The organism is Streptomyces sp. NPDC054047, from assembly GCF_055585065.1.
Genome location: NZ_JBVJKV010000016.1, coordinates 56,626 through 162,486 on the forward strand (window position 1 = coordinate 56,626; position 105,861 = coordinate 162,486).

Consider the following 105,861-nt stretch of genomic DNA (forward strand, 5'->3'; position numbering starts at 1 on the left):
GGTGCGCTGGCCGTGCGGATGGGGTCCGTTCCAGGGCTTCGGTACGTCGATCTCGTAGAGCACATCGAGGTCCATGGCCTGCTGCCTCCCTCTCGACGGGGCGCGCGATCGGCTCGACCGGAGTGCACGATGGGGCAGATCTGACGAAGTGTCAATGACCTCCCGGGAGCCTCGGCACGCAACGGACGAAACGGACCGCGCAACGAAGACCCGCAGGAAGGGGATGTACGCAACGATCATGCGGGCTTGCGCAAGGTTGCTGCATTACGTACGTGAAGCGCGCCTCATAGAGTCATCCGCTGTACGTGGTGTGGCGGGGACCGCCTGCTCGGCGGTCCCCATCCATGCGTGGGTGCTGCCGCCGGTCCCGCCGCCCTGACCGGCAGCGATGAAGGAGCCACGCGTGCTCGACCAAGGCGCACCCCCGCAGAACCGCCCAAGTCCCCCGGGGGCCATTGGGTTCGGCCGTCGCTTGATGCGGCGCAAGCCCGTGGAACTGCTGGTCGCCGAGGGCGGCCAGGGCGAGGGCGGCTCGCTGCGGCGCTCCCTCGGCATGTGGCAGCTGACCATGATCAGCATCGGCGCCACGCTCGGCACCGGCATCTTCGTCGTCCTCGGCGAGAGCGTGCCCAAGGCCGGGCCCGCCGTGACCCTGTCCTTCGTGCTCGCCGGCCTCACCGCCCTGTTCTCCGCGCTCTCGTACGCCGAGCTGGCGGGCTCCATACCGGTCGCCGGATCCTCGTACTCGTACGCGTACGCAACGATGGGCGAACTCGTCGCCTGGGTCTGCGGCTGGTGCCTGGTCCTGGAGTACGGCGTCTCGGTCGCGGCCGTCGCCGTCGGCTGGGGCGAGTATCTGAACGAGCTGCTCGACGGCACCATCGGCGTCACCATCCCCGACGTGCTCTCCTCGGCACCCGGTGAGGGCGGCATCATCAACCTGCCGGGCCTGCTCGTCGTGCTGCTCGCGATGGTGTTCCTGCTCGGCGGCGCCAAGGAGTCGGCGCGCGCCAACACGATCATGGTCGTCGTGAAGATCGCCGCGCTCGTGCTCTTCTGCACCATCGGCTTCATGGGCTTCAAGTCCGGCAACTACTCCGACTTCATGCCGCTCGGCACCGCCGGCGTCAGCGCCGCCGCGGCGAGCCTCTTCTTCTCGTACATCGGCTTCGATGCCGCCTCCACCGCCGGTGAGGAGGCGAAGAACCCGCAGCGCGACCTGCCCCGCGCGATCATGCTGTCGCTGATCATCGTCACGGCGCTCTACGTCCTGGTCGCGGCCGTCGCCGTCGGCGCCTGGAACTGGAAGGACTTCGAGGGCTCCGAGGCCGCGCTCGCCGCGATCATGAACGACGTCAGCGGCCAGAGCTTCTGGGGCACGCTGCTCGCCGCCGGCGCGGTCATCTCCATCGCGTCCGTCGTCCTGACCGTGCTCTACGGCCAGACCCGCGTCCTGTTCGCCATGTCCCGCGACGGCCTGGTCCCCAAGGTGTTCGGCAAGGTCAGCAAGAAGACGGGCACGCCCCGCGTGAACACCGTCATCGTGTCGCTGTTCTGCGCCGCCCTCGCCTCCGTCATCCCGCTCGGCAAGCTCGTCGACGCCACCAGCATCGGTACGCTCTTCGCCTTCGCCCTGGTCAACGTCGCGGTGATCGTGCTGCGCCGGACCCGCCCGGACATGCCGCGCACCTTCCGGGTGCCGCTCGGCTGGCTCTTCCCGGTGCTCGGCTTCGGCTTCTGCGCGTACAACATGTTCAGCCTCGACTCCGTCACCTGGGTCGTGTTCGGTGTCTGGATGGCCGCAGGCCTCGTGTTCTACTTCCTGTACGGCATGAGCCGCTCCCGATTGGCCTCCGCAGAGAAGTGATCCACCCCCAGTGCGACTGAACGATCTCGACGAACGCATCGTGCACGCCCTCGCCGAGGACGCCCGCCGTTCCTACGCCGACATCGGCCAGCTGGTCGGGCTCTCCGCGCCCGCCGTGAAGCGGCGCGTGGACCGGCTCCGGGAGACCGGGGCGATCACGGGATTCACCGTGCGGGTCGACCCGGCCGCGCTCGGCTGGGAGACCGAGGGGTTCATCGAGATCTACTGTCGCCGCAACACCTCGCCGGAGGCGATCCGGCGAGGTCTTGAGCGGTACCCGGAGATCGCGTCCGCGTCCACCGTCACCGGTGACGCGGACGCGGTCGTCCAGGTCTTCGCCGCCGACATGCGTCATTTCGAGCGCGTGCTCGAACGGATCGCGGGGGAGCACTTCGTGGAGCGGACGAAGTCCGTGCTGGTGCTTTCGCCTCTGATGCGGCGGTTCTCGTCGGGGGCCCCTGCATAGTGCCTCGGGCGCGGGTGCGTCGTGGCTGAGCGCGCAGTTCCCCGCGCCCCTTCGGGGCGCTCGTCCAGCCCCGGCGTGGTCAGTCGGTCGGGTACGTCGGATGCCAGGGCGTGACGTCGAAGTCGCCCGTGCCCTTCCTGACCTTCTCGAAGGGGGCCGAGCTCGTGCACTTGGTCAGCTTCTTGGTCCCGTCGGGGCCGCCCACCGCGGCCCAGCTGTAGCCCACGCGGTCCAGCTTCTCGCCCTGGTCGTGGACGGTGAAGCCCACGCGGCCTCCCTTGATGTCCTTGAGGTTGGTGTCGGTGATGATGCCGGTGGCCGTGGCGACCTTGCCGCCCGTGATCAGGCAGTCGATGCGGCCCTTCGCCCAGCCGCCCTCGCCGCCCGGCCTGTCGAGGTGGACGAAGCGGAAGGTGCCGGTCGCCTTGTCCGGGCGCATGGTGTGGCGCTTCGCCAGATGGGCGTCGAACGTGAACGTCACGTCCTCGGTGGTCTTGCGGTAGAGCTTCGCGCTGCCGGTGAGCGCGGCGGCCTCGCGGGTCTGCGCGTGTGACGTGGCCTTGTCCGGTGTGTGCGGTCCGTCGCCGTCCGACGCGACGGCCGCTCCGGCCGCTCCCGTGGCGATCAGCAGGGCGGTCCCCACGGCGATCACGCGGCGGCGGGTGTCGGTGAACCGGGCGGTGCTGCGGCTGCCGGTGCTTGCGTTGCGGCTCACGAGAAGCCTCCTGATGCGTGCCGTTCACCCGGTCCTTCCGGGCGAGATCACGGTCTCGCGGCAGGGGGTGCCGGCACGTCCGGCCACGGGCGGCAATCCGCCTCCGCCGCGTGGCGGGGAACACCCCCGCGCACCCTGCGCCCGGCGGTGGACACCGCTACGACCCCGGTCCCATGCCGCCGCGCAACGAATCGCCGCCGAAGGCCCCGTACGCGCAACGGATCGAGCGGCGGCCCGCAACGCTCGCGCCTTGTCGCGGCAAGCCCGCCGACCGTACGGTCTAACGGTCCCCACCAGTCCGTCAGTCCCTTCGCATGCCCCGAGGTCACGCCATGCCCCCGCTGCGCACCGCCCTGCTCCAGAGCTCGGGCCGCCCCGGCTCCGTCGCCGCCAATCTGAAGGCGCTCGACGAGGCCGCGGCCCGTGCCGCCGCGGCGGGCGCGGGCCTCCTGGTCGCGCCCGAGATGTACCTCACCGGGTACGCGATCGGCGACGACGTGGCACGCCTGGCCGAGCCCGCCGACGGGGCGTCCGCCACCGCGATCGCCGAGAGCGCCGCACGCCACGGCGTCGCGGTCGCCTACGGCTACCCGGAGCGGGAGGGCGAGCGGGTCTTCAACTCCGTCCAGCTCATCGGCCCCGACGGCGTCAGCCTGGCGAACTACCGCAAGACCCACCTCTTCGGCTGCTTCGAGCGCGACTCCTTCACCCCCGGTGAGCAGTCCGTCGTCCAGGCCGAGCTGGGCGGTCTGCGGATCGGCCTGATGATCTGCTACGACGTGGAGTTCCCGGAGAACGTCCGCGCGCACGCCCTCGCGGGCACCGACCTGCTCCTCGTGCCCACGGCCCAGATGCACCCCTTCCAGTTCGTCGCCGAGTCCGTCGTCCCGGTGCGGGCCTTCGAGAACCAGATGTACGTCGCGTACGTCAACCGGGTCGGCAAGGAAGGGGAGTTCGAGTTCGTCGGGCTCTCCACCCTGGCCGGACCCGACGGAGTCGCGCGCACCCGCGCCGGACGGGACGAGCAGCTGGTCTTCGCCGACGCCGACCCGGCCTTCCTCGCCGCGTCGCGCGAGGCCAACCCCTATCTGCGCGACCGCCGCCCGGGTCTGTACTCGTCCCTGATCTGACCCTCCCGAGTATCCGGTCCTCCCGAGCCCCCTTCTTCTGTTCTGCCGTTCCCGCAAGGAGTCCGTACCCCATGACGTCCACGGTGCCCAACGCCGTCCAGCACACCGACGCGCAGCCGCCGATCACCATGTTCGGTCCGGACTTCCCTTACGCGTACGACGATTTCCTCGCCCACCCGGCGGGCCTGGGCCAGATACCCGCGACCGAGCACGGCACGGAGGTCGCGGTCATCGGCGGTGGCCTCTCCGGCATCGTGGCCGCGTACGAACTGATGAAGATGGGCCTCAAGCCCGTCGTCTACGAGGCCGACCAGATCGGCGGCCGGCTGCGCACCGTCGGCTTCGAGGGCTGCGACGGCGATCTCACCGCCGAGATGGGCGCGATGCGCTTCCCGCCGTCATCGACGGCGCTGCAGCACTACATCGACCTGGTGGGCCTCAAGACCCAGCCCTTCCCCAACCCCCTCGCGGAGTCGACGCCCTCGACGGTCGTCGACCTCAAGGGCGAGTCCCACTACGCGACGTCCGTCGACGACCTGCCGCAGGTCTACCGCGACGTGATGAACGCCTGGAACTCCTGCCTGGAGGAGGGCGCCGACTTCTCCGACATGAACCGCGCCCTGCGCGAGCGCGACGTGCCCAAGATCCGCGAGATCTGGTCCAAGCTCGTCGAGAAGCTCGACAACCAGACCTTCTACGGCTTCCTCTGCGATTCCGAGGCCTTCAAGTCCTTCCGGCACCGCGAGATCTTCGGCCAGGTCGGCTTCGGCACGGGCGGCTGGGACACCGACTTCCCGAACTCCATCCTGGAGATCCTGCGCGTCGTCTACACCGAGGCCGACGACCACCACCGCGGCATCGTCGGCGGCAGCCAGCAGCTGCCGCTGCGGATGTGGGACCGCGAGCCGCAGAAGATCGTGCACTGGGCTCCCGGTACGTCCCTGAGCTCGCTGCACGAGGGCGGCGTGCCGAAGCCGGCCGTGACCCGCCTGGACCGCACCGCGGGCAACCGCGTCACCGTCACCGACTCCTCGGGCGACATCCGCACCTACCAGGCGGCGATCTTCACCGCCCAGTCCTGGCTGCTGCTCTCCAAGATCGCGTGCGACGACACGCTCTTCCCCATCGACCACTGGACGGCGATGGAGCGGACCCACTACATGGAGTCCTCCAAGCTCTTCGTCCCGGTCGACCGGCCGTTCTGGCTGGACAAGGACGAGGAGACCGGTCGGGACGTCATGTCGATGACGCTCACCGACCGCATGACGCGCGGCACTTACCTGCTCGACGACGGCCCGGACAAGCCCGCCGTCATCTGCCTCTCCTACACGTGGTGCGACGACAGCCTGAAGTGGCTGCCGCTGTCGGCGAACGAGCGCATGGAGGTCATGCTCAAGTCGCTCGGCGAGATCTATCCCAAGGTCGACATCCGCAAGCACATCATCGGCAACCCGGTGACGGTGTCGTGGGAGAACGAGCCCTACTTCATGGGCGCCTTCAAGGCGAACCTGCCGGGCCACTACCGCTACCAGCGGCGCCTGTTCACGCACTTCATGCAGGAGAGCCTGCCGGCGGACAAGCGGGGGATCTTCCTCGCCGGTGATGACATCTCCTGGACGGCGGGGTGGGCGGAGGGCGCGGTCACGACCGCCCTGAACGCCGTGTGGGGTGTCATGAACCACCTCGGTGGTTCGACCGACGCGACGAACCCCGGTCCGGGGGACGTGTACGACGAGATCGCTCCCGTCGAGCTGCCTGAGGACTGACAGGCAGCGCCGTTTTGTCTGGGGCGCGTGGGGATCTGCCGGGCCGTCGTGGTCGATCGCGCAGTTCCCCGCGCCCCTTCGGGGCCCTAGACCCCCGCTGCCCTTGCCGCCTCGTACACCTCTGCCGCCACGTCCTTCAGTTCTTCCGCGTCCCGTGCGCCGCCCGCGAGTTCGATGAGGATCTCTTCGACCGCGCCCGTCGAGGCGTGTGCCTCCAGGTCCTCGACGATCTGCTCGACGTTGCCCCGGAAGGGGGCGCGCTTCTCGCCCACGTACGGCTTCGCCGTGTACCGGGCGTTGGCCCGCAGGACGCTCTGGACGGGCTGGGTGCGCCCGCGCTCGGTGGCCAGTTCCTTCAGGGCCTGGGCCTGTTCGGCCAGCTTGTCGGCGCCGGCGCCCACCGGCATCCAGCCGTCGGCGCGGTCGACGAGCCTGCGCAGGGCGCGCGGGCTGTTGGCGGGCAGCAGGATGGGGATGGGGCGCTCGGGCTTGGGGGCGACCACCGAGGGCGCGATCGTCGTCAGCTCCCCTTCGTACGCCACCGGGTCCGGGCCCCACACCGCGTGGCAGACGTCGATCAGCTCGTCCAGGACCTTGCCGCGCCGGTTGAAGGGGGCCACCCCCGCCGCCGCGTACTCGTCGTGCGACCAGCCCGTGCCGAAGCCCGCGACGACACGGCCGCCGCTCGCCGCGTCCAACGTGGCGAGCGAACGCGCCAGTTGGAACGGCACGTGCAGCGGGGCGACCAGGACGCTGGTGCCCAGGCGGGCCCGCTCGGTGGCCGCGGCGGCCAGCGTCAGCGTGATCAGCGGGTCGGCGACCGAGCGGTAGGTGTCGGGCCAGGGCAGGCCCTCGATGCCGTACAGACCCTGGGTCGCGGGCTCGGGGAACAGGATGCGCTCGTAGACCCACAGGCTCTCGTACCCGATCTCCTCGGCCGCGCGGGCCACTGCCGGGACGTCACGCCCGATGCGGTACTGCCGGCCCTGCGGGAGGCCGAGTCCGAGTCGTGTGGCCATGCTGGTGCTCCTTCGCATCCGGGGTCACTGCCTTCAACGTACAGCGATCGTCGGGGAGTTCCTCGGTGGCGGAAGGCAAGCGGCCGGATCAGTCCGGCAGGGGCGTGAGGAGCATCCGGCCCACCAGGCCGACTGCGCCGTCCAGACGGTCCCGGAACTCCTGGGCGACCGGCGGGAGTTCGCGCAGGGCCCGCATCGCCAGGGCCGTCGCCCACGCGCTGTCCCTGGCCCGCTCCAGGCTCCAGGAGCCCAGCAGATGGGTGAGCGGGTCGGCGATCTGGAAGAGGTCGGGCCCCGGCATCAGCTCGTCGCGGATGCGCTCCTCCAGCGAGACGAGGATGTCGCCCACGCGGTCGAACTCGTCCTCCAGGTCCGCCGGTTCGCAGCCGAGCGTACGACAGGCGTCCATGACCGCCAGCGGAAGGTCGTGCCCGATGTGCGCGTTGATGCCCGCGAGCGCGAACTGCAGAGGGCGTACGCCGGGATGGCGGCGGAGCTGGAACAGCGGCCGCCAGCAGGCGGGCGGCCTGCGGTCGGCGGCCACCGCGTCGACCGCCGTCAGATAGCGCTCGGCGAACAGGACGTCCAGGGTGATCGCGGCCCCGGTGTCCGGGAATCGCCCCCTGTCGAGGTGCCGGTCGACCTCTTCGGTGACCGCGAGATAGACCCGGTTGAAGACCCCGACGCCGTCCCCCGGCGGGAAGCCGGTGCCCAGCGCGCGCATCCGCGTCAGCACCCCGTCGACCCCGTGTGCCGAGCCCGTGAACTCCGCGAACCGCTCCAACTGCGCCATGGTGGCAGGGTCCCAGTCCTAGGCTGGCCCGAGTGCCGCCGCACCGGCCGCTTCCCCAGAACGAGGGAACGGCGACCGTGTGTGCCCCTGGGGAGGGGGAGTGGGCGCGCCGTGTCAGGGGGACACGGGGGAGGGGGAGGAGCCGCACTGTGTCAGGCAACCGCGCACGCCATCGCGCCGGACGGCGCGACGGGCGAACGTCCAGGCGAAGAGGCGCCGCTCGTCACGGGGTCATGGTCGTGGCGGCCTCGATCGTGGCCGCCGTCGGCGCCGTGGCCGGAATGGTGTCCGCCCTGGACGAGGGCGGCGGCAAGGACCGGGCGCGCCCGAAGGTGACGAAGTCGCCGACGTTCCAACCGCTGCCCGCGGTGCCGACGCCGTCCGTGTCGCCCTCCTCGGCCACGCCGTCGCCCGTGAGGTCCTCCGCCGCGCCGGTGCCCGAGCCGGAACCGAAGCCCGCGACGCGGCGCCCGAAGAAGCCGAGCACCACGGCCCCGGCGGCGAACTCCCTCTACCGGCACGGCGACTCCCAGGTCCTCGACTGGGTCAGGGCGAACCGGAGCGACCCGCGCCGCCCGCTCATCGAGTCACGGATCGCCGACCGGCCCGCGGCGGTGTGGTTCGCGCAGTACGCGCCCGGGACCATCACCTCGCGGGTGCGGGCGGTGACGTCGGGCACCGGGAGCCGGGTGCCCGTCGTCGTGCCGTACGCGATACCGGACCGCGACTGCGGGGGCGCCTCCCAGGGCGGGGCGCCGGACCTCGCCGCGTACGACGCGTGGATCGGGAAGTTCGCGGCGGGCCTCGGCTCGGGCGAGGTCATCGTCGTCCTGGAACCGGACGCGATCGCGCTCTCCGAGTGCCTCTCGGCGAAGCAGCGCACCGCCCGCTACGCCTCGCTCGCCCGCGCGGGCCGCACCCTCAAGGCCGCCAACCCCAAGGCCCGTGTCTACTACGACGCCGGGCACTCCGGCTGGAACGCGGCGTCCCAGCAGGCCGGGCGGCTGCGCGCGGCGGGCGCCGCGTCCCCCGCGTCGTCCGACGGCATCTTCACGAACGTGTCGAACTTCCACCGCACCGGCGACGAGGCCGCCTACGCCCGCGAGGTCCTGACCGCGCTCGGCGGCCCGGCGAGCCTGGGGGCCGTCATCGACACCAGCCGCAACGGAAACGGCGCCCCGGCCGACGGGGAGTGGTGCGACCCGGCGGGCCGGGGGCTGGGGCCGAACCCGACGCTGCGCACCGGCCAGGCCCGCGTCGACGCCTATCTGTGGATCAAACTGCCGGGCGAGTCCGACGGCTGCAAGGGCGCGCCCGGCACCTTCAACCCCGACTACGCCTACGACTTGGCGCGCGGCTGAGAGCCGTCGGCGCCCTTCTCCGGGGCCTCGTCGCCCGTGTCGCCCGCATCGCCTTCGTCGTACGTGGACGTGCCCGAATCGAGCAGCGGCTCCTGCGACTTGAGGTGCGGCGGGGCGAAGGCACGAAGGACGTGATAGCCGGTGATCACGACGATCGTGCCGAGGGCGATGCCGCTCAGCTCGAAGTTGTCGGTGATCTTCAGTGAGACGCCGCCGACGCCGATGATGATGCCCGCCGCGGCCGGGACGAGGTTCAGCGGATTGCGCAGATCCACGCCCGCGTTGATCCAGATCTGGGCGCCGAGCAGGCCGATCATGCCGTAGAGGATGACGGTGATGCCGCCGAGCACGCCGCCCGGGATGGCCGCCACGACCGCGCCGAACTTGGGGCAGAGGCCGAAGAGCAGGGCGAAGCAGGCGGCGGCCCAGTAGGCGGCCGTGGAGTAGACGCGGGTCGCGGCCATCACGCCGATGTTCTCGGAGTACGTCGTGTTGGGCGGACCGCCGACCGCTGTGGAGAGCATGGACGCGGCGCCGTCGGCGGAGATCGCGGTGCCGAGCTTGTCGTCCAGGGAGTCGCCGGTCATCTCGCCGACCGCCTTGACGTGCCCGGCGTTCTCGGCGACCAGCGCGATGACGACGGGCAGGGCGACGAGGATCGCCGACCACTCGAAGCTCGGAGCGTGGAAGGTCGGCAGGCCGATCCAGTCGGCGTTGCCGACGGCCGAGAGGTCCAGGCGCCAGTGGTCGACGACCTTGCCCGAGCCGTCCGCCGAGTGGATCTTGCCGAAGACCAGGTCGAGGGCCCAGGACAGGGCGTAACCGAAGATCAGGCCCAGGAAGATCGCGACGCGCGACCAGAATCCGCGCAGGCACACCACGGCCAGACCGGTGAACAGCATCACCAGGAGCGCCGTCCACTGGTCCTGCGGCCAGTACGTGGACGCGGTCACCGGCGCCAGGTTGAAGCCGATCAGCATGACGACGGCGCCGGTGACGATCGGCGGCATCGCGGCATGGATGATCCGCGCCCCGAACTTCTGGACGGCCAGGCCCACCAGGAACAGCGCGGCGCCGACCACGAAGACCGCGCCCGTCACGGTCGCGGAGGAGCCGCCCTGCGCGCGGATGACGGCGGCCACGCCCACGAAGGAGAGCGAACAGCCCAGGTAGCTGGGCACCCGGCCGCGCGTGGCGAGCAGGAAGATGACGGTCGCGACACCCGACATCATGATCGCGAGGTTCGGGTCGAGGCCCATCAGGACGGGCGCCACGAAGGAGGCGCCGAACATGGCGACCACGTGCTGGGCGCCGAGCCCGAAGGTCCGGGGCCAGGAGAGCCGCTCGTCGGGTCGGACGACGGCTCCGGGCGCGGGGGTGCGCCCGTCGCCGTGCAGTCTCCAGCGCACGCCGAGATCCATGTTCTGTTCCGCCTTCTGTGCGCCCGACTTTGTCAAGACCTGAATGAGTCAGCGCAATGTTAATCCGGCATAAGTGCCAGGGACTCTCACCGGCCGCTCGCGGGGCGCCCGGCGAGCAACCGATGGAACCGTGGGGTCAGGCCTTCGGGCCGGGTGTCGTCGCCTTCGCGGGCGCGACCGGGGTGGCCTCGCGGCCGTCCGTGCGCAGGACGCCGGCGAACAGCGCGAGCCCGCAGGCGAGGACCGTCACCAGGCCGAAGGAGACCACCAGGCTCGTCGCGTCGGCAAGCGTGCCGATCGCCGACGGGGCGATCAGGCCCGATGTGTACGTGATGGTGGCGACGCCCGCGATGGCCTGGCTGGGGTTGGGGCCGCTGCGCCCGGCCGCGGCGAAGGCGAGGGGCACCACGACCGCGATGCCGAGCCCGAGCAGCGCGAACCCGCCCATGGCGACCGCCGGATGCGGCGCGACGACCACGAGGAGACCGCCGAGCGCCGCCACCACGCCGCCCACGCGCACCGTGCGCACCGCCCCGAAGCGGTCCACCACCGCGTCGCCCGCGAGCCGCGCGATCGCCATGGTGAGCGTGAAGCCGGTGGTGGACGCGGCGGCGACACCGGCCGACGAGTCCAGGACGTCCCGCAGATAGACCGCCGACCAGTCCAGGCTCGCGCCCTCGGCGAAGACCGCGCAGAAGCCGACCGCGCCGATCAGGAGCGCCGACTTGGGCGGCAGCGAGAAGCGCGGCGGCGCCTCGTCCTCGGGCTCCGCCTGGAGGTCGAGCACGCCCTGGCAGGCGACGAGGCCGATCGCGGTGAGCGCCACGGCGGCGAGCGCGTGGTGCAGCCGTGCGTCGGAGCCCAGATGGGCGGCGACCGTGCCGGCCGCGGAGCCGATGAGGGCGCCGACGCTCCACATGCCGTGCAGCCCCGACATGATCGACTTCTTCATGCGGGTCTCGACCTCGACGCCCAGGGCGTTCATCGCCACGTCCGACATGCCCGCCGTCGCGCCGTACACGAACAGGGCCACGCAGAGCGTGAGCAGGTTCGGCGCGAGCGAGGGCAGGATCAGGGCCATCGTCCACAGGGCGAGCAGCCCGCGCAGCGCCGTCCGGGCGCCGAAGCGGTGGCTGACCCAGCCCGCGAGCGGCATCGCCACGGAGGCGCCGATCGCCGGGAAGGCCAGGGCGAGGCCGAGGAGTCCCGCGCTGAGGCCGGCGTGGTCCTGGATCCAGGGCACGCGGGTCGCGAAGGAGCCGGTGACGGCGCCGTGCACGCAGAAGACGGCGGCCACGGCGTACCGCGCCCGCTTCAACTGCCGTACGTCCTGGACCACTTCACTCATCGATGCTCCGCCCCTCCCGAGGTGCCGCCCCGCTACGGCGACGTAAACTATCAGGAACCCTGCCTGATAAATAGCAGCTTTATGGAAGGATCCCCGGCATGCCCGCATCACCGAGCACCGCCCGGGCCATCAACGACCGGCTCGCCCTGGGGCTCCTGCAGCGCGAAGGACCGCTGACGGCCAACCAGTTGAAGCAGCTGACCGGACTCTCCCGGCCCTCGGTCGCCGACCTGGTCGAGCGCCTTCAGGGCTCCGGGCTGATCGCGGTCGTGGGGGAGGCGGGTGCCCAGCGCCGGGGGCCCAATGCCCGGCTGTACGGGATCGTCGCCGACCGGGCGCACCTCGCCGCGCTCGACGTGCGCACCGGCGGCGTCTCCGTGGTCGTCACCGACCTGCTCGGCGCGGTGCTCGCCGAGGCCTCCGCGCCCATCGGCGGCGACACCGGCACCGGAGCCGCGGTCGAGCGGGCCGTGGCCCTCGTGGAGAGCACCGCCGGGGACGGCGGCGTTCAGCGGCTGCACACGGTGGCGATCGGCGCCCCCGGCCTCATCGACCCCGCCACCGGCGAACTGCGCGACACCACCGCGCTCCCGGCCTGGCACCGCCGTCTCGCGGGAGCCCTCCAGGAACGGCTCCCGGCGCACGTGCTCGTGGAGAACGAGACCAACCTCGCGGCCCGCGCCGAACAGCGCGAGGGCGCGGCCCACGACCGCGACACCTTCGTCCTGCTGTGGCTGGGCGAAGGCGTCGGGGCCGCCGTCGTGCTCGACGGCAGCCTGCGCCGCGGGGCCTCCGGCGGCACCGGCGAGATCGGCTTCCTGCCGGTGCCCGGCACGAACGTGCTGCCGTCCGCCACCGGCTGCGACGGCGGCTTCCACTCGCTGGCCTGCGCCGCCGCGCTCCGTGACCTCGGCGCCGAGCACGGCGTCCTGCGGCCCGGCGCGAGCGCCGCCGAGGTGATGCGGCACGCCGCCGAGAGCGGCCACGAGGCCTACCTCGACGCCGCCGCCGACCGGATCGCCGTCGGCGCCGCCGCCATGGCCGCGATCCTCGACCCCGGCTGCGTGGTCCTGGGCGGCGAGGTCGGCCGCGCGGGCGGCGAACCGCTCGCCACCCGCGTGATGCACCGCGTCACCGCGATGTCCCCGCTGCGCACGGAGGTCAGGGCGAGCACCCTCGGCGGTTCCGCCGTGCTGCGCGGCGCGCTGCTCGCCGCGAGGGAAGCGGCGCAGGACGAGCTGTTCGGACCCGCACGCTGAGCCACAGCAGCCAGGACGGGCCGATCACCCCGGCCCCCAGGAGGGCCATCAGCGTCGCGGCGGACCCGGCCGTCATGTGCTCCAGGTGCGCCGAGTGGAACACCAGATGGGGCACGGAGAAGGTCAGGTACGCGGCGAGCCCGACGGAGACGAGCCGCGGCTCCATCGCGCGCACGCCCGCCGCGAGGACCACCGCGATCGCCAGGGAGGACGCCCCCAGATCGCGCATCATGTGCTCGTTGTAGGGCGGCAGGTCCGACACCCACAGGACGCCGTAGAAGGAGCGGGGAGCGAACAACTGCCAGCACCCGACGCAGAGTTGGGTGGCAGTGAGGGCGAGCAGGCCGCCCCACAGCACCTTCGCACCGCGCCCGGCCACTCCCGCGCCGCGCCGGGCTACTCCCGTGCCGCGCCGGGCTACTCCCGTGCCGCGCCGGGCTACTCCCGTGCCGCGCCCGGCCACTGCCGCGCCGCGCCGGGCTACTCCCGTGCCGCGCCCGGCTACTCCCGTGCCGCGCCCGGCTACTCCCGTGCCGCGCCCGGCTACTCCCGTGCCGCGCCCGGCTACTCCCGTGCCGCGCCCGGCCACTGCCGTGCCGCGCCCGGCCACTGCCGTGCCGCGCCCGGCTACTCCCGTGCCGCGCCCGGCTACTCCCGTGCCGCGCCCGGCTACTCCCGTGCCGCGCCCGGTCACCGCCGCCCGCCGAAGCGCCCCGCGAGGAACTCCTCGAACGTGCCCTTGCCCACCGCCCGCTCGGGGGTCAGATGCCCGCCCGCGCGCATGCCGCGGTACGCCTTGCCCGCGAGCCGCACCGGCAGCACGGGTCGGCGCTTCCCGCTCGCCCGCAGATAGGCGCGGCCCAGCTCCTGGAACGTACGGACCTCGGGGCCTCCCATGTCCGCGACCCGCCCGGCGGGCGACGCCACCGCCAACTCCGCGAGCCGGTCCGCCACTTCGCGGACCTCGATCGGCTGGTCGCTGACGCCCGCGGGCAGCGGCATGACCGGCAGCTTCGCCGCGCCCGCCAGGATGCTCAGGACGAGGTCGTGGAACTGCGTCGTGCGCAGCACCGTCCAGCCGAGCCCCGACTCCTCGACCAGCTTCTCGACGGCGAGCTTCGAGCGGTAGTAGCCGAGCGGCACCCGATCCACGCCGACGATCGAGATGTAGACCAGGTGCGGCACCCGGGCGCGCCGTGCGGCCTCGACGAGACGCCTCGCGGCCCGCTCGTCGCCGCCGCGCGGCATGGTCGCGCAGTGCACGATCGCGTCCGCGCCCGCCACGGCCGCGTCAAGACCCGCGCCGCCCTCGCGCAGGTCGACGGCGTACGGCCGGGCGTGGCGGCTCAGGACGCGTACGTCGTGTCCGTCCGCGCGCAGCCGGTCGGCCAGCGGGCGGCCGAGGGTTCCGGTGCCGCCGGTCACCAGGATCGTGGTCATTGCAGGGCTCCTTCGCTGAGCGGTGCGGGACGCCGGGCAGGCGTCCTTCACAGCTGAGACCGGGCAGCCCTCAGGAATGTGACAGCTGCCCCGCCGAGAAGACCAGCTTGTCGGGATTGACCACCACCCACACCTCGCTGACCAGGCCGCCCCGGAACGCGAACGACGCGAGTCCCACGACCGTCCCCGCCGCCCTCGCGACCAGCGCGGGCGCGCCGTTGACCTCGGCGTACGAGAGATCCATGGCGGAGGCGAACTTCCGCATGCCGCCCACCACGAACGGCACCACCTTCGCGCGCCCCAGGATCGGCCTGCGCGCGGCGGTGACCTTGCCGCCGCCGTCGCCCCACCACGTCACGTCCGCCGCGAGCATCGTCTCCAGGCCCGCGAGATCCCCCTCGCGGGCCGCCGCGACGAACGACTCCAGGAACGCGTCCCGCCGCTCCGCCACCGCGTCGAACCGGGTCCGCTCGTCGGCCACCGCCCGCGCCGCCCTGCGGTACAGCTGCCGGCAGTTGGCCTCGCCGATGTCCAGGACACCGGCGATGTCCCGATGGCTGTAGGCGAACGCCTCCCGCAGCACGAACACCGCGCGCTCCACCGGCGTGAGCCGCTCAAGCAGGACCAGCAGCGCCATCGACACCGCGTCCCGCTGCTCCGCCGACTCCAGCGGGCCGAGCGTGCCGCCCGAGGTGACGACCGGCTCCGGGAGCCAGGGCCCCACGTACTCCTCGCGCCGCGCACGCGCCGAAGTCAGCCTGTTCAGACAGAGATTGGTGACGACCTTGGCCAGCCACGCGGCAGGGTGCCCGATGTCCGCGCGGCGCGCGCCGCTCCAGCGCAGATACGCGTCCTGGACGGCGTCCTCCGCCTCCTGGGCGGAGCCGAGCATGCGGTAGGCGAGCGAGAACATACGAGGCCTATGGGACTCGAATTCATCGGCCGGAGCAGCGGTCGTCACGGCACTCAGCGTGCCAGAGGGGTCCGTCACCGCCGGTCAGAGGGCTGTCACAGGCTGCTGTGAGCCAGACCACAGAGGTTCGCTCGTATGGGCGTCGATCAGGCGTGGCACACTGGCCTCGTACCAAAAGCAGCGCACTCCGGGGTCGGTGTAATTCCGAACCGGCGGTTATAGTCCGCGACCCGGCCGCCTCCAGTGGCCGGTTGACCAGGTGAAACTCCTGGACCGACGGTGAAAGTCCGGATGGGAGGCAGTGCGCGGCGGGCGGGCATTCGTGCACGTCGCCGAGTGGCTTGTTTTTGGGATTCCCGGTTTTCCGGGTTCCCCAGGGAGAAGTCTCGTTTCCGGCGACGCTCCCGGTGTCGCAGTCCGTACGTTCTGTCGTCATCGACAGGCCCCGGAGTCCGTGCCCCATGAGGCAGGAGGACCCGGTGGCCACCGCAGTCGCAGCGAACGAGCCCGAGCGCACCGCCATGCGCCGCGCCATCGAGCTCGCCGCCCTCGGGCTCGGCTCCACCAGCCCCAATCCGGTCGTCGGCTGCGTCATCGTCGACGCCTCCGGGCAGCCGGTCGGCGAGGGGTACCACCAGCGCGCCGGCGGCCCGCACGCCGAGGTCCACGCCCTGCGCGCGGCCGGTGAACGAGCCCGTGGCGCCACCGCCCTGGTCACCCTCGAACCCTGCAACCACACCGGACGCACCGGCCCCTGCGCCCAGGCGCTCATCGACGCGGGGATCGCCCGCGTCGTCTACGCGGTCGGCGACCCGAACCCCGCCGCGACCGGCGGCGCGCAGCGGCTGCGTACCGCCGGGGTCGACGTGGAGGCGGGCCTGCTCGAGGGCGAGGCCGCCGCGGGGAACGCCGCCTGGCTGACCTCCGTACGGCTCGGCCGCCCGCACATCACCTGGAAGTACGCCGCGACGCTCGACGGCCGCATCGCCGCCGCCGACGGCAGCAGCCGCTGGATCACCTCCGCCGCGGCCCGCGCCGACGTCCACCGGCTGCGCGCCGAGTGCGACGCGGTCCTCGTCGGCTCCGGCACCCAGCGCGCCGACGACCCGCACCTCGCCGTGCGGGACATCGAAGGCGCCGTCCAGCCCCTGCGCGTCGTCGTCGACACGAACGGCACCGCGGTGGCGCCCGGCGCCCGCGTCCTGGACGACGCGGCGCCCACGCTCGTCGCCGTCGCCGAGAACGTGACCCCCGCGGCCGATGCGCAGACGGTGCGACTTCCGCGCGCGGACGGCGGGTTGGACATCCACGCCCTCCTCGACGAGCTGCACACCCGCGGCGTGCGCTCCGTCCTCCTCGAAGGCGGCCCGACGCTCGCCGGGGCCTTCGTCGCCGCGGGCGCCGTCGACTGCGTCGTCGCCTATCTCGCCCCCGTCCTGCTCGGCGCGGGCCCCGCCGCCCTCACTGGCGGCGGAATCACGACCATCACCGAAGCGTTGCGGCTCGACGTGAGCGAGACCGTCCGCATCGGCCCCGATCTGCGGATCACCGCGACCCTCGTAGCGAAGGAGCACTGAAGTGTTCACCGGAATCGTCGAAGAGCTGGGCGAGATCACCGCCGTCGAGAACCTGGACGACGCGTCCCGCTTCCGCGTCCGCGGCCCCGTCGTCACCGACGGCGCCAAGCACGGCGACTCCATCGCGGTCAACGGCGTCTGTCTGACGGTCGTGGAGCACGAGGGCGACGAGTTCACCGCCGATGTGATGGCCGAGACCCTGAACCGCTCCAGCCTGGGCGCGCTCGCGTCCGGCTCGCGGGTCAACCTGGAGCGGCCCACCGCCGTGGGCGACCGCCTCGGCGGCCACATCGTGCAGGGACACGTGGACGGTACCGGCGAGATCGTCGAGCGCAAGCCCTCCGAGAACTGGGAGATCGTCAAGGTCTCGCTCCCCGCGGACCTCGCTCGCTACGTGGTGGAGAAGGGCTCCATCACCGTCGACGGCGTCAGCCTGACGGTGGTCGACGCCGGGCCCGACTACTTCACCATCAGCCTCATCCCCACCACCCTCGCGCTGACCACGCTCGGCATCAAGCAGCCCGGCGACCCGGTCAATCTCGAAGTGGACATCATCGCGAAGTACGTCGAGCGGATGCTCGGCGACCGCGCCCGTACCGCCGCTCCGGCTCCCGCTCCCGCTCAGGAGGCCACCAAGTGAACTGGCTCAACTCCGAAGCCTTCACGGCCTTCGGGCAGCACGTCATCTGGTCCGACATGGTGGGCAACACCGTCGGCCTGATCGCCCTCGCGCTCGGCTGGCGGCGCTCCATATGGACCTGGCCCGCCCAGTTCCTCTCCGGTGTCATCCTCGTCGGCGCGTACGCCTCCGCCCATCTCTCCGGCGGCGTCGGCAAGCAGCTGCTCGTCATCGGCGTGGCCCTGTGGGGCTGGCGCCTGTGGACCAACGGCAAGCAGCAGGCGCAGGACGGTTCCATCGCCGTCCGGTTCGCCACCTGGAAGGAGCGCGGGGTGCTGCTCGGCGGCACGGCTCTTGGCACCCTCGCGGTCGGCGCCCTGTTCTCCGCCGTGCCCGACCTGTCCTGGAACCCCTGGCCCGACGCCTACATCTTCGTCGGCACGCTCGCCGCGATGGTCGCCCAGGCCCGCGGTCTGGTCGAGTTCTGGTTCGCCTGGCTGCTGGTCGACGTGGTCGGCGTGCCGCTCGCGTTCAGCAGTGGTCTGGCCTTCTCCGGCCTCGTGTACGTCATCTACCTCGCGCTCGTCCTGTGGGGCATGCGCGACTGGTGGCTGCGGTCGCGCTCTGCGTCTTCGCAGGCCTCGCAGCCCGTCATGGAAGGAGCCCCGGCATGACTGCGGCACCTGTTTGGTACAGCACGGGTCACGAAGAGGACGCCTCTGACCTCGCCCTCGACCCCGTCGAGGCGGCCATCCGCGACATCGCCGCCGGGCGGCCCGTCGTGGTCGTCGACGACGAGGACCGGGAGAACGAGGGCGACCTCGTCATCGCCGCCGAGAAGGCGACGCCCGAGATCATCGCGTTCATGATGAGCGAGTGCCGCGGCCTGATCTGCGCGCCGATGGAGGGCGACGAGCTGGACCGCCTCCAGCTCCCGCAGATGGTCGAGAACAACACCGAGTCGATGCGGACGGCCTTCACCGTCTCCGTCGACGCGAGCGGCGCGCACGGCGTCACCACCGGCATCTCGGCCGCCGACCGCGCCACCACGCTCCAGATGCTCGCCGCGGGCACCTTCGAGCCCACCGACTTCGTGCGCCCGGGCCACATCTTCCCGCTGCGCGCCAAGTCCGGCGGCGTCCTGGTCCGCAACGGCCACACCGAGGCCGCGGTCGACCTGGCCCGCCTCGCGGGCCTGCGCCCGGCAGGCGCGATCGTCGAGATCGCCGGCGAGGACGGCACGATGCTCCGCCTCCCGGAACTGATCCCCTTCGCCCGCAAGCACGGCCTGACGATCATCTCCATCGAGGACCTGATCGCGTACCGCTCCAGCTCCGAGCCGAAGGTCCGCCGCGAGGCCGAGGTCCGCCTGCCCACCGCCTTCGGCGACTTCACGGCGTACGGCTACCGCTCCACCGTCGACGGGGTCGAGCACGTCGCCCTCGTGCACGGCGAGATCGCCGAGGGCGACGACGTCCTCGTGCGCATCCACTCCGAGTGCCTGACCGGCGACGTCTTCCACTCCCTGCGCTGCGACTGCGGCCCGCAGCTGGAGGCGTCCATGCGGCGCATCACGGACGAGGGACGCGGCGTCGTGGTCTACCTCCGCGGCCACGAGGGGCGCGGCATCGGTCTGCTGTCCAAGCTGCGCGCCTACGAGCTCCAGGAGCGCGGCAGCGACACCCTGGACGCCAACCTGGAACTCGGCCTGCCCGCCGACGCCCGGGACTACGGCGCGGGCGCGCGCATCCTGGACGACCTCGGCGTCCGCAGCGTGCGCCTGATGACGAACAACCCCGACAAGACCGACGCGGTGATCCGGCACGGCCTGAAGGTCACCGGACGCGAGCCCATGGCGGTCCAGGCGGGCGAGCACAACCTCCGGTACCTGCGCACCAAGCGGGACCGGATGGGGCACGACCTGCCCTGGCTGGACACCCCCGAGGTGTCCGCCTGCGGCAATCAGTAAGCAACGTACAGAGAATTTTCGAGCGACCAGGAGAAGCGCGTGAGCGGCAAGGGTGCACCCGAACTGAGCGTGAAGAACTGCGGAGACCTGAGGGTCGCGGTGATCGCCGCCCAGTGGCACGAGAAGGTCATGGACGGCCTCGTCGACGGCGCGCTGCGCGCCCTGCACGAGCTCGGCATCGACGAGCCGACCGTCCTGCGCGTGCCCGGCAGCTTCGAGCTGCCGGTCGTCGCCAAGGTCCTCGCGGGCCGCGGCTACGACGCGATCGTGGCGCTCGGCGTCGTCATCCGCGGCGGCACCCCGCACTTCGAGTACGTGTGCCAGGGCGTCACCCAGGGCCTGACCCAGGTCACGGTGGACACCGGAGTGCCGATCGGCTTCGGCGTCCTCACCTGCGACACCGAGGAGCAGGCCCTGGACCGGGCGGGCATCGAGGGCTCCCGCGAGGACAAGGGGCACGAAGCGGTCACCGCCGCCGTCGCCACCGCGACCACGCTGCGTACGATCTCCGAACCCTGGCGGTGAGCGGGGTCGACGAGCCGCGTAAAGTAAGCGACATCATGTCCAAGAAGACTTTCGAGGAGCTCTTCACCGAGCTCCAGCACAAGGCCGCCAACGGCGACCCCGCCACGTCGCGCACCGCCGAGCTGGTCGACAAGGGCGTCCATGCCATCGGCAAGAAGGTCGTCGAGGAGGCCGCCGAAGTCTGGATGGCCGCCGAGCACGAGGGCAAGGAAGCCACCGCCGAGGAGATCTCGCAGCTCCTCTACCACGTGCAGGTGATGATGGTCGCCCGCGGCATCTCCCTCGACGACGTGTACGCGCACCTCTGAGCCGTACGCCCCGCTGTCTCCAACTCCCTTCAACGCAAAGGAATCCGACCTCATGCTGCGCATCGCCGTCCCCAACAAGGGTTCACTGTCCGGACCTGCGTCGGCGATGCTCCATGAGGCCGGATACCAGCAGCGCAAGGAGTCCAAGGAGCTCGTCCTGGTCGACCCGGACAACGAGGTCGAGTTCTTCTACCTCCGGCCCAAGGACATCGCGATCTATGTCTCGGCCGGCAAGCTCGACATCGGCATCACCGGCCAGGACCTCCTGATCGACTCCGGCGCGAACGCCGAGACGATCCTGCCGCTCGGCTTCGCCCGCTCCACCTTCCGGTTCGCCGCGAAGCCGGGCACGGCGAGCACCATCGCGGACCTCGCGGGCAAGACCGTCGCGACCTCGTACGAGGGCATCGTCGCCAAGCACCTCGCGGACAGCGGCATCGACGCCTCCGTCGTCCACCTGGACGGCGCCGTCGAGACCGCCATCGAGCTGGGCGTCGCCCAGGTCATCGCGGACGTCGTGGAGACCGGCACCTCGCTGCGCAACGCGGGCCTCGAGGTGTTCGGCGAGCCGATCATGAAGTCCGAGGCGGTCGTCATCCGGCGCACCGGCGCCGGCACCGACGACCCCAAGGTCGAGCAGTTCCTGCGCCGCCTGCAGGGCGTCCTGGTCGCCCGGGCGTACGTGATGATGGACTACGACTGCCGGGCCGAGCACCTGGAGCAGGCCGTCGCCCTCACCCCGGGCCTCGAGTCGCCGACGATCTCGCCGCTGCACAACGAAGGCTGGGTCGCCGTCCGCTCCATGGTCCCGGCCAAGGAGGCCCAGCGGATCATGGACGACCTGTACGCCATCGGAGCGCGGGCCATCCTGACCACGGCCATCCACGCCTGCCGCCTCTGATGACCCGGCAGGAGACCCCGGCGATGACCGACCAGACCGACCTTCCCACGCTGCCCGTCACCTTCCGGCCCAGCCGGACCCGGGCCGTCCTGCTCACCGCGGGCGCCGCGATCTTCGTGGTCCTCACGGTGATCTCCCTGCTCATCCCGGGCCTCAGCCCGGGGGAGCGGACCAGCTTCATCTTCACCGGCGCGTTGCTGTTCGGCGTGCTCATGCTCCTGAGCAGGCCCAAGGTCGTCGCCGACGAGTCCGGCGTGACCGTCGTCAACATCGCCACCAGCAGGCGCCTTGCCTGGGCCGAGATCGTCCAGGTCAACCTGCGGCCCGGCGACCCGTGGGTGTTCCTCAACCTCACCGACGGCACCAGCCTCCCGGCCATGGGCATCCAGCCGGGCATCGCCAAGCAGCGGGCCATCAGCGACGCCCGCGCCCTGCGCGCACTCGCCGACGCCCGCAGCCCGCAGGGCTGACGTTTGTGGCCGGGTCTTGATTAACCTGGTGGCGGGGCACGCATGGTGTGCCGCCCCGCCCCTGTCGGGCCCGCCCGGTCCACAGGGGCTCCTGCTACCCGAGGAGTGACTCCCTCCGGCGATGGACGGTTCGTCCTGTAGTACATGCGCCGCCCCCTCCCGACATACCGGGACTGGACACACCAGGGAGGCGGCGGCATGACGACTTCCCTGCTGCTTCTCGGGGCGGCATTCCTGCTGATCCTGGCCAACGGCTTCTTCGTGGCCGCCGAGTTCGGGCTCGTCACCGTCGAGCGCCCGGACGCCGAGAAGGCCGCCGCCGATGGCGACCGACGGGCCCGCACGGTCGTCGACGCCCTCAAGGAGCTGTCCTTCCAGCTCTCCGGCACCCAGCTCGGCATCACCATCACCTCCCTCGTGGTCGGCATGCTCGCCGAACCGGCCCTCGCGCATCTGCTCGCGGGCCCCTTCACGGCGACCGGCCTTCCAGAAGGCGCCGTACCGGGCGTCTCCGTAGTGGTCGGCATGCTGCTCGCGTCCGCCGTGCAGATGGTGATCGGCGAGCTGGTCCCGAAGAACTGGGCGGTGTCCAAGCCGCTCCAGGTCGCGCGGTTCGTCGCGGGCCCGCAGCACGTCTTCTCGCGCCTCTTCAGGCCCGTGATCTCCCTCCTGAACGCCACGGCCAACCGACTCGTCCGGCTTCTGGGCGTCGAGCCCGCCGAGGAGCTTGCCTCGGCCCGCACCCCCGGCGAACTGGTCTCCCTCGCCCGGCACTCGGCGCAGGCCGGCACCCTCGAACAGGACACCGCGGAGCTGTTCGTCCGCACGCTCTCCCTGGGCGAGCTGACCGCGCAGCACGTCATGACCCCGCGCGTGAAGGTCAGCGCGCTCCAGACGTCCGCCACCGCCGAGGACGTGGTCAACCTGACCCGCGCCACCGGCCTCTCGCGCTTTCCCGTGTACCGCGAGCGCATCGACGAGATCGTCGGCATGGTGCACCTCAAGGACGCCCTCGCGGTCCCGGCCCACGAGCGCCTGAGAACGCCCGTGAGCCGCATCGCGCAGGCGCCGCTCCTGGTCCCCGAGACGCTGCCCGTGCAGCAGCTCCTGGAGCAGCTGCGCAGCGAGCAGCCGATAGCCGTGGTCGTCGACGAGTACGGCGGCACGGCCGGCGTGGTCACCCTGGAGGACATCGTCGAGGAGCTCGTCGGCGAGGTCCGCGACGAGCACGACCTGCTCGACCTGCCCGAGATCGCCGCGGCACCGGCCGAGGACGGCCGCCCCGCGTGGGACGCCGACGGCAGCTGTCGCGTCGACACGCTCCAGCGGATAGGACTCGACGTCCCCGAGGGGCCGTACGAGACCGTGGCCGGACTCGTCGCCGATCTGCTGGGCCGCATCCCCGCCCCCGGCGACCGGGCCGAACTGCCGGGCTGGCGGCTCGCGGTGCGCCAGGTGGACCACTACCGCGCCGAGCGGGTCCGTCTGGTGCGGACCGTGGGGGCCCCTGAGGCCATGAGCGTGGCGGAGGCCGCCCGATGAGCGTGCTGCAACTCCTGTTCGCCCTGCTGCTCGTCCTCGCCAACGGCTTCTTCGTGGGGGCCGAGTTCGCGCTCGTCTCCGTGCGCCGCAGCCAGATCGAACCGCTGGGCACCAAGCGGGCCCGCCAGGTCCTCTACGGCCTGGAGCATCTGCCGCAGATGATGGCGGCCGCCCAGTTCGGCATCACCATGTGCTCGTTGACGCTCGGCGCGGTCGCCGAGCCCACCGTCGCGCATCTCCTGGAGCCCGTCTTCGAGGCGGCGCACATCCCCGAAGGGGCGATCCATCCGCTCGGGTACGCCATCGCGCTCGCCGTGGTCGTGTTCCTGCACCTGGTGGTCGGCGAGATGGTCCCGAAGAACCTCGCGATGGCCGCCCCGGAGAGGACCGCGCTCTGGTTCAGCCCCGGCCTCGTCGCCTTCGCCCGGCTGTGCCGTCCGGTCACGGCGGCTCTCGGGGCGTGTGCGCGGCTGGTCCTGAAGCTCTTCGGGGTCGAGCCCAAGGACGAGGTCGAGGCCGTCTTCACCAGCGAGCAGCTCAACCGGCTCGTCGGCGACTCGGGCCAGGCGGGACTGCTCGAACCCGAGGAGCAGGAGCGCCTGGAGGACGCCCTGGAGCTGGGCTCGCGCCTGGTGACGGACGTCCTGCTCGACCGGGCCGCACTGGTGACCGTGGGCGCCGGGGTCACCCCGTCCCAGGTCATCGAACTCACCGGGCGCACCGGCTACTCCCGCTTCCCGGTCTGCGCGGAGAACGGCGCCTTCATGGGCTACCTGCACGTGAAGGACGTACTCGATCTCACCGAGGGAGCGGAGACGGACCGTGCGGTGCCGCAGCAGGTCTGGCGTCCGATGACGACGCTGCGCGCCGAACTCCCCCTGGACGACGCCCTGACGGTGATGCGCCGCGCCGCGACGCATCTGGCGCAGGTCGCCGACGCGTCGGGCAAGGTGCTCGGCCTGGTCGCCCTGGAGGACGTACTGGAGCTCCTGGTCGGCGAGGTCCGTGACCCGGCGCACCGGGTCTCCGTGCCCCGCAGGCCCCAGGAGTCCAGGGACGGCGCCCTGGTGTGACCGGGCGGGGCGGGGGCCTCATGCCCTCGGCGGGTCCTGCGGCCCCCGCCCCGAGAGCACTTCGCCGTACGCCTGCATGAGGTCCGGGAGCCGCAGGGTCGACAGGTCGTCACGGCTCGGCTCGCCGGGATAGCCGGAGAGCCGCAGGTCGCGGTAGGCACAGCTCTTCTCGTAGAGCGTGCGCAGGAAGCGGCCGTTGCCCAGCTCGTCGATCCACGCCTGGTCGACGACGTGCCCGCTGATGGAGCGCAGCTCGTCCAGGGCCTCCTCGTCCCACACGTCGCCGTTCTCGGCGGCCAGGACCTCGCCGATGGAGGTGAGCTCCAGGGGGCGGTACGAGGGGAAGTCCACGCGGGTCGTGAAACGGGACGAGAGCCCGGGGTTGGCGGCCAGCAGGCGGTCCATGCCCTCGGGGTAGCCCGCGAGGATCACGACCAGGTGGTCGCGGTTGTCCTCGGCGCGCTTGAGCAGGACCTGGAGGGCCTCGTCGCCGTACGCGTCGCCCTTGCCGTAGCCCGAGTTGGAGAGCGAATAGGCCTCGTCCACGAAGAGGACGCCGCCGATCGCCGAGTCGATCAGCTCGTTGGCCTTCACGGCGGTCTGGCCCAGATACTCGCCGACCAGGTCCGCGCGCTGCGCCTCCACCAGGTGGTCGCCGCCGAGCAGGCCGAGGGCGTAGAACGCCCTGCCCAGGATGCGGGCCACCGTGGTCTTGCCGGTGCCCGAGGGGCCGGAGAAGACGAAGTGTCGTTTCGGCGGCTGCACCGGCAGGCCCTGCGCGGCCCGCAGGCGGGCCATGTTCAGCTGCGCCGAGAGCGCCTTGACCTGGCGCTTCACCGGTTCGAGGCCGACCATGCCCTCCAGTTCGGCGAGGGCGGCCTCCAGGAGCGCGGGGTCGGTGGGCCCCGGCGGCAGCTGCGGCTGGACGGGGATCACGGCCTTCTCGCGCACCGCGTCGGCCTCGGACGGGCCGCCGGTGGGCGGCAGTTCGGCCTCGGTGACCTTCAGGTCGCGGCCCTCGGTGCCGAAAAGCGGCTCGATCCCGTCCGGGCCGTCGAGCACGTCCTGCCCGAAGCCGGTCAGGGCGATCGCCGCCAGGTCGGTGACCTCGTCGTACCCGTCGCCCTCGGAGATCGCCGCGAGCCGTGCGGAGGTGTCCATGAAGGAGGGGTCCACCCGGTGCACCGCCCGGTAGAGCGGCAGGGCCGCCGCCGAGCGGCCCGTGCCCTCGTGCGCGCGGGCCAGCCAGTAGCGCAGCTCCTTGCGCTGCGGCTGCTCGCTGCGGCACCGCATCAGGGCGGCGGACAGGAGCGGCTCGGCGTGGCCGAACATCTCCAGGCGTACGCGGGCCATGCCGCCGAAGAGGCCGGCCTCGATGCCCAGCATCGCGTCGTCGATCAGCGAGTCCGTGTGCCGCACCAACTGGTCCCAGTCCTTGACCAGGTAGGACCGGCACGCGTGCAGAAACCGCACCTGCGGGTCCGCGTCCACCGGCGGCAGACCCGCCAACGCCCGGTCGAGCTCCGGGACATGACGCCCGTCGAGCCAGTGCGATGCGTGCGCGAGCAGCAGATCGCGGGTGCTCTCCAGGACCGGCTGCACCCACCAGCCGAGCCAGTACCAGGAGTTGAGCGTGCGCGCGTGCCGGGTGCGCTGCTCCCCGAACCTGTCCCGGTGCTGGAACATCCGAAGGAGTGCCGTCGTCGTGTCGATGCGCAGCGCGTGCAGTCCGAGCCAGCCGTCGGCCATCCCCGGATCGATCCGCACCGCCGCCCGGAACTCCTCTTCCGCCTGCGGATAGGCGCCCATCGTGTAGGCGTCGACGCCCCTCAGCCAGGCGAGGTCGGCCGGGGCGGGTGAGCCCACCGCGTCGAAGTCCATCACGTCCCCCACAAACCGTGCCCCCGTTTGTGTACCGCCGGACCGGTGCCCGTCGGCAACTTCGCTGAACCGCCGTGCTGCGGACGGACGTTGAACCGGTGCGCCGAGCAGCAGCCGTCCGTAAGTCGCACCGAAAGGCATCGTACCTGCGGAGGAGCGCTCGGCCGTAGGGTGCCGCAGTGCGGGATCAGGCAGGTGAGGGGGAACCTCGTCGTCACCGAGGGTGAGCGAAAGGCGGCTCGCAGCGTCCGGAATGCGAGGTCGGAGGGCAGAACGAAGCCCCCGATCACGGGGGAACAACCGGGGGCTTCGCGTCTGCGGGCGACCTCGAAAGGCCGCACATTCAGAACGTAAGTCCTGTAAGGGCCCTCGGTCAAGCCGAGTTGAGGCACTCATGGAAACTCGTGAGAAGTTCCGGAAGGTGCTTTCCGCGGGTTCAGCGCACCGCCTCCGGTCCCTCACCGTGCGTGACGATTTGGCTCGGCGCAGCCGTCTCATTCGGACCCTGCAGCACCTCATATCCCTCGCGCCACTGTCGCACCAAAGACTGAGCGAAGGGGCGTGAGGGGTCATCCGCGAAGTGCCGGCGCTCCGCGGGCTCCCACCCGTCCCAGAACTCGCTCTGGACCGACCCGTCCCGGTGGCGCCCCCGGCCCCAGGCCTCTTCGCGGGGCAACTCCATCCACAGCAGCCACGCCAGGAACGGGCGCAGCGCGCGGCGGCCCGCGCCGACCCCCTCGACGAGGACCACGGGCGTCGGTGGCAGGGCGCGGGTCCCGGGGCCGAACCGGCGCGCGTGCCAGTCGTACGTCTCGTAGTGCGCCGTTTCGCCGCGTGAGAGCGGCAGGACGACCTGCCGCCGCAGCCGCTCCGTCCAGCCGAAGAGCGCCTCGTGGCTCGCGATGTCGTCCAGGTGCAGGACGGGAGCGCCGCCCAGGGCCGCGGCGAGGCGGTCGGCGAAGGTCGACTTGCCGGAGCCCGCGTGCCCGTCGACGGCGACGAGCCGGACGGGCCCGCAGGAGGGCGGCAGCCGGACCAGGGTGCGGGCGAGGCGGGAGAGGGGCGCGGGCGTGGAGTGGGGCTGTGCGGTCATCGCCTACCAGCGTACGGGTGCGGAATGCGCAGTTCCGCGCGCCGTCCCAGCTCACGCCAGTGGTCGAGGCCAATATTGGCGGACGCGGTGGGTGTCGAAGCGCTGGCAGAAGTCGGCGTGGAGCAGCCATAGTTGGCCTACCGCCGTGTATCTGACCTGCCCCTTCCGGATCCGTCCGGAACCCACGTCGACTGGGGGTCCCGCCATGGACCGAGCTGATGACATGTCCCGCAGAACCGTCCTCGCCGCGGCCGCTGCCGTGGCCGCGGTGGCCGCCACCGCGAGCCCCGCGCTCGCGTCGGGCGGCCTGAGCGGCGCCGCGCGCGCGAAGCGGCCGGTGAGCAACCGCTTCTGGACCTCGCACGCGGACTGGAGCGCCGGGAGCGCGAACGGCACCCGTGCGGTCTCCGGCGCCCGCCCCGCCGTGGAGATCGCCACGGCCGCGGGCCGCACCGACTACGCCGATCCGCACACCGGCAAGACCGCCACCTGGGAGTACGCCCAGTGGACCTCGCCCGTGCACCGCCCCACCGTCCCGGCCACGGAGGTGATCGCCTCCTGGAACGCGCGCACCCCCACCGGGACGTGGCTCCAGGTCGAGCTCCAGGGAACGTACTCGGACGAGTCGAAGACTCCTTGGTACGTCCTCGGCCGCTGGACCTCGGGCGACGACAAGGAGAAGGACATCCGTCGTACGTCGGTCGACGACCAGAGCGACGGCAAGTCGAGCATCTGGACCGACACCCTCTCCATCGACGACACCACGACGGGGCTCCGCCTCGTCTCGTACCGCCTGCGGCTGACCCTGTACCGCAAGCCCGGCGCCACGCAGACGCCCACCGTGTGGCGGCTCGGCGCGATGGCGTCCGCCGTGCCCGACCGCTTCACCGTGCCGGCGTCCAAGCCGGGTCTCACCAAGGAGCTGAAGGTCCCGCGCTACTCGCAGGAAACCCACGTCGGCCAGTATCCGGAGTACGACAACGGCGGCGAGGCCTGGTGCAGCCCCACCTCCTCGCAGATGATCATCGAGTTCTGGGGCCGCAAGCCGACCGCCGACGACCTGGCCTGGGTCGACCCGTCCTTCGCCGACCCCCACGTGTGCCACGCGGCCCGCTACACCTTCGACTACCAGTACGCGGGCTGCGGCAACTGGCCCTTCAACGCGGCCTACGCGGCGACGTACAAGGACTTCCAGGGCGTCGTCACCCGCCTCGCCTCGCTCACCGAGCTGGAGTCGCTGATCGCCGCGGGCATCCCGGCCATAACGTCCCAGTCGTTCCTCAAGGAGGAGCTGACGGGTGCCGGTTACGGCACGGCGGGCCACCTGATGACGGTGATCGGCTTCACGCCGAAGGGCGACGTGATCGCCAACGATCCCGCATCGCCCAGCAACGCGGCGGTCCGCCGCGTGTACAAGCGTCGCGAGTGGGAGAACATCTGGCTCCGCACGAAGCGCTACAACTCCACGGGCAAGGTCGTCTCCGGCACGGGAGGCGTCTGCTACCTGTACTTCCCGACCAAGCTCTCCGCCAAGCAGAAGGCGGCGCTGGCCGACGTCGGCATCCGCTGACGCCACCGCTCCCGGCGTCGCCGGTTACTGAGCCGTCCCAGGGAGCCGGAGCGTGCGCGCGAAGGCGTCCAGGGGCTCGATGGCCGCGGCCATCACCTCCGGATCGTCGTGGTGCCCGCGGAGGCAGACGTCGGGGACGCCGGGCGGGGTGTGCCAGTGGTAGGTCACCGAGGTCATCATGATGCTGCTGTCCGCGGGATAGGAGCGGGTGACCCGGACCCCGTCCCCGCCCAGGTGCGGAGAGGGGAAGGGGATGCTGCCGGACCGCTGCTGCCACTCGGGGATCTCCGGGTGCGGCACCGTGAACGCGGCCATGCCCTCGCAGGAGGCCGCGTCAGGGGCGTCGCAGTGGATGCGGGTGGCGTGCATCACCAGCGGCATGTAGGTCAGCGGAACGGGGTGATAGATGAACGCCTCGTCGGCCTGGAGCTTGTCCCGGAGCGTCACCAGCGTCTGCTCGTAGAAGTCCTTGTGGAATCGGCGGAGCTTGCGGGTGAGTTCGATGCCGTGAACGGTGGCCAGACCGGTCAAGTGCAGGTCGATCCATTCCTTGAAGGTCCGCTTGTCGATCTGGAGGTGCAGATAGCCCCAGAGATCTGGGTTGGCATCCGTGTCGATGTGGAGCGGGGCGCCGAGGTCGGTGCTCCACAGGGTGCCTTCGGACATGAGCGGTCTCCTTCGTCGGTGGCGCGGGCAGAGGGAAGCCTTCAGGCATAGCTCCAGCGGAAGGTGTTCATGACGGCGTCGAACAGCTCCACGAGGATGTCGTAGAAGGCGGGATCCGAGCCGGGCGCGATCAGGGCGCTGAAGGAGAAGGTGAGGTATTTGTCGGGCGTGCTGTCCGGGATCGGTACGAAGTATTCGACCTGCCGGTGGGCGACGTCGATGCCCTGGGAGGCGTCGGCGGGGACATCTCGCTCCGAGCGCAGTGCCGCGGTCTCGTCGAGCTCCCGCATCTCGGCTCCGGGGGTCTCGGAGGCGAGGGCGAGCAGGACCGCCTCCGGGCCTCTGTCGGGCCTGACCCGCGGGATCTCGATCGGCTCGGAGGCGACGATCGAGACGGGCAGCGCGACGCCGTGCAGGCGTTCGGTGGGGAGGTAGAGGGTCATCCCGCCCTTGGCGGCGGCCTGGCGGACGACCTTCTTCACCTCCTTGGCGAGCCTCAGCCGGGCCTTCGGGATGTCGTCCTTGGGAAAGCCGACGGGCAGCTGCGCGACGCCCTTGCGGACGATGTGCTCCATCGCTTCCTTGGTGCCCGTGTGCAGCGGAATCACGTCCCAGCCGGGCGGCGGCACCAGGTTGAAGCCGGTCGGGGCCGGGCGGTACTCAGTGGTGGCCACGGTTTTCACGCATTCCTTCCACCGCGTAGGTGACGCCGACGAAGAGCGCCCATGCCGGAGCGGCGATCATGCCCGGCCAGAAACCGAAGAACAGCGAGGGCAGGAAGAAGCCGCCGCCCATGGCGAGATCCCGGGTGAGATAGGGCGGACGGCTCGCGTACCGGGGGTACTTCACGAAGACCCAGACGTAGTGCAGGAGGCAGCCGATGATCACGGCCTCGTAGACGTAGAGGACTTCGTTCATCAGGGACTTCGGCACCAGGATCATCGCCCCCAATACCGGCAGGAACAGCGGCATTCCGATGAGCAGGGTCAGCCGGAGCCGACGGTTGGGGCCGGTGCCGAGGCCGGTGCGGGCGGCTTCGGCCTCGGCTATGCGTCGCGCCGAGTGCAGGTCCATGGTCGATCCTCAGGGGTGAAGTGCGGACGGGGCAGCGGGATGCTCGCTCCAGGAAGCAGCATCGCTACCAGTGGGTGTCGGGGGCGGGCTTGAGCGTGTTGTCCTTCCAGTCCGAGTAACCCGCGTTGTACGGCTTCTCGCCGGTTCCGAACTTCTCGTCGGTCACGCTCGTCAGGTCGCTCTTGCCCAGCGACTTGTCCACGACGTCCATCCCCATGCCGGTCCAGGCGACGCCGAGGCCCACCTGGTAGGTCTTGTACGCCTTGTCCGCGGCGGCCCCCGCGGCCGCCGGGAACGTGGCCTTGTTCGCCTGCAGCATCTTCGCCATGCCGGCCATCTCCTTGTCGCCGAGGTGCGCCAGCGTCGACAGCGGGCTGACCCTCATCGGCGACTTGACGACCAGGCCGACGTTCTGGGAGATGGACTTGCGCATGGCGTTACGGGCCGCGCCGATGGCCTGCCTCCCCTGCCCTTCCGGCAGCTTGGTCATCAACCGCCCCATGTCGTCCATGGTGCCCTTGACGCCGCTGAGCCCTCGGCTCAGGCCCGCGGTCCGGGCGGTCTGAGCTGCCCCCACCGTGGCCTTGGCGCCGCTGGCGAGCTTCGCGGCGGCCCCGAGGCCACCCACCACGAGCAGGCCGCCCACGACGTCGAAGATGACATCCGTCCAGGTGGCGTCGCCGGATGCCACCAGCAGGAGTCTGAGTCCGATGGTGAGCAGCGCGATGCCAAGGACGAGCAGGTTCAGGCCGGGGATGAGCAGCGCCAGGAAGCCTGCCGCCGTCGCGATCCAGCCGAGGACGTCGATGAAGGCCTTGATCAGGTCCGCGTTGTCATGGGCCCAGCCCTTGACGTTGTCCCACCACGAGTCCTCGATGACGTCGTCGATCTCGTCGTTGATCTTGCCGGCGTAGTGGCTCGCGTCGCTGTCGCGGTTCCCGGTGACGGTGTTCAGCCGCGTTCGGTACGTCTTCAGCGGGTCGTCGCTGTCGCCGTCGGACGGCTTCGACTTCTTGTCCCCGTCGCCCTTCTCGGCGTCCTTGGCCTTCTCCCGCTCGGCCTCTTCCTGCTTCTCCTTGGCCTCGCGCAGGATCCGGTCGGCGTCGTCCTGGTGGTCCTCGAGTTTGTTCGCCCACTTGGTGAGGTGCCCGTGGACCCGCTCGTACCGGGAGGCCACCTCCCGCATGTGCTTCTCCAGCGTGCCGGAGTCCTCGCGCAGACGCTTGACGTACTTGCCCTTGAGCTTGTCCTCGTCCGATATGGCCTTGAGGTTTCGCGCCTGCTTGCGCAGCTTCTCGGCGACCGCGACCATGTGCCGGACCTCTGACCGGATCTCCTCCGGGTCGCCGGGAACGGGGTCGTCCTCGCGCAGCGGCTGCCAGTCGACGGGGCGGCGCTTGGATGCCGGGGTGCTCACTGGCCCTTCCCCTTTTCCTTGCCCTTGCCCGCCTTGGCGAGATCCTGGTCCAGTTTCTCGAACGCCTTCTTCGTCTCCGCGACGAGCTTGCCGGTCGATTCCAGGCCTTCGACGAGCTTGGTGCGGTAGTCGTCCCAGTTGTCGACGAAATCGCCCATGGCGTCCGCGATCTTCCCGGAGCCCCAGTGCTTGTCCATGTCGTCACGACGGTTCTCGATGTCCTTGAACGTCGTGTGCAAACTGCTGAGTTGGCTCTCGCAGTTGCTCAAGAACTCATAGTCGACCGTGAGGTCGCTGCTACCGGACACGGCTCTCCCCTCCCGTGGCCTGCCCACTGCTGTGTTCGGCAGGCCGCAGAGCATGTTCAGTTCATGACCTGGATCTTCATGACGGTGGCGTCCAGGGCACTTTCGGGCAATGCGTGCGTCACGCCGTCGCGGGAGGGGAGAAGGCGTGCCACCCGCACCATCCGTCCCAGCCCTCAGCGAGACTCACGGGATCGTAACCGACGTGGCTGATCCGATCATCAGCGATGGCCCCACCCCCGGGACCAGTGCCCGGGCTGTGACAGAACGGCGAAGGCCCCTCCCACGCGCGTGGGAGGGGCCTTCGTCCGGATCGGGCTACTTCACCTCGGGTGTGCCCCGCCGCATCCGGGCCGCCTTCTCGTCCACCTCGGCCTGGGACGTGCCGGCCTTCACGACGATCACCGCCTGCGTGCCGTCCGGCAACGTCGCCTCCCGCATCTCCGTGCCCAGCAACTCGGGTCGCTTCCGCTCCTGCTCGTGGTCCGACATGAGACCTCCCAGCTCGACGGAGGCCCACCGTAACCACGGATCCGCCGTTGATCCTGTCGTACAAGCGCCCGGCGGCGTTCTTCACACGAACGCCGCCGCCAGACGGCTCAGCCCTGGACCGGATTCACCACCCAGTCCGGATGGCCCGGCATCGGCGGTGTCTTCGGGCCGTACAGCCACGGTCGCAGGAAGCCCTCCAGGTCCTCGCCGGCGACCTTCGACGCCAGGTCGATGAACTGCTGGGTGCTCGCCGTCTTCCCGCGGAAGCCGCTCACCCACGCCCGCTCGATCTTCTGGAACGTCGCGTCGCCGACCTGCTCCCGCAGTGCGTACAGGACCAGTGCCGAGCCGTCGTAGCGCATGCGCTTGAAGAGGTTCGGCTCCGTCGGCTCGGCGGGGGCGCCGAAGTCGTGGCGCCACTGGTCGTGCGCCGCGTAGGCCGTCTTCATGGCGGCCTCGAAGCTGTCGCCGCCGTGCTCCTCGGAGTACATCCGCTCGTAGAAGCGGGCGTGCCCCTCGCTCACCCACAGGTCGGACCAGCTCTTGAGGGCGACGCTGTCGCCGAACCACTGGTGCGTCAGCTCGTGCACCATGTTCCGCTCGGCGTCGACCTTCGTGCCCAGGAGGTCGGCCTTCGGGATGAGCGAGAGCGTCTGGGTCTCCAGGGCGACGGCCAGGTCCGTGTCGCCGACCAGCAGGCCGTAGCGGTTGAAGGGGTAGGGGCCGAGCTTCTCCTGGAGCCAGGCGAGGTGGTCGGGAGTGAGCTTGCGGTACTCCGCCGTCGGTTCGACCAGCGCGTCCGGGACGACGTCCCGCAGCGGCAGACCGCCCGGACCCTCGCCGTCGACCAGCTTGAACTTGCCGACCGCCAGCTGCACCAGCTGCGTGGACAGCGGCTGCTCGGAGTCGTACGTCCAGCGCACCCGGTCACCCGGGCGCTCCGCGCGCTCGACCAGCTTGCCGTTCGCGACCGCCGTCAGGTCCTTGGGCGTGGTGATGCGGAAGGTGATCGGCGCCCGCTGGCTGGGGTGGTCGTTGGCCGGGAAGATCAGCCGGGCGCCGTTCGGCTGGGGGTAGACCACCGTGCCGTCGGCGGTGGGAATCCAGCCGTAGTCCTCGATGGCGTCGTCGCGGTGCCGCGTCTGCGTCGGGTCGGCGGTGTACGTGACCTTGGCCGTGAACGTACGGCCCTTGGCGATGGGGGACTTGGGCGTGACCGTCAGCTCGTCCCCGGCGCGGGACGTGCGCGCGGTCGAGCCGTCGACCTTCACGCCGCGCAGGGTGTTGCCCCCGAAGTCCAGGTTGAACCGGGAGAGCGACTGGGTGGCCGTGGCCTTGATCGTCGCCGTCGCCTCGAACGGGGTCCGCGGGGCCTGCCAGTCGAAGTCCAGGGTGTAGCGGTCGACCCGGTACCCGCCGTTCCCGTCCAGTGGGAACATCGGGTCGCCCAGGCCGGGTGCGCCGGGTGAGGGTGCCCCGACTGCGGACGGCGCGGCCTGTGACGCCGTGCCGGTGAGGGCCGCCGTCACGGTGACGGCGGCCGCGAGGGCGAGCCGCGCTCTGCGGCGTGACGTCCGGTACGTGCTCATCGGAAACCTTTCGGTCGGATGGTTGCGCGGACGAGTCGACAGGGGTGCGCCTGGGGGTGTGCCCCGTCGCTGATAGTGAGACGCACGGCACTCGGCCCGAGTTGTGCGGGATACGGCGTTTGAGTGACCAAGCTCTCGCCCGAGAAGGCCGGATCCGATGGCAAGGTGGACGGGTCAGTGGGGGGAGTCCGCTGCCGGACGTCGCGTCGAGAGGCGTGACGCATACGTATCGAGTGATGCCATGACCGCTGCCACCGCCACTGCCACCGCCGCCGCACAGCCCCGAGCCACCACGCGCACCGGCGGCCCCAAGGAAGACGGCCCGAAGGTGCTCGAGCACGTCCTTGGCTGGACGCTCGTCGTCGTCCTCGCGATGCTCGTCACGCAGACCGGTCTGATGTGACCCCGGTCTCCTCGCGGGCGGTGTCCCCGCCGGTGTCGAGGTCCGCGCGCCAGTGCCGGTGCACCACTCCCACCAGGTCGTAGAGCCGGCGCACCGGCGAGCGCCGCGACAGCAGCGTGAGCCCCGCAAGGACCGCGAACAGCGGCAGGCCGATCCAGCCGCCCAGGAGGCGGACGAGGACGCTCGCGACCAGCGCGCCGACGAACGGCAGGCCGTAGACCCCGGCCGCCGCGATGGCGATCGCCAGGAACCGGTGGACCTTGCGGTCCTCGTCCGCGCCGGGCAGCGACCAGCCCTCCATCAGCCAGCCGATCTCCGTCAGGAGCATCGTGCCGATCACGGCCGCGCCGAAGATCAGCAGCGCGAGGAACGTCCCGGACGTCAGGAAGTCCAGTACGTGGTTGACCACGCTGTCCTGCCGCCAGCGGGCGAAGTCCCGTGCGCCGGGGGAGAGGAACCGCTCGTACCCCCTGCCGTCCCAGCCGTGCACCAGCGTCCCGAAGAGCAGGAAGTACCCGCCCACGCACTGGAGATAGGCCCAGTAGCCCGCCCCCACCAGGACGAGCCCCTGTGCCACCAGGAACCCGATGACGGCGGCGACGGGGACCCCGCCCGCGTAGAAGAGCACGAACCCCGCCCACACCCCCTCGTGCCCGTCCGCGACGTGCATCGTCGCCCACGCGGGGTTCTGCCAGAGCAGGAACAGTCCCGTCGGCACCAGCAGGACCGCCGCGAACAGCACCGTGAGCGCCAGATACGGATTGGCGGCGCGGCTGCGCGTGCGCGGTCCCTCGCCCGCGTTGATCCGCTCCCAGACCTGCAGCTGCCGTCCCGCCGAGAGGGCGAACGTCGCGCCGATCGCGTACGCCCAGAAGAGGGCGGCCTGGATCTGGATCATGCCGATGCCTTCAGGGTGAGCCCGCCCGCGACGATCAAGTCCGACGTGACCAGGGCCTGTTCCGCCTCCACGTCGGTCATGAAGACGAACGGCGGCACCACCGGCGGCACCGGCAGCTTGTCCGGCGTGAAGGTCAGACAGAGCAGCCCCTCCAGGCAGCCCTTGAACTTGGTCAGATAGAGCGTGACCGAGCCGCTGAGGTCCAAGGTGTCGGCGCCCAGGGCGAGTTCACGGTCGCCGTCGCGCGTCGTGAGCCGGTAGTCGGTGAGAGAAGCGGCCTTCATCCGCAGCTCCATGACCTTCAACGGCCCGTCGGCCGTGGGGATCTCGCGCACACCGGCCAGGATGAAGCCCTGCGGCGAGAAGAGCGTGGTGGTGACCGTCGGCGGAGTCCGCGCCGCCACGATCGCGTCGCCGCGGGCCGCCCTGATCGCCGCGTCGGGTGCCGCCTTGGCCGGAGTGCCGCCCCACAGCGTCGCCCCGACGACGAGCACCGGAAGCAGCACGCCGAGCGTCCGCGTGCCCTGCCCGTCCCGCACCTTGGGCCGCTCCGCGTCCTCTTCGGCGTCCTCGGGCACCGGCGTCCAGCCGAAGCCCATCGCGCTGCCCACGATGCCAAGCGCCATGCCCACCAGGAACCCGCCGAGATTCGTGGCCGCGAACGAAAGCACCGACAGGATCAGCGCGTTGACGCTCACGTAGTGGTGGGCGTGCGGCAGGAGCCACAGGAAGATCCCGGCGGCGATCAGGGCGAGCCCGATGCCGATCGCGGCGAGCCCGCCCAGTCCCAGGCTGACCAGGACGGTCAGCGGCGACAGCGGCACGAGGAGCAGCTCGGCGCCGCCGATGACCAGGAGCAGCCCGCCCCAGAAGGGCCGGGTGCGCCGCCAGCGGCGCAGTACCCGGCGGGCCTCCGGCAGCGGAAGGCGCTCGTCGAGCCATCCGCCGCCGTCCCTGCCCCACGCTCTGACTCCGGCTCTGCGGCCGCCGGTCAGAAGCACTTCTTGCCGCCGACGCTCACATCGAGCTTCATGCCCTTGAGCCGGAAGTTCCCGCCGGTCGCCGACCAGGCGTGGGACTTCACCCCGGAGACGGTGATGTCCCCGGCCTGCAGTCCGAACTTCCCCTTCTCGCCCTTGATTCCGGACACCTCGTCGAGGGTCGAGGCGTCCCGGCCGATCTCGGCGGTGCCGAAGCGGGCGTCGCCCTCCAGGTCCTCGCCGTCGATGATGAGATTGCTCGCGGTGACCTCGCCCGCCGAGCCGCCCGCGGTCAGCTTGAACACCACGGTGCCCACCGGTGTCTTGACCTCGGCGGCCTGGCAGATGTCGGAGAGGGTCGCGTCACCGATCCCGAGGAGCGCCACCGGGTGCCCCTTGCCGTCGATGTCCCGGTCGGTCTGTACGTAGGAGGACAGGCCCTCGCTGGTGAGCTTGCCGGATGACACCTGGAAGCTGGTGCCCGAGACGGCGAAGGAGGCGGCGAGCGCCCCCTCGGCCATCACGGAGGCCATCGCGCCGACGGCCAGGACGGCCGGCAGGGCCACGACGGCCGTCTTCTTCCAGGAGGTTCTGCCCTCGCGCAAAGGGGTACGCGCTGCGCTCATGAGTCTTCCTCCCGTACGTCGTCCACGTGCGTAGGGGGAGTGCGTGAGAGAGCGCCTTCGGACGCAGAACGGCAGGTGGCGTGCTTCTGCCATACTGCGCATCCCGAGGCAGTTGGAGACTAGGGCCGAAATTGAATAATAGTCAACAGCGCGGCATCGACCGTCCCGTGGACGCTCGCCCGCAGGCGCGCGGCACGGACCGTTCGGTGGCGCGTCGCGCCGAACTCATCACCATCGGGCGGAAGTTGTTCGCCGACACGTCCTACGACGCGCTCTCGATGGACGACATCGCCAAGCAGGCATGCGTCGCCAAGGGGCTGATCTACTACTACTTCAAGTCCAAGCGCGGCTACTACCTCGCGATCATCGAGGACTCGGTCGCGGAACTGGTCGCGCGCGCCGGGCGTCACGACGACCTGCCGCCCGTGGAGCGGGTGCACAGCACCATCGACGGCTATCTGCGCTACGCCGAGCACCACCAGGCGGCGTACCGCACGATCATCAGCGGCGGCGTCGGTTTCGACGCCGAGGTGCACGCCATACGCGACGGCGTGCGCGAGGCCCTGATCGGGGCGATCGCCGACGGGGCGTACGGCCGCCGCGACATCCCGGAGCTGGCGCGCACGGCGCTGCTCGGCTGGCTGTGCAGCGTCGAGGGCGTCACGCTCGACTGGATCGGCCAGCGGGGCCTGGAGCGCGAGACGGTCTGCGACCTGCTCGTGCGGACGCTGGGCGACACCCTGCGCGTCATCGAGGAGTTCGAGCCGTCCTTCCCCGCGCCGCCGCGGCCATGAGGACACGAGGAAGGGGCGGGAGCCGACCGGCTCCCGCCCCCCTTCCGCCGTGCGGCAGATCAGTCGCCCACCTCGGTCAGTTGATGGCCTTGATCAGCTCGCCGTCCGCCGTGTCGCCGCTGAGCTCCCAGAAGAAGGTGCCGCCCAGACCGGCCTGGTTCTTGTAGTCCATCTTCCCCGCGATGGTGGCCGGGGTGTCATAGCTCCACCAGTTGGTCCCGCAGTGCGCGTACGCGGTCCCGCCGACCGTGCCGTTGGCCGGGCACTTGGTCTTCAGTTCCTTGTAGTCGTCGATGCCCGCCTCGTACTTGCCCGCGGCGGCCCCGGTCGCGGTGCCACCGGGCTCCTTCTGCGTGACGCCCGTCCAGCCGCGGCCGTAGAAGCCGATGCCGAGCAGCAGTTTGTCGGAGGGGACGCCCAGACCCTGGAGCTTCTTGATCGTGGCGTCGGTGTTCCAGTTGGCCTTGGGCGCGCCGTCGTACGTCTTGAGCGGCGAGTGCGGGGCGGTCGGGCCCTTCGCCTCCCAGGCGCCGAAGTAGTCGTACGTCATCGGGTTGTACCAGTCGACGTACTGGGCCGCGCCCGCGTAGTCGGCGGCGTCGATCTTGCCGCCCTCCTCGGCGTCGGCGGGGATGGCCGCGGTGACGAGGTTGTCGGAGCCGAACTTCGAACGCACCGCGGACATCAGGTCCTTGTACGCCGCGCGCCCGCTGGTGTCACAGGTCAGCCCGCAGGCGTTGGGGTACTCCCAGTCGATGTCGATGCCGTCGAAGACGTCGGCCCACTTGGAGTTCTCGACCAGGTCGTAGCAGGACTGGGCGAAGGCGGCCGGGTTCTTGGCGGCCTCCGTGAAGCCGCCGGACCAGGTCCAGCCGCCGAAGGACCACAGGACCTTGAGGTCGGGGTGGAGCTTCTTGAGCTTGCGCAGCTGGTTGAAGTTGCCGCGCAGGTCCTGGTCCCAGGTGTCGGCGACGCCGTCGACGGACTGGTCGGCGGTGTAGGCCTTGTCGGTCGCCGCGTAGGCGTCGCCCGTCGTGCACTTGCCGCCCTGGACGTTGCCGAAGGCGTAGTTGATGTGCGTGAGCTTGTCGGCGGAGCCGGACGTCTCGATGTTCTTGACGTGGTAGTTCCGGTCGTAGACACCCCACTCGGTGAAGTATCCGACGACCTTGGAACCGGCCGCGGCCTTGGAGCTCGTGGCCTGCTGCGACCCGGTGTCCGGACCGGCGGCGGCGGTGCCCGCGCCGGCGAGCAGTCCTCCGCCGAGCACGGCACAACACGCGGTGGCGATGAGCGCCCGGAAGGGGGCGCGGGGGAGGTGCGGTCTGAGCATCGTTTCTCCTCGTGGGGGGAGAGGGCGCATGGGGGGACATGGTGCTTTTGACCTGCGAATGCCGAAAGACATCAGTGAAACTTGAATTGGCATGAACGCGGAAAGGCGCTCGGCTGGACTCTAGGAGGACTAGACCAGTGGGGTCAATGGTTCGGACCAATCCCGAGCCCCTCTTGCGGCCGTCGGTTATCTTTTGAGTAAGCGGTCGTTAACTAGTGACTGGCCGCCCTCGATCGGGCATACTCAACGCGCCAGAGCCGCTGGTCACAGCACCTTCCGCGACCCGGAAGGGCACCACCGGCCGGGCCGTGAGACACGGTGGCGCCGCACTACCCCGCGGGCCCGCCGCAGTGCCGAAAGGGAGGATGCGATCGCCATGCCTGAGCAAGCCTTGCAGCAGTCGGTGGACCGTCAGTTGCCCACGGACGAGGCGCGGGATCTGCTCTCGCTCGTCCGGGACATCGTCCAGCGGGAGATAGCTCCCCGCGCGGCCGAGGAGGAGGACGCCGGGCACTTCCCGCGCGAGGTCTTCACCCTCCTCTCCGAGTCGGGGCTGCTCGGCCTTCCGTACGCCTCCGCGTTCGGCGGCGGCGACCAGCCGTACGAGGTCTATCTCCAGGTCCTGGAAGAGCTCGCCGCCGCCCGGCTCACCGTCGGCCTCGGCGTCAGCGTCCACTCCCTGTCCTGCCACGCGCTCGCGGGGTACGGCACCAAGGAACAGCAGGCCGAGCACCTCCCCGCGATGCTCGGCGGCGGACTGCTCGGGGCGTACTGCCTCTCCGAGCCGGCGTCCGGCTCGGACGCCGCGTCCCTGCGGACGAAGGCCGTGCGGGAGGGCGACGAGTGGGTGATCACCGGAACGAAGGCGTGGATCACGCACGGCGGCGTCGCCGACTTCTACACCGTCCTCGCCCGCACCGGCGGCGAAGGCGCCCGCGGCATCTCCGCGTTCCTGGTGCCAGGTGACGCCGAGGGCCTGCACGCGGCGCTGCCCGAGAAGAAGATGGGCATGAAGGGCTCACCCACCGCCCAGATCAACTTCGACGGGGTACGGGTGTCCGACGCCCGCCGCATCGGCGAGGAGGGCCAGGGCTTCGCGATCGCGCTCTCCGCGCTCGACTCGGGGCGGCTCGGCATCGCGGCCTGCGCCATCGGCGTGGCCCAGGCGGCGCTCGACGAGGCGCTTCGATACGCCACCGAGCGGCGCCAGTTCGGCCGGCCGATCGCGGACTTCCAGGGCCTTCGGTTCATGCTCGCGGACATGGCGACGCAGATCGAGGCGGGCCGTGCGCTCTATCTGGCCGCGGCACGGCTGCGCGACGCGGGCAGGCCGTTCTCCAAGCAGGCGGCCATGGCCAAACTGCTGTGCACGGACGCCGCGATGAAGGTCACGACGGACGCCGTGCAGGTGCTCGGCGGCTATGGCTACACCGCGGACTTCCCCGTGGAGCGTTTCATGCGCGAGGCCAAGGTGCTCCAGATCGTCGAGGGCACCAATCAGATCCAGCGGATGGTCATCGCCCGTCACCTCGCGGGTCCCGACTCGCGCTGAACTGCCCGAGCCTGACCGGCGGCGCCGCGAGCCGCACCCACTCCGGGTCGTGGCGCCCCGGCAGGGTCTTGCCCCGCTCGGCCCAGTTCCGGATGAGGGCGCGGTAGATCGGCGGATCCTGCAGGTGCGGCGGCTGGGGCTGCGGAGGCTGCTGGGGCGGCTGGGGGCGCGGCGGCTGCGGACGGGGCGGCTGGGGGCGCGGCGGTTGCGGGCGCGGCGGCTGAGGGTGCGGCGGCTGAGGGTGCGGGGGAACCGATTCTGCGGAGGGCGGGGGAGCCGTCAGGAGGGTGCGCCTGCGGCGGCCGGTCGGCGGGTACGCCATGGGCATCGGCGTGGGGGTGGTCATGCCCGGCCAACGCGCCCCGCCGGGCACAGGTCACCGCCCATCGGATTCGAGTGTCAGTTCACGCCCGGCCCGAGCACCGGTCCGGGACCCGCCGCGTGAGGCCCCGCGGCCGGGTGATCCGTGCGGTTCCGTGCCTCCGCGAACGCGGACTGACACGTGTCTGGCTCCGTCACGTCCTCTGACGTACCGTCAACTCCGCGCCGGGGCACCGGCCCGAGCCCGGCGCCAGCCAACTGCCGTGCGCCCAGGGAGGTTTGACGTGGCAGACGACCGTCCCGTCCCGCTCGACGAGTACCCGATCCATCAGGTGCCGCTGTCCATGAAGCAGGTCGCGACGGGCGACCGCAACGCCTACGACCGCTGTATCTTCCACCTCTTCGACCACGAGGGCCGCGCGCTCCTCATCCTCGGCCTCGGCGTCTACCCGAACGTCGGTGTCATCGACGCCTACGCCACTTTGCGCAGAGGAGATACGCTCCACGCCGTACGCGCTTCGGACGCGCTCGGCGACGACCGGATGGACCTCTCCGTCGGCCCGCTGACCATCACCGTCGAAGAACCGCTGCGGCGGCTGCGCCTGCGGTGCGCCGCCGATCCGGACGACCCCGGATCCCTCTCGTACGACATCACGTGGAGCGCCTCCTTCCCCGCGCTCTGGGAGCCGCACCACATCCAGCGGCGCGGCGACCGGCTCTCCCTCGAAGGGCGCCGCTTCGTCCAGGCGGGCGGCTGTACCGGGATGATCCGCGTCGGCGGCGAGGACATACCGGTGACGGCGGGGGAGTGGACCGCGACCCGTGACCGCAGCTGGGGCGTGCGGCCGATCCCCGGCGAGGAACGCGGGCGCCTGGAGGAGGAGTTCGGCACCGAGGGCTTCCACTGGATCTGGAGCCCGGTGCGCTTCGAGGACCGCTTCTTGATGGTCATCTCCCAGGAGGACGCGGACGGCTACCGCACCCTCAACGAGGCCACGCTCGTACGGCCCGGGATGCGCGACCGCCAACTCGGCTGGCCCCAGGCCGACATCACCTACCGCTCCGGCACCCGCCACCCCGAGCGCGCCGTCGTCCGCCTCACCGACCCCGACGGCCGCAAGCCCCTGGAACTGGGCGTCGAGGTCCTCGCCTCTCTGCCGCTGGCCGTGGGCGCCGGCTACCCGCCCGCGGACGACTGGCAGCACGGCACCTGGCAGGGGCGCGGCTGGACCGACCGCCGCGCCTACGACCTCTCGGACCCGGCGGCGCACCCCCGGGCCGCGTACGGAGTCATCGACCACGCCGCACGCTTCACCCTCGACGGGCGCACGGGGTACGGCATCTTCGAGCACGGCAGCTTCGGCCGCCACGACCCGAGCGGCTTCACCGGCTTCGACTCCGTGGCCCCCTGAGGCCCGCAACCCCTGAGATCCGTGGTTTTTCGAGGCCCGCAGCCCCTTGAGAGGAGCTCAGCGATGGCGACAGCACCACGCCCCCGCACCACCACCCGCGACCCGGAGGAGCTCGCCCGCAGGCTCACGGCCTGGCTGGGCGCGCGCCTGCCCGGCGCCAAGGCCACCGGCGTACGGGTCCCCGAGTCCAACGGCATGTCGAGCGAGACCCTGCTCTTCGACATCGAGCACCCGCAACCACCCCTGAAGGCGTGCGCGTTGCGCGTGGCGGCGGACCCGGCCGCGTACACGATCTTCCCGGTCTACGATCTGCCGCGCCAGCACCGCACCATGCGGCTCGTCGCCGAACACACCGACCTGCCCGTGCCGCGCGTGCTGTGGCTGGAGGAGGACCCGGGGCCGCTCGGCGCGCCCTTCTTCGTCATGGAGCGGGTCGAGGGGCGCGTGCCGCCGGACGTCATGCCCTATACGTACGAGGGGAATTGGCTGCACTCCGCGAGCGACGCCGAGCGCGCACACCTGGAGGAGGCCTCGATCCGTCTGATCGCCCACCTCCACGACCAAGTGCCCGTCGCGGAGGCCGAGTTCCTGGCCCTGCCCGGCGAAGGCAGCCCGCTGCGCCGCCACGTCGAGGCCCAACGCGCCTACTACCACTGGGTGGTCGACGGACTGCCCCGCTCGCCACTCATCGAGAGCGCCTTCGACCGGCTCGAGGAGTGGTGGCCGCACGACGAGGGCGAGACCGTCCTCAACTGGGGCGACGCGCGCATCGGGAACATCATCTACGACGGCTTCGAGCCAGCCGCCGTACTGGACTGGGAGATGGCGGCGCTCGCGCCCCGCGAGGTCGACCTCGGCTGGACGGTCTATCTGCACCGCTTCTTCCAGGACCTGACGGTGAGCTTCGGGCAGGACGGCCTGCCCGGCTTCCTGCGCCGCGAGCGGATCGAGGAGCGCTACGCCCAACTCACCGGCCACACACCGCGGTCCATGGACTTCCACACGCTGTACGCGGCGCTGCGGCACGCCGTCGTCATGCTGCGCGTCGCCTACCGCCAGGTGCACTTCGGCGAGGCCGCGGTCCCCGACGATCCGGACACGCTGATCCTGCACCACGCCAGCCTGGCGGCCATGGTGCAGGACAGCTACTGGTAGGCGTCAGGCCGCGGAGCGCCCGTCCTGCTCCGGGGCGCGGCGCGGGCGCGGTCCCGCGACGTGCGAGAAGGGCTGCGTCCGCCAGTCAAGTCCTTGAGGGAGCGTCAGGAGCAGGGCGGTGTCCTGCTCCTGAGCCTCCATCGTCTCGTCCGCGGGCTCCGCCTCGGCGGCGGAGCGGCCCGTGCCCGGGCACACCGTGAGCCCGAACGGGTTCCACCGGGTGGCGCACAGCGCGTGCTCGGGCAGGACGTCCTCGTCCGCCAGGAGCGCGATCGGCTGCGCGCAGTCGGGGCACGTCACCCGGTACATCTCGAAGGTGTCGTACGCGTCGAACTCCGCGTCGGTCGCGTCCGACGGTTCGACGCCCTCCGATACGGGCGCGGACATGGATTCATCGGAGCGCTGCTGCTTGCTGCGGGCAGGGCGACCGGGGCGCTTCACGTTCTGCATGGGATTCTCCCCCTTGGGTGGGCCGAGAAGGCGCTGCGGCCTCGACCACAGCAAGCACTTCCCGTCCCGTCGTGGAGGTAATCGTGGCATCCCTTTGGACACGGTCACAGGTATGTGGCGTTCGTCACATGCCCGGAGAAGATGCAGCTCCCGTGCCCACAGGTATCCGGAGGGATCAAGAGCCCTGTAGGTTCGGCGCATGGAGGAGCTGGACCGACAGATCGTGCAGCTGCTCGTCAAGGACGGGCGGATGAGCTACACCGACCTGGGCAAGGCCACGGGCCTGTCCACATCGGCCGTGCACCAGCGGGTGCGCCGGCTCGAGCAGCGCGGTGTCATCCGCGGTTACGCCGCGGTCGTGGACCCGGAGGCCGTCGGCCTGCCGCTCACGGCGTTCATCTCGGTGAAGCCGTTCGACCCCAGCGCACCCGACGACATCGCCGAGCGCCTCGCGGGCGTCCCGGAGATCGAGGCGTGCCACAGCGTGGCGGGCGACGAGAACTACATCCTCAAGGTGCGCGTCGCGACCCCCCTGGAACTCGAACACCTGCTCAGCCGCCTGCGCGCGCTCGCCGGTGTCTCCACGCGCACGACGGTCGTGCTCTCCACGCCGTACGAGGCCAGGCCCCCGCAGGTCTGATCCTGCCGCGGGAGACCCCTGCGCGGGGCCCGCACCCCCAGGGGTCAGACTGGTCCCATGAGCGAGAGCACCACCCCCCAGAACGGCCCTGAAGGCCACCGCACCGTGCTGCTGCGCGGCGGAGACGTCCACAGCCCCGCCGATCCGTTCGCCACCGCCATGGTCGTCGAACGCGGGCACGTCGCCTGGGTGGGATCCGAGGGCGCGGCCGACGCGTTCGCCGACGGCGTGGACGAGGTCGTCGACCTCGAAGGGGCGCTCGTGACCCCGGCGTTCACCGATGCGCATGTGCACACCACGGCGACCGGCCTCGCCCTGACGGGCCTCGACCTGACGGGCGCCCGCTCGCTGGGCGACGCGCTGGCTCTCGTCCGCGAGCACGCCGCCGCCAGGCCGCACGACCGGGTCCTGCTCGGCCACGGCTGGGACGCCGCCCGCTGGGCGGACGGCCGTCCGCCCGCGCGCGCGGAACTGGACGAGGCCACCGGCGGCCGTCCCCTCTACCTCTCGCGCATCGACGTCCACTCGGCCGTCGTCTCCACGGCGCTGCTCGACCTCGTCCCCGGCGTCACCGGGCGCACGGGCTTCCACGCGGACGCGCCGCTGACCGCCGACGCCCACCACGCGGTGCGCGCCGCCGCCCTCGGCGCGCTCACCCCGCAGCAGCGCACTGAAGCCCAGCGCGCCGCGCTGCGCCATGCCGCGTCCCTCGGCATCGGCTCCGTGCACGAGTGCGCGGGCCCCGAGATCTCCGGCGAGGACGACCTGACAGGGCTGCTGCGCCTGGCCGCCGAGGAGGCCGGTCCCCGCGTCGTCGGCTACTGGGCGCAGCAGGGTGAGGAAGGCGTCGCCCGTGCAAAGGAGCTGGGGGCCATCGGCGCCGCGGGCGACCTCTTCGTCGACGGCGCCCTCGGCTCGCACACCGCCTGCCTGCACGAGCCGTACGCCGACTCCGGCCACACCGGCACCGCCTTTCTGGACGCGCCCGCCGTCGCCGCGCACGTCGTCGCCTGCACCGAGGCGGGGGTCCAGGCGGGCTTCCACGCCATCGGCGACGCCGCGGTGAGCGCCGTCGTCGAAGGCATCCGCGCCGCCGCGGAGAAGGTCGGCCTGGCCCGCGTGCGCGCCGCCAGGCACCGCGTCGAGCACGCCGAGATGCTCACCCCGGAGACGATCGCCGCCTTCGCCGAACTCGGCCTCACCGCCTCCGTGCAGCCCGCCTTCGACGCCCTGTGGGGCGGCGAGGACGGCATGTACGCCCAGCGCCTTGGTGCCGAACGGGCCCGCACCCTCAACCCGTACGCGGCCCTCCTGCGCACCGGCGTCCCGCTGGCCTTCGGCTCCGACAGCCCGGTCACCCCGCTCGATCCCTGGGGCACCGTCCGCGCCGCCGCGTTCCACCAGAACCTCGATCACCGCGTGTCGGTGCGCGCCGCGTTCACCGCCCACACCCGGGGCGGCTGGCGGGCCATCGGCCGGGACGACGCGGGCGTCCTGGTGCCCGGTGCGCCGGCCGACTACGCCGTCTGGCGCACCGCGGATCTCGTGGTCCAGGCCCCCGACGACCGGGTCGCGCGCTGGTCGACCGATCCGCGCTCGGGCACGCCCGGTCTGCCCGACCTGAGCCCGGGCGTCGAACTCCCCGTCTGCCTGCGTACGGTCGTCTTCGGAAAGCCGGTCTTCGTACGGCCGGACGAGTGATGTCCCGGCGGTGCGTACCGCCGATCGCGGCCCGTTGTCGCGTCGCACGACCTGCGTATCCTCGGCACTGACCTGGCTGTCTTTGGAATAGAACCAGGTCAAAGGGCTATTGACAGAACGCGGCCGTCGGCCGGTAGGTTCGGCCGGGTCCACCACAGGACGTCCGACCGGAGAACCTCCACGCAACCGTCGAACGCCGCTGGGCCATGGGCGGTGTGCCGCACCGGCGCACCACCACTGGGAGCCAGGTCCAGCGCCCGCGCCGCGGATGCGAGGGAACGTTCCACCGGGCCGGCAGGTGTGACCCGGGTGGGGCCCGGACGCTCAGTAGACAACGGCTCTCGGTCGACCCGCAGCCAGCGGGCCCCAGGTCGGCCCGAAGGGTGCCGGGCCCCGATCCGCAGTACTCCCCTCGACTGCCCGTGCCGCCGTGGCCTCGACGGAAGCGGCCACTATGGTGGTCCTCTGCGTACGAACGAAGGGGCAGTAGTGAACGACGGCGGTGGGGTCTCCGAAACCGGTGACCAGGGGAGGCAGTTCGGCCCGCTCGGCATGGCCTTGGTGATCATTCCGACCTACAACGAGGCGGAGAACATCCAGTCCATCGTCGGCCGTGTCCGGGTCGCCGTGCCCGAGGCGCACATCCTCGTCGCCGACGACAACAGCCCTGACGGCACCGGCAAGATCGCCGACGAGCTCGCGGTCGACGACGACCACGTCCACGTACTGCACCGCAAGGGCAAGGAAGGCCTCGGCGCGGCCTATCTCGCGGGCTTCCAGTGGGGCCTGGACAACGACTACGGCGTGGTCGTGGAGATGGACGCGGACGGCTCCCACCAGCCCGAGGAGCTGCCGCGGCTGCTCACCGCGCTCAAGGGCGCCGACCTCGTCCTGGGCTCGCGCTGGGTGCCGGGCGGGCGGATCGTGAACTGGCCCAAGTACCGCCAGCTCATCTCGCGCGGCGGCAGCACGTACTCCCGGCTGATGCTCGACGTGCCGATCCGCGACGTCACCGGCGGCTACCGCGCCTTCCGCCGCGAGACCCTCCAGGGCATCGGCCTCGACGAGGTCGCGTCGCAGGGCTACTGCTTCCAGGTCGACCTGGCGCGCCGGGCGATCAAGGCGGGCTATCACGTCGTCGAGGTGCCGATCACCTTCGTCGAGCGGGAGCACGGCGACAGCAAGATGAGCCAGGACATCGTCGCCGAGGCGCTGTGGCGCGTCACGGCGTGGGGCGTGGGCGAGCGGGTCGGCCGCGTGGGCCGCGCGCTGGGCCGCAAGGACGCCGAGGGACCGCAGGGGCCCCAGGGGGCGCAGGAGCCCCAGCAGGACCAGAAGGACCAGCAGGACCGCAAGAACCCCTGATCACCGCTCGTCCGGCGGTTCGCCTGCCGATCATCCCCCTTATGCCGGTCTGAGCCGTGTCCAGGCACACTGGAGCCATGACGACTGGCGTACCGCCCACCCGACCCGCCCGGCCCCGGCGCTCCCGCGTCCTCAGGTTCCTGCCGCTCGGCATCGCCGCGTGGCTGGTCCTGGAGATCTGGCTGCTCACCGTGGTGGCGGGCGCCGCGGGCGGGCTCACGGTGTTCCTGCTGCTCGTGGCCGGTGTCGTGCTCGGTGGCATGGTCATCAAGCACGCCGGACGCCGCGCCTTCCGCGAGCTGAGCGAGGCGGTGCAACAGCAGCAGAGCGGTCTGGCACCGCACCCCTCCGAGCGGGGCGGAGGCAACGCCCTGACGATGCTGGGCGGCCTCCTGATCATCCTGCCGGGGCTGATCTCCGATGTCCTGGGGCTGCTCCTGCTGGTGCCGCCGGTCCAGAAGGCGGTCAGCCGCAGGGCGGAGAAGACGTTCGAGCGCAAGGTCCGCGAGGCCACCCAGGGCGGTGGCCTGGGCAACGCCTTCCAACAGGCGCGCATGCACCGCCCGGACGGCAAGGTCGTCCAGGGCGAGGTCATCCGGGACGACGAGCGGCCGGCCCGTGGCGCGCACCCGGACGATCCGCAGCTGCCGCCCCGCTGAGCGGCTCGCCGCCCGCGCGGGCGGCTGAGGGCAGCACGAAGGCCGGGGTCACTGCTGAGCAGTGACCCCGGCCTTCGTATGCGGTGTTGTGCGGTGTACCTCAGTTCGCCGTCAGGCGGACTTGCGGCTGTCCCGCGGGTGCACCGCGATGTTCATGGCTCCTGAACGGAGAACCGCGAGGCGCTCCTCCAGGACCTCCTCGAGTTCTTCTCGAGTGCGGCGCTCCATGAGCATGTCCCAGTGCGTACGCGCAGGCTTACCCTTCTTCTCCTCAGGTCCGTCGCCGTCTACAAGGAGTGCCTGGACCCCGCAGACCTTGCACTCCCACTCCGGCGGGATTTCTGCCTCTACCGAGAACGGCATCTCAAATCGATGTCCGTTCTGGCATGCGTACTCCACGGCCTGGCGCGGAGCCAAGTCGATGCCGCGGTCGGTCTCGTAGCTGGTCACCACGAGGCGCGTGCCGCGAAGAGCTCGCTCACTCATGAATCGTGCCTCCCGGGCTTGTCGCCCACAGGACAGGTGTCGCTGTCGTCGTCATCCGGTCAACGTCCGGTCGGCGGTAAAGATTCCCGTTAAGGGTCATGCGTCGCCGTCGTATGCCGCCCCTTGTTGTACCCACCAGCGCCCGGTATGTCACATCTGACAGAGGATGTCACCCTGCGTTTCTCAATCTTGAGCGCGCAGTAACGGTCCGCCTGGTAAGCCAAACGCGTACACTACCGCCCTTTGGCTTCAGTTGCTAAATCCTGTCGGGTACGGGATTTCCCGCGTCGCGGATCGCACGCCCCACGGGTACCCGTGCGAGCAGGACGAAACCGATCACGAAGAAGGCCACCAGCGAGACGATCGCGTCCCGGTAGCTCCCCGTGAGCTGGTACGTCAGGCCGAAGATCAGCGGCCCGAGCCAGGCCATGCCGCGATCGCTGATCTCGTACGCGGAGAAGTACTCGGCCTCCTTGCCCGCGGGCACCAGGTGCGAGAACAAGGACCGCGAGAGCGCCTGCGAACCCCCGAGCACCAGGCCGATCCCCGCCGCGAGCACGAAGAACCACACCGGCGCGCCCGCGGGCAGGAAGAACCCGGCGCCGATCGTCACCGTCCACGCGACGAGCGAGCCGAGGATGGTGCGCTTGGCGCCGTACGTCCGTGCGAGGCGCCCCATGGCGAGCGCTCCCGCCACCGCGAGCACCTGCACAAGGAGGACCGCCACGATCAGCGTGGACTGGTCGAGGCCGAGCTCCTCGGAGCCGTAGACCGACGCCTGGGAGATCACCGTCTGCACGCCGTCGTTGTAGACGAGATAGGCGAGCAGGAAGGACAGGGTGTGCGGGTGGCGGCGCATGTCGCGCACCGTCGACGCCAGCTGCCGCCAGCCGCGTGCCGATCCCGGCGAAGGCGGCACCTTGCGGTCGCGCAGCCGCCGCAGCGGTACGAGCGTGAAGGCGCCCCACCACACGCCCGCCGACGCCAGGCAGATGCGCACGGCCGTCGACTCCGAGACCCCGAAGGTGTCATGGGCCAGGAACAGGACAAGATTCGCCACCAGGACGAGCGCGCCCGCCGCGTAACCGAACGCCCAGCCGCGCGATGAGACCGCGTCACGCTCCTGAGGAGGGGCGATCTGCGGCAGATAGGCGTTGTAGAGCACCATCGAGACGGCGAGCGAGGCGTTGGCGACGATCAGCAGGAAGCCGCCGAGGAGATAGCGGTCGCCGTCCAGGAAGAACATGCCGGCCGTCGCCGCGGCCCCCAGGTAGGCGGCCACCGCGAGCAGCGGCTTCTTGCGGCCCGTGCGGTCGGCGGCGGCGCCCGCGACCGGCATGACCAGGACCGACACGATCACCGACGCCGAGACCGCGTACGCGAAGAAGGACCCGGCGCTGATCGGGATGCCCAGCGGGTGCACGTACCCGTCCCCGTCGGCGGCCGACTTGGCGATCTCCGTCAGGTACGGGCCGAGGAACACGGTCAGGACGCTGGTCGAGTAGACCGAGCACGCCCAGTCGTAGACGTACCAGCCGCGCTGCTCGCGCCGCCGCTCGGCGGCGCTCTCGTCGGCCGGTGGCGTTGCCCGCACGGTGTCGGTGCCCACCCGTGCCCCCCTCGCTGGTCCCCGTGGTCCGCTGCCGCCCAGAGGCGGTCAGGCCCAGGCTCCCCGGTCCTTCAGCACTTCGCGCAGCGTCTCGATGTGATCAGTGATGATGCCATCCACCCCGAGGTCGAGAAGGGCGGCCATGCGTTCGGCGTCATTGACCGTCCAGACGTGCACCTGCAGCCCGCGCGCGTGGGCCGCGCGCACGAAGCGGCGGTCCACCACCCGGATGCCGGCATGCGTCTCGGGCACCTGGGCGCACACCGCGGAGCCCCGCACGGGGGCGGGGATGCCGTACGAGCTGAGCCGCAGGCCCGCCGCGCCGCGCGTGCCGAACGAGGTGGCCAGGCGTGGGCCCGCGAGCCGCTGGGCCCGGGCCACGCGGGCCTCGGAGAACGAGCCGACGCACACGCGGTCCCAGGCGCCGGTGCGGCGCAGCAGCTCGAGGAGCGGGAGCAGCGCGGGCTCGGCCTTGACGTCCACGTTCCAGCGGACGTCGGGGAAGGACTCCAGGAGCTCTTCGAAGAGGGGCACCGGTTCGCTGCCCGCTACGCGCGCGTGGCGGACGTCGCTCCACGGGAGGTCGGCGATCTGCCCGGCGGTGTCCGTCACCCGGTCGAGCGTCGCGTCGTGGAAGGCCACGAGACGGCCGTCCGACGTGGCGTGCACATCCGTCTCGATGTACCGGTATCCCAGGCCGACCGCGCGCCGGAACGCGGCGGCGGTGTTCTCCAGGCCGTCCGCCGCCCCGCCGCGGTGGGCGAAGGGGAGCGGGCCGGGATGGTCGAGGTAGGGGTGGCGTACGCGCGTGGTCACCGCTGAAGTATCGCCTGCTCCGGTTGACCGCCGGCAGCCACGACGCCTCCCTTGGATGGAGCGGGGACGGCGAAGAAGCGCAGGAAGAACTGGGCCAGCGGGCCGATCGCCAGGGCGTACAGGACCGTTCCGATGCCCACCGTGCCGCCGAAGGCGAAGCCGGTGGCGACCACCGCCACCTCGACCAGCGTCCGCATCAGCCGGATCGAGCGCCCTGTGCGCTGGTGAAGGCCCGTCATCAGGCCGTCCCGGGGGCCGGGGCCGAACTTCGCCGCGATGTAGAGCCCGGTGGCCACGCCGTTCAGGACGATCCCGGCCACGAGGAGCGGTATGCGGGCGCCGAGCCCGTGTGCGTCCGGCATCAGGGCGAGGGTGCCGTCCATCGCCAGGCCGACGACGAAGACGTTGGACACCGTGCCCAGGCCGGGGCGCTGGCGCAGCGGGATCCACAGGAGAAGGACCGCGGCACCGATGAAGATGGAGACGACGCCGATGGACATCCCCGTCAGTTCGGCCAGGCCCTGGTGCAGCACGTTCCACGGTTCGAGGCCGAGGCCGGACACCACCAGGAGCCCGGAGCTCGCGCCGTACAGCGTCAGGCCGACGTACAGCTGGATGAGTCGACGGGTGACGGACAAGGGAGCCCCCTGCTGGTGGTAGTGGCCTGACGCATGACACTCTGTGGCTCGTAAAGGGATGCCAACCATGGCCAATTCCAGGAAGGTGGACTGGGAATCATGGCTCAGTGGACTTCGGCGGTGGGCGCCACGCAGCTCGCCCGGCTGCTCACCTCTCAGCAGACACGGCCCGCGGGCCCCGGCACGCGCCGGCCGCCCGCCTACCGCGCCCTCGCCGACGGTATCCGCATGCTCGTCCTCGAGGGCCGCGTCCCGGTCGCCGCACGGCTGCCCGCCGAGCGCGAGCTTGCGGTCTCCCTCGCGGTCAGCCGCACCACGGTCGCCGCGGCGTACGAGGCGCTGCGCACCGAAGGCTTCCTGGAGTCCCGCAGGGGAGCGGGCAGTTGGACCGCCGTCCCGGCCGGCAACCCCCTGCCCGCGCGCGGGCTCGAGCCCCTTCCGCCCGAGGCCCTCGGCTCCATGATCGACCTGGGCTGCGCGGCGCTGCCCGCGCCGGAGCCCTGGCTCACCCGCGCCGTCCAGGGGGCCCTGGAGGAACTGCCTCCGTACGCGCACACGCACGGGGACTTCCCGGCCGGTCTGCCCGCCCTGCGCCAGATGCTCGCCGAGCGCTACACCGCGCGCGGCATCCCGACGATGCCCGAACAGATCATGGTCACGACCGGCGCGATGGGCGCCATCGACGCGATCTGCCACCTGTTCGCGCCGCGCGGTGAGCGCATCGCCGTCGAGTCCCCGTCGTACGCCAACATCCTCCAGCTCATGCGCGAGACGGGCGCCCGGCTGGTCCCCGTCGCCATGTCCGAGGGGCTCGAGGGCTGGGACATGGACCGCTGGCGGCAGGTGCTGCGCGATGCCGCGCCCCGCCTCGCGTACGTGGTCGCGGACTTCCACAACCCCACGGGCGCGCTCGCCGACGATGACCGGCGGCGTCAGCTCGTGGACGCGGCGCGCTCCGCGGGCACGGTCCTCGTCGTCGACGAGACCATGATCGAGCTGCGGCTCGACGACGACGTGGCGATGCCCCGCCCGGTCTGCGGCTTCGATCCGGGGGGCTCCACCGTCATCACCGTCGGCTCGGCGAGCAAGGCCTTCTGGGCGGGCATGCGCATCGGCTGGGTGCGGGCCGCGCCCGACGTGATCCGCAGCCTGATCTCGGCACGCGCCTACGCCGACCTGGGCACGCCCGTCCTGGAACAGCTGGCGGTGAACTGGCTCCTGAGCACCGGCGGCTGGGAGTCGGCCGTGCAGGTGCGCAGGGACCAGGCGCGCGAGAACCGCGACGCCCTGGTCGCCGCCGTCCGCCGCGAGCTGCCCGAGTGGGAGTTCGCGGTCCCGGCGGGCGGCCTCACCCTGTGGGCACGCGCCGGAGGTCTCTCCGGCTCCCGGCTCGCCGAGGTGGGCGAGCGGGTGGGGGTCAGGGTCCCGTCCGGGCCGCGCTTCGGCGTGGACGGAGCCTTCGAGGGGTATGTGCGGCTGCCGTTCACCGTGGGCGGCGCGGTGGCGGACGAGGCGGCGGTGCGCCTTGCCGCCGCGGCGCGTCTGGTGGAGACGGGTGCGGGCGGGGGCATGGACTCGCCGCGGGCGTTCGTGGCCTGAGGGCCGGCTCTGCCCGAGCCCCGGTTCGCCCCGCGCCTCAAGTCTCCCTGAGCCTCAGGTCTCCCCGAGCCTCAGCTTTCGGCGGCCACGGGCTGCGGCGTCGCGTCGGGTTCCGTCGCCACGGTGTCCGCCTCGGAGTCGGCCTCAGTGCCGGTGCCGGTGCCTGGCTCGGCGTCCGCGGGGGCGCTGCGTGCGGGCAGCAGCTCCGTCACCGCCTGCCGGTGCGACTCGCTCGTGGCGTCGTCGTACGGATCGGGCGTCGCGGGCACCTGGAGCCGGTGCACCGGACCCGTGCCGAGCCGGGCGTACCCGCGGCCGGGCGGGACGTCGGAGGTGGGCGTCGTGCGCGGCGGCACCCCGAGGATGTCCTCGACCTGGTCGAGCGTGGTGGGGCCGAGGACCACGCGCGCGCGGGTGTGCTGGCGCACCGGATCGCTCAGGGCGTCCAGGCTGTCGAACTGGTCGGCCACGACGACCGTGACGTTGGCCGCCCTGCCGTGCCGCAGCGGCACCTGAAGCAGTGACTGCGGGTCCTTGCGTCCGTCGGCCGCCGCGAGGTGGCCGAGCACGCTGGGGCGGTCCATGAGGATCCACAGGGGGCGCTTGGTGTCGTCCGGGGCGGGGTGGCCCGCCTGGCGGGCGCGGTTGGCGGAGATCAGGCGCCGCTCCGTCTCGTGCGCGGCCCACTCCAGGCTCGCCAGGGCTCCGGCGAGCCCGCACTCGATGGCCAGGACGCCGTCGCGTCCGGTCAGGCAGGCGTAGTCGCCGATGCCGCTGCCCTCGACGACCAGGACGTCGCCGTGCAGCAGGGCCTGCAGGGCGATGGAGCGCAGCAGGGTCGTCGTGCCGCTGCCGGGTTCGCCGATCACCAGGAGGTGCGGCTCGGTGGAGCGGGGGCCGGTGCGCCAGACGACGGGGGGAACGTCGCGCTGCTCGTCGCCGTCCGTCACGGGCAGGGTGCGCTGGACGCCGGTGGGGTCGGTGAAGCCGAGGACGGTCTCCCCGGGGGACGTGACGAACCGCTGGGCGGCGATGTCGGTGGGCAGCGGGGGCAGCACGTTCACCGTGAGCTGGTTGCCCTCCTCGTCCCACTCGAAGTGGTACTCGCGGCCGCGGCCCGACTTCGCGTGCAGCAGCTGCTCGATGCGTGCGCGCGATTCGGGCTCGCCGTCGGTGAAGTACGCGGGGTAGCGCACCACCAGGTGGGAGACGCGGCCGTTGTCGTCGAACTCGTACGACGTGAGGGCCTTGTCCCACTCGCCGCCGTGCGCGAAGAGCGGAGCGGGGTCCTCGGGAACGGAGAAGTACGGGACGAGCGCTTCGTAGAGGGACTGAAGCCGCTGGGTCTGCGCCTCGTCGGGACCGGTGGGCGCCGGAGCCGGCTTCTCCCTGCCGCTCCACGCGGCGGCCGCCATCAGGCAGATGGCGGCGAGCAGCGGACCGTACGGGATGAGGGCCACGACCAGGACGACGGACGCCACGAGGAACAGCAGCGGTCCGCGCCGGTCCTTGGGGGTGTCGGCCCACTTGCGCCGCCCGGCCGCCGCCAGCCGGCGCAGTCCACGAGTGATCGTGATCAGCGGGTGGAGGACGTCCGTGGCGCTGTCGGCGGCCGACCGTGCGAACTCCCGGCTCCGGGCGATCGAGGCGGTGCCGTTGCTCAGGATGCGGGGGAGGGGGCGCCGTGCCACGTCAGTCTCCATATGGTGCGAACGAAGTACTACAGGGGGCAGGGAGCAGGGGACGTCAGAACTTGATCCCGCCGAGGAGGCTCGCCAGGCTCGCGCTGCCGGCCTTGATGCTCGGGGCGATGGCGGTGCCCGCCATGAAGAAGCCGAAGAGCGCGCAGACCAGCGCGTGGGACGCCTTGAGGCCGTCCTTGCGGAAGAACAGGAAGACGATGATGCCGAGCAGCACGACGCCGGAGATGGACAGGATCATGAGGGTTCTCCTGGTTGGTGGGGACAGTCACCATGAGTTGTTCCAGGTTCACAGCATGTATCCATACGATAAAAGGTGCAAATGGGGGAATTTCCGCGAAATTCCCTCGAATGGCGGGGTCTGCTGAGCCGCGCGAGCAGGGGTTCGGAGGGCGTCCGGGTCCCTTCGTGATCTTTGCCGCGGGCGCGCCCCGTCATGTGCCCGGACGGGCAGTACCCTGTCGATTCACCCGTACGGCTGCACTCGTCGCCGTACGCCCCCTTTGAGTCACCCCGCAGTCGAAAGGCGGTCCGGTCCATGAGTGAAGCCCCCGACCCGGAAGTCGTGGAGCTGGCGACCAAGATCTTCGATCTGGCGCGCCAGGGCGACACCGAGGCCCTCGCCGCGTACGTGGACGCTGGCGTTCCGGCCAACCTCACGAACGACAGCGGCGACTCCCTCGTGATGCTCGCCGCCTACCACGGCCACGCGGACGCCGTCCGGGCCCTCCTGGAGCGGGGCGGTGACGCCAACCGTGCCAACGACCGGGGGCAGACACCGCTCGCCGGCGCCGTCTTCAAGGGCGAGGACACCGTGATCAGGGCGCTGCTCGACGGAGGCGCGGATCCGGCCGCGGGCACACCGTCGGCCGTGGACACCGCCAGGATGTTCGCCAAGACGGAGCTGCTCGAGCTGTTCGGGGCGGCCTGAGCGGGGTAGCTGACCAGCAACAACGGGGGCGCTGGAAATGTGGTCGCGGCGGGCTGAACCGCTGGGTCATCATGACGACGTGATTCACGGACGCGACGGCGGGGCAGGAGTTGCCGCACCGCGCGGACCGTGACGGCCCGCCCCCGGACCTCCCGTCCGGGATCCCTACGGGCCACCGACGAGAGGCAGAGGAAGATGGTCTACAGCAAGCAAGAGACGGCGGGCGGCCCGACGTGTTGGCGCACGGCCAGGTAATTCACGATTCCCGGTTGCGTCGACGCTTGATGTGAGGCTGTTTCCCATGTTCGATCCGGTCATAGCGCCCAGCGGTACGCTGCTCGGCCTGCTGCAGCGGGGCCGCGGCGACGGCACGCTGCACGCACTCACCGCCCCCCGATCCGAGGCGCTCGCCGCCCTCGAGACCTGCGTGCTCCACGACCCACGCCACGACTGGCAGGTGGAGAACCGCTCCCTCTACTACGCCCGGCTCTACCTCGATCTCCGCGGCGGGATCCAGGAGATCGAGCGGCATCTCTTCGATGCCGAGGACGTCCTGAACACGGACGACTCACGCACCGGCCTCGCGCTCGCGGTCCTGGGGCACCTCGCCTCGTACGGCAGGCACGACGCCCTCGAACTGCTGCGCAGGTACGCCGCGTTCGGCACCAACTGGGCCTGGGCCCTGGACGAACTGGCGCTGCGGGACGACGACACGGGCCTGCGCGCCCTCGCCGTGCCCGTGCTCGCCAGATTCTCCCAGGACGCGCAGGGCGAGGCCGAACTGGCCGCCGCCGTGCGCGACGCCTACGAACCCCGGCCCTGGCGGCTGTGGGAGGAGGACCCGAGGGAGGGCGTCGGCGCCCGCGTGCGAGCCGCGCGCGAACAGGGGTCCTTCGACCGCTGGCAGCGCCAGCTGAGGCCATCGGGCCCACGCCCGGGATGGAGCGTCCGGGCCGTCTTCGACTGGGCGCAGGAAGGGCTCGAACGCGGCGCCGTCCTGCACGTGCCCGCCGCCCGCTGCCTGAGCGCCGTCGCCGGACCGGAAGACCGCGCCGAGATCCTCGAAGCCGCCCGCAACGGCTCCGACGGGGCGCGCGGCACGGCCCTGCGCTACCTCGCGGACGCCCATGATCCCGAAGTCTTCGACCTGATCGAGTACGCGGTCCAGAGCCCGTCACGGGCCGTCGTGGACGCCGCGGCCGAGGCCTTCGAACGGATGCGCAGCGTCGCCGCCGTGGAGCGCGCCCGCCGCTGGGCCCTGCGGCCCGACGAACTCGGAGCCGCCGCCGGACGGGTGCTCGCCTGCAGGGGCGGCGCCCAGGACAGCAAGCTCGTCCTCGCCGCCCTCCGGGAAGCCGTCCGGGGCGAAGGCCCGGACGCACCGACCCTCTGGACCCTCGTCGACGGCGCCGGTCGGCTCGGCATCGCCTGCGCGGCCCCCGTGCTGCGCCACGTCTACCGCGAGACCGCCTCGTCCCACCTGCGCGGCCGCGCCGCCCGCGCGCTCGCCGCCACCGACCCCTCCTTCGCCGCCGGATTCGCCGTCGAATGCCTGTGGGACTGCGAGGAGTCCACCCGCGAGGTCGCCGCACGGCACGCCGAGACCGGCGACGCCCGCGTGGTCACCCAGCTCAGAAGGCTCGCCGCGGACCCCGCCGAGGAGGACGAGGTACAGACCGCGGTCCGCAGCAGAATCGGACCCGACGCGGCCGAGGTGTAACCCGGAGCGCCCCGGAGCGGGGCGCTCGGCGGGGGGACGGGGCGGGCGCGGAGCGGAACGCTCATGGGACGTTCCTCGCCAGGAAAGATCCACGTTGACGTGACCACGCCCCGCGCGACGACAACACGGGTATGCGTGTCGTCATCGTCACCGAATCCTTCCCTCCCGACGTCAACGGCGTGGCGCACTGCGCCCTCCAGACCGCCCGGCAGCTCGCCGCCCGCGGTCACGACCCCCTGGTCATCGCCCCGGCCCCCGCGGCCGGTGCGGACGCCGCATCCGATGCCAGTGCGCCCTGCCCCGTCATCCGCGTCCCCTCCCTGCCCCTGCCCGGCTATCCGCAGGTCAGGGTGGCGCTGCCCAGCCGCCGTCTGTCGGCCGCGCTGAGCGCGCACCGGGCCGACCTCGTCCATCTGGCGAGCCCCTTCGTCCTCGGCGCGCGCGGCATGGCGGCCGCCGCGCGCCTGGGCATTCCCGCCGTCGCCGTCTACCAGACGGACCTGGGCGGCTACGCGCGTACGTACATGGGGATGGGGGAGTCCACCGCCTGGCGGCGCATCCGCGCCGTCCACGCCGCGGCCGACCGCACCCTCGCCCCGTCGTCGGCCGCCCTGCGTGATCTCGTGACGCACGGGGTGCCTCGGGTGCGGCTGTGGCCGAGGGGTGTGGACACCGCCCGGTTCGGGCCCGCCCTCCGGGACGAGGCCGTACGCCGTGAACTCGCGCCGAACGGTGAGCTGATCGTCGGCTACGTGGGGCGTCTTGCTCCCGAGAAGCAGGTCGAACTCCTGGCCGGGGTGTGCTCCCTGGAGGGCGTACGCCTCGTCGTCGTCGGCGACGGCCCCAGCGAGCACTCCGTGCGCGCGGCGCTGCCCGGCGCGGTCATGCCGGGGCGCCGCACCGGGGGCGAACTCGCGCGGATCTTCGCCTCGTTGGACCTCTTCGTGCACACCGGGCCCTACGAGACCTTCTGCCAGACCGTGCAGGAGGCCATGGCCAGCGGAGTGCCGGTGGTCGCGCCCGCCGCCGGCGGACCGCTGGACCTCGTCGTCCCGGGCCGCACCGGAATCCTCGTGCCGCCCCGGGACGCCCTCGCGGTGCGGGACGCGGTCTGGGCGCTCGCCGCCGATCCAGGGCTGCGCGCCGCGTACGGCAGGGCGGGGCGCGCGGCCGTCGAGGGGCGGACCTGGGAGGCGGTGGGCGAACAGCTCGTCGACCACTACGCCCAGGTGCTCGCCGCGCGGACGGCGGTGGCGGCATGAGGGCGGCCCTGTACAGGGAAGCGGCCTACCGCGCGGCGGCCGAGCGCTCCGGAGCGCGGTCCGGCGAGTCGCTGCGCATCGTGCGGCTCGCCAACTTCGTCGCCCCCACATCGGGCGGACTGCGCACCGCGCTGTGGGAGTTGGGACGCGGCTACCGCGCGGCCGGGCACGAGCCCGTGCTGATCGTGCCCGGTGAACGGGCCGGGGTCAGCGAAACGGACCAGGGGCGCGTCGTGACCCTGCCGGGCACGCCGCTGCCCGGCACCGGCGGCTACCGCGTCCTCGCGGACCGCCACCGGGTCGCCCGCATCCTCGAACGCCTGGCCCCCGACCGCATCGAGGTCTCCGACCGCACGACGCTGCGCTGGACCGGAGCCTGGGCCCGGCACCGCAGGATCCCGGCCGTGATGGTCTCCCACGAGACGACGGACGGCGTCCTCAGGTCCTGGGGCATGCCCCGGCAGACCGCCCTGCGAGCCGCCGACGCCCTCAACTCCCGTACCGCGCACGCGTACGCGCGGGTCGTGTGCACCACGGAGTGGGCCGCGCGCGAGTTCGTCCGCGTCGGGGCGCGCAATGTCGTCCGTGCTCCGCTCGGCGTCGACCTCGTGGGCAGTCATCCGGGGCTGCGTGATCCCCGCGTGCGCGGGCGCCACGCGCGCGAGGACGAGGTGCTGCTGGTGCTCTGCTCCCGGCTGTCCGTGGAGAAGCGGCCCGGCACGGCTCTGGACGCCCTGGAGGTGCTCCGTGGCCGGGGCGTGCCCGCGGTGCTCGTGGTGGCGGGGGACGGGCCGCTGCGCGCGCGCCTGGAACTGCGGGCGCGCGAGCGGCGGTTGCCGGTGACGTTCGTGGGGCACGTCGCGCACCGCACGACTCTGGGGGAGCTGCAGTCCGCGGCCGATGTCTGCCTGGCGCCGGGCCCCTGCGAGACGTTCGGGCTCGCGGCCCTGGAGGCGCTGGCGTGCGGTACGCCGGTGGTGGCAAGCGCGTCGTCGGCGCTGCCGGAGATCGTGGGCGCGGCGGGCACGGTGGCGACGGACGGCGGCGAGGCGTTCGCGACCGCCGTCCAGACTCTCCTCGCCCGCCCCGAGCGCATACGGAGGGAGGCGGCACGCGCGCGTGCGGAGTGCTTCGGGTGGGGGAGAGCGGTCGGTGCGTTCTTGGCGGCGCATGACGCGGTGCCCCCTCGCCGTGCCGGAGGGGCGCGCTCGGCGGCGCCCCACGAGGAGCGTGCCTCGTGAAACCGCTGCGGTTCGTGGCCATGGGGGACTCCCTCACCGAAGGCGTCGGGGACCCCGTGGAGGAGGGGTGGCGAGGCTGGGCCGCGCTGCTCGCCGCGTCCGGCGTGGACATCGAGTTCCACAACCTCGCCGTCAGCGGGTCCCAGACCGGCGACGTCCTGGACCGGCAGCTCCCCGCGGCGCTGGAGCTGCGGCCCGACCTGGCCTCCGTGATCGTCGGCGTCAACGACACCCTGCGCTGCACCTTCGACATCCGGGCCGTGGCCACGCGGCTGGACGAGATCTACGGAGCCGCCGCGCGGCAGGGCGCCCAGCTGCTCACCGCCTGCCTCCCCGACCCGGGAGCCATGCTCGGTTTGCCGGGCGCGCTGGCCCGCCCGCTGGCCCGGCGGCAACGCGCGGTCAACGCCGTCGTGCACGCCCTGTCCGAGCGGTACGGCGCCGTCCACCTGCACCTCGCGGAGGACGAGTGGGTCGCCGACCGCACCCTGTGGAGCGCGGACCGGCTGCACCCCGGCGAGCGGGGCCACCGTCTCGTCGCCGCCCGCTTCCACGCGCTGCTCGCGGCGCGGGGCCTGGTGACGGGCGGTCCGCCCTCGTGCGAGCCCCAACTGTCCTCGCCCACCCGGTCGGCGAGCCTGCTGTGGCTGGCCACCGCGGGCACCGGCTGGGTGGCGCGCCGGTGCACCGACCTGCTGCCCCAGCTGCTCACCCTCGCGGCCGACGAAGTACGCCACCAGGTGCGGGGCAGCAGTGCCCGGCTCGACCTGAGCGCCTCCCACGCGGTGACGGCGGCCCTCGCCGCGCTGACCGCGGCCGAGCAGCCGGACGCGGCGTAGGAGAGCGCGGGAACGGAGGAGGCCGCGGGAACGGAGAAGGATTCAGCGCCGTCCCGCCGGGACGAAACGCACCGGCGTGCCCGGCACCGCCTGCGCGGCCCCGGCCAGATCCGCCTCCCTGACCACCGCGATCACCGGATAGCCCCCGGTCGTCGGGTGGTCGGCGAGGAAGACCACGGGCAGACCGTCCGGCGGCACCTGGACGGCGCCGAGGACCATGCCCTCGCTGGGCAGCTCATCGGTGAACGCCCGCTCCAGGGAGGGCCCTTCGGTGCGCAGGCCGATGCGGTTGCTGGACGAGGACACCCGGTACGCGCGCGTGGTCAGCGTGCGCAGGGCCGAGGGGGTGAACCAGTCGGCGCGGGGTCCGGGCGTCACCCTCAGGACCAGTTCGTGCGGTGGCGCCGGGTGCGGGACGGTGTCCACGCGCGCGTGCGGCGCGGCGACGCTCCCCAGGGGGATGACCGTTCCGTCCGCGAGCGGCGGCGGGCCCAGCCCGGAGAGCAGGTCCGTGGAGCGGCTGGCGAGCACCGGGTCGACGGCGACTCCGCCGCCGAACGCGACGTAGCACCGTACTCCGGAGACGGCCGCTGCGACGTCGAGCAGTGCGCCGGCCGGGACTCGAACGGGGGCGCCCCATGCCGCCGGGCGGCCGTCGACCGTCACCGGGCAGGGCGCGCCCACCACCGCGACCGTCACCGCGCAACGCGGCCGCACGGAGCAGCCGTTGAGGGTGGTCTCCAGGACGGCGGCGTCGACAGGGTTGCCGACGAGTCGGTTGGCCAGGCGTGCCGCGGCCGGATCGAGGGCTCCGGAGCGCGGCACTCCGAGGTGCGCGTGCCCGGGGCGGCCCTGATCCTGCACGGTGGTCAGCGCACCGGCCCGTACGACGGCGAAGGCCCGGTCGGTCATCGTTCCTCCGGCGGGTCCGGGTGCGACATGGGCACGAAGCGCACCCGCACGCCAGGGGTGAGCAGCGCGGCGGGCACGCGCGCGTGGTCCCACAGCACGGCGTCCGTCGTGCCGATCAGCTGCCAGCCGCCGGGCGACGAGCGCGGATACATCCCCGTGTACGGCCCCGCCAGAGCGACGCTGCCGGCCGGGACGCTGGTGCGCGGCGTGGTCCGGCGAGGCACTTCGTAGTGCTCCGGCAGCCCGGTGAGGTAGCCGAAGCCGGGCGCGAACCCGCAGAAGGCGACCCGGAATTCGGCCGCCGAGTGGATGCGCGCCACCTCCGTCACCGGTACACCCCAGTGCGCCGCCACGTCGGCCAGGTCGGGCCCGTCGTAGCGGACCGGGATCTCCCGTACCTCCTCCGCGCGCGCCGACAGCGGCGGGATGTCCAGGGCGGCGAGCTCAGCGCCGACGCGGCCGGGGTCGTCGAGGCCGTCCAGGAGCACCGTGCGGGCCGCGGGCACGATCTCCCGTACGCGGACCAGGCCCGCGGCCCTGCGGCGCAGCAGCTCGGCGTGGAGCGCCTGCGCCTCGTCGCCGTCGGCGAGTTCGACGAGCAGCGCCAGGTCGCCGACCGGGAGCACCCTCACGCGAAGGCCTCCACCCGGACGCCCGCCGATTCGAGGCGTGCCCGGACCTGCCGGGCCAGGGCCACCGCTCCCGGGGTGTCGCCGTGCAGGCACAACGAGCGCGCGCGGACGTCGATCCGCCGGCCGTCCTGGGCGGTGACCGTCCCGAACCGGGCCATCCCCACGGAGCGTTCGACGACGGCGTCCGCCTCCGCGATGACGGCGCCGTCGCTGCCGCGCGGCACGAGCGTCCCCTCCGGGGTGTACGCGCGGTCCGCGAACGCCTCGGTGACCTGGGGAAGACCGGCCTTGTCGGCCACCTCAAGGAAGCGCGATCCGGGCAGCCCGAGTACGGGCAGCGTGTGGTCCGCGAGCAGGACCCCTTCGACGACGGCGCGCGCCTGGTCCTCGTCGTGCACGACGCGGTTGTAGAGCGCGCCATGCGGCTTCACGTACGACACGCGCGTGCCGGCCGCGCGCGCGAAGACCTCCAGGGCGCCTATCTGGTACGCCACTTCGGCCGCCAGCTCGTCGGCAGGCACGTCCATGGAGCGGCGCCCGAAGCCCGCCAGGTCGCGGTAGGAGACCTGGGCGCCGATCCGCACACCGCGCGCGGCGGCCTGCTCGCAAACGCGGCGCATGGTGGCCGCGTCCCCGGCGTGGAAACCGCAGGCCACATTGGCGCTGGTGACGACGGAGAGCAGCTCCTCGTCGTCGGTCAGGCGCCAGCGGCCGAAGCCCTCGCCGAGGTCGGCGTTGAGGTCGATCACGGCGTCGATCACGGCGTCGGTCATGCGGGTGACTCTCCTGGTTCCGTCCGGTGGCCCGCTCAGGCCACCCGGTACTGCTCGTCACGGGCGTCGGTGATGAACATCTGGCCCGGCGCGTGCGTGATGGCGAACGGCGGGCGCGAAGCCATCACCGCGGCCTGCGGTGTCACTCCGCATGCCCAGAACACCGGGATGTCACCGGGCTCCTCGGCCACCGGATCTCCGAAGTCGGGCCGGGCCAGGTCGTCGATGCCGAGCCCCGCCGGGTCGCCGCAGTGCACCGGGCTGCCGTGCACCGCGGGCAGCAGGGAGGTCTCCCTGATGGCCGTCGAGAGGTGCTCGGGCGGCACGTGGCGCATCGACACCACCATGGGGCCGTGCAGGCGGCCCGCCGGACGGCAGGGGCGCGCGGTCACGTACATGGAGACGTTGCGGCCCTGTTCGACATGGCGCATGGGTACGCCGGACTCGGTCAGCGCCCACTCGAAGGTGAAGCTGCAGCCGATGAGGAACGACACCAGGTCGTCCCGCCACCGCCCGACCACGTCCGTGGGCTCCTCGACCAGCTCGCCGTCCTCCCACACCCGGTAGCGCGGCAGGTCCGTCCGCAGATCGGCGCCGGGCGCCAGGGGCGTGGTCCAGGAGCCCGCGTCCGTGACGTCGAGCACCGGGCAGGGCTTCGGGTTGCGCTGGCAGAACAGGAGCATGTCGTACGCCCAGTCGGCGGGCACGGCGATCAGATTGGCCTGCGTGTGGCCGGCCGCCCAGCCCGCGGTCGGCCCGCTCGTGCCCGAACGGAAGAGCGCGCGGGCCTGCTCAGGGCTGTGCAGCGCGGCGGTCGTGGCGCTCACACCAGCTCCTTCCCGCGCGTCTCGGGCAGCCCGAACAGCGCGAGTACGGCGATGGCGTAGCCCATCGCGCCGAAGATCAGCGCACCGCCCACGCCCCAGCTGTCGGCCAGGAAGCCGACCATGGTGGGGAACACGGCGCCCACGGCGCGACCGGTGTTGTACGTGAAGCCCTGTCCCGTGCCGCGCACGGCGGCCGGATAGAGCTCGCTGAGGAACGAACCGAAGCCGCTGAAGATGGCCGACATACAGAAGCCCAGCGGGAAACCGAGCACAAGGAGAAGGCCGTTGGCCCCGTCCGGGATGTTCGTGTACGCCAGGATGCTGGCCGCGGAGAGGAACGCGAAGAGCGTGATGTTCCTCTTTCGGCCGAGCACGTCGGTGAGATAGCCGCCCGCCAGGTAGCCGATGAACGCGCCGGAGATCAGGAAGGCGAGGTACCCGCCGGTGCCGACGACGGTGAGGCCGCGCTCGGTCTTCAGGTAGGTGGGCACCCAGGTCGCGAGCGTGTAGTAGCCGCCCTGGACGCCGGTGGACAGCAAAACGGCGAAGAGCGTGATGCGCAGGAGGCCGGGCTTGAAGATCGCGGTGAACGACCCCTTGTTCGCGCTCTTCTTGCGCTCCTCGGCCGCCTCCGGGGCGTCGTGCACGTTGCGGCGTACGTAGACGACGAGGAGGGCGGGCAGCGCGCCGGTCCAGAACAGCACACGCCAGGCGATGTCCTCGTCCAGGAACTGGAACACCACGGTGTAGACGATCACCGCGAGCGCCCAGCCGACCGCCCAGGCGCTCTGGATCCCGCCGAGCGTACGGCCGCGGTTCTTGGCGGTGGCGTACTCGGCGACCAGGATCGCGCCGACCGCCCACTCGCCGCCGAAACCAAGGCCCTGGAGGGCGCGGAAGACCAGCAGGGTCTCGTAGTTGGGTGCGAAGCCGCAGGCGACGGTGAAGACGGCGTACGTGACGACCGTGATCATCAGGGCCTTGACCCGGCCGATCCGGTCCGCGACCACTCCGGCTATCGCGCCGCCTATCGCGGAGACCACCAGCGTGACGGTGGTGAGCAGGCCGGTCTGGCCGCTGTCCAGGCCGAAGTACGCGGCGATCGCGACCATGCTCAGCGGCAGCGTGAAGTAGTCGTAGGAGTCGAGGGCGTAGCCGCCGAAGGCGCCCCCGAAGGCGCGGCGGCCGCGCGGGCCGAGGGCGCGCAGCCAGCCGAACGCGCCGTCGTCGTTGGGAGGTTCGCCGTCCACGGGAGGTGTGGCGGTCGAAAGGGCCTGGGGCGGAGGGGGCGTGCTCATGGGCACCTCGCAAGAGGGGGGACGGAGGGTGCGGAGCGGGCGGGGGTGTGGAGCGGGCACTCGGCGTGCGGCGGGCAGGGCGTGGGGCACGGGCGGGGTGTCCGGCACGGTTGGGGACGGTGCCGTGCCCGACAAGGTAGAGGATCGTTGAACGATCCCTCAATACCCATGTTGTCTCGTTCTTGCATCTGCGATTGAATCCGGGCATGGCTGAGGCAATGGCTGGCGCGAGCGGACTGGCCGACGACCGTGCGCTCCTGGGGCGTACCAGCACCGCGGAGCGGGTCTCGGACATCCTCCGGAGCCGTATCGCGGAGGGGTACTTCCCGCCGGGGGTGCGGCTGTCGGAGGACAGCATCGGCGGCGCGCTCGGCGTCTCGCGCAACACGCTGCGCGAGGCCTTCCGTCTCCTGACGCACGAACGGCTGCTGGTCCACCAGCTCAACCGCGGGGTATTTGTCCGAGTTCTCACGATTGAGGATGTGGAGGACATCTACCGCACCCGACGCCTCGTGGAGTGCGCCGTCGTCCGCGGACTCGGAGAACCGCCCTTCGCGCTCGACGGCCTCGCGGGCGCCGTCGCGGACGGCACGAAGGCCGCGCGGGAGCGGAAGTGGAAGGGCGTCTCCACGGCCAACATCCACTTCCACCGCGAGCTGGTCGCCCTCGCCGGAAGCGCCCGCACCGACGAGGTGATGCGCAGCGTCTTCGCCGAACTGCGCCTGGCCTTCCACGTGGTGGACGACCCGCGCCGGCTGCACGAGCCCTACCTCGCACGCAACCGGCAGATCCTGCAGACCCTCCAGGAGGGCGACGCCGCGCAGGCCGAGCGACTGCTCGCGGACTATCTGGACGACTCGCGGCTCGGCCTCGTCGAGGCCTACGGCCAGCGCGTGGCACAGGGCGAGCCGACGGGCTCCTGAGCCCCCGGCGGGCCACGGCCGGACGCTGTCAGATCTGCGCCGTTTCGACCGTTGTCAGACCGAGGATCTAGTCTGTGCACCGTGACTTCGCCTGCCGTTCCGGACACCGCTCCGCCCCAGCTCAGCGCGGGGCCGAGGCCCGCCCTGGGCCCGGCCGCCGACGAGGGCCTGGCGCGGCGGCTCCGCGCGCTCGCCTGCACGGCCCCGCTGCACGACCTGGACGTGCGCAAGGCCAACCTCGCGGGTGAGTACTCGGTGTACGCGATGGCGGAAGTGGCCCTCTCCGCCATCGACCTCGTCACGCTGAACATGGACTTCGACACCGGCGCCGACCACGAGCAGATAGTGGCCAGGCTGCTCCCGCGCGTCGGGGCCCAGGCGCCCCGGCGCCCCGTGGCCGAGCACGAGCGCGTGGCCCGCTGGGTCCTGGAGAACCTGATCAACGTCGGCAGCGTCGACCGCGGCTTCCGCGCCGTGTACGGCACGTTCGCGCCCGACGGCACCTATGTGCGCAGGGACTACGACTTCAAGCTGATCGAAGAGGTGCCCGGTTACGGGGGGAGTGTCTATCTCCGTACGACGGACGAGGCGGTCAACGTCCTCGTGGGCGCCCTCGACACCGACGTCACCAGCGCCCAGATCGCCGCCGAGGTCAAGCTCGAGGTGCTCATCAGCCGCGGCCGCCTCGCCGACGCCCAGCTCGCCGCCGAACAGGCGCGGTACCGCACGGTGCAGTACTCGGAGACGCTGCGCAGGGCCCTGGACGCCACCCGGCGCAACGTCCGCGCGGTGGACTGGCTCCAGGCCGTCCCCGACATGATCGCGGAGGCGCTCGACCACGTCGCCGACCGCTATCGCCACGAGAACGCGATCCTGACGAACATCCGCAAGGCACGCGACGAGTCCGAGGACCCCGAGCAGAAGCGCCGTGCCGCCGAGCTGGTCGACATCGTCAAGGACTGCATCCGCCGCCACACCCAGCTCCAGTCCCGGCTCCTCGACGCGGGCCCGCTCTTCCGCGCCGAGCAGGACCGCCAGGCCTTCGCCGCCCCCACCTCGCAGACCGGGCTCGATCTGTACGGCCAGCTCGTCGCGCCGCTCCTGCCGCTCCCCGTCGAGCAGGCGAGCCGCGTGACGAACGCCTTCTTCGCGCGCGGCACGGGACTGCGCACGCCCGTCTCCGTCCGCGTCGGCGACCTGGTCGACATACTGCTCACGCCGCCGCAGGAGCGCGAGCACCTGGGCGTGGAGATGCCCGAGCCCGACCTCATCGCCACCCCCGACGACAGCCGCTTCAGCGAGCAGCAGCTCGCCAGCGCCATGGAGCTGCTCGACCTGCCGGCCGACGCGCCCCGGCGCCTGTCCGGGCTCCTCGCCGACGCCCGCGTCCGCGACACCGAACTGCCGTACCTGGTCGCGCTCCTCGCCGTCCACGCGGCCAGCCCGCCGGTGGGCACCGCCTACCGCCAGGGCGAGGAGAAGCTCCTGTTCGCCGTGGACGACGGCACGGAACTCGACGACCAGGAATTCGGCGGCGCCGACCTCATCGTGGGCACGGCACTGCTCGACGCCGCCGGCATGGCGGCAGGCAGGACGGAGGGCGCGTGAGCACAGTGAGCACTCCTGACCCGCTGGCGGGCACTCCCGCCCCACCGGCGAGCCCCCCCGCCCCGCTGGTGAGCACTGCCGACCCCCTCAAGACTCTTCAGCACGACCGCCGCAAGGAGCACAAGCCGTGACCGAGCACCCCGCAGAGCACACGGCGTGGGGCGAGCCGGAGACATCGGCGGCGCCCGCCGCGCCCGCCGCCGTCACCCCGGCCGACGCCGCCGACGCCGCGCGCCTGGTCGCCTTCGGACTCCAGCCCAAGCTCCAGCCCGCACGCGACCAGGAGTACGGCGAACTGCTGCGCAGGTACCGCGAGGACCCGCCGTTCGCGCGCCTGGCCGACGCCGTCGCCGCCGGGCTCGGACTCGTCGTCCTGGAGGTCTCCCCGCGCGCGGGGATGGCCGTGACGGCCGCCGAGGACTCCGTGTTCGCCGTCCGCATGGGCGACTACGCGCGCAGGACCGCCGCCGACTCCACCGACCGCTTCCTGCACGGCCTCGCCCATCTCGCCGTCGCCGCCCTGGCGTTCCCGCGCCCCGAGGACCTCGCCGACGACGGCTACATCGGGCGGGTCACGGTCAACGGCGTCGACGCCTTCGTGCGCCAGGCCTGCCACCGCCTGGAGGAGCGCGCCGAGGAGCAGGGCGAGAACACCGACCCGGAGACCGACACCCCCGGCCTGGAGGCCGCCTGGCGGATCTGGGCACGGCGCAGCTCGACGGGCGCCACCAAGGACGCCCGCCGCCTCGCCGGTTCGACCACCGGCATCATCGGCAAGGCCGTCGCCTTCCTCACCGACTCCGGCTTCCTGCAGCGCACGGGCGACGACTCCGGGGGCACGTACCGCACCACCGCCCGCTATCAGCTGCAAGTGCGCGACATGGCGGGCGGCGCCGCCATGGCCGAGCTCCTGGAGCTCGGCATCGTGCCCGTCACGGACGGGTCAGCGACCCTGCTGCCCCCCGACGAGACCGACGACCTGGAGCTGGCCGCCGACGCGGGCCTGCCCTTCCACTCCTGACAGCTCCACTCCTGACGTCCCGCGCCCCACCCCGCATCGAAAAAATCCTGCTGTTCCGCACGACTTACGACGAGAGTCCGCCGCCATGTACGAGCTGTCCCGGGTCCGCCTCTACTCCATCGGCCCCGCCGGTGCGCGCTACGCCGACACCGTGCTTGACCTGCGCGGCGTCGGCGCGGAGGTGCCCGACCCCGCGCCCGCCCAGGCGGAGTTCTTCCAGGAGGAGCCGACCGGGCCGCCGCGCCGCCCGGCGCCCGCGGGCGTGCTCTTCCTGGAGAACGGCGGCGGCAAGTCCGTCCTGCTGAAGCTGATCTTCTCGGTGATGCTGCCGGGCCACCGCAACACGCTGGGCGGCGCCAGTTCCGGAGTCCTCCGCAAATTCCTGCTCGCCGACGACTGCGGGCACGTCGCCCTGGAGTGGCAGCACACGCTGACCGGCGAGTGCGTCGTCGTCGGCAAGGTCAGCGAATGGCGCGGACGCCAGGTCTCGAACGACCCCCGGAAGTTCGCCGAGGCCTGGTACTCCTTCCGCCCCGGGCCCGGCATGAGCCTGGACTCGCTGCCGGTCGCCGAGTCCACCGCGGTGCGCCCCTCCGTGGAGGGCGTCTCCGGCGCGCAAGGGCGCCGGCGCACCATGAAGGGCTTCCGCGACGCGCTGACCGAGGCGGGCAAGGCCTACCCCCACCTCGAAGTGCACTGGGAGGAGATCCACGACCGCTGGATCGAGCACCTGGGCGACCTCGGCCTCGACCCGGAACTCTTCCGCTACCAGCGGGAGATGAACGCCGACGAGGGCGAGGCCGCGGGACTCTTCGCGGTCAAGAAGGACTCCGACTTCACCGACCTGCTGCTGCGCGCCGTCACGGACACCCGCGACACGGACGGCCTGGCCGACCTCGTGCACGGCTTCGGCAACAAGCTCGGCCGCCGCTCCGAACTCATCGCCGAGCGGGAGTTCACCGCGGGCTCCGTCGACCTGCTCGGCAGGATCGTCGACGCCGCCGACACGCGGGCACGCGCGCGTGACGTGCACGCCGGAGCCGAGCGGCGCACCCGTACGCTGGCCCGCCGGCTCTCCGCGCGCGGTGTCGCCGAGCGGGGCCGCGCCGGGGAGCTGGCCGACCGGGTCACCGCCGCCGCGCACACCGTCACCACGGCGGAGGAAGCACGCGGCAGGTCCGCGCTGATCTCCGCCGAACTCGCCTTCCGGCACGCCTCGTTGGCGCTCACCGTCGCCGAGAAGGCAGCCGCCGGTCTGCGCCGCGAGCTCGCCGACGCGCGCACGCTGCACTCGGCGTGGCAGGCCGCCGAAGCCGTCCTGCGGCACCGCGCGGCCGCCGACCGCTCCGCGCGCGTGGCCTCCGCGATCCTGGAGGCCGAGCGGGACGCGGCGCCCGCCCTCGCCGCACGCTCCAAGGCGGCCGCCGATCTCGTCCGCGTCCTGCACACCGCGGCCGAGGGCGCCGAGTCCCTCGCGAACGAGGAGGAGGAGCGCTCGGCCGCCCTCCAGGAGACCGGCGAGGCGGCCCACCGCGACGCCACCGTCGCCGCGACGGAGGCCCAGCGCGCCCGCAGCGAGGCAGGACACCTGCGCCAGCGCCTCACCGAGGTCGAGCAGGAGACCGCGGAGGCGGTCCGTGCGGGCTGGCTGGACGACACCGCCCCGGACGCCGACCCGGCGCGCGCCGCGCTGGCCGCCAGCGACGCCGAGAAGACGACGGTCGCTGCCTGGGACACCGCCCGCGAGACCTCCCTGCGCGCCGCCGAGCACGCCAAGGAGGCCGCCGCCGCCGAGGCCCGCGCCGAACTCACCGCCGCCCGCGCGTCGGACGCGGCGGACGCCGCCGAGCACGCGTACGACGCCGAACGCCGCGCCGCGGAGTCGATCGCCGAGGACGAGCGCCTCGCCGAGCTGCTCGGCCTTCCGGGGGCGAGCTCCCTGGGCGGAGTGCCGCAGCCGCGCCAGGGAGCGGCAGGGACGGGCGACACCAGCGACGGCGCCGCCTCCGACGGCGCCGCCACGAGCGCGGCCGCCCGCGTCGCCACCGTCACCCGCTCCCTCACCGAAGGCCCCCTCTCCCTGGCGGAGTTGGACCGCAGCGCCGACGACCTCCGCACACTCCTGGAGGACGGGGTCGCCTCCGCCGAGCGGCAGCTGTTCGAGCTGCGGACCGCCGCCGCCGACGACTCCCGGATCCTGGGCGCCCTCGGTGACGGCGGCCTGCTTCCGCCGGGTCCGGACGTCCTGGCCACCGTCGAGTTCCTCGGCGAGCACGGCATCCCCGCCCTGCCCGGCTGGCGCTACCTCGCGCAGGCCGTCGACCCCGCCGACCACGCGCGCGTGCTCGCCGCCAGGCCCGAGCTGGTCGACGGCGTCGTCATCACCGACCCCGCCACGCACGCACGGGCCCGCGAAGCCCTCGCCGGCGCCGCGCTGCTGCCCCGCTCCGCCGTCGCCGTCGGCACCGCCGCCGCCCTCCTGGCCCCCACGCCGGGCGAGGACGCGGGCGGCGCCGCCGAAAGCAGCGTCTTCCTCGTCCCGCCGAACCCCGCCATGCACGACGAACACGCCGCCGACGAGGAGCGCACCGCGCTGCGCGCGCGGGCGGCCCAGCGAGACGAGGAGATCAGGGCGCTCGCCGTCCGCCTCACCAAGGACCGCGAGCTCGCCGCACGGCTCGCCTCCTGGCGCGGCGGCTGCCCGGCCGGACGCATCGAGGAGCTCGCCACCGCCGCTCGCAACGCCCGCGCCTTCGCGGAAGAGGCCGAGGCCGAGCTCGCCGAGGCCCGCACGGTCCGTGCCGAGGCCGACGAGGCGGCGGCCGAAGCGGCACGCGCGCGTGACGAGCGGCAGGAGGCCGCCCAGCGTGCGCGGCGCTCCGCCGACGCCCTCGCGGGGCTCGCCTTCCGCCTGCGCGAGCGAGCGGGCTGGCAGACCAAGCTGCGCGAACTCGCCGACGACGCCGTCGAGTCCGAGGCCCGCGCCCAGACCTGCCTGGACCGCGCCCGCGCCGCCGACGAGGACCGCCGCTCCGCCCAGCGCGCGGCCGACGACGCCCGCCGCACCGCCCGTGCCCTGCGCGCCGAACGCGCCGAGATCGCGGGCGCCCCCGAAGACCTGCCCGAGGACACCGGCGCCCCCAAGACCTCGCTGCCCGCCCTGCGCGAGGCCTACCGCGCCGCCTCCCAGCTCTACGAGAAGGTCGGCGTCGGCGCCGACCTGCGCGCCGAACAGGCCCGCGCCGAGAGCGACGAGAGCAGCGCCCTCGCCGAGCTCGACCGGCTCAGCAACAAGGTCCGCACCCGCGCCGCCCTGCTCCTGGAGGGCACGGACGGCTCCGACGGACCGTCCCGGCAGGCCGCGTCCGCCCGCGCGGAGGCCCAGGTCCAGCTCATCGAGACCCGCGCGTCCGCCGCGAGCGAGCAGCTCGGCCGGCTGCGCGGCGAGGCCGAGCGGCTCGCCCCGCAGGACGGCGACGCGCACACCGAGCTCCCCGAGGACCTCGTCCCCGCCGACGCCGAGCAGGCACAGGCCCTGCTGCGCACCGCGACCACCGAACTGGCCACCCGCACCGACGCGTTGAGCCAGGCCAAGGACGCCCACGCCACCCTCCTGCACGCCCACCGCGCGGCCGAGGACGCCACCGGAGGCTTCGACGAGACAGCGGCCCTCCTGCGCGATCTGCTGCGCGAGCAGCACCACGAGGAGGAGGCGGCCGAGGAGCCCGAGCCCTACCCCGGCACCCTCGAAGAGGCCCGCCAGTCCGCTGCCGAGGCCCGGCGCTCCCTGCGCGGCTGCGCCGCCGACCTCTCCGCCGCCGAGGCCGCCGTCCGCGAGGCCAGCGACATCCTCGTACGGCACGCGAACTCCACCCGCTACGAGCAGGTACGCACCCCCGCCCGCCAGCAGATCCGCGAACTGCCCGCCTCCGCGCTGCCCGAGCACGCCAAGAAGTGGGCCGACGCCTTCGCGCCGCGCCTGCGCGTGCTCACCGACGAGCTGGAGCAGCTGGAGCGCAACCGCGACAGCATCGTGGACCGGCTGCGCGGGCTCGTGGAGTCCTCGCTCGCCACGCTCCGCTCGGCCCAGCGCCTCTCGCAGCTGCCCGAGGGCCTCGGCGAGTGGTCGGGCCAGGAGTTCCTGCGCGTCCGCTTCGACGAGCCCGACCAGGCGACGCTCACCGAGCGCCTCGGCGAGGTCATCGACGAGGCGACGCGGGCCGCGGTCAAGAAGAACTCCGACATGCGGCGGGACGGCATGTCCCTGCTGCTGCGCGGAGTCCAGGCCGCCCTGGAGCCGCGCGGCATCGCCGTCGAGATCCTCAAGCCGGACGCCGTGCTGCGCGCCGAGCGGGTGCCGGTCGGCCAGATGGGAGACGTCTTCTCCGGCGGCCAGCTGCTCACCGCCGCCATCGCCCTGTACTGCACGATGGCCGCCCTGCGCAGCAACGACCGGGGCCGCGACAAGCACCGGCACGCCGGCACGCTCTTCCTCGACAACCCCATCGGCCGCGCCAACGCCACGTATCTCCTGGAGCTCCAGCGGGCCGTGTCGGACGCGCTCGGCGTGCAGCTGCTGTACACCACCGGCCTGTTCGACACGACCGCGCTTGCGGAGTTCCCGCTGGTCATCCGGTTGCGCAACGACGCGGACCTGCGGGCGGGGCTGAAGTACATCAGCGTGGAGGAGCACCTGCGGCCGGGTCTGCCGCAGCAGAACCCCGCCGAGGAGACGGTGCACGGGGAGATCACGGCGACGCGCATGTACAAGCGCCCCGCCGCCTCCACCTCGTAGGCCGCGGGCGGTTCTAGGCCAGCCGACCGGCCAGCCACTCATGGAAGAGACCGATGTGATGCTCGGTCGGCACGAGCACCCCGCCCCCGCGGTAGGCGCGTGAGGCCATCGCGGGCTGGGTGCGCTCGCAGGCCTCGAAGTCCTGCTCGTTGACCCGGTGGAAGAGCTCCACCGACTTGGCGAGGTCGACCCCGGAGGCGACGACCTCGGGTGCGTACAGCCAGTCGCACTCCACGACTGTGCGGTCCTCGGCCAGCGGGAACATCCGGTGCAGGATCACGTGGTCGGGAACGAGGTTGATGAAGACGGTCGGCTTGATCGTGATCGCGTAGTAGCGGCGGTCCTGGTCCTCTGCGACCTCGGGCAGCCGGTCGAAGCCCGCGCTGCCGTCGACGGTGAAGCCGCTGACCTCCTCGCCGAACGAGGCGCCGTGCCCGACGTAGTACTGGGCGGCGAATCCGTCGGCGAACTCCGGCAGGACCTCGGTCAGTTCGGGGTGGATGGTCGCGCAGTGATAGCACTCCATGAAGTTCTCGACGATCAGCTTCCAGTTGGCGCGCACGTCGTACGTGACACGCTTGCCGAGCGCGAGTCCTTCGGTGCCGTAGTGCTCGATGGAGGCGGCGTCGCCAAGACGCTCCACGGCCGCGCCGACGACGGTCTCCTCGAAGGAGGGAGGTTCGTCGGCCAGACACACCCAGGCGTAGCCGAGCCACTCCCGCAGCGCGACCTTGACCAGGCCGTACGCGGTGCGGTCGACGTCGGGCATCTTCACCAGGTTCGGCGCGGCGATCAGCTTGCCGTCCAGGTCGTACGTCCATGCGTGGTACGGGCATTGGAGCGCGCGGCGCACCTCGCCCGACTCCTGGGTGCACAGACGGGCGCCGCGATGGCGGCAGATGTTGAGGAACGCGCGCAGCTCCCCGGAGCGGGAGCGGGTGACCAGCACGCTCTCGCGGCCGATCTGCACGGTGCGGAAGGCGCCGGGTTTGTCGAGGTCGGCGGCGCGCACAGCGCAGAACCAGAGCGACTCGAAGACACGCTCCTGTTCCTGTCGGAAGATCTCGGGATCGGTGTAGAAGCGGCCCGGCAGCGTGCTCATCAGGCTGGCGGCGGACGGGGCCTCAGGGGTCGTCGTCACGGTGGCTTACTCCTCAAGCGGACGCGGCGGCAAGGCGACGGGGGTCGAAGAGCTCGATGGGGTGCTCGGTGGCGCCCCGCGGCGCCGGATCGGCGACGATCTCGCCGACGACCGGCACGGACGTGAAGCCGTGCCCGGAGAACCCGGCCGCGCGGTGACCGACTCCGGGCGGGCCGGGTGCCGGGTGATGCGTGAACCGCCGTGGCTCCGGGTGATGCGTGAACCGCCGTGGCCGGAACCGCGGTTGTGGACGGGCCCGCGTTTCTCCAGGCCGAGGACGCGGGCGCCGCGCGCGGACAGGCGGTGGGCGGCGGCGCCGCCCATGCCGCCGAGCCCGATCAGGATCACGTCGTAGGTGGGGGACACAGTGCTTCCTCCAGAACAGCCGATGGGCCTGTGGCCAGCCGCTAGCGGCGGATGCGGGTCATCTTCGGGTCGAACAGCGGCTCTTCGGCGACCGTCGCGGAGACCTTCTCGCCGAAGTACTCGATGTGCACGCCCGCGCCCGTCTCCAGCGGCGGCAGCCACGCGTAGGCGACACAACGGCCCAGCGTGTACCCGTACGAGGCGCTGGTGACGTACCCGGCCGGGACCCCGTCGACGTACACCGGCTCCTTGCCCAGGACCACGGCGGCCGGATCGTCGAGCAGCAGCGCGGTGAGCCTGCGAGCGGGGGAGCCGAGCCGTTCGAGTGCGGCACGGCCCACGAAGTCGCCCCGGTCCATGCGGACGGCGAAGCCGACGCCCGCCTCGTAGGGGTTGTGTTCGGTGGTCATGTCGTGGCCCCAGGCGCGGTACCCCTTCTCCAGGCGCAGGCTGTTGAAGGCGGACCGCCCGGCCGCGATCACGCCGTGCCGCTGCCCCGCCTCCCAGAGCGTGTCCCAGAGCCGAAGGCCCGTGTCGGCGCTCGTGTAGAGCTCCCAGCCCAGCTCACCGACGTACGACAGGCGCATCGCCGTCACCGGGACCTGCCCGATGTAGGTCTCCTTGGCCTTGAAGAAGCCGAACGCCTCGTGCGAGAAGTCGTCGCGGGTGAGCGGCTGGACGAGGTCGCGGGCGAGCGGGCCCCAGACGCCGACGCAGCAGGTCCCCGAGGTGATGTCCCGCAGGTGCACGTCGTCGGGTGCGTGGCGCAGGAGCCAGTCCAGGTCCGCCGGGCTGTTGGCGCCGACCTGGAAGCGGTCCGGGGCGAGCCGGGCCACCGTGAGGTCGGAGCGGATGCCGCCCGCCTCGTCCAGGAGGAGGGTGTAGGTCACCGCACCGGGCTTCTTGGCCAGGTTGTTGGAGGTCATGCGCTGCAGGAAGGCGAGCGCGCCGGCCCCTGACACCTCAAGGCGGCGCAGGGGCGTCATGTCGTAGAGGGCGACCTTCTCGCGGGTGGCTTTCGCCTCCGCGGCCGCGATCGGCGACCAGTGGCGGGCCGACCAGGCGTCGCGTTCGGGGACCTCGACGCCAGCGAGGAGCGGGGCGTTGGCCTCGTACCAGTGCGGACGCTCCCAGCCGCCTCCCTCCAGGAAGACGGCGCCCAGCTCCTGCTGCCGGGCGTAGAAGGGGCTGACCCGCAGCGGCCGGGGCTGTTCCATGGGCTGCAAGGGGTGCAGGACGTCGTAGACCTCGACGAACTGCTGGGCGCCGCGCTCGGCAATGTAGGCGGGGGAGCGCTGGGCGTCCTCGAAGCGGGTGAGGTCGCAGTCGTGCACGTCGATGGAGGGCCGTCCGTCGACCATCCACTCGGCGAGGGCCTTGGCCACGCCCGCGGAGTGCGTCACCCACACGGCCTCGGCCAGCCAGAAGCCGCGCAGCGCACGGGACTCGCCGAGGACCGGCATCCCGTCCGGGGTGAAGGAGAAGACGCCGTTGAAGCCCTCCGCGACCTCGGCGGCGCGCAAGGAGGGCAGCAGCCAGCCGCAGTCCTCCCAACTCGGCGCGAAATCCTCCTCGGTGAAGGGGTACGAGGAGGGCATCTCGGGTGCGTCGTCGTACGCGGGCACCGTGAACGCGTCCACGGGCAGCGGACGGTGGGCGTACGAACCGATGCCGATGCGGTCGGTGTGCTCACGGAAGTACAGATCACGGTCCTGGAAGCGGAGGATCGGCTTCGAGGCCTCCGTGCGCGGGTCGTTGACGCCCGCGAGCTCGGGCAGCGGCGCGGTCTTCGCGTACTGGTGGGCGAGCGGCAGGAGGGGGATGTCGACGCCGGCCATGCGCCCGATCACCGGACCCCAGAAGCCCGCCGCCGACACGACGTGGTCGGCGGGGAAGGAGCCCCGGTCGGTGACGACGGCGGTGACGCGGCCGTCCTCCTGTTCGATGCCGGTGACGGTGTGCCGGTCCAGGAAGCGCGCGCCACGCGCGCGTGCCCGCTCGATCTGTGCGCGGCAGGCGAGCACGGCGCGGGCGAGCCCGTCGTCGGGGGTGTGCAGGCCGCCCAGGACCCTGCTCGCGTCGATGAGCGGCCACATCTCCTTGCACCGGGCGGGGCCGACCAGTTCGGCGCGGATGCCCCAGGACGCGGCGTATCCGGCCTTGCGGTGCAGGTCGGCCCAGCGTTCGGGGGTGGTGGCGAGTTCGAGGCCGCCGACCGGGTTGAAACAGGACAGGCCGTCCACCTCCAGGGCCCCGAACTTCTCGACGGTGTACGTCGCGAAGGCGGTCAGGGTCTTGGACGGTCCTGTCTGGAAGACCAGGCCGGGGGCGTGCGAGGTGGAGCCGCCGGGGGAGGGCAGCGGGCCCTGTTCGAGGACCGTGACGTCGGTCCAGCCGCGGGCGGTGAGCTCGTCGGCCAGGGAGCAGCCGACGATGCCCGCGCCGATGACGACGACGCGGGGCGCGGGAGCGTCGGGCTGCGGCGTGGGGGCTCGGCTGCTCACAGGACCACCACCGAACGCAGGACCTCACCGCGGTGCATCCTGCCGAACGCCTCCTCGACCTGGTCGAGCGCGATGGTCTCGGAGACGAACCCGCCGAGGTCGAGCCTGCGGCTGAGGTACTGGTCGACGAGGATCGGGAAGTCCCGGGTCGGCAGACAGTCGCCGTACCAGGAGGACTTGAGGGCGCCGCCGCGCGAGAACAGGTCGATCAGGGGCAGCTCGATCTTCATCTCTGGGTCGGGCACCCCGACCTGGACGAGGACCCCCGCGTGGTCGCGCATGTAGAAGGCCTGTTTGTACGTCGAAGGGGTGCCGACCGCGTCGATCGCGACGTCGACCCCGAAACCGCCGGTGAGTTCGCGGACGGCCTCGACCGGGTCCGTGCCGCGGGAGTTGACGGTGTGCGTGGCGCCGAACCGGGTCGCCCCGTCGAGTTTGGCCTCGTCGATGTCGACGGCGATGACGCGGCGCGCGCCCGCCAGCGCGGCACCGGCGATCGCGGCGTTGCCGACGCCGCCGCAGCCGATGACGGCCACGGTGTCGCCGCGGCCCACCTCACCGGTGTTCACGGCCGCCCCGTAACCGGCCATCACGCCGCAGCCGATGAGCCCGGCGGCCTCGGGGCGGGCCGCCGGGTCGACCTTCACCGCCTGTCCGGCGGCGACCAGGGTCTTCTCGGCGAAGGCGCCGATGCCCAGGGCAGGGCTCAGGGGGGTGCCGTCCAGGAGGGTCATGGACTGGGCGGCGTTGCGTGAGTCGAAGCAGTACCAGGGACGGCCGCGCAGGCAGGAGCGGCAGGCTCCGCAAGGGGCGCGCCAGGCGAGCACCACGTAGTCGCCGGGGGCGAGATCGGTGACGTCGGTGCCGATGGCCTCGATGGTGCCGGCGGCCTCATGGCCGAGCAGGAACGGGAAGTCGTCGTTGATCGCGCCTTCCCGGTAGTGCAGATCCGTGTGGCAGACCCCGCAGGCCTGCACGGAGACGAGTACCTCTCCCGGTCCGGGATCTGGCACGACGATCGTCTGCACCTCGACGGGTGCGCCCTTTTTCATGGCGACGACGGCACGGACCTCGTGTGGCACGGCCAGACTCCTTCTGTTGCGCACTGCACGACGGGTTGCGCTATGAGAGACATAGTGGGAACGCCATCAAGAGGCCGTCAAGGGGTGAGAGTTAACCCTTGGCAAAACGCCGGCGCACAGCGAAACGCGATCGACACACGGCCGTGGACGCGCCGGGGCGCGCTGTCGGCACACGACCCGGGGCGGTCGGGGCGGCCGGGGCCGAGGTGGGAACGCGACGAGGGCGGAACCAGGAATTCCCGGTTCCGCCCTCGTGCTCCGTGTTCAGTGACGCCCCGTCAGAAGCCGTACCCCATCCGCCGCGACAGCTCCACGGCCGCGGCGACCGTGCGCTTGGCGAGCTCGGTGAGCCGGTCCTCGGTCAGGCGGTACACGGGCCCCGACGCGCTGAGCGCCCCGATCACCTTGCCGTCGTGCGCGCGAACCGGTGCGGCGACCGCGGCCAGGCCCACCTCGAGCTCCTCCACGGCGATGGCGTACCCCTGGTCGACGACGGCCTCCAGTTCGCCGCGCAGCGCCACCGTCCCGGTCACCGTGTGCTCGGTCAGGCGCGGCAGCGTCCGCGCCACCAGGCCCTCGCGCAGCGTCGTCGGCAGGTGGGCCAGGAGGATCTTGCCGCTGGAGGTGGCGTGCAGCGGGGTGCGTCTGCCCAGCCAGTTCTGCGCGGTCACGGAGGCGGGACCGCGGGCCTGCATGATGTTGACCGCGGCGTCGTCGTCCAGGATCGCGATGTTGACCGTCTCGCCCAGCTCGTCGGCGAGGTCGCGGCAGACCGGGCCGCCCTCCTGGGAGATGTCCAGGCGCACTGCCGCCGCCCCCGCGAGGCGAAGTACGCCGGCCCCCAGGAAGTACTTCCCGCGGTCCTTGGCCTGGCCCACAAGGCCCCGGTTCTCCAGGACGCCGAGCAGCCGGAAGGCCGTCGACTTGTGCACCCCCAACTCGTCGGCGATCTCGGTGACCCCGGCCTCGCCGAGCCGGGCGAGTATCTCCAGGACGCTGACCGCGCGGTCCACGGACTGGACGGACGCGGGGGCCGCTTTCGGCTGCTTCTCGCGTGCATCGGGCCGGTTCTCAGGTCGGTCCTCGCGCGGCTCCCCGCTCTGATCAGGCTGTTTCCGCGTGCCGGTCATATCTCAACTCTCACCACCTCGCGGCCTGTTGAAGCCGCATCTGCGGGAAGCCCTTGACGCGGTGGGCACCCCGACCGGATTCTGTTGCGTATAGCGCTCCCTCGTGCGCCATGCGAAACATCATGTTACCGAAGGGTCCTGGACCGAGAAGGTGCCAGGACTGGGCCGAGAGAGATCAAGAGGGGGGCCCATGATTCCCGTCTGCCGCCTTGAAGACCTCCCCGCGGGCGAATCCGTCCGCGTCGACACCACACCACCCATCGCGGTGTTCAACGCCGACGGCGAGATCTACGCCATCGACGACACCTGTAGTCACCAGGACGCCTCTCTCTCCGAGGGGTGGCTCGAGGGCTGCCTGGTCGAATGCCCGCTGCATGCCGCCTCATTCGATCTCCGTACGGGGCGCCCGACCTGCCTGCCCGCCCGCCGCGCCGTGCGCACCCACCAGGTGAGCGTCGACGACGGCACGATCCACGTCCACCTGGTGGCCGAGGAGGGTTCCGCCGCATGAGGACCATCACCGTGGTGGGCGCCTCGCTCGCCGGGCTCTACGCGGCGCGCGAGCTGCGCGCCCAGGGATACGACGGACGGCTCGTGATCATCGGCGACGAGCCGCACCCACCGTACGACAGGCCGCCGCTGTCCAAGGACTTCCTCACCGGCAAGGCCGACGAGGCCCAACTCGCCCTGTCCGACGCCGAGGAGACCGGCGAACTCGCCGCGGAGTGGATGCTCGGGGTGCGCGCCCGCGCCCTGGACCCGCGCGGCCGGACCGTGCTCCTGGAGGACGGCCGCACCGTCGCGAGCGACGGGGTGGTCATCGCGACCGGGGCGTCCGCGCGCCGGCTGCCGGGAGCCTCCCTGGCGGGGGTGCACACCCTGCGCACCCTGGACGACGCCCGTGCCCTGCGCGCGCGCCTTGCCGCGGGGCCGCAGCGGGTCGTGGTGATCGGCGGTGGCTTCATCGGCGCCGAGACCGCGTCCTCGTGCGTGGCGCTCGGGCACGAGGTGACGGTCGTCGAGGCCGCCACGCTGCCGCTGCTCCCGCAACTGGGCGCGGACATGGCGGCCGTGTGCGCCGGGCTGCACGCGCGTGGGGGAGCGGAGCTCGTGACGGGTACGGGCGTGGCCGCGCTGCACGGCGACGCGGCACATGGCGAGGCGGCTCACGGCGACGCGGCCCACGGTCACGCGGCGCACCAAGACGCGCAGCACGGCGAAGCGTCCGTGCGCGCGGTGGAGCTGGCCGACGGCCGTCTGCTCCCCGCCGATGTGGTCGTCGTCGGCATCGGGGCCGCCCCCAACACCGGCTGGCTCGCGGGCTCGACCCTCGCCCTGGGCGACGGAGTGCTGTGCGACGACGGCTGCGTCACCGGCCTTCCGCAGGTGGTCGCCGTGGGCGATGTCGCCCGCGTGGGCGGCACGCGGGCCGAGCACTGGACGAGCGCCACGGAGCAACCCCGCGTCGCCGTACGCAACTTGCTGGCCGGTCACACCGCCGAGGCCGTGCGTCCGCTGCCGTACTTCTGGTCCGACCAGTACGGCTCCCGCATCCAGTTCGCGGGGCGGCGGCGAGCCGAGGACACCGTGCGCCTCCTGGAAGGCTCACCGGAGGAGGGCAGCTTCCTCGCCGCGTACGAACGCGACGGGCACACCACGGCGGTCCTCGCGGTGGACCGGCCGCGCCCGTTCATGCGGATGCGACGCGGTCTGCTGGCGGCGGTGCCCGTCGCGGCCTGACTCCCGGGAGCGCCGCACTTCCGGGAGCCCGGTGCTTTCCGGGCGTGCTGTGCTTCCGGGCGTCCTCACCCACGCATACGTCTACGGGTGCGACAACTGCCCCGCCCCGCCGCGCCGCCGTATGCGTTCCTCGCTCCGTGCCGCCGTCCGGGCCTGTCGACGGGCCCGGCGCCGCTCGCGCCGGAGCTGACGCGCCGTGCTGCTGGGCACCGACACCACGCCGTGCCGCTGGTTCCACACCTGGCGGGTCACCCACACGTCCAGGACGCCCCAGGTGGCGACCACGGTGCTGGCCACACTGCTGAGCACCATCGGGAAGGACAGCCAGGATCCGGCCACCGCGCACAGGAACGCCGTCATCGCCTGTATGAGGGTCAGTGCCACGATGATCACGGCTCGCACCGCGGCCGTACGCACCGGATCGGGCAGGCGCCGTCTGCGTGCCGGCTCCTCGATCCACAACTCCCTGCGGTCCTCGCCGGAATGACGCCTGGATGTCTCGTGCTCATCCGCGGTCGTCCTCTGGCGTTCTGCCGTGCCCATCAACGCTTCACTCCCCCGATGACCCAAGGGCCGTTCGTCGAGATGTCGGCGGACCCGACTTCCCAGTGGCTGCCCGGTATACGCAGCTTTACGCCACCTGGTGTCGGCATGCGGTCCCCTGATGCCCGCTGCCCCCAACTCCCGTACTTAAAGACGAACGAGAGGCCGGGAAGATTCCCGCGCGGTTCGGGAAAGCGAAGAGATCCGGCCAACTGGTGTGACGGGCAAGGGGGACTGTGCCGAGTGGCATGTGCCACACGCGGGATGCAATCTCCCGAATTGGAGGGACAACTGGGGACGTCCCTTTCACGTCACGGCTGAAATCAATCCGGACGTGTCTTCGAGTTGCTCCTGGGTCAGTAGTAGGCTCACGCCGTTTGTTGACGCACATGTGTGCCCCTGGCCATAGCGCGGCCGCAGGGGGCCGATCTGGGGGAGGCCATGCGCTTTCGCGGGAAGTCCATCCGCCGGAAGATCGTGGCATTGCTGCTGGTGCCGCTCATTTCCCTGACCGCGATGTGGGGTTTCGCCACGTACCTCACGGGTCAGTCGGCCAAGGACCTCATCGACGTCGCCAATGTCGTCGAGAAGATCGGCTACCCGATCGAGGACGCCGCCCGGGTCGTCCAGCAGGAACGCCGCCAGACCCTCGTCTATCTCGCCGACCCCCGAGCCTCCGACGCGCTCGCCGCACTGCGGCGCAGCCGCACGGCCACCGACGACATGGTCGCCAAGGTCGTGGACAACGCGGCGCACCCTGACGTGCGCGACGAGGTCACCGGACAGCCGGCGGACCGGCTCGCCTCCCTCCTCGACTCCTTCGAGGGCATCGAGTCGCTGCGCCGCACGGTCGAGGAAGGCACGATCAGCCGCGCCGGCGCGCTGAAGATGTACACGAAGCTGATCGACCCCTGCTACGGCTTCCTGATGTCCCTGCACGGTCTCGACGACGTGGAGATGGACCAGCAGGGCCGGGCGCTGGTCGGTGTGGCCCGCGCGCGTGAACTGCTCTCCCGCGAGGACGCCCTGCTCGGCTCGGCGCTGGTCGCGCGCCGCCTCACCAAGACCGAGATCCGCGAGATCTCCGATCTCAGGGCCCAGCGCACGCTGCTGTACGAGGTCAACCTCGCGCAGCTGCCCGAGGACGAGCGCGCCAACTACGAGCGCTACTGGAACGGCGCCGAGACGACGGAGCTGAGGACTGCCGAGAAGGCCGTCATCGAATCCTCGCCCGGTATTCCGCGCGCCGTCACGTCGGCACGCTGGGACGCCGCTTCGGGCAAGGCGCTCAAGGACCTCGCCGAGCGGGACGAGGCGGCGGGCGACCGCTTCCAGGACCGCGTCGAGCCGGTGGCCGTCGGCGTGATCGTGCGGGTCGTCGTCGCGGGCGTGTTCGGTCTGCTCGCGCTGCTGTTCTCGGTCTTCATGTCCGTACGGATCGGCAGCAGCCTCATCCGAGACCTGCGCCGACTGCGCCTGGAGGCCCACGAGGCCTCCGGCGTACGGCTGCCCGGCGTGCTGCGCCGCCTTGCGGCGGGCGAACAGGTCGACGTGGAGACCGAGGCGCCGCGCCTGACGTACGAGAAGGACGAGGTCGGCCAGGTCGGCCAGGCCCTCAACACCCTCCAGCGCGCCGCGGTCGAGGCCACCGTCAAACAGGCCGACCTGCGCCGCGGCGTCTCCGAGGTGTTCGTCAACCTCGCACGGCGCAGCCAGGTGCTCCTGCACAAGCAGCTCACCCTGCTCGACACGATGGAGCGCAGGACCGAGGACACGGACGAACTCGCCGACCTCTTCCGCCTCGACCACCTCACCACGCGCATGCGGCGGCACGCCGAGGGCCTCGTGATCCTCTCCGGCGCCGCCCCTTCCCGGCAGTGGCGCAAGCCCGTCCAGCTCATGGACGTCGTCCGCGCGGCCGTCGCCGAGGTCGAGGACTACGAACGCATCGAGGTGCGCCGCCTGCCGCGCATCGCCGTCACCGGGCCCGCGGTCGCCGACCTCACCCACCTGATGGCCGAACTCCTGGAGAACGCCACGGTGTTCTCGCCGCCGCACACCGCGGTGCAGGTCCTCGGGGAGCACGTCGCCAACGGCTTCACCCTGGAGATCCACGACCGGGGCCTGGGCATGGCGGCCGACGCGCTCCTGGACGCCAACCTGCGTCTCGCGGAGACACCGGAGTTCGAACTCTCCGACACCGACCGCCTCGGCCTCTTCGTAGTGAGCCGCCTCGCACAGCGCCAGCGCGTACGCGTCTCCTTGCAGCCCTCTCCGTACGGCGGGACCACCGCCGTCGTGTTCATCCCCGAGACGCTGCTCACGGACGACGTACCGGACACGAACGGCATCGGGTTCCGTCTCGACCGGCCGCAGCCCAAGGAGGCCGTGGGCCGCGACGCCGCGGGCGACAAGCAGGCCGCGCTCGGTCAGGTGCCCGTGCAGCTGCCGGGTCTTCCCGCGTCCCTCCTCGACGGTCCCGTCGAGCTGGAGGCGCCGGTCGGCATGGCGGACCTCGACCCCTTCCCCGGCGCTCTCGGCGACCTCGGCGACGAGGACAGCGAGCGCGGCGGTCTCTTCCGCCCGCGCCGCCGCATGGCCGGCGTCCCGGGGGACGAACAGCACCAGCAGGCCCGCGACGAGCGCGAGACGGGCGAGCGCGAGCCCGGCCGCCCCGACGGCCTGCCCTCGCGAGGCAGCGGAATCGGCGGCGGCATCGGCAACGGCGGTGGCTTCGGCGACCCCGGTGACGACGCGCCCCCCGGAGACCCCGTCCAACTGCCCCGCCGCAGGACCCCGAAGCTGGTCTCCTCGCACGGCCGCCCCGTGACGCAGAACAGGCCCCGGGGCGCGGCGGACGACGAGGACCCGGCACCGGAGCGCCCCGAGCGTCCCGCGCACCCCCAGACCCCTGTGGGACGTCCTCAGGGCGGCGCCGTGGACCGGGACCGCGGCATCCGCCCGGCAGCCGAGCCCATCGACCTGCCGCGCCGCCCCGAGCCGCAGTCCGCCTGGCCCGACCTCTCGCCGCCGCACCGCGACGTCACCGCGGCCGACGTCCCGCCGGACCTCCCGCGCCGCAGCAGGCGTACGGAGCCGGCGCGTACGGAAACTCCCCGCACGGAAGCTCCCCGCACGGAAGCTCCCCGCACGGAAGCCCCGCGTACGGAAGTCCCGCGTACGGAGACCGAGTCCCGGGCAGCCGGTCAGGCGCCGGCGCCCACCACCGCCCCCGGCGGACTGCCCCGGCGTGTGCGCCAGGCCAATCTCGCCCCACAGTTGAAGGACGGGCCGGACCAACGAACGGAGCGCGCCTCGGCCCCGGCCACGACCAGGCCGGAAGAGCGCGACGCCGACGAGGTCCGCAGCCGGATGGCTTCGCTCCAGCGTGGCTGGCGGCGTGGCCGTGAAGAGAACGCCGCGGGCGAAGACGCCTCCGACGGCACAGCACCAGGAACGACATCTGAGGGGGACGGTCGATGACCGCACCGAAGGCCGACGCACGTACCGCCGCATCCGGGGCAACGGGAGAGCTGAACTGGCTCCTCGACGACCTGGTGCAGCGGGTCGCCAGCATCCGCAAGGCGCTCGTGCTCTCCGGCGACGGCCTGCCCACCGGCGTATCGCAGGATCTGACCAGGGAGGACAGTGAGCATCTCGCTGCTGTCGCCTCCGGCTTCCACAGCCTCGCCAAGGGTGTGGGACGCCACTTCGAGGCGGGCAGGGTCCGCCAGACCGTGGTCGAGCTCGACGACGCCTTCCTGTTCGTCACGGCCGCGGGCGACGGCAGCTGTCTCGCCGTCCTCTCGGACGCGGACTCCGACGTGGGCCTGGTCGCGTACGAAATGACGCTGCTGGTCAAGAGGGTGGGTGTGCATCTGGGTACGGCGCCGCGCACCGACCTGACCACGGGAGGGTAGCGGGAGGGTATGAGCGAAGACGGTCAGGGGACACAGGGGACGCATCGCTGGTTCGACGACGACGCCGGGCCCGTGGTGCGGCCGTACGCCATGACGCGGGGCCGGACCACCAGTCCGGCCCAGCACCGGCTCGATCTGATCGCGGTCGTCATCGCGGAGGCCCGCGCCGGTGACCCGGAGGCGGACCGGACGCTGTCCCCGGAGCACGTGGACATCGTCGGGCTCTGCCGTGACAGCCCCCAGTCGGTCGCCGAACTGGCGGCCGAGCTGGACCTTCCGATCGGCGTGATCCGCGTCCTCATCGGCGATCTGGTCGACGACGAACTGGTGCACGTGACACGTCCCGTACCCCCCGCGGAACTGCCGGACGAGAGTATTCTGCGCGACGTGATCAACGGCCTCCGGGCGCTCTGAACAGCGCGGAAGCGGGGAGAGACGTGACTGGCTGGCAGTTCTGGGTCGACAGGGGCGGCACCTTCACGGACATCGTCGCGCGGCGCCCCGACGGGCGTCTGCTCACGCACAAACTCCTGTCGGACAACCCGGCCCGCTACGCGGACGCGGCCGTCGCGGGCATCCGTGAACTCCTGGGCGCCGCTCCCGGCGTCCCCGACGACACGGCGGGCGCGGGCGTGGCGGTCGACGCCGACACGGCGAACATGCCCGTCGACGTCGTCCGCATGGGCACCACCGTCGCCACCAACGCCCTCCTGGAGCGCAAGGGCGAGCCCACCGCCCTGGTGATCACCCGCGGCTTCGGCGACGCCTTACGCATCGCCTACCAGAACCGCCCCCACATCTTCGCCCGCGAGATCGTCCTGCCTGAGCTCCTGTACGACCGGGTCATCGAGGCCGACGAGCGGGTCACCGCCGAGGGCGACGTCCTGCGGGCGCCCGACCTGGAGCAACTCGCCGGGCCGCTGCGCCAGGCCTACGAAGACGGCATCCGGGCCGTCGCGGTGGTCTGCGTGCACAGCCATCTGTACCCCGCCCACGAGCGGGCGATCGCCGAACTGGCCGTACGCACCGGCTTCCCCCAGGTCTCGCTCTCCAGCGAGGTCAGCCCGCTGATGAAGCTGGTCCCGCGCGGGGACACGGCGGTCGTCGACGCCTATCTGTCGCCCGTCCTGCACCGCTATGTCCAGCACGTCGCCGACGAACTGCGCGGCGTGCGGCTGATGTTCATGCAGTCGAACGGCGGCCTGACCGAAGCGGGCCAGTTCCGCGGCAAGGACGCGATCCTGTCCGGGCCCGCAGGCGGCATCGTCGGCATGGCCCGTATGTCGCACCGCGCGGGCTTCGACCGTGTCATCGGCTTCGACATGGGCGGCACGTCCACGGACGTGTCGCACTACGCGGGTGAGTACGAGCGGGTGTTCACCACGCAGATCGCGGGCGTGCGACTGCGCGCGCCGATGCTGGACATCCACACCGTCGCGGCGGGCGGCGGCTCGGTGCTGCACTTCGACGGCAGCCGCTACCGCGTGGGCCCAGACTCGGCGGGCGCCACTCCCGGACCGGCGAGCTACCGCGGTGGCGGCCCGCTCACGGTCACGGACGCCAACGTCGCTCTCGGGCGCATCCAACCCGGCCATTTCCCCCGCGTCTTCGGTCCTGACGGCGACCAGCCGCTCGACGAGACACTCGTGCGCGACCGCTTCGCCGAGCTGGCCCGCGACATCAGGGAGCGCACCGGCGACGACCGCACCCCGGAACAGGTCGCCGAGGGCTATCTGCAGATCGCGGTCGCCAACATCGCGGCCGCCGTCAAGCGCATCTCGGTCCAGAAGGGCCACGACGTCACCCGCTACGCCCTCACCACGTTCGGCGGCGCGGGCGGCCAGCACGCCTGCATGGTCGCCGACTCGCTCGGCATCCGCACCGTCCTCGTACCGCCGATGGCAGGCGTGCTCTCCGCGCTCGGCATCGGCCTCGCCGACACCACCGCGATGCGCGAGCAGTCCGTGGAGGCCCGCCTCGAACCGTCCGCGATGCCGCGCGTCCTGAAGACCGCCGACGACCTGGAGGCGGCGGCCCGCGCCGAACTCCTCGCCGAGGACGTGCCCGAGGACCGCATCCGCGTCACGCGCCGTGCCCAGCTGCGCTACGACGGCACCGACACCACGCTCACCGTGGAGCTCACCGAGCCGGACCGCATGATCCGCGTCTTCGAGGAACGCCACCGCACCACCTACTCCTTCACCCTGGACCGCCCCGTCGTCGTCGAGGCGCTGTCCGTGGAGGCCACCGGCCTGACCGAGCAGCCCGACCTGTCCGTGCTCGCCGGCGACACGCGCCGAGGCACCCCGCGGACCGTCCGCCTGCACACCGGCGGCACCTGGCGCGACGTGCTCCTGCACCGCCGCGAGGAGCTGCCGCCCGGCGAGACCGTCGCCGGACCCGCGATCATCACCGAGGCCAGCGCCACGACGGTCGTGGACGACGGCTGGCAGGCGGCCGTGACGGGCGAGGGACACCTGGTCATGGAACGGGTGGCGGTGCCCGAGGGTTCCGCCGCGAGCACCGAGGCCGACCCCGTCCTGCTCGAAGTCTTCAACAACCTCTTCATGTCGATCGCCGAACAGATGGGCGCCCGCCTGGAGTCCACGGCCCAGTCGGTCAACATCAAGGAGCGGCTCGACTTCTCCTGCGCGCTCTTCGACCCGGACGGCAACCTCGTCGCCAACGCCCCGCACATCCCTGTGCACCTGGGTTCGATGGGCACCAGCGTGAAGGAGGTGATCCAGCGCCGCGGCAGCACGATGCGCCCCGGGGACACCTATGCGGTCAACGACCCGTATCACGGGGGGACCCACCTCCCGGACGTCACCGTCATCACCCCGGTGTTCGACACCCGGGGGGAGCGCATCCTCTTCTACGTGGCCTCGCGCGGCCACCACGCGGAGATCGGCGGCATCGCCCCCGGCTCCATGCCGGCGAACAGCCGCACCATCGAGGAGGAAGGCATCCTCTTCGACAACTGGCTCCTCGTGGAGGGCGGCCGCTTCCGTGAACCCGAGACCCTGAGCCTGCTGACCGACGCCCCCTACCCCTCCCGCAACCCGGCCACCAACCTCGCCGACCTGCGCGCCCAGATCGCCGCCAACCAGAAGGGCGTCGACGAAGTCGCCCGCATGATCGAGAACTTCGGGCTCGACGTCGTCCAGGCGTACATGAGGCACGTCCAGGACAACGCCGAAGAAGCGGTACGCCGCGTCATCGACGCCCTTGAAGAGGGCGAGTTCGCTTATCCAACCGACTCGGGGGCCGTCATCCGGGTCCGCGTCTCGGTGGACCGCGAAGCCCGCTCGGCGACCATCGACTTCACCGGTACGTCCCCCCAGCTCGCCACGAACTTCAACGCGCCCTTCGCGGTGGTCAACGCCGCGGTCCTCTACGTCTTCCGCACCCTGGTGGCCGAGGACATCCCGCTCAACGACGGCTGTCTGCGCCCGCTGCACATCGTCGTGCCGCCGGGCTCCCTGCTGGCGCCCGAGCCGCCCGCCGCCGTCGTCGCCGGGAACGTCGAGACCTCGCAGGCGATCACCGGCGCGCTCTACGGCGCCCTGGGCGTCCAGGCCGAGGGCTCAGGGACGATGAACAACGTGACCTTCGGGAACGACCGCCATCAGTACTACGAGACGGTGGCGTCGGGGTCCGGAGCGGGCGACGGCTTCGACGGGGCGTCCGTCGTCCAGACCCACATGACCAACTCCCGGCTCACCGACCCCGAAGTGCTCGAATGGCGCCTGCCGGTGCTCCTCGAGGAGTTCGCGGTGCGCCGGGGCAGCGGCGGCACCGGGACGTGGCGCGGCGGGGACGGGGCGGTGCGCCGCATCCGCTTCCGCGAGCCGATGACGGTGTCCACGCTCTCGCAGCACCGCAAGGTGGCGCCGTACGGCATGGCGGGCGGCAGCCCCGGTGCGCTCGGTGCCAACCGCGTGGAGCGCGCCGACGGCAGTGTCCAGGCGCTGGACGGCAGCGACTTCGCGGACGCGGGCCCAGGCGACGTACTCGTGATCGAGACCCCGGGCGGCGGCGGATACGGCCCGGCCCCGCGCGCCGGAAGTGAAACAAGCGGAACCTCCGCAACAAACGCAACCTCCGCAACAAACGCAACCCCCGAAACAAGCGAAACCCCCGAAGCAACTGATCCAGGAGTAGCGAGCGATGATCTTCAAGCGTTCTGAGCGCGGCAAGGCCCCCGTCGAGCCGGTCACGCTGAAGATCCTGGTGGCGGGCGGCTTCGGCGTGGGCAAGACGACCCTCGTCGGCGCCGTCAGCGAGATCAAACCGCTGCGCACCGAGGAGCTGCTCAGCGAGGCGGGCCGCCCGGTCGACGACACCAGCGGCGTCTCGGGCAAGCACACCACCACCGTGGCCATGGACTTCGGCCGGATCACGCTCCGCGAGGACCTGGTCCTCTACGTCTTCGGCACCCCGGGCCAGGACCGCTTCTGGTTCCTCTGGGACGAGCTGGCCACCGGGGCGCTCGGTGCCGTGGTCCTCGCCGACACCCGCCGCCTGGAGGACTGCTTCGCGGCCGTCGACTATTTCGAACGCCGCTCCATACCCTTCGTCGTCGGCGTCAACTGCTTCGAGGGCGCGTCCCGGTACCCCGCGGACGCCGTGCGCCAGGCGCTCGACCTCGACCCCGGCGTCCCCGTGGTGATGTGCGACGCGCGCGAGCGGCAGTCCGTCAAGGAAGTGCTCATCGGAGTGGTCCAGCACGCGATGGCGACCGCCGCGGCGGCCAGGGAGCCCGCGACCACGTGACCGCACGACCGATGTCCGCACGACCGATGTCCGCGTGAACGCGTGAACGCGGAAGAGCCACGGCCCGTACCCCCGCCGACCGGGGTACGGGCCGTGGTCATCCTCGACCCGGCGCTCGGCTCAGCTCCCGCCGTCCTCGTGCCAGCCGAAGCTTCGCTCCACCGCCTTGTGCCAGTCGTGGAACCCGCGCTCGCGCGTTTCCGTGTCCATCACCGGAGTCCACTCGACGTCCTGCTGCCAGTGCGCCTTCAGCTCGTCGAGGTCGTTCCACACGCCGGTCGCGAGCCCGGCGGCGTACGCGGCGCCCAGACATGTCGTCTCGGAGACCTTCGGCCGGATCACCGGCACCCCCAGGACATCCGCCTGGTGCTGCATCAGCAGATTGTTCTTGGTCATGCCGCCGTCCACCTTCAGGGTCCGCAGCTGCACCCCGGAGTCCTGGTACATGGCGTCGACGACCTCGCGGGTCTGCCAGCTCGTCGCCTCCAGGACGGCACGCGCCAGGTGCGCCTTGGTGACGTACCGGGTGAGTCCGGTGACGACGCCGCGCGCGTCCGAGCGCCAGTAGGGCGCGAAGAGGCCGGAGAACGCGGGCACGATGTACGCCCCGCCGTTGTCCTCCACGCTCGCGGCCAGGGGCTCGATCTCGTCGGCGCTGCGGATGATGCCGAGCTGGTCGCGGAACCACTGCACGAGCGCCCCGGTGATGGCGATCGCCCCTTCGAGGCAGTAGACGGGCGCGTCGGAGCCGATCTTGTAGCCCATCGTGGTCAGCAGCCCGTTCTTCGAGGGGACGGGCCGGTTACCGGTGTTGAGCAACAGGAAACTGCCGGTTCCGTACGTGTTCTTGGCCGTCCCCGTCTCGTAGCAGGCCTGCCCGAAGATGGCCGCCTGCTGGTCGCCGAGGGCGGAGGCGACCGGCACTCCGGAGAGCTGGCCGACCGCCGTGCCGTAGACCTCGGCCGACGACCTGATCTCGGGGAGGATCGCCTCGGGGACGTTCATCGCGGCCAGGATCGACTGGTCCCACTGGAGGGTGGCCAGGTTCATCAGCATGGTGCGCCCGGCGTTGGTGACGTCCGTGACGTGCACGCCGCCGGCCGTGCCGCCGGTGAGGTTCCAGATCAGCCAGGAGTCGATGGTGCCGAAGGCGATCTCGCCGCGCTCGGCGCGGGCCCGCAGCCCGGGCACGTTGTCGAGCAGCCAGGCCGCCTTGGGCCCGGAGAAGTAGCTCGCGAGGGGCAGCCCGGTCTGCTCCCGGAACCTGTCCTGGCCGTCCGCGCCGCCCAGTTCGTTGCAGAGCGCCGCCGTGCGGGTGTCCTGCCAGACGATCGCGTTGTGCACGGGCTTGCCCGTGGCGCGGTCCCACAGAACGGTCGTCTCGCGCTGGTTGGTGATGCCAAGGGCGCTGACCTGGTCGGCACGGAGTCCGGCCTTGGCGATCGCTCCCGCGACCACGGCCTGCACCTTGGACCAGATCTCGGTGGCGTCGTGCTCCACCCAGCCCGGCTTGGGGAAGATCTGGCGGTGTTCGCGCTGGTCGACGGCGACGATCTCGCCCGCGTGGTTGAAGATGATGCAGCGGCTGGAGGTGGTGCCCTGGTCGATGGCGGCGACGAACTTCTCGGAGTTGTCCGGCATGGCTACCCCTTGAGTCAGCTTGAGTCAGAAGGCTGCGTTGTAGATGAGACCTGCGAGCGCTCCGCCGATCAGGGGCCCGGCCACGGGGATCCAGGCGTAACTCCAGTCGGACGTCCCCTTGTTCGGGATCGGCAGGAACGTGTGCACGATGCGCGGGCCCAGGTCGCGGGCCGGGTTGATGGCATAGCCGGTGGGCCCGCCGAGCGAGAGGCCGATGCCGACGACCAGGAACGCCACGATCAGTGTCTGCGTACCGGACTCGCCGAGTCCCTTGGTGAGCCCGAAGGCGAGGATGGGCAGCACCAGGGCGATGGTCGCGATGATCTCCGTGACGAGGTTGGCGACCGGGTTACGGATCTCCGGGATGGTCGAGAAGATGCCGAGCGTCGGCGTCGGCTCGTGCGCGCTGGTCACCTTGTCCTTGACGCTCCGGGTGACGTTGGCGTTGAACTGCGCGTAGTACACGAGATACGCGAGTACGGCGCCGAGCATCGCGCCGACCATCTGCCCGAGCAGATAGACCCAGACCTTGCCCCACTCCTCGGTGTCGATCGCGATGCCGAGCGTGACGGCGGGGTTGAGGTGGCCACCGGAGAGAGGACCGGCCGTGTAGGCGCCCGCGAGCACGCCGAAGCCCCATCCGAAGGCGATGACGACCCATCCGGAGGCTTTCGCCTTCGAATGGGTCAGGGTGACGGCGGCGCATACGCCGGCGCCCAAGAGAATCAGGATCGCGGTGCCGATGATCTCACCGACGAAGATGTCCCCATTCGAGTACATGGCGGCTCCTAGGGCCTCGCCCGGGGCGGGTGGCCCCGGTACTCCGTGCTGGGTGCGTTCCACGACTACTGCCTGGCTGTGCCCGGTGACTTCAGCCGAAGGCAGGGGTGTCCCGCGCCCCGCCCGGCTTCCATGGCGAGCGTGCCGTCGCAGTCGAATCGCCCAGAGGGGGATGACCCGCTGAACAGGTCCTTCGTACGGACCCTTCGCGCGTACAGGGGCCCTGAATGGCGCGGAGCCGAAGTGCGGCGATGCCGACTGACACCGGAAGTGTTCACCGGTGGTGATGGAGCGTCAAGGTCGCGGACGGCAACGGTTAACCGGCGTGAGCGCTTCCCCCGCGACGCACCCCGGTCTTCCCCCGTGACGGGCCGCGAAGGGCCTTGCCGGGACTCGGCGCACGGCTCAGCGCACGGCGACGACCGAGGATCCGTGCCCGAAGAGGCCTTGGTTCGCGGTGATCCCCGCACGCGCCCCCGCCACCTGCCGCGCCCCGGCCGCCCCTCTCAACTGCCAGGTGAGTTCGCACACTTGGGCGATGGCCTGCGCGGGAACGGCCTCTCCGAAGGAGGCGAGTCCGCCACTGGGGTTGACCGGTATGCGTCCGCCCGGAGCGGTCGCCCCCTCCCGCAGCAGCTTGGCCCCCTCTCCCTCGCCGCAGAGCCCCAGGTCCTCGTACCACTGCAGTTCGAGCGCGGTGGACAGGTCGTAGACCTCCGCGAAGGAGAGCTCGTCGGGCCCGATGCCCGCTTCTTCGTACGCCGCGCGCGCGATGGAGGCGCGGAACGTCTCGTCGGCAGGCGGCACGGAGGCCGCGGAGTCCGTGGCGATGTCCGGCAGGTCCAGGACGGTGGTCGGATACGTCGGCGTCACCGTGGACACGGCCCGGATGCGCACGGGGTCCGTCGCGCCGTGCCTCCGGGCGAACTCCATGCTGGAGAGCACGAGCGCCGCCGCCCCGTCGGAGGTCGCGCAGATGTCGAGCAGCCGCAAGGGGTCGGCGACGACGGCCGACGCGGCCACCTCGTCGGCGGTGACGGTCTTTCGGTAGCGGGCGTTCGGATTGAGCGCCCCCGACGCCGCGTTCTTCACCTTGACCTGGGCGAAGTCCTCCAGGGTGTCGCCGTGCACCGCCATCCTGCGGCGTGCGTACAGGCCGAAGTACGTGGGGTTGGTGGCGCCGAGGACGCGGAACCGCAGCCAGTCGGGGTCGTCGTGCCGGTCGCCTCCCGCGGGCCGGAAGAACCCCTTGGGCGCGGCGTCCGCCCCGACCACCAGGACGACATCGGCGAGGCCCGCGAGGATCTGCGCGCGTGCCGTGTTGATCGCCTGTGCCCCGGACGCGCATGCCGCGTACACACTCGCGACCCGTGCGCCCTGCCAGCCCAGGGCCTTGGCGAACGTCGCGCCCGCCACGTACCCTGGATAGCCGCCGCGGACCGTGTCCGCGCCGACGATCGAACCCACGTCGCGCCAGTCCACCCCGGCGTCGGCGAGCGCCGCGCGGGCCGCCGCCGTGCCGTACTCGACGAAACTCCGGCCCCACTTGCCCCAGGGGTGCATGCCCGCGCCGAGCACCGCCACTTCGCTGGTCATGCGCCCACCCCCACCGGCCGCCAGTACCACGTCGTCCACGTCGTCTCGGCGTCCTCGTCGAGCACGCCGGGCACGACCTCCACCTCCATGCCGATCTCCAGATCGGCGACGGTCACTCCCGCAACCGCCTGGCCGAGCACCACCATGCGCTCCGCCTCCAGTTCCACAGCGATCAACGCGTAGGGCTGCCAGGGAAGTTCCGGGTCGGAAACATAGGGCGCGGGGGGCCGGTAGCGGCTGTCCGTGTACGACCAGACGCGGCCGCGCGGGGAGAGCGGCACCTCGTCGAGGTCACCGCCCGAGCAGCCGGGATTGCGGCAGAAGCCGTCCTCGCGGGGGAAGAAGACACTGGCGCAGGCCGAGCAGCGTGTGCCCAGAAGGCGGAAGTTGTCTCCCTCCCCGGCGAACCAGTCGGCCACCACGGGAGTACGCGTACGCGACAAGGGTCCTCCACGACACTGGATCTGACGGAACGTCAGAAGTGTGCCACGGGCAACCGGATCGCGTCAGTAGCGCGGCGCCCGCTACTTCCCGTTCAGCGAGCGGCGCGCCACGGGGAAGTCGAAGTAGGTGTCAGGGAAGAGCTCGGGCTTGTAGGTGAAGTGCCACCACTCTTCAGGGAGGTTGACGAATCCCACCTTGGTCAGCGTGCCCCGCAGCAGATCCCGGTTGGCACGCTGCTTGCCGGTGATCCGGGGATCGTCCGTGTGGGAGAGGGTGTCGAAACAGTCGAAGCCCGTCCCCATGTCCACGGAGTTGTCCGGGAACCGCTCGCTCTTGGGCCCGAAGCAGGGGGTGAGCGGCTCTCCGGGGATGTACGGACGCGTCGGCAGGGCGGGCAGTTTCACGACCGTCAGATCGAGCGTCGAGCCGCGGCTGTGCCCGGACTTCGCCGCGATGTAACCGTCCTCGAACAGCCGCGACTTGTCGACATGGGGATAGAACTCCGCCTTCATGCGTACGTCGCCGAGATCCTCGGCCCAGCTCACGAACTGGTCGACGGCCCGCTGCGGCCGGTAACAGTCGTACACCTTCAGGGAGTAGCCCTTGCGCAGCAGTGTGCGCTGGGCCTTGTGCAGGGCCTTCGCCGCCGGCTCCGTCAGGATGCACATCGGCTTCTTGTAGCCGTCGATGGGCTCACCCACGAAGTTGTGCGGCGTGAAGTAACGCATCTCCTGGATGATCGTCGGGTCGACGTCGCGCAACGCCACGAACCCGTCGGGGGCCTTGGGTTCGGGCTTGGCGTGGGCGGGCACGGGGACGGCGGCCACGGCGATCAGAGCGGTCGCGGCGACGGCGAGATTCCGCAGGGCGGGGACAAGTCCTGTCATGAACCCTGCATCTATCAGGAACCGGCCCCGGAGGGAAAGACCGTCGCCGCGGTGATCGGATACAGTCCGCGGCGTGTCCGCATCCCAGCACCACGCCGAACCCGCCGCAGGCTCCCACTGTTCGACCTGCGGGGCTCCCTACGGGGACCACCTTTCCGCCTGGCCCCGCACCTGTGCAGCCTGCGGCACGGTGGCCCACCGCAATCCGCTGCCCGTCGCGGTGGCGCTGCAGCCCGTGTACGACACCCAGGGCACCGCCCTGGTCGTCGTGACCCGGTCCATCGCTCCCGCGCGCGGGGGAGTGGCCCTGCCCGGAGGATTCATCGACGACCGGGAGGACTGGCGGGACGCCGTCGTCCGCGAGCTCAAGGAAGAGACCGGCATCAGCGCGGCCGGCCGCGACGTCCGCCTCGCGGAGGCGCTCAGCGCACCCGACGGCTACCTGCTGCTCTTCGGGATGCTGCCCGAGCGCCCGGCCGCCGAGCTGCCGGACCCCGCCCCGACGGACGAGACCGAAGGCTGGCACCTGCTGCACCGCCCGGCCGAACTCGCTTTCCCCCTGCACACCTTGGTGGTGCGCGCCTGGTTCGAAGGGCGCTACATCTGACGCTGCGGCAGTCCCCGCACCGTCACCCGCAGCCCGACCTCCTCCGAGGTCTCCGCGGCGCCCTCGGAGGTCCGGCCGTCCCGCTCCACCACCACCCGCCCGTCGGCCCACCGCGCGGCGAACCGCTCGATCTCCGGCTGCTCCCACCCGTCACCCGCGTCCCTGACCACCAGGCCGCCCCCCGTGCGTCCCGGAGCCGGCGCCCACACCTCCAGCTCGAGGCTGCCGTCGGCTCCCCGCACCGGCAGCACCGCGCCGGCCCGCGCGAGCACCGGGATACGGGAGAGGGGGGCCTCCAGGAGAACCCGGGCAGGCCCCTCGTACGCCCGGCCGGTCACCGTGTCGTACCACCGGCCCGGCGGCAGCCGCACCGTACGGCGAACGGCCCCCGGCTCGAACACGGGCGCCACAAGGAGACAGTCCCCGAGCAGAAACGCGTCCTCGCAGTCCCGCAGCGCCCGGTCCTCCGGATTGCCCCACCACAGGGGCCGCACGTACGGCGTACCCGTACGCCGCGCCAGATGCGCCAGCGTCACGAAGTACGGCAGCAGCCGCCGGCGTTCGACGAGCGCCACGCGCGCGTGCTCCAGCACATCGGGACCGAACTCCCAGGGCTCCCTGCGCCCGGCCCGCAGCGAGGCGTGCGTGCGGAACAGGGGCAGATACGCCCCGAGCTGGAACCACCGCAGATACAGCTCCGGCGACGGGCTGCCGTCGAACCCGCCCACATCGGGCCCCGAGTACGGCACGCCGCACAGCCCCAGGCCGAGCACCAGCGAGAGGGACGCCCGCAGACCGGGCCACCCCGTGGCCACATCCCCGGACCACGTCCCTCCGTAGCGCTGCATTCCCGCCCACCCGGAGCGTGAGAACACAAACGGCCTCTCCTGAGGGTGCAGTTCGCACAGCCCTTCGTACCCGGCACGGGCCATGCCGAGGCCGTACACGTTGTGCGCCTCGCGGTGGTCACCGCCGCGTCCCTCCAGCGCGTGCCGGGCCGAGCGGGGCAGCGTCGGCTCCCCGAAGGCGGCGAAGGACACCGGCTCGTTCATGTCGTGCCAGAACCCGGCGAACCCCTGGGCGAGCCTCTCCTTGTAGAGACCGCCCCACCATGCCCGCACCCGCGCGTCCGTGAAATCGGGGTACACCGCCTGCCCGGGCCAGACGACCCCGTGCACCGTCCGCCCCGCGGCATCCCGCACGAAGGCGTCCGTCGCCCTGCCGCTGTCGTAGACCTCGTTGCCCGGCTCGGCCTTCACCGCCGGGTCCACGATCGACACCAGCCGCACGCCGCCCTGGAGCAACTCGTCGGCCAGCTGCGGCAAGTGGGGATAGGTCTCCTTGTCGACGGTGAACACCTGGTGCGCTTCGTAGTGATCGATGTCCAGATGCACGGCGTCCAGCGGCAGCCCCCGCTCCCGGTAGCCCGCCACGATCCGCCGCACCTCCTGCTCACCGCCGAACCCCCACCGCGCGTGATGGTGCCCGAGCGCCCACGCGGGAGGCAGCGCGGGCGGCCCGGTGAGCGAGGCCCAGGTGTGCAGCACGCGCGCGGGGGTGCCCACCACGACCCAGCACCGCAGCGGCCCGCCGTCCATGCGCACCTCGCACGAACCCGCCCTGTCGTGCCCGGACCCCGCACCCTCCTCGCCCTCGCGCACCGCCACGGTGCCGTCCCACGTGTTGTCGTGGAACACCAGATGAGAGCCGGCGTCGGCCACCACGAGCTGCACGGGCATGGTGATGTACAAGGGGCCGTCACCGGGCCCGAACGAACCTCCCGGATCGGTGTTCCACAGGCGGTACGTCCCGTTCCGCAGCCGGGGCCCCCGCGCGCGTCCCCCGAGCCCGAAGAACCGCGCGTCCGCCGCCACTTGCGAACGCTGAAACCAGCGTGCCGCGCCCCCGTCCAACGGCTCCCACCAGCGCGGCGGCAGATCCCGGCGCAGCGTCAGACCGCCGGGCGTCCGCAGCTCCACGGCACCGAACCGCGAGACGACCACCGTCGCCCGCTCCGACACCACCCGCCAGCCGCCCTCCTTGTCGGGCTCGAGGACGGCCCGCGGGTCCGCCTCGGGGCTCCCGCTGACGAGCGCGTACGAAGGGTCGGGCTCCGTGCCGTCCCAGCCCCAGAAAATGGCCCCGCCCGTCGTCACCCGCACCCGCAGCTCGGAACGGGCGAACCGCACCACTCCGCCCCCGGGCCCCGGCTCCACACCCGTCATCGGGCCGGGCACCCGCGCCCGCTCGGCACCCCGGGGGGCGAGCCCGACGGCGTCCACCCGTCGCCTGCGCCAAGAGGACCGCACCGCACGCAACCCTTGCGCCGTACCGACCAAGCTGACCGCCTTCATCGAACGCACCAGGTCACGACCGTTCATGCTGCTCACCCTGCCACCGAAGAAGCCGCGCGTGTGGATCGTTCAACTCCCGTTCACCTGGGGTGACGGCACATAGTCGCCACGCCGACTGTGTGAGGCACGCCCTGGTGTCGAAATCGATCACGTGGCATCGTCCTTGTCAGCCGTGTCGCGCGCACAACCAGCACGCGCGCACCCACACGCATACGACGCGTAAAGCCCGGGAGCCGCCCCATGTCCTCAGCGAACCCCTCACCGCTCTGGCAGCCCGACCAGGAACGGATCGCCGCCGCGCAGATCACGCGGTTCCAGGCATGGGCCGCCGAGCAGCACGGAGCACCCGCCGACGGCGGCTACGCGGCACTGCACCGCTGGTCCGTGGACGAACTGGACACGTTCTGGAAAGCGGTGACCGACTGGTTCGACGTACGGTTCTCCACGCCCTACGCGCGCGTACTCGGCGACCGCTCGATGCCGGGCGCCGAATGGTTCCCCGGAGCTACGCTCAACTACGCCGAACACGCACTGCGCGCCGCCGAGGACCCCACGCGCGCGGGCGACCCGGCCCTCCTCCATGTCGACGAGACCCACGAGCCGGCCACCGTGACCTGGGGCGAGCTGCGCCGCCAGGTCGGCTCCCTGGCGGCAGAGCTGCGCACCCTCGGCGTACGCCCCGGAGACCGCGTCAGCGGCTACGTCCCGAACATCCCGCAGGCCGTCGTCGCCCTCCTGGCCACCGCGGCCGTCGGCGCCGTCTGGACCTCATGCGCCCCCGACTTCGGCGCACGCAGCGTCCTCGACCGCTTCCAGCAGGTCGAACCGGTCGTCCTGTTCACCGTCGACGGCTACCGCTACGGCGGCAAGGAGCACGACCGCCGCGACGCCGTCGCCGAGCTGCGCCGCGAACTGCCCACCCTGCGCGCCGTCGTCCACATCCCGCTGCTCGGCACCGAAGCCCCCGAAGGCGCCCTGGAATGGGACGCCCTCACAGCGTCGGACACGGCTCCCGTCTTCGAGCCGGTCCCCTTCGACCACCCGCTGTGGGTGCTCTACTCGTCCGGCACGACCGGCCTGCCCAAGGCCATCGTCCAGTCTCAGGGCGGCATCCTGGTCGAACACCTCAAGCAGCTCGGCCTGCACTGCGATCTGGGCCCCGAGGACCGGTTCTTCTGGTACACGTCCACCGGCTGGATGATGTGGAACTTCCTCGTCTCCGGCCTCCTCACGGGCACCACGATCGTCCTGTACGACGGCAGCCCCGGCTATCCCGACACCGGCGCCCAGTGGCGCATCGCCGAGCGTACGAAGGCAACGCTCTTCGGCACATCGGCGGCGTACGTCATGGCCTGCCGCAAGGCCGACGTGCACCCGGCCCGCGACTTCGACCTCTCGACCGTCCAGTGCGTCGCCACCACCGGCTCCCCGCTCCCGCCCGACGGATTCCGCTGGCTGCACGACGAGTTCGAGGACACCCCCGGCGGCCTGTGGATGGCCTCGGTCAGCGGCGGCACGGACGTCTGCTCCTGCTTCGCCGGAGCCGTCCCCACCCTGCCCGTCCACATCGGCGAGCTCCAGGCACCCGGCCTCGGCACCGACCTGCAGGCCTGGGACCCCCAGGGCAAGCCCCTCATCGACGAGGTCGGCGAACTCGTGGTCACCAACCCGATGCCGTCCATGCCGATCCACTTCTGGAACGACCCGGACGGCAGCCGCTACCACGACAGCTACTTCGACACCTACCCCGGCGTCTGGCGCCACGGCGACTGGATCACCGTGACCTCGCACGGCTCGGTCGTCATCCACGGCCGTTCCGACTCCACGCTCAACCGCCAAGGCGTACGCATGGGTTCGGCCGACATTTACGAAGCCGTCGAACGCCTCCCGGAGATCCGCGAATCCCTCGTCATCGGCGTGGAACAGCCCGACGGCGGCTACTGGATGCCGCTGTTCATCCACCTCGCCCCCGGCGCCACCCTCGACGACGGCCTCCGCGACCGCATCAAGCAGACGATCCGCGCACAGCTCTCCCCGCGCCACGTCCCCGACGAGGTCATCGAAGTCCCCGGCATCCCGCACACCCTCACCGGCAAGCGCATCGAGGTCCCGGTCAAGCGGCTGCTCCAGGGCACCGCACTGGACAAGGCGGTCAACCCCGGCTCGGTGGACAACCTCGACCTGCTCCGCTTCTACGAGGAGTTGGCCCGCAAGCGCTCCTGACCTCCCGCCCAGCCGCCGTTGTCAGTGCTCGCCATTACTCTGAGTGAGCATTGATCGACGGACCGCAGGGGGAATCATGGCTCGCACGCAACACACCACCATGCGACGCGCACTGCGCCGCGAAGTCGCCGGCACCATCGGCCTGTTGGCCGACGAGGAAGACTTCGCGGCGATGCGCCGCTACCGCACCTTCACCTTCGACGACCACCAGGCCTACCTCCGGCAGGCCGAAGGGCTCCTCAGGTCGCTCGCGTCCGAGGGCGGACACACCACCGTCGCCCTTTTCGACCCCGAGGAGTACGAGGAGTACTGCGCGGAGACCGGCCTTGACCCCGACGCCCCGGCCAGCCGCACCCGCTTCACCGCGGAGTTGTCGGCCACCGGACCCACCGTCCCGTACGACGGGCGGCCCCTCTCCGACCTGCTCCCCGACCTCGTCGACGAGGCGGTCCGCCGGGCCACCTGGGAGTACGCGACGATGCTCCTGGCCCGCCTCGGCACCTGCGCGGTATGCGGCGAGGACATCGGCCGAACCGCCTTCAGCCGGGCCGCGGACCTGCTCGTCCTGCTGCTCGACACCTCCGGCCCCGGCACCCGCCACCTCGTCTGCAGCGTGCCCGCCGCCCCGGAGACACTCCTCGCCGCCCTGCACGCGGCACAGGACGCCGAGGGCAACGCGGAACTCGACGAGACCGAAGCGCTGGAGTTCACCACGGTCCTCGCGGTAGGGATCGCCACCCGCAGCGCCGCAGGCCTGGTCATGCGCACCACCGCGGAGGGCAGGCCCGACCGCGTCCAGGGCTGGCGCCTGCACGGCGAGCGACTGCTGCCCCTCACCGCGGCCGAAGTCTTCGACGCCTACTGCACCGACGCGGTGTCAGGGGACCTGGTCGCCCCGGAATCCGGCGTCGACTACTGCGCCGCACCACCCATCGGGACCGACGGACCCGAAGGAGGACACCGGCACTGAACGCCGAGGGGCGCCCCACCCGGATCGGATGGAGCGCCCCTCACACAGCTGGTTCCTGCTACTCGCCGGACAGAACCGCCTGCGCGGCCTTCCGGGCGTCCTCGGCGCTGTCCGCGGCACGCGCCGCGGCCGCCGCACGCTCGCACTGGGCCAGCGTGTACTTGCCCAGCGTCGCCCGCACGTAGGGAATGGACGCCGCACCCATCGAAAGGGAGGTGACGCCGAGACCGGTCAGCACACAAGCGAGCAGCGGGTCGGACGCCGCCTCGCCACACACACCACAGCTCTTGCCCTCGGCCCTTGCCGCATCGGCGGACAGCGCGACCAGGTCGAGCAGCGCGGGCTGCCACGGGTCCTGGAGCCGGGACACAGCGCCCACCTGACGGTCCGCCGCGAAGGCGTACTGCGCCAGGTCGTTGGTGCCGAGCGAGAGGAACTCGACCTCCTGGAGAATCGAGCGCGCTCGCAGCGCGGCCGAAGGAATCTCCACCATGGCACCGAACTTGGCCTGAAGCCCCGCCTCGCGGCACGCGTCGGCGAACGCCTTGGCGTCGATGCGGTCGGCGACCATCGGCGCCATGACCTCGAGGTAGACCGGCAGCCCCTCCACGGCCTTGGCCAGCGCCGTCAGCTGCGTACGCAGCACATCGGGGTGCTCGAGAAGCGAGCGCAGCCCGCGCACACCCAGCGCCGGGTTCGGCTCATCGCCGGGCGTCAGGAAGTCGAGCGGTTTGTCGGCACCCGCATCAAGGACACGCACGACGACGCGACCCTCGGGGAAGGCCTCGAGCACCTTGCGGTACGCCTCGACCTGCTTCTCCTCCGACGGCGCCTTGCTGCTGTCGTCGAGGAAGAGGAACTCGGTCCGGAACAGACCGACACCCTCGGCCCCGGCCTCCACCGCGGCCGGCACATCCGCGGGACCGCCGACATTGGCGAGCAGCGGCACCTTGTGGCCGTCGGACGTCGCACCGGGACCGGTCGAAGCGGCGAGCGCGGCCTTGCGCGCGGCAGCCGAAGCCTCCAGCTGACTGCGCTTCTCCGCACTCGGCTCGACGAAGATCTCACCGGTGCTGCCGTCGACAGCGACAACGGTGCCCTCGGCCAGCTCACCGGCACCCGGCAGAGCGACGATGGCAGGCACACCGAGCGCCCGCGCGAGAATCGCGCTGTGACTGGTCGGCCCGCCCTCCTCGGTGACGAAGCCGAGCACCAGCGCGGGGTCCAGCAGAGCGGTGTCCGCCGGAGCAAGGTCACGCGCGATCAGGACGTAGGGCTCGTCGCTGTCCGGAACACCGGGCATCGGAACGCCCAGCAGACGGGCGACGATACGATTCCGCACGTCGTCAAGGTCGGCGACGCGACCGGCCATGTACTCGCCGGCGCCCGCGAGCAGCTCGCGGTAGTGCGAGAACGCGTCGTAGATCGCGCGCTCCGCGGAGCTGCCGACGGTGACGCGCCGGTCGACGTCGGCCATGAGCTCGGGGTCCTGGGCGATCATGGCCTGCGCCTCGAGCACGTGCTGTGCCTCGCCGCCGGCCAGGTTGCCGCGCGCATTGAGATCGGCAGCCACAGCTTCCACCGCCTGGCGAGCACGCCCCTGTTCGCGCTCTGCTTCCTCCGCGGGAATCTGCTTGGCCGGCGGCTCGAGCACCGCCGTCCCCATGTGCCGAACTTCGCCGATCGCCACCCCGTGGCTCACGCCGACGCCTCGCAGCGTTGTCTCCATTTCACCCGTCTCCGATAGAGCGACGGGCCCAGCCGCCGCGGTGGATGTCGTACCTGCCGTCAGGGACGGCGATGACGTCACTGCCAGCTGAAGAGAGAGTCCCCAGCCTTGACGTCACCATCCTCCACGAGACCGGAGAGGGACTCGGCAGTGGCCTCCAGCGCCACGATCGGGCAGATCGGAGACTTGCCGGCCGCCTCGACGTCCGCGGGGTTCCAGCGCACGATGGACTGACCGCGCTGCACGGTGTCACCCTTGTTGACGAGCAGCTCGAAGCCCTCGCCGTTGAGCTGGACGGTGTCGATGCCCAGGTGCGTCAGCACACCGTGTCCCTGGTCGTCCACGACGACGAAGGCATGGGGGTGAAGCGAGACGATGATGCCGTCGACGGGGGCGACAGCCTCGGAGGGCTCACGCGCGGGGTCGATGGCGGTACCCGGTCCGACCATCGCGCCGGAGAAGACGGGGTCCGGTACTGCGGAGAGCCCAATGGCGCGTCCGGCAAGCGGGGACGTCACGCTGGTCATGGCAAGCCTCCCAGGGGGTGGAGAGTCGTAGCCGCCGTCACTACCTGTCCTGGACGACGCACTGTTCAGAAGAGTAAGTCATAAAAAGTCCCGGTTCCGCGCGAGAGGTCCCGGATGACTGAGTAGGGGCACTGCACAAACGATTTGCGCCCGCCCAACGCCCCATGTACAGTCGGACTCCTGCCTGAGGCAAGCGACGCGGTCAAGCGTCCGGACTCGGCGGCATCTATCAAGTCAGATCCTAATCCCTGGGTCAGCTTCTGCGTGCTCGCAGACGAGTGGTCAGGGAGTCGAAAATGACCTGGTAGTGTTTGGACTCGCCGGAAAGGGAAACGCGAAAGCCGAAAGGCCGGAGCGGAAACCTGAAAGGCACCGAGGAAAATCGGACACGAAAGAGTCTGATAGAGTCGGAA

At 71.7% G+C, this 105,861-nt stretch carries 94 protein-coding genes, 1 pseudogene and 1 riboswitch (1 of these 96 only partly in view); of the genes and pseudogenes, 47 read left to right on the top strand and 48 right to left on the bottom strand.

Features of this window, described 5'->3' with window-relative positions; translation table 11 throughout:
* Nucleotides 1–75, bottom strand: the beginning of a protein-coding gene (locus tag ACZ6ZP_RS39540) for an LLM class flavin-dependent oxidoreductase (protein ID WP_351168710.1). Its footprint begins 1,041 nt before the window's first position; 75 of the gene's 1,116 nt are visible here — the first part of the coding sequence; it begins with the start codon at nt 73–75; its stop codon lies off the left edge, out of view.
* A 328-nt stretch (nt 76–403) separates the two neighbouring features.
* On the opposite strand from ACZ6ZP_RS39540, the gene ACZ6ZP_RS39545 reads away from it, so the two are divergent.
* Entirely contained in the window at nt 404–1,867 is a 1,464-nt protein-coding gene (locus ACZ6ZP_RS39545) for an amino acid permease (RefSeq protein ID WP_351168712.1), read from the top strand.
* A gap of 10 nt (nt 1,868–1,877) precedes the next feature.
* A complete protein-coding gene (locus tag ACZ6ZP_RS39550; RefSeq protein ID WP_351168714.1) occupies nt 1,878–2,333 on the top strand; it encodes an Lrp/AsnC family transcriptional regulator in 456 nt (151 codons plus the stop codon).
* Nucleotides 2,334–2,412: 79 nt separating this feature from the next.
* On the opposite strand, the gene ACZ6ZP_RS39555 is transcribed toward ACZ6ZP_RS39550, so the two are convergent.
* A complete protein-coding gene (locus ACZ6ZP_RS39555) occupies nt 2,413–3,048 on the bottom strand; it encodes a Repetin (protein WP_351168716.1) in 636 nt (211 codons plus the stop codon).
* Nucleotides 3,049–3,389: 341 nt separating this feature from the next.
* On the opposite strand from ACZ6ZP_RS39555, the gene ACZ6ZP_RS39560 reads away from it, so the two are divergent.
* Nucleotides 3,390–4,178, top strand: a complete 789-nt coding sequence (locus tag ACZ6ZP_RS39560; protein ID WP_383818379.1) for a carbon-nitrogen hydrolase family protein — start codon at nt 3,390–3,392, stop codon at nt 4,176–4,178.
* Nucleotides 4,179–4,249: 71 nt separating this feature from the next.
* Entirely contained in the window at nt 4,250–5,944 is a 1,695-nt protein-coding gene (locus tag ACZ6ZP_RS39565) for a flavin monoamine oxidase family protein (RefSeq protein WP_469410330.1), read from the top strand.
* Between the two features lie 86 nt (nt 5,945–6,030).
* Here the strand turns inward: ACZ6ZP_RS39565 and ACZ6ZP_RS39570 are convergent, their stop codons facing one another.
* Nucleotides 6,031–6,963 carry an LLM class F420-dependent oxidoreductase gene (locus ACZ6ZP_RS39570; protein WP_361463329.1) on the bottom strand — a complete coding sequence of 311 codons (933 nt, stop codon included), beginning with the start codon at nt 6,961–6,963 and terminating at the stop codon, nt 6,031–6,033.
* 88 nt (nt 6,964–7,051) lie between these two features.
* Complete coding sequence (locus ACZ6ZP_RS39575; RefSeq protein WP_361463331.1) at nt 7,052–7,756, bottom strand: DUF5995 family protein; 705 nt, start codon at nt 7,754–7,756, stop codon at nt 7,052–7,054.
* Between the two features lie 233 nt (nt 7,757–7,989).
* Between ACZ6ZP_RS39575 and ACZ6ZP_RS39580 the strand changes: the two genes are divergently transcribed.
* Nucleotides 7,990–9,117, top strand: a complete 1,128-nt coding sequence (locus ACZ6ZP_RS39580; protein WP_469410331.1) for a glycoside hydrolase family 6 protein — start codon at nt 7,990–7,992, stop codon at nt 9,115–9,117.
* On the opposite strand, the gene ACZ6ZP_RS39585 is transcribed toward ACZ6ZP_RS39580, so the two are convergent.
* Together ACZ6ZP_RS39585 and ACZ6ZP_RS39590 are read right to left on the bottom strand one after the other, a co-directional pair.
* A complete protein-coding gene (locus ACZ6ZP_RS39585) occupies nt 9,096–10,538 on the bottom strand; it encodes a uracil-xanthine permease family protein (protein ID WP_366463325.1) in 1,443 nt (480 codons plus the stop codon). The genes ACZ6ZP_RS39580 and ACZ6ZP_RS39585 overlap by 22 nt on opposite strands.
* Before the next feature lie 136 nt (nt 10,539–10,674).
* Nucleotides 10,675–11,886, bottom strand: a complete 1,212-nt coding sequence (locus ACZ6ZP_RS39590) for an MFS transporter (protein ID WP_351168727.1) — start codon at nt 11,884–11,886, stop codon at nt 10,675–10,677.
* Nucleotides 11,887–11,984: 98 nt separating this feature from the next.
* On the opposite strand from ACZ6ZP_RS39590, the gene ACZ6ZP_RS39595 reads away from it, so the two are divergent.
* A complete protein-coding gene (locus ACZ6ZP_RS39595) occupies nt 11,985–13,145 on the top strand; it encodes an ROK family transcriptional regulator (protein ID WP_366463324.1) in 1,161 nt (386 codons plus the stop codon).
* Here ACZ6ZP_RS39595 and ACZ6ZP_RS39600 read toward each other — a convergent pair.
* From ACZ6ZP_RS39600 to ACZ6ZP_RS39610, 3 genes are all read right to left on the bottom strand, one after another.
* Nucleotides 13,048–13,839 carry a hypothetical protein gene (locus ACZ6ZP_RS39600; protein WP_469410332.1) on the bottom strand — a complete coding sequence of 264 codons (792 nt, stop codon included), beginning with the start codon at nt 13,837–13,839 and terminating at the stop codon, nt 13,048–13,050. The genes ACZ6ZP_RS39595 and ACZ6ZP_RS39600 overlap by 98 nt on opposite strands.
* Nucleotides 13,836–14,585 carry an SDR family oxidoreductase gene (locus ACZ6ZP_RS39605; protein ID WP_399982878.1) on the bottom strand — a complete coding sequence of 250 codons (750 nt, stop codon included), beginning with the start codon at nt 14,583–14,585 and terminating at the stop codon, nt 13,836–13,838. Before ACZ6ZP_RS39605 ends, ACZ6ZP_RS39600 begins: the two co-directional genes overlap by 4 nt.
* 70 nt (nt 14,586–14,655) lie before the next feature.
* Nucleotides 14,656–15,498 (bottom strand): RNA polymerase sigma-70 factor, encoded by an 843-nt coding sequence (locus ACZ6ZP_RS39610; protein WP_469410333.1) that lies wholly within the window; start codon nt 15,496–15,498, stop codon nt 14,656–14,658.
* A gap of 178 nt (nt 15,499–15,676) precedes the next feature.
* A riboswitch (FMN riboswitch) is annotated at nt 15,677–15,807 on the top strand.
* 152 nt (nt 15,808–15,959) lie between these two features.
* Here ACZ6ZP_RS39610 and ribD point away from each other — a divergent pair.
* The 10 genes from ribD (at nt 15,960) to ACZ6ZP_RS39660 (ending at nt 24,482) form a co-directional block, all read left to right on the top strand.
* Nucleotides 15,960–17,075, top strand: coding sequence for a bifunctional diaminohydroxyphosphoribosylaminopyrimidine deaminase/5-amino-6-(5-phosphoribosylamino)uracil reductase RibD (ribD, locus tag ACZ6ZP_RS39615; protein ID WP_469410334.1), 1,116 nt, complete (start codon nt 15,960–15,962; stop codon nt 17,073–17,075).
* A gap of 1 nt (nt 17,076) precedes the next feature.
* Nucleotides 17,077–17,715 carry a riboflavin synthase gene (locus ACZ6ZP_RS39620; RefSeq protein ID WP_361463344.1) on the top strand — a complete coding sequence of 213 codons (639 nt, stop codon included), beginning with the start codon at nt 17,077–17,079 and terminating at the stop codon, nt 17,713–17,715.
* 56 nt (nt 17,716–17,771) lie between these two features.
* A complete protein-coding gene (locus ACZ6ZP_RS39625) occupies nt 17,772–18,368 on the top strand; it encodes a nicotinamide mononucleotide transporter family protein (RefSeq protein WP_351168882.1) in 597 nt (198 codons plus the stop codon).
* A complete protein-coding gene (locus ACZ6ZP_RS39630; RefSeq protein ID WP_351168741.1) occupies nt 18,365–19,663 on the top strand; it encodes a bifunctional 3,4-dihydroxy-2-butanone-4-phosphate synthase/GTP cyclohydrolase II in 1,299 nt (432 codons plus the stop codon). Before ACZ6ZP_RS39625 ends, ACZ6ZP_RS39630 begins: the two co-directional genes overlap by 4 nt.
* Nucleotides 19,664–19,702: 39 nt before the next feature.
* Entirely contained in the window at nt 19,703–20,188 is a 486-nt protein-coding gene (gene ribH / locus ACZ6ZP_RS39635; protein ID WP_351168743.1) for a 6,7-dimethyl-8-ribityllumazine synthase, read from the top strand.
* 35 nt (nt 20,189–20,223) lie between these two features.
* Nucleotides 20,224–20,496 carry a phosphoribosyl-ATP diphosphatase gene (locus ACZ6ZP_RS39640; protein ID WP_351168745.1) on the top strand — a complete coding sequence of 91 codons (273 nt, stop codon included), beginning with the start codon at nt 20,224–20,226 and terminating at the stop codon, nt 20,494–20,496.
* Between the two features lie 52 nt (nt 20,497–20,548).
* Nucleotides 20,549–21,397 (top strand): ATP phosphoribosyltransferase, encoded by an 849-nt coding sequence (gene hisG / locus ACZ6ZP_RS39645; protein ID WP_351168747.1) that lies wholly within the window; start codon nt 20,549–20,551, stop codon nt 21,395–21,397.
* Nucleotides 21,398–21,420: 23 nt separating this feature from the next.
* Complete coding sequence (locus tag ACZ6ZP_RS39650; RefSeq protein WP_351168749.1) at nt 21,421–21,867, top strand: PH domain-containing protein; 447 nt, start codon at nt 21,421–21,423, stop codon at nt 21,865–21,867.
* Between the two features lie 198 nt (nt 21,868–22,065).
* Entirely contained in the window at nt 22,066–23,409 is a 1,344-nt protein-coding gene (locus ACZ6ZP_RS39655; protein ID WP_366463316.1) for a hemolysin family protein, read from the top strand.
* Nucleotides 23,406–24,482, top strand: coding sequence for a hemolysin family protein (locus ACZ6ZP_RS39660; protein WP_383818301.1), 1,077 nt, complete (start codon nt 23,406–23,408; stop codon nt 24,480–24,482). The genes ACZ6ZP_RS39655 and ACZ6ZP_RS39660 overlap by 4 nt, the downstream gene beginning before the upstream one ends.
* An 18-nt stretch (nt 24,483–24,500) precedes the next feature.
* Here the strand turns inward: ACZ6ZP_RS39660 and ACZ6ZP_RS39665 are convergent, their stop codons facing one another.
* The gene (locus ACZ6ZP_RS39665; RefSeq protein WP_351168755.1) at nt 24,501–26,363 is read right to left on the bottom strand and encodes an AAA family ATPase; all 1,863 of its coding nucleotides are present in this window, start codon (nt 26,361–26,363) and stop codon (nt 24,501–24,503) included.
* Nucleotides 26,364–26,799: 436 nt separating this feature from the next.
* On the bottom strand, nt 26,800–27,456 hold the full coding sequence (locus ACZ6ZP_RS39670; protein ID WP_469410335.1) for a uridine kinase family protein: 657 nt from the start codon (nt 27,454–27,456) through the stop codon (nt 26,800–26,802).
* A 205-nt stretch (nt 27,457–27,661) separates the two neighbouring features.
* Between ACZ6ZP_RS39670 and ACZ6ZP_RS39675 the strand changes: the two genes are divergently transcribed.
* Complete coding sequence (locus ACZ6ZP_RS39675; RefSeq protein ID WP_469410336.1) at nt 27,662–29,026, top strand: peptidase C39 family protein; 1,365 nt, start codon at nt 27,662–27,664, stop codon at nt 29,024–29,026.
* 24 nt (nt 29,027–29,050) lie between these two features.
* Here ACZ6ZP_RS39675 and ACZ6ZP_RS39680 read toward each other — a convergent pair whose 3' ends face one another.
* From ACZ6ZP_RS39680 to ACZ6ZP_RS39710, 7 genes are all read right to left on the bottom strand, one after another.
* A complete protein-coding gene (locus ACZ6ZP_RS39680) occupies nt 29,051–29,692 on the bottom strand; it encodes a hypothetical protein (RefSeq protein ID WP_366463313.1) in 642 nt (213 codons plus the stop codon).
* Nucleotides 29,693–29,733: 41 nt separating this feature from the next.
* The gene (locus tag ACZ6ZP_RS39685) at nt 29,734–30,366 is read right to left on the bottom strand and encodes a hypothetical protein (RefSeq protein ID WP_469410337.1); all 633 of its coding nucleotides are present in this window, start codon (nt 30,364–30,366) and stop codon (nt 29,734–29,736) included.
* Nucleotides 30,353–30,766, bottom strand: a complete 414-nt coding sequence (locus tag ACZ6ZP_RS39690; protein WP_351168765.1) for a hypothetical protein — start codon at nt 30,764–30,766, stop codon at nt 30,353–30,355. Before ACZ6ZP_RS39690 ends, ACZ6ZP_RS39685 begins: the two co-directional genes overlap by 14 nt.
* A 64-nt stretch (nt 30,767–30,830) precedes the next feature.
* Nucleotides 30,831–32,183: a hypothetical protein gene (locus ACZ6ZP_RS39695; RefSeq protein ID WP_351168767.1), complete on the bottom strand. Its 1,353-nt coding sequence runs from the start codon at nt 32,181–32,183 to the stop codon at nt 30,831–30,833.
* Nucleotides 32,180–32,491, bottom strand: coding sequence for a WXG100 family type VII secretion target (locus tag ACZ6ZP_RS39700; RefSeq protein WP_351168769.1), 312 nt, complete (start codon nt 32,489–32,491; stop codon nt 32,180–32,182). Before ACZ6ZP_RS39700 ends, ACZ6ZP_RS39695 begins: the two co-directional genes overlap by 4 nt.
* A 315-nt stretch (nt 32,492–32,806) precedes the next feature.
* Nucleotides 32,807–32,980 (bottom strand): hypothetical protein, encoded by a 174-nt coding sequence (locus tag ACZ6ZP_RS39705; RefSeq protein WP_469410338.1) that lies wholly within the window; start codon nt 32,978–32,980, stop codon nt 32,807–32,809.
* 107 nt (nt 32,981–33,087) lie between these two features.
* On the bottom strand, nt 33,088–34,569 hold the full coding sequence (locus tag ACZ6ZP_RS39710) for a M1 family metallopeptidase (RefSeq protein WP_469410339.1): 1,482 nt from the start codon (nt 34,567–34,569) through the stop codon (nt 33,088–33,090).
* A 241-nt stretch (nt 34,570–34,810) separates the two neighbouring features.
* Here ACZ6ZP_RS39710 and ACZ6ZP_RS39715 point away from each other — a divergent pair, with 241 nt between their 5' ends.
* Nucleotides 34,811–34,972 (top strand): SCO1431 family membrane protein, encoded by a 162-nt coding sequence (locus tag ACZ6ZP_RS39715; protein ID WP_366465019.1) that lies wholly within the window; start codon nt 34,811–34,813, stop codon nt 34,970–34,972.
* Here the strand turns inward: ACZ6ZP_RS39715 and ACZ6ZP_RS39720 are convergent.
* From ACZ6ZP_RS39720 to ACZ6ZP_RS39730, 3 genes are read right to left on the bottom strand one after another with little or no spacing between them, the layout of a single operon-like run.
* The gene (locus ACZ6ZP_RS39720; RefSeq protein WP_366465020.1) at nt 34,950–35,870 is read right to left on the bottom strand and encodes a hypothetical protein; all 921 of its coding nucleotides are present in this window, start codon (nt 35,868–35,870) and stop codon (nt 34,950–34,952) included. The genes ACZ6ZP_RS39715 and ACZ6ZP_RS39720 overlap by 23 nt on opposite strands.
* Nucleotides 35,867–36,871 (bottom strand): DUF6114 domain-containing protein, encoded by a 1,005-nt coding sequence (locus ACZ6ZP_RS39725; protein ID WP_468615081.1) that lies wholly within the window; start codon nt 36,869–36,871, stop codon nt 35,867–35,869. The genes ACZ6ZP_RS39720 and ACZ6ZP_RS39725 overlap by 4 nt, the downstream gene beginning before the upstream one ends.
* The gene (locus tag ACZ6ZP_RS39730) at nt 36,862–37,476 is read right to left on the bottom strand and encodes a DUF6230 family protein (protein WP_351168779.1); all 615 of its coding nucleotides are present in this window, start codon (nt 37,474–37,476) and stop codon (nt 36,862–36,864) included. Before ACZ6ZP_RS39730 ends, ACZ6ZP_RS39725 begins: the two co-directional genes overlap by 10 nt.
* Before the next feature lie 131 nt (nt 37,477–37,607).
* On the opposite strand from ACZ6ZP_RS39730, the gene ACZ6ZP_RS39735 reads away from it, so the two are divergent.
* Nucleotides 37,608–38,270, top strand: coding sequence for a TetR/AcrR family transcriptional regulator (locus ACZ6ZP_RS39735; protein WP_383818314.1), 663 nt, complete (start codon nt 37,608–37,610; stop codon nt 38,268–38,270).
* 76 nt (nt 38,271–38,346) lie between these two features.
* Here the strand turns inward: ACZ6ZP_RS39735 and ACZ6ZP_RS39740 are convergent, their stop codons facing one another.
* Nucleotides 38,347–39,603 carry a glycoside hydrolase family 18 protein gene (locus ACZ6ZP_RS39740; protein ID WP_383818316.1) on the bottom strand — a complete coding sequence of 419 codons (1,257 nt, stop codon included), beginning with the start codon at nt 39,601–39,603 and terminating at the stop codon, nt 38,347–38,349.
* Nucleotides 39,604–39,979: 376 nt separating this feature from the next.
* On the opposite strand from ACZ6ZP_RS39740, the gene ACZ6ZP_RS39745 reads away from it, so the two are divergent.
* The 3 genes from ACZ6ZP_RS39745 (at nt 39,980) to ACZ6ZP_RS39755 (ending at nt 44,043) form a co-directional block, all read left to right on the top strand.
* Nucleotides 39,980–41,155, top strand: a complete 1,176-nt coding sequence (locus ACZ6ZP_RS39745; protein WP_351168785.1) for an acyl-CoA dehydrogenase family protein — start codon at nt 39,980–39,982, stop codon at nt 41,153–41,155.
* A 605-nt stretch (nt 41,156–41,760) separates the two neighbouring features.
* A complete protein-coding gene (locus ACZ6ZP_RS39750; protein WP_383818318.1) occupies nt 41,761–42,888 on the top strand; it encodes an Rv3169 family protein in 1,128 nt (375 codons plus the stop codon).
* 63 nt (nt 42,889–42,951) lie between these two features.
* Complete coding sequence (locus ACZ6ZP_RS39755) at nt 42,952–44,043, top strand: phosphotransferase family protein (protein ID WP_361463363.1); 1,092 nt, start codon at nt 42,952–42,954, stop codon at nt 44,041–44,043.
* Between the two features lie 3 nt (nt 44,044–44,046).
* Here ACZ6ZP_RS39755 and ACZ6ZP_RS39760 read toward each other — a convergent pair whose 3' ends face one another.
* Nucleotides 44,047–44,493: a hypothetical protein gene (locus tag ACZ6ZP_RS39760; protein ID WP_383818321.1), complete on the bottom strand. Its 447-nt coding sequence runs from the start codon at nt 44,491–44,493 to the stop codon at nt 44,047–44,049.
* A 199-nt stretch (nt 44,494–44,692) separates the two neighbouring features.
* On the opposite strand from ACZ6ZP_RS39760, the gene ACZ6ZP_RS39765 reads away from it, so the two are divergent.
* The 4 genes from ACZ6ZP_RS39765 to fxsA all read left to right on the top strand — a co-directional run bounded on the left by ACZ6ZP_RS39765 (nt 44,693) and on the right by fxsA (nt 48,858).
* A complete protein-coding gene (locus ACZ6ZP_RS39765; protein WP_030789227.1) occupies nt 44,693–45,133 on the top strand; it encodes an Lrp/AsnC family transcriptional regulator in 441 nt (146 codons plus the stop codon).
* Between the two features lie 57 nt (nt 45,134–45,190).
* Nucleotides 45,191–46,834, top strand: a complete 1,644-nt coding sequence (locus ACZ6ZP_RS39770) for an amidohydrolase (protein ID WP_383818323.1) — start codon at nt 45,191–45,193, stop codon at nt 46,832–46,834.
* Between the two features lie 489 nt (nt 46,835–47,323).
* The gene (locus ACZ6ZP_RS39775) at nt 47,324–48,199 is read left to right on the top strand and encodes a polyprenol monophosphomannose synthase (protein ID WP_351168795.1); all 876 of its coding nucleotides are present in this window, start codon (nt 47,324–47,326) and stop codon (nt 48,197–48,199) included.
* A gap of 77 nt (nt 48,200–48,276) precedes the next feature.
* Nucleotides 48,277–48,858 (top strand): FxsA family membrane protein, encoded by a 582-nt coding sequence (gene fxsA, locus ACZ6ZP_RS39780; RefSeq protein WP_351168797.1) that lies wholly within the window; start codon nt 48,277–48,279, stop codon nt 48,856–48,858.
* Nucleotides 48,859–48,969: 111 nt separating this feature from the next.
* On the opposite strand, the gene ACZ6ZP_RS39785 is transcribed toward fxsA, so the two are convergent.
* From ACZ6ZP_RS39785 to yczE, 4 genes are all read right to left on the bottom strand, one after another.
* Nucleotides 48,970–49,344 (bottom strand): RNA polymerase-binding protein RbpA, encoded by a 375-nt coding sequence (locus tag ACZ6ZP_RS39785; RefSeq protein ID WP_249591189.1) that lies wholly within the window; start codon nt 49,342–49,344, stop codon nt 48,970–48,972.
* A gap of 256 nt (nt 49,345–49,600) precedes the next feature.
* Entirely contained in the window at nt 49,601–50,953 is a 1,353-nt protein-coding gene (locus ACZ6ZP_RS39790; RefSeq protein WP_361463365.1) for an MFS transporter, read from the bottom strand.
* Between the two features lie 48 nt (nt 50,954–51,001).
* A complete protein-coding gene (locus tag ACZ6ZP_RS39795) occupies nt 51,002–51,769 on the bottom strand; it encodes a glycerophosphodiester phosphodiesterase family protein (protein ID WP_361463367.1) in 768 nt (255 codons plus the stop codon).
* Entirely contained in the window at nt 51,766–52,476 is a 711-nt protein-coding gene (yczE, locus tag ACZ6ZP_RS39800; protein WP_454429303.1) for a membrane protein YczE, read from the bottom strand. Before yczE ends, ACZ6ZP_RS39795 begins: the two co-directional genes overlap by 4 nt.
* Before the next feature lie 30 nt (nt 52,477–52,506).
* Here yczE and ACZ6ZP_RS39805 point away from each other — a divergent pair, with 30 nt between their 5' ends.
* A complete protein-coding gene (locus tag ACZ6ZP_RS39805; protein ID WP_469410340.1) occupies nt 52,507–54,006 on the top strand; it encodes an SCO1417 family PLP biosynthesis transcription factor in 1,500 nt (499 codons plus the stop codon).
* A gap of 71 nt (nt 54,007–54,077) precedes the next feature.
* Here ACZ6ZP_RS39805 and ACZ6ZP_RS39810 read toward each other — a convergent pair whose 3' ends face one another.
* Together ACZ6ZP_RS39810 and ACZ6ZP_RS39815 are read right to left on the bottom strand one after the other, a co-directional pair.
* The gene (locus ACZ6ZP_RS39810) at nt 54,078–55,697 is read right to left on the bottom strand and encodes an ATP-binding protein (protein WP_351168808.1); all 1,620 of its coding nucleotides are present in this window, start codon (nt 55,695–55,697) and stop codon (nt 54,078–54,080) included.
* Between the two features lie 55 nt (nt 55,698–55,752).
* The gene (locus ACZ6ZP_RS39815; protein WP_249591193.1) at nt 55,753–55,947 is read right to left on the bottom strand and encodes a hypothetical protein; all 195 of its coding nucleotides are present in this window, start codon (nt 55,945–55,947) and stop codon (nt 55,753–55,755) included.
* A 297-nt stretch (nt 55,948–56,244) separates the two neighbouring features.
* Here ACZ6ZP_RS39815 and ACZ6ZP_RS39820 point away from each other — a divergent pair, with 297 nt between their 5' ends.
* The 5 genes from ACZ6ZP_RS39820 to ACZ6ZP_RS39840 all read left to right on the top strand — a co-directional run bounded on the left by ACZ6ZP_RS39820 (nt 56,245) and on the right by ACZ6ZP_RS39840 (nt 61,699).
* Nucleotides 56,245–56,637, top strand: a complete 393-nt coding sequence (locus ACZ6ZP_RS39820; RefSeq protein ID WP_351168810.1) for an ankyrin repeat domain-containing protein — start codon at nt 56,245–56,247, stop codon at nt 56,635–56,637.
* 301 nt (nt 56,638–56,938) lie between these two features.
* Nucleotides 56,939–58,357 carry a HEAT repeat domain-containing protein gene (locus ACZ6ZP_RS39825; RefSeq protein ID WP_383818332.1) on the top strand — a complete coding sequence of 473 codons (1,419 nt, stop codon included), beginning with the start codon at nt 56,939–56,941 and terminating at the stop codon, nt 58,355–58,357.
* Between the two features lie 131 nt (nt 58,358–58,488).
* Nucleotides 58,489–59,619 (top strand): glycosyltransferase family 4 protein, encoded by a 1,131-nt coding sequence (locus ACZ6ZP_RS39830; protein WP_351168814.1) that lies wholly within the window; start codon nt 58,489–58,491, stop codon nt 59,617–59,619.
* Nucleotides 59,616–60,860 carry a glycosyltransferase gene (locus ACZ6ZP_RS39835; protein ID WP_469410341.1) on the top strand — a complete coding sequence of 415 codons (1,245 nt, stop codon included), beginning with the start codon at nt 59,616–59,618 and terminating at the stop codon, nt 60,858–60,860. Before ACZ6ZP_RS39830 ends, ACZ6ZP_RS39835 begins: the two co-directional genes overlap by 4 nt.
* The gene (locus ACZ6ZP_RS39840; RefSeq protein WP_469410342.1) at nt 60,857–61,699 is read left to right on the top strand and encodes an SGNH/GDSL hydrolase family protein; all 843 of its coding nucleotides are present in this window, start codon (nt 60,857–60,859) and stop codon (nt 61,697–61,699) included. The genes ACZ6ZP_RS39835 and ACZ6ZP_RS39840 overlap by 4 nt, the downstream gene beginning before the upstream one ends.
* Before the next feature lie 42 nt (nt 61,700–61,741).
* On the opposite strand, the gene ACZ6ZP_RS39845 is transcribed toward ACZ6ZP_RS39840, so the two are convergent.
* The 5 genes from ACZ6ZP_RS39845 to ACZ6ZP_RS39865 are packed head-to-tail and all read right to left on the bottom strand — an operon-like array spanning nt 61,742 to nt 66,141.
* A complete protein-coding gene (locus ACZ6ZP_RS39845) occupies nt 61,742–62,611 on the bottom strand; it encodes a 5-oxoprolinase subunit C family protein (RefSeq protein WP_399982938.1) in 870 nt (289 codons plus the stop codon).
* On the bottom strand, nt 62,608–63,243 hold the full coding sequence (locus ACZ6ZP_RS39850; protein ID WP_469410343.1) for a 5-oxoprolinase subunit B family protein: 636 nt from the start codon (nt 63,241–63,243) through the stop codon (nt 62,608–62,610). Before ACZ6ZP_RS39850 ends, ACZ6ZP_RS39845 begins: the two co-directional genes overlap by 4 nt.
* Nucleotides 63,240–64,016, bottom strand: a complete 777-nt coding sequence (locus ACZ6ZP_RS39855; RefSeq protein ID WP_351168822.1) for a LamB/YcsF family protein — start codon at nt 64,014–64,016, stop codon at nt 63,240–63,242. Before ACZ6ZP_RS39855 ends, ACZ6ZP_RS39850 begins: the two co-directional genes overlap by 4 nt.
* Nucleotides 64,017–64,051: 35 nt before the next feature.
* On the bottom strand, nt 64,052–64,843 hold the full coding sequence (locus ACZ6ZP_RS39860; RefSeq protein WP_361463382.1) for a putative hydro-lyase: 792 nt from the start codon (nt 64,841–64,843) through the stop codon (nt 64,052–64,054).
* A complete protein-coding gene (locus tag ACZ6ZP_RS39865; protein WP_469410344.1) occupies nt 64,840–66,141 on the bottom strand; it encodes an MFS transporter in 1,302 nt (433 codons plus the stop codon). The genes ACZ6ZP_RS39860 and ACZ6ZP_RS39865 overlap by 4 nt, the downstream gene beginning before the upstream one ends.
* Nucleotides 66,142–66,347: 206 nt before the next feature.
* Between ACZ6ZP_RS39865 and ACZ6ZP_RS39870 the strand changes: the two genes are divergently transcribed.
* From ACZ6ZP_RS39870 to ACZ6ZP_RS39890, 5 genes are all read left to right on the top strand, one after another.
* Nucleotides 66,348–67,064: a GntR family transcriptional regulator gene (locus tag ACZ6ZP_RS39870; protein ID WP_399982946.1), complete on the top strand. Its 717-nt coding sequence runs from the start codon at nt 66,348–66,350 to the stop codon at nt 67,062–67,064.
* An 81-nt stretch (nt 67,065–67,145) separates the two neighbouring features.
* Entirely contained in the window at nt 67,146–68,672 is a 1,527-nt protein-coding gene (locus ACZ6ZP_RS39875) for a hypothetical protein (RefSeq protein WP_351168830.1), read from the top strand.
* Nucleotides 68,669–68,803: a hypothetical protein gene (locus ACZ6ZP_RS39880; RefSeq protein ID WP_469410345.1), complete on the top strand. Its 135-nt coding sequence runs from the start codon at nt 68,669–68,671 to the stop codon at nt 68,801–68,803. Before ACZ6ZP_RS39875 ends, ACZ6ZP_RS39880 begins: the two co-directional genes overlap by 4 nt.
* Complete coding sequence (locus tag ACZ6ZP_RS39885; RefSeq protein WP_351168833.1) at nt 68,800–69,693, top strand: hypothetical protein; 894 nt, start codon at nt 68,800–68,802, stop codon at nt 69,691–69,693. Before ACZ6ZP_RS39880 ends, ACZ6ZP_RS39885 begins: the two co-directional genes overlap by 4 nt.
* Before the next feature lie 85 nt (nt 69,694–69,778).
* Nucleotides 69,779–74,488 carry a coiled-coil domain-containing protein gene (locus tag ACZ6ZP_RS39890; protein WP_469410346.1) on the top strand — a complete coding sequence of 1,570 codons (4,710 nt, stop codon included), beginning with the start codon at nt 69,779–69,781 and terminating at the stop codon, nt 74,486–74,488.
* A gap of 13 nt (nt 74,489–74,501) precedes the next feature.
* Here ACZ6ZP_RS39890 and ACZ6ZP_RS39895 read toward each other — a convergent pair whose 3' ends face one another.
* From ACZ6ZP_RS39895 to ACZ6ZP_RS39915, 5 genes and pseudogenes are all read right to left on the bottom strand, one after another.
* On the bottom strand, nt 74,502–75,629 hold the full coding sequence (locus tag ACZ6ZP_RS39895; protein ID WP_399982954.1) for an aromatic ring-hydroxylating oxygenase subunit alpha: 1,128 nt from the start codon (nt 75,627–75,629) through the stop codon (nt 74,502–74,504).
* A gap of 207 nt (nt 75,630–75,836) precedes the next feature.
* A pseudogene (locus ACZ6ZP_RS39900) lies at nt 75,837–75,995 on the bottom strand (N-methyl-L-tryptophan oxidase); the annotation flags it as partial.
* A gap of 41 nt (nt 75,996–76,036) precedes the next feature.
* Nucleotides 76,037–78,499 carry a GcvT family protein gene (locus tag ACZ6ZP_RS39905; protein ID WP_469410347.1) on the bottom strand — a complete coding sequence of 821 codons (2,463 nt, stop codon included), beginning with the start codon at nt 78,497–78,499 and terminating at the stop codon, nt 76,037–76,039.
* Nucleotides 78,496–79,581, bottom strand: coding sequence for an S-(hydroxymethyl)mycothiol dehydrogenase (locus ACZ6ZP_RS39910; RefSeq protein ID WP_351168841.1), 1,086 nt, complete (start codon nt 79,579–79,581; stop codon nt 78,496–78,498). The genes ACZ6ZP_RS39905 and ACZ6ZP_RS39910 overlap by 4 nt, the downstream gene beginning before the upstream one ends.
* A 278-nt stretch (nt 79,582–79,859) precedes the next feature.
* Nucleotides 79,860–80,711: an IclR family transcriptional regulator gene (locus ACZ6ZP_RS39915; RefSeq protein WP_351168843.1), complete on the bottom strand. Its 852-nt coding sequence runs from the start codon at nt 80,709–80,711 to the stop codon at nt 79,860–79,862.
* A gap of 190 nt (nt 80,712–80,901) precedes the next feature.
* On the opposite strand from ACZ6ZP_RS39915, the gene ACZ6ZP_RS39920 reads away from it, so the two are divergent.
* Entirely contained in the window at nt 80,902–81,222 is a 321-nt protein-coding gene (locus ACZ6ZP_RS39920; protein ID WP_344524832.1) for a bifunctional 3-phenylpropionate/cinnamic acid dioxygenase ferredoxin subunit, read from the top strand.
* Nucleotides 81,219–82,451: an NAD(P)/FAD-dependent oxidoreductase gene (locus ACZ6ZP_RS39925; RefSeq protein ID WP_469410348.1), complete on the top strand. Its 1,233-nt coding sequence runs from the start codon at nt 81,219–81,221 to the stop codon at nt 82,449–82,451. Before ACZ6ZP_RS39920 ends, ACZ6ZP_RS39925 begins: the two co-directional genes overlap by 4 nt.
* Nucleotides 82,452–82,532: 81 nt before the next feature.
* Here the strand turns inward: ACZ6ZP_RS39925 and ACZ6ZP_RS39930 are convergent, their stop codons facing one another.
* On the bottom strand, nt 82,533–82,994 hold the full coding sequence (locus tag ACZ6ZP_RS39930; protein ID WP_351168847.1) for a hypothetical protein: 462 nt from the start codon (nt 82,992–82,994) through the stop codon (nt 82,533–82,535).
* A 441-nt stretch (nt 82,995–83,435) separates the two neighbouring features.
* Between ACZ6ZP_RS39930 and ACZ6ZP_RS39935 the strand changes: the two genes are divergently transcribed.
* From ACZ6ZP_RS39935 to ACZ6ZP_RS39955, 5 genes are read left to right on the top strand one after another with little or no spacing between them, the layout of a single operon-like run.
* Nucleotides 83,436–86,477, top strand: a complete 3,042-nt coding sequence (locus ACZ6ZP_RS39935; protein ID WP_469410349.1) for a sensor histidine kinase — start codon at nt 83,436–83,438, stop codon at nt 86,475–86,477.
* Nucleotides 86,474–86,914: a roadblock/LC7 domain-containing protein gene (locus ACZ6ZP_RS39940; RefSeq protein WP_351168851.1), complete on the top strand. Its 441-nt coding sequence runs from the start codon at nt 86,474–86,476 to the stop codon at nt 86,912–86,914. Before ACZ6ZP_RS39935 ends, ACZ6ZP_RS39940 begins: the two co-directional genes overlap by 4 nt.
* Before the next feature lie 9 nt (nt 86,915–86,923).
* Entirely contained in the window at nt 86,924–87,328 is a 405-nt protein-coding gene (locus ACZ6ZP_RS39945) for a DUF742 domain-containing protein (RefSeq protein ID WP_190084953.1), read from the top strand.
* Nucleotides 87,329–87,351: 23 nt separating this feature from the next.
* On the top strand, nt 87,352–91,104 hold the full coding sequence (locus ACZ6ZP_RS39950; protein WP_469410350.1) for a hydantoinase B/oxoprolinase family protein: 3,753 nt from the start codon (nt 87,352–87,354) through the stop codon (nt 91,102–91,104).
* Entirely contained in the window at nt 91,085–91,690 is a 606-nt protein-coding gene (locus tag ACZ6ZP_RS39955; RefSeq protein ID WP_351168855.1) for a GTP-binding protein, read from the top strand. The genes ACZ6ZP_RS39950 and ACZ6ZP_RS39955 overlap by 20 nt, the downstream gene beginning before the upstream one ends.
* A 120-nt stretch (nt 91,691–91,810) precedes the next feature.
* Here ACZ6ZP_RS39955 and glpK read toward each other — a convergent pair whose 3' ends face one another.
* From glpK to ACZ6ZP_RS39980, 5 genes are all read right to left on the bottom strand, one after another.
* A complete protein-coding gene (glpK, locus tag ACZ6ZP_RS39960) occupies nt 91,811–93,331 on the bottom strand; it encodes a glycerol kinase GlpK (RefSeq protein ID WP_351168857.1) in 1,521 nt (506 codons plus the stop codon).
* Between the two features lie 24 nt (nt 93,332–93,355).
* Nucleotides 93,356–94,111, bottom strand: a complete 756-nt coding sequence (locus ACZ6ZP_RS39965; protein WP_469410351.1) for an MIP/aquaporin family protein — start codon at nt 94,109–94,111, stop codon at nt 93,356–93,358.
* 405 nt (nt 94,112–94,516) lie between these two features.
* Entirely contained in the window at nt 94,517–95,707 is a 1,191-nt protein-coding gene (locus tag ACZ6ZP_RS39970; protein ID WP_361463396.1) for a lipid-transfer protein, read from the bottom strand.
* A complete protein-coding gene (locus ACZ6ZP_RS39975) occupies nt 95,704–96,129 on the bottom strand; it encodes a Zn-ribbon domain-containing OB-fold protein (protein WP_361463431.1) in 426 nt (141 codons plus the stop codon). Before ACZ6ZP_RS39975 ends, ACZ6ZP_RS39970 begins: the two co-directional genes overlap by 4 nt.
* Nucleotides 96,130–96,231: 102 nt before the next feature.
* Nucleotides 96,232–97,038: a M15 family metallopeptidase gene (locus ACZ6ZP_RS39980; RefSeq protein ID WP_361463398.1), complete on the bottom strand. Its 807-nt coding sequence runs from the start codon at nt 97,036–97,038 to the stop codon at nt 96,232–96,234.
* A gap of 73 nt (nt 97,039–97,111) precedes the next feature.
* On the opposite strand from ACZ6ZP_RS39980, the gene ACZ6ZP_RS39985 reads away from it, so the two are divergent.
* Nucleotides 97,112–97,645 (top strand): NUDIX domain-containing protein, encoded by a 534-nt coding sequence (locus ACZ6ZP_RS39985; RefSeq protein WP_351168865.1) that lies wholly within the window; start codon nt 97,112–97,114, stop codon nt 97,643–97,645.
* Here the strand turns inward: ACZ6ZP_RS39985 and ACZ6ZP_RS39990 are convergent.
* Nucleotides 97,636–100,026, bottom strand: a complete 2,391-nt coding sequence (locus tag ACZ6ZP_RS39990; protein ID WP_469410352.1) for a glycoside hydrolase family 31 protein — start codon at nt 100,024–100,026, stop codon at nt 97,636–97,638. The two genes, ACZ6ZP_RS39985 and ACZ6ZP_RS39990, sit on opposite strands and share 10 nt — an antisense overlap.
* Nucleotides 100,027–100,239: 213 nt before the next feature.
* Here ACZ6ZP_RS39990 and ACZ6ZP_RS39995 point away from each other — a divergent pair, with 213 nt between their 5' ends.
* Nucleotides 100,240–102,222 (top strand): acetoacetate--CoA ligase, encoded by a 1,983-nt coding sequence (locus tag ACZ6ZP_RS39995; RefSeq protein WP_351168869.1) that lies wholly within the window; start codon nt 100,240–100,242, stop codon nt 102,220–102,222.
* A gap of 76 nt (nt 102,223–102,298) precedes the next feature.
* Nucleotides 102,299–103,192 carry a hypothetical protein gene (locus tag ACZ6ZP_RS40000; protein ID WP_351168871.1) on the top strand — a complete coding sequence of 298 codons (894 nt, stop codon included), beginning with the start codon at nt 102,299–102,301 and terminating at the stop codon, nt 103,190–103,192.
* A gap of 58 nt (nt 103,193–103,250) precedes the next feature.
* Here the strand turns inward: ACZ6ZP_RS40000 and ptsP are convergent, their stop codons facing one another.
* Nucleotides 103,251–104,921, bottom strand: coding sequence for a phosphoenolpyruvate--protein phosphotransferase (gene ptsP / locus ACZ6ZP_RS40005; protein WP_351168873.1), 1,671 nt, complete (start codon nt 104,919–104,921; stop codon nt 103,251–103,253).
* A gap of 77 nt (nt 104,922–104,998) precedes the next feature.
* Nucleotides 104,999–105,448 carry a PTS sugar transporter subunit IIA gene (locus tag ACZ6ZP_RS40010; RefSeq protein ID WP_351168875.1) on the bottom strand — a complete coding sequence of 150 codons (450 nt, stop codon included), beginning with the start codon at nt 105,446–105,448 and terminating at the stop codon, nt 104,999–105,001.
* Nucleotides 105,449–105,861: the final 413 nt, after the last annotated feature.

Excerpts from the sequence above, each read along its gene's own strand:
- ACZ6ZP_RS39565 (WP_469410330.1), top strand. The coding sequence starts at position 4,250 with ATGACGTCCACGGTGCCCAACGCCGTCCAGCACACCGACGCGCAGCCG.
- ACZ6ZP_RS39570 (WP_361463329.1), bottom strand. The coding sequence starts at position 6,963 with ATGGCCACACGACTCGGACTCGGCCTCCCGCAGGGCCGGCAGTACCGC.
- ACZ6ZP_RS39575 (WP_361463331.1), bottom strand. The coding sequence starts at position 7,756 with ATGGCGCAGTTGGAGCGGTTCGCGGAGTTCACGGGCTCGGCACACGGG.
- ACZ6ZP_RS39580 (WP_469410331.1), top strand. The coding sequence starts at position 7,990 with ATGGTCGTGGCGGCCTCGATCGTGGCCGCCGTCGGCGCCGTGGCCGGA.
- ACZ6ZP_RS39585 (WP_366463325.1), bottom strand. The coding sequence starts at position 10,538 with ATGGATCTCGGCGTGCGCTGGAGACTGCACGGCGACGGGCGCACCCCC.
- ACZ6ZP_RS39590 (WP_351168727.1), bottom strand. The coding sequence starts at position 11,886 with ATGAGTGAAGTGGTCCAGGACGTACGGCAGTTGAAGCGGGCGCGGTAC.
- ACZ6ZP_RS39595 (WP_366463324.1), top strand. The coding sequence starts at position 11,985 with ATGCCCGCATCACCGAGCACCGCCCGGGCCATCAACGACCGGCTCGCC.
- ACZ6ZP_RS39605 (WP_399982878.1), bottom strand. The coding sequence starts at position 14,585 with ATGACCACGATCCTGGTGACCGGCGGCACCGGAACCCTCGGCCGCCCG.
- ACZ6ZP_RS39610 (WP_469410333.1), bottom strand. The coding sequence starts at position 15,498 with ATGTTCTCGCTCGCCTACCGCATGCTCGGCTCCGCCCAGGAGGCGGAG.
- ribD (WP_469410334.1), top strand. The coding sequence starts at position 15,960 with ATGAGGCAGGAGGACCCGGTGGCCACCGCAGTCGCAGCGAACGAGCCC.
- ACZ6ZP_RS39625 (WP_351168882.1), top strand. The coding sequence starts at position 17,772 with ATGGTGGGCAACACCGTCGGCCTGATCGCCCTCGCGCTCGGCTGGCGG.
- ACZ6ZP_RS39630 (WP_351168741.1), top strand. The coding sequence starts at position 18,365 with ATGACTGCGGCACCTGTTTGGTACAGCACGGGTCACGAAGAGGACGCC.
- ACZ6ZP_RS39640 (WP_351168745.1), top strand. The coding sequence starts at position 20,224 with ATGTCCAAGAAGACTTTCGAGGAGCTCTTCACCGAGCTCCAGCACAAG.
- hisG (WP_351168747.1), top strand. The coding sequence starts at position 20,549 with ATGCTGCGCATCGCCGTCCCCAACAAGGGTTCACTGTCCGGACCTGCG.
- ACZ6ZP_RS39650 (WP_351168749.1), top strand. The coding sequence starts at position 21,421 with ATGACCGACCAGACCGACCTTCCCACGCTGCCCGTCACCTTCCGGCCC.
- ACZ6ZP_RS39655 (WP_366463316.1), top strand. The coding sequence starts at position 22,066 with ATGACGACTTCCCTGCTGCTTCTCGGGGCGGCATTCCTGCTGATCCTG.
- ACZ6ZP_RS39660 (WP_383818301.1), top strand. The coding sequence starts at position 23,406 with ATGAGCGTGCTGCAACTCCTGTTCGCCCTGCTGCTCGTCCTCGCCAAC.
- ACZ6ZP_RS39665 (WP_351168755.1), bottom strand. The coding sequence starts at position 26,363 with ATGGACTTCGACGCGGTGGGCTCACCCGCCCCGGCCGACCTCGCCTGG.
- ACZ6ZP_RS39670 (WP_469410335.1), bottom strand. The coding sequence starts at position 27,456 with ATGACCGCACAGCCCCACTCCACGCCCGCGCCCCTCTCCCGCCTCGCC.
- ACZ6ZP_RS39675 (WP_469410336.1), top strand. The coding sequence starts at position 27,662 with ATGGACCGAGCTGATGACATGTCCCGCAGAACCGTCCTCGCCGCGGCC.
- ACZ6ZP_RS39680 (WP_366463313.1), bottom strand. The coding sequence starts at position 29,692 with ATGTCCGAAGGCACCCTGTGGAGCACCGACCTCGGCGCCCCGCTCCAC.
- ACZ6ZP_RS39690 (WP_351168765.1), bottom strand. The coding sequence starts at position 30,766 with ATGGACCTGCACTCGGCGCGACGCATAGCCGAGGCCGAAGCCGCCCGC.
- ACZ6ZP_RS39705 (WP_469410338.1), bottom strand. The coding sequence starts at position 32,980 with ATGTCGGACCACGAGCAGGAGCGGAAGCGACCCGAGTTGCTGGGCACG.
- ACZ6ZP_RS39710 (WP_469410339.1), bottom strand. The coding sequence starts at position 34,569 with ATGAGCACGTACCGGACGTCACGCCGCAGAGCGCGGCTCGCCCTCGCG.
- ACZ6ZP_RS39715 (WP_366465019.1), top strand. The coding sequence starts at position 34,811 with ATGACCGCTGCCACCGCCACTGCCACCGCCGCCGCACAGCCCCGAGCC.
- ACZ6ZP_RS39720 (WP_366465020.1), bottom strand. The coding sequence starts at position 35,870 with ATGATCCAGATCCAGGCCGCCCTCTTCTGGGCGTACGCGATCGGCGCG.
- ACZ6ZP_RS39730 (WP_351168779.1), bottom strand. The coding sequence starts at position 37,476 with ATGAGCGCAGCGCGTACCCCTTTGCGCGAGGGCAGAACCTCCTGGAAG.
- ACZ6ZP_RS39740 (WP_383818316.1), bottom strand. The coding sequence starts at position 39,603 with ATGCTCAGACCGCACCTCCCCCGCGCCCCCTTCCGGGCGCTCATCGCC.
- ACZ6ZP_RS39745 (WP_351168785.1), top strand. The coding sequence starts at position 39,980 with ATGCCTGAGCAAGCCTTGCAGCAGTCGGTGGACCGTCAGTTGCCCACG.
- ACZ6ZP_RS39755 (WP_361463363.1), top strand. The coding sequence starts at position 42,952 with ATGGCGACAGCACCACGCCCCCGCACCACCACCCGCGACCCGGAGGAG.
- ACZ6ZP_RS39760 (WP_383818321.1), bottom strand. The coding sequence starts at position 44,493 with ATGCAGAACGTGAAGCGCCCCGGTCGCCCTGCCCGCAGCAAGCAGCAG.
- ACZ6ZP_RS39765 (WP_030789227.1), top strand. The coding sequence starts at position 44,693 with ATGGAGGAGCTGGACCGACAGATCGTGCAGCTGCTCGTCAAGGACGGG.
- ACZ6ZP_RS39770 (WP_383818323.1), top strand. The coding sequence starts at position 45,191 with ATGAGCGAGAGCACCACCCCCCAGAACGGCCCTGAAGGCCACCGCACC.
- fxsA (WP_351168797.1), top strand. The coding sequence starts at position 48,277 with ATGACGACTGGCGTACCGCCCACCCGACCCGCCCGGCCCCGGCGCTCC.
- ACZ6ZP_RS39785 (WP_249591189.1), bottom strand. The coding sequence starts at position 49,344 with ATGAGTGAGCGAGCTCTTCGCGGCACGCGCCTCGTGGTGACCAGCTAC.
- yczE (WP_454429303.1), bottom strand. The coding sequence starts at position 52,476 with ATGGTTGGCATCCCTTTACGAGCCACAGAGTGTCATGCGTCAGGCCAC.
- ACZ6ZP_RS39805 (WP_469410340.1), top strand. The coding sequence starts at position 52,507 with ATGGCTCAGTGGACTTCGGCGGTGGGCGCCACGCAGCTCGCCCGGCTG.
- ACZ6ZP_RS39815 (WP_249591193.1), bottom strand. The coding sequence starts at position 55,947 with ATGATCCTGTCCATCTCCGGCGTCGTGCTGCTCGGCATCATCGTCTTC.
- ACZ6ZP_RS39820 (WP_351168810.1), top strand. The coding sequence starts at position 56,245 with ATGAGTGAAGCCCCCGACCCGGAAGTCGTGGAGCTGGCGACCAAGATC.
- ACZ6ZP_RS39825 (WP_383818332.1), top strand. The coding sequence starts at position 56,939 with ATGTTCGATCCGGTCATAGCGCCCAGCGGTACGCTGCTCGGCCTGCTG.
- ACZ6ZP_RS39830 (WP_351168814.1), top strand. The coding sequence starts at position 58,489 with ATGCGTGTCGTCATCGTCACCGAATCCTTCCCTCCCGACGTCAACGGC.
- ACZ6ZP_RS39835 (WP_469410341.1), top strand. The coding sequence starts at position 59,616 with ATGAGGGCGGCCCTGTACAGGGAAGCGGCCTACCGCGCGGCGGCCGAG.
- ACZ6ZP_RS39845 (WP_399982938.1), bottom strand. The coding sequence starts at position 62,611 with ATGACCGACCGGGCCTTCGCCGTCGTACGGGCCGGTGCGCTGACCACC.
- ACZ6ZP_RS39855 (WP_351168822.1), bottom strand. The coding sequence starts at position 64,016 with ATGACCGACGCCGTGATCGACGCCGTGATCGACCTCAACGCCGACCTC.
- ACZ6ZP_RS39865 (WP_469410344.1), bottom strand. The coding sequence starts at position 66,141 with ATGAGCACGCCCCCTCCGCCCCAGGCCCTTTCGACCGCCACACCTCCC.
- ACZ6ZP_RS39870 (WP_399982946.1), top strand. The coding sequence starts at position 66,348 with ATGGCTGAGGCAATGGCTGGCGCGAGCGGACTGGCCGACGACCGTGCG.
- ACZ6ZP_RS39890 (WP_469410346.1), top strand. The coding sequence starts at position 69,779 with ATGTACGAGCTGTCCCGGGTCCGCCTCTACTCCATCGGCCCCGCCGGT.
- ACZ6ZP_RS39915 (WP_351168843.1), bottom strand. The coding sequence starts at position 80,711 with ATGACCGGCACGCGGAAACAGCCTGATCAGAGCGGGGAGCCGCGCGAG.
- ACZ6ZP_RS39920 (WP_344524832.1), top strand. The coding sequence starts at position 80,902 with ATGATTCCCGTCTGCCGCCTTGAAGACCTCCCCGCGGGCGAATCCGTC.
- ACZ6ZP_RS39925 (WP_469410348.1), top strand. The coding sequence starts at position 81,219 with ATGAGGACCATCACCGTGGTGGGCGCCTCGCTCGCCGGGCTCTACGCG.
- ACZ6ZP_RS39930 (WP_351168847.1), bottom strand. The coding sequence starts at position 82,994 with ATGGGCACGGCAGAACGCCAGAGGACGACCGCGGATGAGCACGAGACA.
- ACZ6ZP_RS39935 (WP_469410349.1), top strand. The coding sequence starts at position 83,436 with ATGCGCTTTCGCGGGAAGTCCATCCGCCGGAAGATCGTGGCATTGCTG.
- ACZ6ZP_RS39940 (WP_351168851.1), top strand. The coding sequence starts at position 86,474 with ATGACCGCACCGAAGGCCGACGCACGTACCGCCGCATCCGGGGCAACG.
- ACZ6ZP_RS39945 (WP_190084953.1), top strand. The coding sequence starts at position 86,924 with ATGAGCGAAGACGGTCAGGGGACACAGGGGACGCATCGCTGGTTCGAC.
- ACZ6ZP_RS39955 (WP_351168855.1), top strand. The coding sequence starts at position 91,085 with ATGATCTTCAAGCGTTCTGAGCGCGGCAAGGCCCCCGTCGAGCCGGTC.
- glpK (WP_351168857.1), bottom strand. The coding sequence starts at position 93,331 with ATGCCGGACAACTCCGAGAAGTTCGTCGCCGCCATCGACCAGGGCACC.
- ACZ6ZP_RS39965 (WP_469410351.1), bottom strand. The coding sequence starts at position 94,111 with ATGTACTCGAATGGGGACATCTTCGTCGGTGAGATCATCGGCACCGCG.
- ACZ6ZP_RS39970 (WP_361463396.1), bottom strand. The coding sequence starts at position 95,707 with ATGACCAGCGAAGTGGCGGTGCTCGGCGCGGGCATGCACCCCTGGGGC.
- ACZ6ZP_RS39980 (WP_361463398.1), bottom strand. The coding sequence starts at position 97,038 with ATGACAGGACTTGTCCCCGCCCTGCGGAATCTCGCCGTCGCCGCGACC.
- ACZ6ZP_RS39990 (WP_469410352.1), bottom strand. The coding sequence starts at position 100,026 with ATGAACGGTCGTGACCTGGTGCGTTCGATGAAGGCGGTCAGCTTGGTC.
- ACZ6ZP_RS39995 (WP_351168869.1), top strand. The coding sequence starts at position 100,240 with ATGTCCTCAGCGAACCCCTCACCGCTCTGGCAGCCCGACCAGGAACGG.
- ACZ6ZP_RS40000 (WP_351168871.1), top strand. The coding sequence starts at position 102,299 with ATGGCTCGCACGCAACACACCACCATGCGACGCGCACTGCGCCGCGAA.
- ptsP (WP_351168873.1), bottom strand. The coding sequence starts at position 104,921 with ATGGAGACAACGCTGCGAGGCGTCGGCGTGAGCCACGGGGTGGCGATC.
- ACZ6ZP_RS40010 (WP_351168875.1), bottom strand. The coding sequence starts at position 105,448 with ATGACCAGCGTGACGTCCCCGCTTGCCGGACGCGCCATTGGGCTCTCC.